Below are 113,299 nucleotides of genomic sequence, written 5' to 3'. Positions count from 1 at the left end.
TACGGCCGTGCCTTCCCGCGCTTCTACATCCGCGGCCTGGGCAACACCGATTTCGACCTCAATGCGTCGCAGCCGGTGTCGCTGGTGTATGACGACGTGGTGCAGGAAAGCCCGCTGCTGAAGGGCTTCCCGCTGTTCGACCTGGCCAACGTGGAAGTGCTGCGTGGCCCGCAGGGCACGCTGTTCGGCCGCAACACCCCGGCCGGCGTGGTCAAGTTCGATTCGGCGCGACCGTCGCAGGATGCCGACGGCTACGTGCGCGTGGGCTACGGCAGCTACAACAGCTGGAACGTGCAGGGCGCCTACGGCGGCCCGCTGACCGATCGCTGGTCGGCACGCGTCTCGGCGATCTACCAGCGCCGCGATGACTGGGTCGACAACACCCGCGTCGGCGCTCCCAACAGTGGCTTCGAAGGCTATGACGAAGCCGCCGGCCGCGTGCAGTTCCTGTACGAAGGCGATGACTTCGAAGCGCTGTTCAACCTGCACAAGCGCAAGCTCAATGGCACCGCCCGCCTGTTCCGCGCCAACATCATCGAGAAGGGTGGCAACTCGCTGGTCGAGAACTTCGACCGCGACAAGGTGGCCAACGACGGCGTCAACTTCTCCGACCTGAAGACCTGGGGTGGCAGCGCGCGCCTGCAGTGGAACCTCGGCTCGGTGACGCTGCACTCGATCACCGGCTACGAAACCGCCGAATCGCTCAACCGCGGTGACATCGACGGTGGCTACGGCGCGGCGTTCCTTGGCGCCGGCAACTACGGCCCCGGCCTGATTCCGTTCTCGTCGGAGTCGGCTGACGGCCTGCCGCATCATCGCCAGTGGACGCAGGAAGTCCGCATCGAGTCCAACGAGTGGGGCCGCTTCGACTGGCAGGCCGGCGTCTTCTACTTCGATGAAGACGTGACCATCAACAACTTCAACTACGACTCGCTGGCCCCGGGCAATCCGCAGACCGGCCATGTGGTGCAGAACCAGCGCAACAAGGCCTGGGCGGTGTTCGCCTCGGGTGACTTCGATGTCACCGACCGCTTCAAGCTGCGTGCCGGCGTGCGCTACACCCAAGACAAGAAGGACTTCAGCGCCAGCGTGCTGCAGGCCGTTCCGTTCGGCACCCCGGTCAGTGGCCCGTACCTGGCCAACACCGACGTCAACGACGTCAGCTGGGACCTCAGCGGCGTCTACAAGCTGACCGACGACATCAACGCCTATGCCCGCGTGGCCAAGGGCTTCCGCGCGCCGTCGATCCAGGGCCGCCTGGCCTTCGCGCCAGGCCTGTCGCAGGCCGATTCGGAGAAGGTGATCTCGTACGAGGCCGGCATCAAGGCCGACCTGTTCGAGCGCCGCGCGCGCCTGGGCCTGAGCGTGTTCCGCTACAACGTCGATGGCCAGCAGCTGATCGCGGTGGGCGGCAGCAACAACACCGCCACCCTGCTCAACGCCGACAAGACCATCGGCCAGGGCGTCGAGCTGGACCTGGAGGCCTACCTGGCCGACAACGTCCTGCTGACCTTCGGCAGCAGCTACAACGACACCGAGATCAAGGACAAGAACCTGGCGGTGGCGATCTGCGGCGGTGGCTGCACCATCACCGACCCGACCACGGTGATCAACGGCCAGACCTATGCGCTGGTGAACGGCAACCCGCTGCCGCAGGCGCCGAAGTGGATCCACAACGCGACCCTGCGCGTGGGCTTCCCGCTCAGCGATGGCAGCGAGCTGTACGCCTACACCGACTGGGCCTACCGCAGTGCGGTGAACTTCTTCATCTACGAGTCGCCGGAATTCCGCGGCCGCAGTTCGCTGGAAGGCGGCCTGCGCCTGGGCTACAACTGGGATTACGGCCAGTACGACGTGGCGGTGTTCGGTCGCAACCTGACCAACCAGACCCGCGTGGTCGGCGCGATCGACTTCAACAACCTGACCGGCTTCCTCAACGAGCCGCGTACCTGGGGCGTGGAGTTCACCGCGAAGTTCTGATGCGGTGGCTGCGTTGATGCAATGCAGAAGGGCCGGCGCAATGCCGGCCCTTCTGGTTTCCTGCTTCGTGTAGAGCCGAGCCTGCGCTCGGCTGCTCTGAGCCGAGCATGGCTCGGCTCTACAGAGGCGTGACCTACAGCGCGCTCTGCGGGCGCACCTTCAGCACCGCATTCTCGGTGGCGCAGTCGCGGCTGGAGTGCCGACCGGCCTTGCGCGCCGCCTCGATCTCCTTGCGTGCGGCCAGCAGGTCCTTGTTGAAGGCAGCGTTGTCATGCAGGCGGGCCACGGCGGCCGCGCCCATGAAGCGGCCTTCGAGGATGTCGCTCTGCCAGTGCACGTTGCACACCAGGCGGCTCTCGCCGTAGTTGCGGCCGCGGGCCTGGATGGCATCGGCGCGGTCCGGCGCGATCTCCGACAGGATCAGGGCCCAGGCCCAGCCGATCGACGTGTGGCCGGACGGATAGGAACCGTTCTTGCGCAGGCCGTCCTCGTCCTTCGGCGAGCAGGTCGGCTCACCGTTGACCATGAACGGGCGCGGGCGCTGGTAGTGGTTCTTGGCCGCCTTGGTGGCGGCGCTGGCGTCGATCCGGCTGCGCTCCAGCAGTCGGTACAGCGCCGGGGTCTTCACTGCATCGACGTCGATGTCGGCGGCACAGGAGAAGTGGTTGGCGCCTTCGGGGAAGCCGAGTTCCGCATCGACGCCGGCCTGGGCGAAGCGCGGGCTGCCACGCAGCGCGCGGGCTTCACGGCTGACCTGTTCGTCCAGGGCGAGGGCGGCCGAACCGGCCGCCGGTGGTGCCGGCACCAGGTCCAGGCTGGCCGGAACCGCGCTCGTGTCCAGATAGCCCACCGCCTTGGTGGTGATGTTGGCTTCGACGGCGGTCGGCTTGCTGGCGGTGGCTGCGCAGCCAGCCAGGACCGCGACAACGGTGAGACCGAGCAGTGGGCGGGCGGTGTGGGAAATCAGCGACATGGACGGCTCCAGAGGAAAAACATCGCGTCATGATCGCAGCCCGTATGCGACACCGCAGTGGCCATCGGTCATACGGCCAGACCCGGCATGGTCATCGGGGCAGTATGAAAAACGTCATCGAGTGTCGTCAGTCTCCTGAATCCGGGCGCAGCGCACGGACTTTCACGCGCCTGCGCCGCGAGCATCGACACAACGGGGTCGAGAGGCCGTCCAGTTCCAGCCGGGTCGGGGGGATCCGCTGACAGAGGGAGAGAAGCGATGCGCAGCACCGCAACAGGAAGTACCGTCCTGGCCCTGCTCCTCGGGCTGGCAATCGCGCCGACGCAGGCCGCCGACGTGGTTGGCGTGGCCTTCGTGCATGGCACCGGCGCGCAGACCAATGCCACCCAGGACTACTGGCAGCCGGCGATCATCGACACCGTGCGCCAGGGCCTGCCGAACAGCAGCAACTACGTCGTCATCAACTGTGACTTCACCCAGTACATGTGGAAGCCGGAAGCCGCCGGCTGCCTGGCCAACCAGTTGACCAGCTTCATCGACAGCCGTGGCATCACCCAGCTGGTGGTGATCACCCACTCCAACGGCGGCAATGTGATGCGCTGGATCCTGTCCAACCCGACCTACGACAGCCGCTATCCGAAGATCATCCGCACGGTGCGCAAGGTCAATGCGCTGGCTCCGTCCTCGGCCGGTACACCGCTGGCCGATGCAGTGCTCAACGGCAATACCTTCGAAACGTCGCTGGGCTGGCTGCTGGGCTACAAGAACGACGCGGTACGCCAGCAGCAGGTGGCGAGCATGGCCACCTACAACGCGCAGAACCTGTACGGCACGGCCGGTCGCCCGGCGCTGCCCAAACCGTTCCGTGCGGTGGTCGGCAGCGATGTGGAATCGGCGGTGTGGGACAGCAACAGTTACTGCGGTGGCTACGCCGCCAATGTCGGCCTGGAGTTCACCCAGAACTGGCTGTCGTCCTGCTCCGATGGCTTCCTGGAGTGCAGCAGCCAGAAGGCTGCCGGCACCACCTGGTTCACCGACAAGGCACGCACCCAGGGCGCCGAACCACTCAGCCACAACCAGAGCCGGCGCGAGTGCTTCGGCCTCGGCACCCTGCTGCGCAACGACCTGAACCAGTGAGGGAGATGACCATGACGAACCATTCCACCCTGCTGGCCAGTGCTTTGCTGGCCGTGCTGTCCCTTTCCGCAGCGCAGGCCAAGCAGCCGCTGCAGGCCGCCCGCGCGGGCGATCAGGTGCCTGCCGCACTGGTGGCCGCGCCGCTGCCCGCCGATGAAAGCGAGCACGCGCCGCTGTCCTTTGCCTGGGCGCTGGACCCGGCACAACCGCTGCAGGCGGCCATGCCGTATGCCTCGGTCAGCCGCAGCTACTGGCAGCAGGTCGATGGCACGCAGCTGCAACGCGGCCTGGACCTGCCGCTGACGGCGCCCGATGCGGTGATCCAGCTGAGCCCGGCCGCAGGTGCCCGCGCGCTGCCGGCCAACACCCTGCAGGTGCGCGACCCGGCCGGCCGCAGCAGCGTGGCCCGCAGTGTCGATGCGCGCGCGCTGCAGGATGCCGGCATGCCGGTGAGTGATGGCAGCAGCATGCTGCGCACCGGCGCGACCAGTTCGGCCGGTGCGTACACGCTGCAGAGCACGCAGGCGCAGGGCCGCTATGTGGTGCAGGTGCTTGAGCCGAACAGCCCGCTGCGGCTGGAAGTGCAGGCCAACCAGGCGCAGGTGCTGGCTGGTGGCAACGTGCAGCTGCAGGCACGCCTGCTGGAAGACGGCGCCACCACCGCGCAGCTGGCATCGCGCCGTGGCGGCCTGGGCGGTGAAGCCCTGCTGGTCGCACCGGATGGCCGCAGCTGGCCGCAGCGCCTGCTGCGCACCACCGACGGCAGCCTGCGCGCGCAGGTGCGCATCCCCGCCGATCTCGGCAGCGTGCAGGGGCTGTGGGAACTGCAGGTGTTCGCCCAGGCCGATGGCGTGCTGCGCGACGGCAAGGTGGCTTTCGCGGTGGCACGGCCGACCGCGCGCTTCAGTGGCCAGGCGGCACCGGACCCGTCCAGCCGCCAGGTGGCACTGCCGCTGCAGGTGGCCGCCGCTGGCCGCTACGAAGCACGCGGCACGCTGTACGCCACGGCCCGCGATGGCCAGTTGAAGCCGGTCGCGCAGGCACATGCGGCGGCGTGGTTCGATGGCCCCGGTGCAGGCCAGCTGGTGCTGCCGTTCGACCAGGCCGCATTGCCGGCCGGTTTCGGTGCGCCGTACGAACTGCGCGACCTGCAGCTGCAGGACCAGAGCCGGATGGCACCGATCGAGTCGCGCGCGCTGGCGTTGCGGTTCTGAGCACGGCGGTGGCGGGCCGGGATATCCGGCCCGCTGCATTGCATCCTGTAGAGCCGAGCCGATGCCCGGCTGCTGTTTGTCGTGATCAGGAGCAGCCGAGCATCGGCTCGGCTCTACAGTGGCATGTCGATCACCCCGCGTACGCGGTCAGCCGGCCTTCCTGCTCGCATACGGTGATCGCGCCGCCGAACACCGCCGACAGCGGTTCGTTGCGCAGCAGCTCGGCGCGGGTGCCGTCGGCCAGTACGCGACCATCGCGCAGCAGCACCACGCGCTCGATCTCGGGAATGATCTCTTCGATGTGGTGGGTCACCAGCACCAGGGTGATGCCCTGCTGCGCCAGCACCCGCATGGTCGCCACCAGCTGCTCGCGGGCGACCAGGTCCAGCCCGGTGGAGGGTTCGTCCAGCAGCAGTGCCTGCGGTCGATTGACCAGCGCGCGGGCGATCAGCACGCGGCGGGTCTCGCCGGCCGACAGCTCGGCATAGGCGCGCTCGCGCAGCGTCAGGGCGCCGGTCATCGCCAGCGTTTCACCGACGCGTGCACGCATGTCGGCGGTCACCTCGCGGAAGGCCGGCACCACGTAGCTGGCGAAGAAGCCGGACAGCACCGCCTGTTCCACGGTCAGGCCGGGCATGTCGGCCAGGTTGCTGCTGAGGTCGCCGGTGACGATGCCCAGCTGCGAGCGCAGCCGGTCCACCTGCCAGCGGTTCTGGCCCAGCACCTTCACCGCCACCGTGCCGTCGCCCTGCGCCAGTGGATACAGTTCGCGGGTGATCAGCTTGATGAAGGTGGATTTGCCGCAGCCGTTGGGGCCGAGCAGGGCGGTGTGCTGGCCCTGCGCGATGCGCAGGCTGAGCCCGTGCAGCACCTTCACCTGGCCGCGCACCACGGTGGCGCGGTCCAGTTCGATCAAGGGGGGCAGCTCCGCGACGGGCGGGGCGGCGGTCATGGCGCTGGCGCGTGGATCAAGGCTCGACAACTCAGGTCCCCAACTGTGAACGGTGCCACGGATGGCGATGCGATACATCGCCGCAGGGATGCAGTTTGCAACGCAAGCGGCCATCATGTCTGCCATCCCCGCGTCGATCCGGAGAGCCGTCATGCCTGATGCCCTGATGTCCCTGTTGACCGGTGGTGTGCTCGGCCTGGGGTGGTGGGCCATGCTGGCAGTGCTGCTGGTCTTCACCCAGATCACCATCTTCTCGGTGACCCTGTACCTGCACCGCAGCCAGGCCCATCGCGGGGTCGATTTCCACCCGGCGCTGGCCCACGTGTTCCGTTTCTGGCTGTGGCTGACCACCTCGATGATCACCCGCGAGTGGGTGACCATCCATCGCAAGCACCACGCCAAGGTGGAGACCGAGGACGACCCGCACAGCCCGGTCACCCGCGGCATCGGCAGGGTGTTCTGGCACGGCGTGGAGCTGTACCGGGAGGCACGCGGCATGCGCGCGGACATCGAACAGTACGGGCGCGGTACCCCGGACGATGCGATCGAGCGCCACCTGTATACCCCGCACGCCACGCTGGGCCCGGTGCTGCTGCTGGTGATCAACAGCGTGCTGTTCGGCCTGCCCGGCGTGGCCCTGTGGGCGATCCAGATGGCATGGATCCCGTTCTGGGCGGCCGGCGTGGTCAACGGCCTGGGCCACTGGTGGGGCTACCGCAACTACGAGTCTGCCGATACCTCCACCAATCTCACGCCGTGGGGGTTCTGGATCGGTGGCGAGGAGCTGCACAACAACCACCATGCCTTCCCCAGCTCGGCGCGCTTCGCGATGCGGCGCTGGGAATTCGACATCGGCTGGAGTGCGATCCGCCTGCTGCAGGCGCTGCGCCTGGCCAAGGTGCTGCGGGTGGCACCGGCCATGGACGTGCGTCCGAACATCGCCGTGCCCGATGCCGAGACCCTTAAGGCGCTGCTGTCGCATCGCTTCCAGGCGATGACCGACTACCAGCGCAATGTGTTCATGCCGGCCCTGCGCGAGGAAGCCGCCCAGGCCGGAGCCAAGCTGCGCCGCCTGCTGCCGCGCCGGCTGCGCCGTGGACTGGTCAACGATGGTCGCTGGCTGAAGCCGGACAGCCGTGCCCAGCTCAGCGCATGGGTGGCACAGCGCCCGCGCATCCGCACCCTGGTCGAGTACCGCGCGCGGCTGGCGGCGTTGCTGGAAGCCCGAGGCCACGACGCCGCCGAGCGCCTGCACCAGTTGCAGGCGTGGTGCCGCGAGGCCGAGGAAAGCGGTATCGCGGCGTTGCAGGCCTACGCCGCACGCTTGAAGGGCTACAGCCCGGTGGGCGCATGAGGGCAGGGTACGGGCTTCTGCTGGCGGCACTGCTGCCGGGCGCGGCGCTGGCCCAGGTCACCGACACCGCCAGCTATCTGCAGCGGATGGACAGCGATGGCGACGGCAGGGTCAGCGAGGCCGAGTACGTGCAGTGGATGCTGTATGCCTTCGACCGCATGGACCGCAACGGTGATGGTGTGCTGACGGCCGAGGAGCTGCCCGGTGGCAAGGGCAGGGCGATCAGCCGCGAGCAGCAGCGGCAGGTGATCGTGCAGCGCTTCCACAAGCAGGATGCCAACGGTGATGGTTTCCTGGATGCGCGCGAACTGGCGGCGCCTCCGCGCTAAAGATTCCCGGCGTGCTGCCGATGGTGGGTTCGACGCGATCCCGGGTACCGGTCGATCCGCACGGGTAAGGCGATCTGGCATGTCGACCGCGATGGATCGCGGTAGGGGGAAGGACATGGAAGGGAGTGCGGTGCCATTGCGATGATCGATGCCGAACGGAATCGTCTGCACTGGCCCGACACGACCCAAGGATCCCCCATGAAATCGAACCCACCCCTGCTGGCGGCCGCGCTGCTCGGCAGCCTCGTCATCGCCTCGCCTGTGCTGGCCAATGAGCCACCCCCGACCGCCCCGTCCGACACGGCGACGGCTGCAGACGTTCCCGCCGCTGATGCCGGCGTTGTCGCCGCCGTGGCGGAGCTGCCTGCCTGGGAAAGCCGGGTGCCGGTGAGCGTAAAGCTGCAGATGGGCGCGGATGGCCAGCCAGTCGGCGACAAGACGCTGCGCCTGGTGCAGCGTTCCACCACCGGCAAGCTGGTGGCCGCGCAGGTTGCCGTGTCATTGTTTTCCGGCACGCTCGGCGGCAGCTCGTTCAAGAAGGACCAGCTGAAGGGAACCCGGGTGGAGACCGTTCCGAACCCGGCCTTCGGTTACCTGCAGGACCAGGTGCGCAGGCGCCTGGCCGAGTACTTCACCGCGCATCCGGGCGCTGTGCCGGCAGAGGTACGGCCTGTGCAGATCACCGCCGATGGCTTCACCCTGATCTACAAGGAACTGGGCGATGCCGATACCCAGTACGAGCTGCGCCAGACCCAGCACGTCGGCTTCCCGTATACCCGCAAGCTGTTGCGCCTGGTCGGTGGCGAAGGCGTGCAGTGCCAGGTCGACGCACCGGTGGCCGCACCCCTGGAAGCCTGGCAGGCCGACGACTATGCGTTGGTCAAGCAGACGGCCGAGCGCTACAGCGACCAGTGCCTGGCCCGGTTCGTGGAAACGCTGCCGTCGCTGTTCCCGGACCGTTCCGCCGCGGCGGCACCGGTTCCGGCGGAGCCTGCGCGCGCCGGGCAGGACGCCTGACACCGGTCGATGCCGGGGATCATTCCCCGGCATCGACGGCCAGGTGCCGGCCGCAGAGCGGGGATAGAATCCCTGCATGCCTGAACTGCCCGAAGTCGAAACCACCCGCCGCGGCCTGGCGCCGCACCTGCAGGGCCGCCGCGTGCATGGCGTGATCCTGCGCCGCGCCGACCTGCGCTGGCCGATTCCACCGGAAGTGGCCGAGCTGCTGCCGGGGCAGCGCATCGAGGACATCCGCCGGCGCGCCAAGTACCTGCTGCTGGATACCGCCATCGGCAGCGCGGTGCTGCACCTGGGCATGTCCGGCAGCCTGCGCGTGCTGCCCGGTGACACACCGCTGCGCGCCCACGACCATGTGGATATCAGTCTGGACAACGGCCGCCTGCTGCGCTTCAACGACCCGCGCCGATTCGGCAGCCTGCTCTGGCAGCCCGCCGGTGAGATCCACCCGCTGCTGCAGGGGCTGGGCCCGGAGCCACTGGACGAGGGATTCGACGGCGACTACCTGTTTGCGCGCAGCCGTGGCCGCAGTGCGCCGGTGAAGACCTTCCTGATGGACCAGGCGGTGGTGGTGGGCGTGGGCAACATCTACGCCGCCGAGAGCCTGTTCAAGGCCGGCATCAGTCCGCTGCGCGAGGCTGGGAAGATCTCGCGCGAACGCTACCAGCGGCTGGCCGACGCGGTGAAGGAGATCCTGGGCTATGCCATCACCCGTGGCGGCACCACCCTGCGCGATTTCATCAGCCCCGATGGCGCGCCGGGCTACTTCGAACAGGAACTGCTGGTGTACGGCCGTGACGGGCTGCCCTGCCCGAACTGTGGCCGCGCGCTGAAGCACGCCACCATCGGCCAGCGCGCCAGCGTCTGGTGCAGCCACTGCCAGCGCTGAGCCGCTGCCAGCGGCAGCTGAACGGGCAGGGCGCGTCTCCGCTGCCCGTTAACGTTTGTCTGCCTATGATGGCCGACCTTCCTCCCTGTGCCTGACGCGCCTGCATGCAACGACGCGACTTCATCCGCAATGCCTCCCTCGCCCTGGCTGCATTCGGCCTGCCGTCCCTGCCCGCGTGCGCGGCCAGCAGGAGCGGCCAGATGGGCCTGCGCCGCCTCGGCCAGCCGCAACCGTTCGACTTCGCTACCCTGAAGGGCCAGGCGCGCGCGCTGGCGCAGGCGCCCTACAAGAGCCACAAGCGGGTGCTGCCGGGCCGTCTGGAAGGACTGGACTGGGACCAGTACCAGTCGATCGGCTACCGCCAGGACCATGCGCTGTGGGCCGACCAGACCGGCAAGTTCCAGGCCAAGTTCTTCCACCTGGGCCTGTACTTCCATTCGCCGGTGCGCATGTTCGACGTGGTCGACGGCAAGGCGCAGGAGCTGGCCTATGACGGCGCGGCGTTCAACTACGGCAAGAGCGGCATCAAGGATGGCGAGCTGCCGGCCGACCTCGGCTTCGCCGGCTTCCGCCTGAACACCCGCAAGGACACTGACCGCGACTTCGCCGCCTTCCTCGGCGCCAGCTACTTCCGCGCGGTCGGCAAGGAAGGCCAGTACGGCCAGTCCGCGCGCGGCCTGGCGATCGACACCGGGATGGGCAAGCCGGAGGAATTCCCGGATTTCATCGCCTACTACCTGGAACAGCCATCGGCTGATTCGGACACGATCGTGGTCTACGGCCTGCTGGATTCACCCAGCGTGGCTGGCGCCTATCGCTTCGCGATCACCAATGGCGACGTGCTGCTGATGGACATCGACAGCGCGCTGTACCCGCGCAAGCCGATCGAGCGGCTCGGCATCGCACCGTGCACCAGCATGTACCAGGTGGGCGAGAACGACCGCCGCATGGCATGGGACTGGCGCCCGGAGATCCACGATACCGATGGCCTGTCGCTGTGGACCGGCGCTGGCGAATGGATCTGGCGGCCGCTGCTGAACCCGCGCAACCTGCGCTTCAACATGTTCGTGGACCGCAACCCGCGCGGCTTCGGCCTGCTGCAGCGCGACCGCAATTTCGACCATTACCAGGACGACGGCGTGTTCTACGAGAAGCGCCCGTGCCTGTGGGTGGAGCCGAAGGGCGAATGGGGCGAGGGCTCGGTGCAGCTGGTGGAGATTCCCACCGTGGACGAGACGTTCGACAACATCGTGGCGTTCTGGAACCCGAAGGAAAAGCCGCAGCCGGGCCAGGAGCTGCTGGTCGGCTACCGCCTGTACTGGGGCGCCGAACCGCCGGCGCGCCCGCCGCTGGCGCACTGCGTGGCCAGCCGCACCGGCCTGGGCGGTGTGGTCGGCAAGAAGCGCGAGTACTTCAGCTGGCGCTTCGCGGTGGACTTCGAAGGGGGCGAGCTGGCCAGCCTGATCGACAAGGGTGAGGTCGAGGCGGTGGTGGAAGCCAGCCGTGGCCGGGTCGAGATCGTGTCGGCGCGCCCGCTGCGCGAGATCAACGGCTATCGCGCGATGTTCGACCTGGTGCCGCCGGAAGGCAGTACCGAGCAGATCGACATCCGCCTGTTCCTGCGCAGTGGCGGCAAGACGCTTACGGAAACCTGGCTGTACCAGTACACCCCGCCGCCGGCGGGTGCGCCGGAGCGCACGCTGTACTAAGAGAGGGTTGGGTTTGCAGGGCTTGCAGCCCTGCACCTGCAGAGGCCAGAGCAACAGCAACAGCCGAAGCAGAAGCTGGTTTCCTGAGGGTAGGCGGGGTGGGTCCGGCGGCGGGAGACGCCGTAAACCCTTCCCTGGGGGCTTGGTCGCGGCATCCATGCCGCGAACACTCCCGCCACCGGACCCACCCCGCCTTCGACAGACCTCCGCGATCTGTCGGAATTGCTCATGGGGTCAGATCCGTTTTACGAAGGAAAACGGATCTGACCCCGGAATTTCATTCGATATCTGACAGATGTGTCGACCAAGGTCGACACCTACCAACAGCCGCGGCCAACTGTCAGAGGTGGGGCGGTGTCGGAGTGCGGGGTGTCAGCCGCATGGATGCAGCTGCCAAGCTTACAGGGACGTACTTGCAGCGTCCCCGCACTCCGACACCGCCCCGCCATCCCACGGAATGCCCGCTGTTGCCGTTGCTGTTGTCTCTGCAGGTGCAGGACTGCAAGCCCTGCAAAAGAACACCCCTTACAGCGGCAGGGGTGCCTGCGCCGGATCGATCCGTCCTTCGCCGCGGGTGATCTTCTTGAACTCCGCACGGCTGACCGACACGTAGCGCTCGTTGCCACCGATCTCCACCTGCGGCCCGTCCTGCACGGCGTGGCCATGCTCGTCCACGCGCACGGTCATGGTCGCCTTCTTGCCGCTGTGGCAGATGGTCTTGATCTCCTGCATCTCGTCGGCCCAGGCCAGCAGGTACTGGCTGCCCTCGAACAGCTCGCCGCGGAAGTCGGTACGCAGGCCGTAGCACAGCACCGGAATTCGCAGCTGGTCGACTACCTCGCTGAGCTGCCAGACCTGGGCCCGGGTCAGGAACTGCGCCTCGTCCACCAGCACGCAGCCCATCGGGCCGTTGGCCGCCAGATCCTGCTCCACCCAGCGCTGCAGGTCGGTATCGCGGTCGAAGGCCATGCCATCGGCGCGCAGGCCGATCCGCGAGGCGACCACGCCGGCGCCGGCGCGGTCGTCCAGGCGCGGGGTCAGGATCGCCACCCGCATGCCGCGCTCGCGGTAGTTGTGTGCGCTCTGCAGCAGAGTGGTGGTCTTGCCGGCGTTCATCGCCGAATAGTAGAAGTAGAGCTTGGCCATCGGCCAATTCTAGTCGCCACCCGGCCCGCCGTCGCGGATCTGCTGCGGTGCACCGATCTCGATGCTGGGCGCAAGCGCTGGCCGCCAGTAGTTGTCCTGCAGGCACCAGTAGTCGGCGGCCTTCCAGTAGTCGTTGTCGTAGACGATGTTGCCTGGTGTTGCGATGCCCTGCTCGTCGCCGCGGCGCTGCACGACGACCAGGGCCGAGCTCACGTAGCCGACGCGGCTGCCGGTGATCTGCCGGCGCCCGTCGCTGAGCGCCCGTTCCATGCGGGGCTTGGCTACGCGGTCGCCATAGTCGGCGTATACCTGTTGGCCGCGCTCGATCGCCTGTGCCTGCTGCAGCGGATCAAGGCGTGCCCAGTAGTGTTCCCGCAGGACCAAGAAGTCGTGGTACATGCGCTCAGCGGCCAGGTCCATCCAGATGTAGGCCATCACCGGGTCCGGCGCAGTGCCGATACCCGCCTGGTACAGCCTTGCCACCATTGCCTGGGAGAACTTGTCGGCGTAGCGTGCCGAGCGTTTGTAGTAGACCAGGGCCCTGGCGGGCTGTTTATCCTGTTCGGCCCGTTGGGCCATGCTTCGCCAGAAGAGGTCCGGGTGCGAATCGAAAAACCCTCCGGTCAGGACGGTGGGCGGAATCCGTCGCGGGGCCTCAACCGGACATTCCTTTGCGGCGACGGCAGCGGCCGTCGACAGAAGCAGCAACAGGCAGAGTGGAGCGTGTTTCGCCTTCATGATCGCCCTCCTGGCCATGGCCATGGAAAAAAACCAACGTCATCGCCCCGACTTCGCCAACGCCTCGTCCTGCCATTGCCGGTAGGCCACCGGATCCCAGTAACGGGCCAGCTGGTGCTTCTCCGGTTGCAGCACGCGCGGCCCGGCATCGCCACGGCCCTGGCTGCGCATGGCGCCGTTCCAGCCGGCGCGGCTGCCGGTCTGCTGCATGCTGCCGGCGCGCAGTTCACGTTCCAGCCGCGGCGTCGCCGCCGGGTCGCCGAACTCGGCATACAGCGCGCGGCCCTCGCGCACCGCGCGCTCGCGCTCGTCGGCGGACAGCGCCTCCCAGAAGCGCTCGCGCTGTACCACCAGCCACTCGGTGCCGCGCTCGGCCGCCAGGTCCATCCATGCATAGCCCAGGGCGCGGTCGACCGGACCGCCTTGCCCGTTCCAGAGCATGTCGGCCAGCGCTGCCTGTGACAGCTTGTCGCCGTAGCGCGCGGCATTGCGGAAGTCGATGCGGGCTTCTTCGTGGCGGCCCCGTTCGCGGGCCTGCATGCCGAGCCCACGGAAGCGCAGGTCCGGATGGTAGACGAGGAACTCGTGCGACTGCAGCACGATCGCTTCATAGGCATCCGTGCGCGGCGGCGGGCCGGACCCGGCCGCAGGCAGGGCCAGCAGGCCGAGCAGGGCGGCCGCAAGCGGACGGGCGATGACAGTCGGGGACATGGACCACGCTCCTGTGTTCCGGTGCCGATTCAATACCTTACGGGCGGGCGCCATGCAAGTCAGGTGGGCCTGCCGGCACCCCGCTACAATCCTGTCCCCATGCACGGTCTGAATCCTCCCCAAGCTGCCGCGGTCCTGCACGTTGAAGGCCCGTTGCTGGTGCTCGCCGGCGCCGGCAGCGGCAAGACGCGCGTGATCGTGGAGAAGATTGCCCACCTGATCGGCTGTGGCCGCTACCCGGCCCGCCGCATCGCTGCGATCACCTTCACCAACAAGTCGGCCAAGGAAATGCGCGAGCGCGTGGCCAAGCGCCTGCGCGAGCAGGACGCCGACGAGGTGACCATCTGTACCTTCCATGCGCTGGGCCTGAAGTTCCTGCAGATCGAACATGCCGCCGTGGGCCTGAAGCGCGGTTTCTCGATCTTCGATGCCGATGATGCCGCCGCGCAGATCAAGGACCTGATGTACGGCGCCAAGCCCGATGACATCGAGGACATGAAGAACCTGGTGTCGCGCGCGAAGAACGCTGGCCTGTCGCCCGAACAGGCGATGGCCGCCGCGCGCAGCAACCGCGAGAAGGAAGCGGCCAGCGTCTACGAGCGCTACCAGCTGCGGCTGACCGCGTTCAATGCGGTCGACTTCGACGACCTGATCCGCCTGCCGGTGCAGATCCTGGAAGAGAACCCGGAGATCGCGCTGGCCTGGCGCGAGCGCATCGGCTACCTGCTGGTGGACGAATGCCAGGACACCAACGACGCGCAGTACCGCCTGCTCAAGCAGCTGGCCGGTGAGAAGGGCAACTTCACCTGCGTCGGCGACGATGACCAGTCGATCTACGCCTGGCGCGGCGCCAACCCGGAAAACCTGCAGCAGATGGGGCGCGATTACCCCACGCTGGAAATCATCAAGCTGGAGCAGAACTACCGCTGCTCCAACCGCGTGCTGCGCGCCGCCAACGCGCTGATCGCCAACAATCCGCATGAGCACCTGAAGAAGCTGTGGAGCGACCAGGCCGACGGCGAACGCATCCGCGTGTGGGAATGCCGCAACAGCGAACATGAAGCGGAAAAGGTCGCGGCCGAGATCGCCTTCGTGGCGCAGTCGCGCAACGTGCCGTGGAGTGACTTCTGCATCCTGTTCCGCGGCAACTTCCAGTCGCGCCCGCTGGAAAAGGCGATGCAGCTGCTGCGCATTCCCTATCACCTGACCGGCGGCACCATGTTCCTGGAGCGCCAGGAAGTGAAGGACACGCTGGCCTGGCTGCGCCTGCTGGTGAACCCGGATGACGACACCGCGTTCATGCGTGCGGTGCAGTCACCCAAGCGCGATGTCGGTGCCGGCACGCTGGCCAGGCTGGCCGAACTGGCGCAGGAGAAAGACATGCCGATGGCGCAGGCCGCCGAGGCGATCGGCGCCCTGCAGCAGTTGCCGCCGCGTGCGGCCAACAGCCTGGCGCGTTTCACCGACATCCTGCGCGACCTGCGTGCGCAGATGCGCCAGGTCAGTTCCGGCGACATGATCCGCAAGGTGGCCAAGGAGTCCGGCCTGCTCAGCGAACTTCGCCAGCAGGCCAAGGAAGAAGCCAGTTACCAGCGCCGTGCCAACAACATCGAGGAACTGGCGCAGTGGTTCGAGGGCGGCCCGCGCGGTGCCACTGCGGCCGACCTGGCCGGACAGCTGGCGCTGCTGTCGCGCAGCGACAAGGACGAGGGCGGCAACCAGGTGCGCATGATGACCATGCATGCCTCCAAGGGCCTGGAGTTCCCGTACGTGTTCATCGTCGGCTGCGAGGACGGCGTGCTGCCGCACCAGGTCAGCCTGGACGAGGGCAACCTGCAGGAAGAACGTCGCCTGCTGTACGTGGGCATCACCCGCGCCAAGATCCAGCTGTGGATGAGTTACAGCAAGCTCACGCGCAAGTTTGGCGAGCACGTGCGGCTGAAGCCGAGCCGGTTCTTCGATGAGATCCCGGCCGAGGAGATCCAGCGCGATGGTGCGGACCCGGTGGCCGATGCGGCGCGGAAGAAGGAGCGCGCGACGGCGGGGTTGGCCGCGATCGAGGCGCTGTTCGATTGAGGATCGAAAAGCCACTAAAGTGGTATTCCAATCCGTCCGATTGACGCTTCTGGCCTTGAGCCTGCATCGGGTTAAGGCCTAGTGTGAGCGCACCCGAAGTGCGCGCCGTGCCTTTCATCGTGTCCAACGATATCCCTGCTGTTCTCACCCGCACCTTCCTCGGGCTGGGCCTGGTCCTGCTTGTTTCAGCGCTTCTGGCCTACGTTGGGGCCAGGCGCTTCCTCGATGCGGCGGTCATTGCCGATGGCAGGATCACCCATGTGGATGCCGTCAGCGTTGATCGCGGTGGTTCGCGTACTTCAGGGGTGAAGTTCCTGTACTGGGTGGACTTCACTACCAGCAGCGGGCAAGTGATGCGGTTCTTCGCAGGTCGTACCCGCCATCGTGCCTACATGACGGGCGATCATGTAGATGTGCTGTACCTGCCGGACCGCCCGGACAAGGCCCTGGTGCGTTCGCTCTCATCACCCTGGGGCCTGAGCGTCATACTGGGAGTGACCGGCGGCCCATTCTTGCTGGCGGTGGGACTTCTGCACCTGCCGCAGGCGGCGAGGGCATGGCGGCGCAGGCAGCTCCTTCGCCACGGGACACGGGTGCAAGCCAAGGTCCGGGCGATCAAGCGCGATCGCGGAGTATTCTCGGGGGGAAGGCATCCGTTCGTCATCGTCTGCGCCTGGCGCGATCCTGAAACCACTCGATGGCATGTCTTCCACAGTGCGTATCTCTGGGCCGATCCCCGTGCACAGGTGAGTGGGCGTGAACTGGATGTCCATGTCATGCCGGGCAATCCGCGCTACTACCATGTCGATATTTCCTTCATTCGATCAGCGCCGGCACCGGCACGCTGATCGATCAACCCGGCCAGCACCATGCCCACCCTCCTCAGATGTTTTTTGCTGTTTTTCTTTGCCGTGGGCCTGCTGATCCTTCTGGTCGCCGCCTGGCTGTTCGTGGACGTCCAGCGTTTCGCGCGCAAGGCCGTTTCCGTAACCGGAACGGTGGTGGCCGTCCAGGCAGAGGATGCCCGGTCGGAAATGGAGGGGATGCCCGCACGTGACATCACCCTGCATCGCCCGGTGGTGAGGTTCCAGACCGCACAGGGGCAGATGATTCAGTTCACCGCGTCCTTTGCTACCGGGGCACCACTGTACGTGGTCGGCGAACAGGTACAGGTGCTATATCCCGGCGGCATGCCTTCCAAGGCTCGTATCCAGCACCCGGGATTGCGCTGGGGCGCACCGCTGCTGTTGGCGCTGATGGGCATGGGGTTCTGCCTGATCGCCGCATGCGTCCATCGCCTCTGCGTGCGCTACTGGCCGATCCTGTTCGGCCAGCGTGACGGGGCATGTGGCTAGGCTGGGCATCGTAGTGGCCCACTTGGCCTGAGCGTGCTGCACGGCGGGCGCTGGCGTTGCAAAATCGAGGTATTCCTTCCGGAGCCCACCCATGCATCCCATCGAAAGCGAACGCCTGCGGCTGCGCCGCCTGGAACCAGACCGGGATGCTGCGCCGATGCTGGCATTGCTCAATGATCCAGGCTTCGTGCGCTTCATCGGCGACCGCAACGTGCACAGCGAGGAACAGGCGCGGGAGTACATCGCGCTGCGCGTGCTGCACAGCTATGCCTTGAACGGGTTCGGCATGTACGCCATCGAGCGGCTGTCCGATGGCGCCTGGCTGGGCAATGCCGGCCTGGTGCGGCGTGATGGCCTGCCGGGACCGGATATTGGCTATGCGGTGCTGTCGGAATTCGCGGGGCAGGGCTATGCCAGCGAGGCAGCGCGGGCGGTGTTCGCGCATGCACGCGGAGCGCTGGGCCTGCACGATCTGTATGGCATCACCGACCTGGACAACGTGGTGTCCGGAAAGATCCTGCTGGGCCTGGGCATGCAGGAACGCGGGGTGATCCAGCTGCCGGGCGTGGACAGCCCGAGCCGGCTGTATGCCACGCCGGGCGCGGCCGAGGTTTGATCATGATGGGTGCCGACAGTTGGTCTGCACTGCATCGGCAGGACATCCGGTAGTGCCGGCCGCTGGCCGGCAACCCGGGATAGCACTGGGGTCAGAGCCCGCCTTGCGGGATCCGACCCCAGTAGATTGCCTCAACCGCGCAGTTCGGCCAGCTGTGCCTGCAGCTCGGCCACGGCCGCTTCCAGCTGGGCCACGCGCTCGGCCAGGCCCGGGTCGGCCGCATCGCTGCTGCCGCTGCTGCTGGCGTACTTCGCCGCCAGCGCCGCGCCATCCACCTCGCCGCACAGCAGGTGCATGTAGCGGTCTTCGCGCTGGCCACTGGCACGCGGCAGCACCACCAGCAGGGCACGCTGCTGCAGGCGCTCGATGGCATGGCGGGCTTCGTCGGTGTCGGCGAAGCGGTGCAGGCGCTCGCTGCGCGTGACCAGCTCGCCCAGCGTCTGTGGACCGCGCAGCAGCAGCAGCGCCAGCAGCACGGTCTGCTGCCGGGTCAGGTCCAGCGCGGCCTGCAGGCGGTGTTCGTAGCGATCGGCGCGCGAGGAGAAGTGCTGGCGGGCCAGGCCCAACGCCTCCAGCTGGCGCAGCGCGTGCTGCACGCTGCCAGCGTCCACGTTCATCACCGGCTCGCGCGCGGTCTTCTGGTTGGCCGCCGATTGGGCCGCGTTGACCGTCAGCGGGTAGGTGTCCGGGGTGGTCGCCTCCTTCTCCACCAGGCAGCCCAGCAGGCGGGCCTGCACGGCGTCGAGCAGGGGGACGTCAGGGGTCTGGGCGGAATCGGTCATGGCGGCCTCCGGAAGGGCAACGGGTCAACCGCCAAGCATAGCCGTCCCGGGGCCGGCTTTGCCGGTAAAATGCGCCGGTATATCTGATTGCCGGTGAATCCATGCGTCGTCCCGTTTCCCTGTCCCTGACCCTGCTCGCCACTGCGGCGCTGGGCCTGTCCGCCTGCAAGCGCGTGGAGGCGCCCGCCGCCGAAGCCGCGGCCCCGCAGGCGCCCGCTGCCGCCGCCAAGGCCGACGGCGCGCTCGATGCCACCGCCAACGACAACCTCAACGCAGTGCTGTGGATGCAGCGCGCGCAGGAGTACAGGGCGATCACCGAGCAGACCTACCGCGCCGCCGCCGACCACCTGGATGCGGCGTTGAAGGAAGCCCACTGGGATGCGCTGGTGCCGGAAGAGCGCGGCAACGACGCCAAGGGCCTGAAGCCGGCCGTGGTGCTGGACGTGGACGAGACCGTGCTGGACAACTCGCCCTACCAGGCGCGCCTGGTGCGCGACGGCAAGGAATACGACGAACTGACCTGGGACCAGTGGGTAGCCGAAAAGAAGGCCAAGGCGATCCCGGGCGTGGTCGACTTCGCCAAGGCCGCCAATGCCAAGGGCGTGACCCTGCTCTACATCTCCAACCGCGCCGTGCACCTGAAGGACGCGACCCTGGCCAACCTGCGCGAGCAGGGCCTGCCGGTGGCCGACGACAGCGTGTTCCTTGGCCTGGGCACGGTGGTGCCGGGCTGCGAGCAGGCCGGCAGCGAGAAGAACTGCCGCCGCCGCCTGGCAGGGCAGAAGTACCGCGTGCTGATGCAGTTCGGCGACCAGCTGGGTGACTTCGTCGAAGTGACCGCCAACACCAACGACGGCCGTGACGCGCTGCTGCAGCAGTACCACGACTGGTTCGGCGAGCGCTGGTGGATGCTGCCGAACCCGACCTACGGCGGCTTCGAGCCGGCGCAGTTCAACAACGACTACAGCCAGTCGCGCCAGGCCCGCCACGACGCCAAGCGCGCCGCCCTGGACTACGCCCCGTGAGCCGCGCACCGCTGCCGTTGCGCGCCGATGAGCGCCTGATCTTCGCGCTGGACGTGCCTGATCGCGTGCAGGCACTGGACTGGGTCGATCGCCTTGGTGACAGCGTGGCGTTCTACAAGATCGGCATGGAACTGCTCGCCTCCGGCGAGTACTTCCAGGTGCTGGATGAGCTGGCCCGCCGCGACAAGCGCGTGTTCGTCGACCTGAAGTTCTTCGACATCCCGGCGACCGCTGCAGCGGTGATCAAGCGCCTGTCGCAGTGGCCGGTCAGCTACGCCACCATCCATGGCTGGCACCCGGCGATGATGGAGGCCTGCGCGGCCGCCAACAGCAGCGACATGCGGCTGCTGGCGGTGACCGTGCTGACCTCGATGGGGCGCGCCGATCTGGCGCAGATGGGCGTCGACCGCGAGCCGGTGGACGTGGTGGTCGAACGCGCGTTGGCCGCCCAGGCAGCGGGCGTCGATGGCGTGATCGCCTCGGGCCAGGAGGCTGCACCGATCCGTGCCGCGACCGGTAGCGGGTTCTCGATCGTCTGTCCGGGCATCCGTCCCGGTGGTCCGGTCGGCGATGACCAGAAGCGCACCGTTGGCGTGGCCCAGGCCTTCGCCGATGGCGCCGACGCCATCGTGGTCGGACGCCCGATCCGCCTGGCGGCTGATCCGCAGGCCGCTGCGCAGGCAATCCAGCAGGAAATCGCGTCGGCTCTGGCTGCACGCTGAGCCCACCGCTGACGCCGGTCACGCCGGCACCACGAACGCCATTCCGATCCATGCGGGATGGCGTTCGCAATTGTTGGCCTGCGACTGTCGCAGGCAGCGCATTGCACCGAAACTGTGCGCGCGTTCGCGCTGCAGGCTTCATCCCTGCTTCCCAATCGATGCACCGGCACGGACCGCGGCCGCGCCGGTTCCAACCATTGATAGAGGAGTACAGGGATATGTATCGCAGCACCTCTTTGTTCATCGGCCTGTTGTTGGCCGCGTCCGCCGTACCCGCCTTCGCTGCGCCACAGGTGCGCGAAGCACCGCGCATCATCGGCGGTGAAGCAGCGCCGGCTGGCGAGTACCCGTTCATGGTCAGCATCCAGGGCATCTTCGACGGCGATTCGGATCATGACCGCCACTTCTGCGGGGGCACCCTCATCTCGCCTTCGTGGGTGCTGACCGCCGCGCACTGCATGCAGGGGGAAGCGCCGGGCGGCATCGCCGTCGTCGGCAACGCCGCGGCCCTGTCCACCGAAGCCTCGCCCCGCGCCTCCAACGTCAAGGCGATCCACGTCCATCCGGCATTCAACAGCGGCAACTCGCTGGAGCACGACGTGGCCCTGATCCAGCTCAACGCCCCCCTGGACGGTGCACAGCCGGTGGCGCTGCGGCTGCGGCCCGACGCCAGTTATCTCAAGCCGGGCCGCGAATTCACCGTGATCGGCTGGGGCGACACCGACATCGGCGATGGCCGGGTCTACCCGATCCAGCTGCAGACCGTGCAGGTGCCGTTCGTGGCATTCGATGAATGCCAGCAGGCCTACGGCGGGGAACTGTCGCGCGGCAAGGTGATCTGCGCCGGCCGCGAGGGCATCGACAGCTGCCAGGGGGACTCCGGCGGGCCGCTGCTGCTGCGCCTGCGTGAAGGCTGGACCCAGTTCGGCATCGTCAGCTGGGGCGAGGGCTGCGCGCTGGCCGGCTATCCGGGAATTTATGCCCGAATCGCCGAAAAACACGCCGTAGATTTCATTGAATCCGTCTGGCAGCACGATTGATTCAATAAAATCAAATACATACATGGCATTACGTGAAGTGTTGCCTTAACTTGAAGGGCAGCGTAGGATCGCCGCCATCCGGTCCTCGGACCGGACATGTGCCACAACACTGTCCTCCGGCCCCGTGCCGGTTTGAAGAGCCTGTGATCCCCGTGATCCGGGCTCTTTTTTTATCCCGCTGGTGGTTCTGGGGTCAGATCCCTTCTGCCTGCCGGCAGAAGGGATCTGACCCCCTTGGTTGGAAACGTGACCGCACGGCTTGCCGCTGTCACGTCGCAGGCCGCAAGATGCGGGCCGGTCCGGGGAGTCCGAGTGCATGAGCGTGGCGGTGCGAGGAAGGTCTGCGCGTGGATGGGGGCTGGCGGCGATGCTGCTGCTGGCCGTTGCGGCATGCCGCGAGTCTGTGAACGATCCGGCCAGGCCGGCGGCCGAGCCGGTGGCTGCGGTGCAGGCGATGGCGTTGCGCCTGGCCGAGGATGATCTGGTCGGCTACGCAAAGCTGTCGGTACCGCCAGGCCAGTATCAGCGGCTGCAGCAGGCCTGGGCGGAGGGACACAGCCAGTGGCCGCTGACCGAGCTGCCGCTGGGGGACCAGCTGCTGCCGATGCTGGCCGCGCTGCGCAAGCCCGATGCCAGCACCGAACTGCAGCGCAGCTTCGACCGCCAGCTGGCCGGCCAGGCCAGCGCCGTGCGCCAGGCCGCGCAGTCGATGGGCAATTTCGGGGTGCAGTACCTGCGCCATCAGAAGGGCTACACGCCCGGCCAGCAGGCCCATTACATCGCCCTGGTCGAAACCCTTGCTGTCTGGGCGCAGGGCGCGCCGATCAGTGACCGCGCCCGTGCACGCAGCACCATCGCCGCGCTGGTCGGCGCGGCCGGCAAGGTCGGCTTCGATGACGAGGCTGGCCTGCAGGCGGCTGGCATGGAGGGCAGCCTGCAGCAGCTGGCGCCGTTCATCCACACCCTCAAGGCGGTGCTTGGCAGCTACGGGCTGGGCGTGGATGACGCGCTTCGCAGCGTACGGGGCGAGCTGCTCTCGGTGGAAGGCGACAATGCGCTGGTACGCCTGCACTACGACCTGGCCGGCCGCGAGATGAGCCTGCAGCTGCCACTGAGCCGGCGCGAGGGCCACTGGTACCTGACCCGTACCCTGGCCGACACCGACGCGCTGCTGCGCAAGGCCGACGCGGCCCGCGCGGCTGCGTCGCCGGCAGCCGCTGACGCCCCCGCCGAAGGTGGGGAAGCGGCAACGCCGCCGCCTAAGCCATAATGGCGCCGATGTCGAAACAGAACCCGCTGCCGTTCCCCGGCGAAGAATCCCAGTCGACGCCCGCCGATACGGTGCCGGCGTCCCCCTCGACCGGTACCGGCCCGAACCCGGTACCGCCGCCCGCGCACGCGCGTCCGGCCGGCCGCCGCCCGCTGTGGGCTCGCCTGCTCGGCCGCCTGGTCGAGCCGTGGCTGTCGCTGAAGATCGAACCGGAAGACCCGGGCCAGTACAACGATGGCCGCCCGGTCATGTACGTGCTGGAAGACTACGGCCTGTCCAACGCGCTGATCCTGGACAAGGCCTGCCGCCAGGCCGGCCTGCCGTCGCCGCTGGTGCCGCTGGCCGGTGACCCGACCGGCCGCAAGCGCGCCTACCTGGCGCTGTCGCGGCGCAGCTCCAGCAACTCGCTGATTCCCGAGCAGCGCGGCGCCAAGACCCACTCCGACTCGCTGGCCAAGGTCCTGCAGGCGCACCGCGTGCGCGATGACCTGGACGTGCACCTGGTGCCGGTGTCGATCTTCGTCGGCCGCGCCCCGGACAAGCAGAGCGGTTGGTTCGCGGTGCTGTTCTCGGAAAACTGGGCACTGGTCGGCCGCTTCCGTCGCCTGCTGGCGGTGCTGCTCAACGGCCGCAGCACCATCGTCCGCTTCGCCCCGCCGATCTCCCTGCGCAACACCGTGGATGAAGGCCTGGAGCCGGAGCGCACGGTGCGCAAGCTGCAGCGCGTGCTGCGTACGCACTTCCGACGCATCCGTGAATCGGTGATCGGGCCCGACCTGTCGACCCGGCGCCTGCTGGTGGACCAGGTGCTAGCCGCCGAGCCGGTACGCGAAGCGATCGCCGCACAGGCCAAGCGCGACAACTCAAAGCCGGCCGATGCCTGGAAGAAGGCACACGCCTACGCCTGGGAAATCGCTGCGGACTATTCCAGCCCGGTAGTGCGCTCGGCCAGCTTCATGCTCAGCCACGTGTGGAACCGCATCTATGCGGGCGTGCTGGTGCACCACCTGGACAAGTTCAAGGCCGCCGCGCCGGGGCACGAAGTGGTCTACGTGCCCAGCCACCGCAGCCACATGGACTACCTGCTGCTGTCCTACCTGCTGTACGACCGTGGCATCGTGCCGCCGCACATCGTGGCCGGCATCAACCTGAACCTGCCGGTGGTCGGCACCCTGCTGCGCAAGGGCGGTGCATTCTTCATCCGCCGCTCGATCCGTGGCAACGCGCTGTACTCGGCGGTGCTCAGCGAATACGTCGCGCAACTGGTGGCCGGCGGCTACTCGCTGGAGTACTTCGTCGAAGGCGGCCGCTCGCGTACCGGCCGGCTGCTGCAGCCCAAGGGCGGCATGATCTCGATGACGCTGCGCGCGTTCCTGCGCCAGCCGCGCAAGCCGGTGCTGTTCCAGCCCATCTACATCGGCTACGAGAAGCTGATGGAAGGCGGCAGCTACCTGGACGAACTGTCCGGCCGGCCGAAGGAAAAGGAATCGATCTGGTCGCTGCTATGGGGCATCCCCAAGGTGCTCAAGCAGAACTATGGCCAGGTGGTGGTGAACTTCGGCGAGCCGATCGCGCTGAACGACGTGCTGGCCGAGAAGGCGCCGGAGTGGAAGGGCGAGGCGGTGTCCGAGGACGAAAAGCCGGCCTGGCTGTCGACCACGGTGGACACGCTGGCCGAACGCATCCAGGTGCGCATCAATGGCGCCGCCGACGTCAACCCGATCAACCTGCTGGCGCTGGCCCTGCTGTCCACGCCGAAGCACGCGATGGGCGAGGCCGACCTGATCGCGCAGATCGAACTGTGCAAGACCCTGCTGGTGGAGATGCCGTACTCGGACCGGGTGACGGTGACGCCGCACTCGCCGGAGCGGATCATCGCCCACGCCGAGGAAATCAACGTCCTCACCCGCATCAAGCACCCGCTGGGCGATGTGCTCAGCGTCAGCGGCGACACCGCAGTGCTGCTGAGCTACTTCCGCAACAACGTGGTGCACCTGTTCACCGCCTCGTCGTGGGTGGCCTGCTGCTTCCAGAACAACCGCCGCATGAGCCGCACCGGCCTGGTCCAGCTGGGCCGTACGGTGTACCCGTTCCTCCAGGCCGAGCTGTTCCTGCCGTGGAGCGAGGACGAGTTCGCCCAGCGCATCGACCGGACCATCGATGTGTTCGTGCGCGAGGGCCTGCTGCAGAACGTCAACGATGACGACGGCGGCATCCTGGCGCGCAACACCGGGCAGACCGACGAGGTGTTCCGCCTGCGCGCGATCGGCCATTCGCTGCAGCAGGCGTTCGAGCGCTATTACATTGCCATCTCGGTGCTGGTGAAGAACGGCCCCGGCGTGCTCGGCGCTGCCGAGCTGGAAAGCCTGTGCCAGCAGGCCGCGCAGCGGCTGAGCCTGCTCTATGCGCCGGCCGCGCCGGAGTTCTTCGACAAGTCCCTGTTCCGTGGCTTCATCCAGAAGCTGCGCGAACTGCGCCTGGTGTGGCCGGACGAGAACAGCAAGCTGCTGTTCGACGAGCGCCTGGATGCCTGGGCCAAGGATGCCAAGTTCATCCTGGGCCGTGAGCTGCGCCACACCATCGAACGGGTCAGCCCGGAAGCGGCCCGCCCGGACGAGCCTGCGCCGCAGGATTGAAGGCAGCGCCGGGTCCTGCCCGGCGAACGACATGCCAACCAAGGTTGGCATCTACCGGGGCGAAGCAGTAGGTCCACGCCATGCGTGGATGGGCCACCGCTCAGGCCGGCTCGTCGGGAATCTGCAGGCTTTCCAGCCTGGCGATGCAGTCCTTCAGCTGCAGCTTGCGCCGCTTCAGGCGCTTGGACTCCAGCTCGTCCTCGCCGTTGGCGGCCATGCGGGTGATCTGTTCATCCAGCAGGCGGTGCTCGGCGCGCAGGGCGACGAGGCGCTCGACGATCTCGGCGGGGCTGTAGGTGTCCACAGCCTCCGAGCATACACAGCGATGATGACCGCCGGGAGAGGGGAATCCCGATCCCCGGCCGGGGCGGCTCCGAGCCGTTAGAATGGAACCCATGAGTGCCGTGATTTCCCTTCCCGATCCCCCACCGCGCGCCGCCCGCGATCCGCGCGTGGCCGAGCGCGAGCAGCACAAGCTGGCCAAGCGCCTGCGCCGCCAGGTCGGCGAGGCGATTGCCGACTTCGGCATGATCGAGGCCGGCGACAAGGTCATGGTGTGCCTGTCCGGCGGCAAGGACAGCTACACCCTGCTGGACGTGCTGCTGCAGCTGCAGAAGAAGGCGCCGGTGCCGTTCGAGCTGGTGGCGGTGAACCTGGACCAGAAGCAGCCGGACTTCCCCGAGCACGTGCTGCCGGAATACCTGGCAGGCCTGGGCGTGCCGTACCACATCATCGAGCAGGACACCTATTCGGTGGTCAGCCGGGTCATCCCGGAAGGCAAGACCATGTGTTCGCTGTGCTCGCGCCTGCGTCGTGGCGCGCTGTACAACTACGCCGAGACCCATGGCTTCACCAAGATCGCGCTGGGCCACCACCGCGACGACATGGTGGCCACGTTCTTCATGAACCTGTTCCACCACGCCAAGCTGTCGGGCATGCCGCCGAAGCTGCGCAGCGACGACGGCAGGCACGTGGTGATCCGGCCGCTGGCCTACGTGCGCGAGAGTGACATCGTCGAGTACGCGCAGGCACGCCGGTTCCCGATCATTCCCTGCAACCTGTGCGGCAGCCAGGAGAACCTGCAGCGCCGCCAGGTCGGCCTGATGCTGAAGCAATGGGAAAAGGACCACCCGGGCCGCATCGAGCAGATCGCGCGCGCCATGGGTGAAGTCCGGCCCTCGCAGCTGGCCGACACCACCCTGTTCGACTTCATGGCGCTGGGCCGTCGAGACGACGCGCCGCTGCCCGACGCCCATGCCTGGCTGGCCGGCTCCCCGGCCGACGCCGACGCAGATCCCGAGACGCCCACCGTTTAAGGTCGGGCGCCCTTCCTCTTCGCCATCCGGAATTCCATGTTCTTTCGCAACCTGACGTTCTTCCGTTTCCCGACCACCACCGATTTTTCCGAAGTCGACACCCTGCTGCCGCACGCCCTGCTGAAGCCGGTCGGCGCGCTGGAAATGAATTCGCGCGGCTTCATCTCGCCGTTCGGCCGCGAGGAGAAGGAACTGCTCTCCCACCGCATCGCCGAACACCTGTGGCTGACCGTGGGCGGCGAGGACAAGATCCTGCCGGCGGCGGTGGTCAACGACCTGCTCGAGCGCAAGCTGGAGGAGATCGAGGAGAAGGAAGGCCGCCGCCCGGGTGGCCGCGAGCGCAAGCGGATGAAGGACGACCTGCTGCATGAACTGCTGCCGCGCGCCTTCGTGAAGTCCTCGCGCAATGATGCCTTCATCGACCTGCAGCACGGCTACGTGGCGGTGGATACCTCCAGCCGCAAGACCGGCGAGTACTTCATGTCCGACATCCGCGGCCTGCTCGGCAGCTTCCCGGCGATGCCGCTGAACGCCGAAGTCGCACCGCGTTCGATCCTGACCGGCTGGATCGCCGGCGAGCCGCTGCCGACCGGGCTGAGCCTGGGCGAAGAGTGCGAGATGAAGGATCCGGTGGAAGGCGGCGCCGTGGTCAAGTGCCAGCACCAGGAACTGCGCTGCGACGAGATCGACAAGCATCTGGACGCCGGCAAGCAGGTGACCAAGCTGGCGCTGATCTTCGAGGACAACCTGTCCTTCGTGATCGGCGACGACCTGATCGTGCGCAAGCTGAAGTTCCTCGACGGCGCACTGGACCAGCTGGAGCATGCCGACGAAGACGGCCGCCGCGCCGAGTTCGACGCCCGCTTCGCCCTGCAGAGCGCCGAGATCCGCCGCCTGTTCCTGTTGCTGGAAGAAGCGTTCAAGCTCAGCAAGGCTGACTGAACAGGCACCCTGTGGGCCGCCGGTCATCCGGCGGCCCGAAGCAGCGCTATGCTGGGCGCATGAGCCGTCTGCTGCGCCGCCTGATCAGCCCGACCCCGCCCGCTACCGTGCAGCGCGACACCGTTCGCCTGCGCCTGGAGGATGCCGAGATTGAGGTGCTGCGCGTGCGCGATCCGCGCGCGCGCCGGATCAAGCTGAGCGTGGACGAGCGCGGCGCACGGTTGACGCTGCCGCCGCGGGCCAGCCTGGTGATGGGCGAGCGATTCCTGGAACAGCACCGCGACTGGTTGGCGCTGCAGCTGCGCCAGTACCAGAGCCAGGGCCTGCCCGCCCCGTTGCAGCCGGGCGAGGACGGCGTGCTGCCACTGCGCGGCGACCTGTTGCCGCTGCGCTGGCAGGAAGGCCGCTATGCGCGGCTGGAGATCGACGAACACGGCGCCTGCGTGCAGTGGCCGACCCGTGCCGGCGATGCCACCCTGCGCCGCCTGCTGCGCGAGTTCTACGAAGCACAGACCCGCGCCGATGTCGGCCGCTGGCTGCCGAAGTACCTGCCCACCCTGCCACGTGCACCCAGCCGCCTGCGGCTGAAGGTGATGTCTTCGCAATGGGGCTCGCTGGCGCCGGACGGCAGCATGGCACTGGACCTGGCACTGGTGCTGGGGCGCCCTGAAGCATTCGAGTATGTGCTGGTGCACGAACTCTGCCACCTGATCCAGCCGAATCATTCGCCCGCGTTCTGGCACGAAGTGGAACAACGTTTCCCCGCTTGGCGCGAGCAGCGCGACTACTTCCAGCTGGAAGGGCGCAGGCTGAAGGCGATGCTTCGCCAACTGCTGTAGAGCTGAGCCGATGCTCGGCTGACGCGCGTGGCGCGGATATCCAGCCCTCGCGATCGACAGCAGCCGAGCATGGCTCGGCTCTACAAAAGCGCGCGCAGCGCGCGACCCGCTCCTGCTCTTCCTTCTTTCTTCCGTGATGGGCACACAGGAAACTGTCCGTGGCCGGGCGGGGTGGGTTGCGCAGGGGCGTGAGCCGCATGGATGCGGCGACCGAGCTTACAAGGACGTACTTGCAGCGACCCCTGCGCAATCCACCCCGCCCGGCAGAGCACGGCTTCTGATTTGAACGACCCACCACGAGGGGCTCAGCCGTTGGCCGAAACCCTCACCCCGCCCGCAACGCCGCCGCTGCCGCCCAGCGTGCCGCCACCCGCGGCGCCGTGATGCACACCGCCTGGTCGGTCACCGTCGTCACCGCGCGCTCCAGCAGCTGGATATCGGCCTCGTGCTGGCGTGCCACATGCGGGTCCTCGAAGAAGATCGCGCGCTGGCAGCGCCCCTCCAGCACCCGGTCGGCAATCTGTGCATCGCCGCCCATCGGGCCACTCTGGTAACGCGTCACCCACGGCGTATCGCTGGGCCAACCCCGGCTCCAGGCCAGCTCGTTCAAGCGCTGCCCGGTGGTGCCCGTCGCAACGCGTTGGCCAAACCGGGCCAGCACATCGAAGTGTTCATCGGCGAAGGCCAGCATCGCCGGCTTCATCGCATCATGCGCGATCAGCGCCAGCGTCTGCCCCTGGAAGGCATGCAGGTCGTCGGCACCGGTGTCGGCAGCCAGCCCGGCGTGGATGCGCTCCACCTCGATCCAGTCGCGTGCAGTGGCCACGGTTGAAATGAACGGCTTGCCGTGGATCACGCACTGCCGCTTGAGCGCGGTTGCTTCCGGAAACACCGAGGACGGATCGACCGGGTCGATCAGGTAGATCGCACCGTCCAGTGTCCGCTCCGGCCCCATGCCGACCACTTCGGCCACCAGCTTCATCAGGCCCCCCTCGCGCCCGTAGGGATACCGGTGCAGGCCGCCGTAGCCGGCCAGGAATCCCTGCCGTTCGATCGCATCGTGGGTGCGCCCGACCGCATGCAGTGACACCCCCAGTTCGCGCAGGCCTGCCTCGCTGGCACGCAGCCAGCGGAACAGCGCCGCGCGCGCATCGTGGTGATGGAGACGGTTGGCAGCCAGGCCGATACGCATCGAGCGCTCCGTAGGACGGGTAGAAGCGGCAGTGTATGTCGGCATTCGCCGATGCGGATGCTTTTCCAATTTTTCTCATTGTCGCGGAAGCCTGCCTCGCTAGCGTGGCTGGCAGCGGTACCGCTGCGCGGCCGTGGTTCCTGCCCGCGAAATGAGGACGTCTACCGTGAATGTCGCCGGCCGCCGCGCCGTCGCCGCCGTCATGGCATCGCTGTTGCTGCCCGGCATCGCCGCTGCATCCGGTTGTACGGGCCCCCTGCAGGTGGCATGGCGCTCCGACCGGCCGCCCCTGTCATACAGCCAGCAGGGCGAGGTTGCGGGACTGGCCGCGGATTACCTGCCGCTGCTGGGCATGCAGGCGGCGCAGCATGCGAAGCCGTTGCCTGCGACGGTACTTACCGAGGGAGCACTGCCGGCCGGCACCCAGGTGCTGCTGGGCTGGCCGCGCGCACAGCTGCCGACAGGCTGGGTGGCCAGCAGGGCCTACCTGGAGGTGCCGCAGGTGATCGTGCGGCGCGAGGGCGCCGCTGCGGTGCTGGGGCTGGAGGGCCTGCGTGGCCGCAGCGTGGCCAGCCCGGACCGGCTGCCGCTGGAGCCATTGCTGGCCGAGCAGGCACCGGGGGCGCAGCTGCTGGCCCCTGCGCCGCTGGACCACGCGCTGTCACTGCTGCGCGCCGGGCTGGTCGACGCCGTGGTCGCCAATCTCGCTGAACTGGAGGCCGCGCTCCGCGCGGAGCCAGGCGATGCTGTGGTGATCGCGGCACCCGCGGGCTTCGGCGATGCACTGGTACTCGCGGCCGTGCCGGCCTGTGCCGAGGTGGTCGCTGCTTTCGACCAGCGGCTCCTGCAGGAGAGCGATGCACATCGCGCGTCGAGCCGCAGCGCCTGGCTGCCGGACCGGCCACGCGCGCGGCTCACCGGTTCGGCGCTGCGCTGGCTGGTGCCGGCGTCGCTGATCCTGCTCGCGCTCGTGCTGCTGCATGCCTTCGGCTACTGGCGCGTGCATCGCGAGAGCGTGCGTCGCCGCGTGCTGGAGCAGCGGTTGCACGACGTCACCGCGAACCTGCCGGCGGTGGTCTACCAGGCCCGCCGTTCGGCAACCGGCCACTACAGCCTGGCGCAGATCGCCGGTGACGTGCAGGCGTTGTTCGGCGTAAGCGTGGAGACTGCGCGGATCGACCATCTGCAACTGCTGGCCGCGGTGCATGCCGACGACCGCAGCCGGGTGATGGCGTGCATCGAAGCGGCCGCGCTGGTGCGCGGTCCCATCGACGTTACGTTCCGCACCCGGTCGGCGCAGGGCTGGCGCTGGGTCCGATCACAGGGACGACCGCTGCAGTGCGATGACAGCAGCGTGGAGTGGAGCGGCTACTGGTTGGATGTCAGTGAAGCACAGGCGCGTGCCGTAGCGCTGGCCGAGGCGCGCCGCGCGGCCGAGCAGGCGGCGCTGGCCAAGAGCCATTTCCTGGCGACCATGAGCCACCAGATCCGCACGCCGATGAGTACCCTGCTGGGCATGCTGGAGCGATTGGCTGCCAGTGACCTGGATGCGGGCCAGCGGCAGGTGCTGACCACCGTGGGTGATGCCGCGCAGATGCTGCGGCAGATCCTGGACGATGTGCTGCACAGCCAGCGCCTGCAGCCAGCGCCACTGCAGCTGCGGCCGACCGATCTTGCGGCGCTGGTGCGCGCGGTGCAGCAGCTGTTGATGCCCGTCGCGGCCAGCCGCGGCCTGCACCTGCACAGCGAGATCGACCCCATGCTGCAGCAGTGGTCGCTGGCCGATGGGCTGCGCCTGCGCCAGGTCCTGTTCAACCTGGCCGGTAATGCACTCAAGTTCACTCTGCAGGGAAGCGTGGTGCTGCAGGCCCATGTGCTGCAGCAGCGCGATGGCGGGCAGCGGTTGCGCCTGCAGGTGACCGATACGGGCGTGGGCATCAGCATGGAGCGGCAACAGGCGGTATTCGCTGCCTACGAGCAGGCCGAGACCTCGACCACGCGCCGCTTTGGTGGCAGTGGGCTGGGCCTGTCGATCTGCCGCGAGCTGGCGGCATCGATGGGGGGCCAGCTGCACCTGCGCAGCGCGCCGGGCAAGGGAACCACCGTATGGCTGGAACTGGTGCTGGCGGCCTGTGCGGCACCGACGGTGGTACCGGTGCTCACGACGGCCGTGCAACGGCCGCTGCCGCCGGCGCGGGCACTGGTTGTTGAAGACCATCCGACCAACCTGCAGTTGCTGGTGCAGCGCCTGCGCGAGCTGGGGCTGCAGGTACACGCCTGCGACGACGGCCAGCAGGCATGGGAGGCCTGGCAGGCGCAGCCCTTTGATCTGGTCATCACCGACTGCCATATGCCGCACATGGACGGCTTCGCGCTGGCACGGGCGATCCGTGGCGATACCTGTGCCATCCGTGCGCAGATGCCGATCGTCGCGCTGACTGCCAGTGTGCTGGAACGCACACGCGAGGCCTGCCGTGATGCGGGCATCGACCATTTCCTGGCCAAGCCGGTGGCGCCGTGCGAACTGCGCGCGCTGCTGGAGGAGCTGCTGTTGCCGGACTCAGTGCGCCAGTAGGCGGACGATGCTGGCAGCGGCATCGCGGCCTTCGGCCACGGCGGTCACCACCAGGTCTGCACCGCGTACCGCGTCGCCACCGGCGAACAGGCGTGGATGCGCGGTCTGGAACGGCAGGCGGTCCTTGCCCCCGGCGACGATGCGGCCGTTGGGCTGGCCTTCCACCCCCAGGTCCGCCAGCCACGCCGGCACGCTCGGCGAGAAGCCGAAGGCGATGATCACCACGTCTGCTTCCAGCAGGGATTCACTGCCTTCGATCGGCACGGCGTTCTGGCGGCCATTGGCATCGGGCTCGCCCAGCCGGGTTTCGACCACGGTCACGCCGATCACTTCATCGTCGGCGCCGGCTTCGATCGACAGCGGCTGGCGGTTGAACAGGAAGCGCACGCCCTCTTCGCGCGCATTGGCCACTTCGCGAGCGCTGCCGGGCATGTTGGCTTCGTCGCGCCGGTAGGCGCAGGTGACCTTGGCCGCGCCGAGGCGCACCGCGCTGCGCACGCAGTCCATGCCGGTATCGCCACCACCGAGCACCACCACCCGCTTGCCGTTGAGGTCGGGCAGGGCGATGGTGTCTTCCCAGCCGGCAATCGGCCGGCCCTTCGGGTCATCGCCGCCGACGATGCGGCTGTTCTGCACCAGGAACGGCAGCGCCGGCAGCACGCCCTTCAGGTCCTGGCCGTCGAGGCCACCATCGGTGTAGCGGTAGGCGCCGGTACCGATGAACACCGCATCGTGGGTGTCCAGCAGCTGCTGCACGCTGAGGTCGCGGCCGATCTCCACGCCGAGGCGGAACTGCACGCCCATGCCCTCCAGCACGCCGCGGCGCCGGTGGATCACGTCCTTGTCCAGCTTGAAGCTGGGAATGCCGAACTGCAGCAGGCCGCCGATCTGCTCGTAGCGGTCATAGACCACCGCGGCAATGCCGGCGCGGGCCAGGCGGTCGGCGCAGGCCAGGCCCGCGGGACCGGCCCCGATCACCGCAACGCTGCGGCCGGTCGGCTGCACCGCGCCCAGGTCAGGGCGCCAGCCGCTGGCCAGCGCGGTATCGACGATGTATTTCTCCACCGCACCGATGGTGACCGCACCGAACTCTTCCAGCGTGCAGCTGCCCTCGCACAGGCGATCCTGCGGGCAGACCCGGCCGCACACCTCCGGCAGCGGGTTGGTGCTGTGGCACAGCGTGGCGGCTTCGTGGATGCGGTTCTCCTGCACCAGCTGCAGCCACTGCGGAATGGCGTTGTGCACCGGGCACTTCCAGCTGCAGTACGGGTTGCCGCAGTCCAGGCAGCGGCCCGCCTGGTACTGGGCGTCCTCCTTGCCGAACTTTCCGTACAGCTCGCCCCAGTCGCCGGACGTGCGCAGTTCCACCGGGATGCGCTGCGGCATGGTGCGGGGCAGGTCGAGGAACTGGAAGGCGTGCTTGCGGCTCATGGCGGGCTCTGGAATGCGGGGGGGAACGTTGCCGGCCAGCGGCCGGCACTACCGGAAAACATCACGCGGCGCGTCGCAGGGTTTCGGTCAGCGACTCGATGCTGGCGGCCTTGGGTTTGACCAGCCAGAACTTGCCGATGTAATCGCGGAACTCGTCCAGGATCTGTTGTGCCCAGATGCTGCCGGTCAGCTCGCGATGGCGGCCGATCAGGCGGTGCAGGTGCTGGCGGTAGTTCTCGAAGCCTTCGGCGGACACGCGATGGATGTCGATCAGCTCGTGGTTGTAGCGGTCGACGAAATCACGGTCCACGTCCAGTACGTAGGCCAGGCCGCCGGTGAAGCCGGCGCCGAAGTTCAGCCCGACCTTGCCCAGCACCAGCACCACGCCATCGGTCATGTACTCGCAGCAGTGGTCACCGGCACCTTCGACCACGGCCAGTGCGCCGGAATTGCGCACCGCGAAGCGCTCGCCGGCGCGGCCGGCAGCGAACAGCTCACCGCCGGTGGCACCGTACAGGCAGGTGTTGCCGATGATGGCGGTGCTGCGTGCCTCGAAGCGCGCGCCACGCGGCGGCCGCACCACCAGCCGGCCGCCAGCCATGCCCTTGCCGACGTAATCGTTGGCTTCGCCTTCCACTTCCAGGTGCAGGCCACCGACATTGAAGGCGCCGAAGCTCTGCCCGGCGCTGCCACGGAAGCGCAGTTCCAGCGGTGCCTCGGCCATGCCCTGGTTGCCGTGCGCGCGTGCCACCGCACCCGCCAGGCGGGTACCGATGCTGCGGTCGGTGTTGTGGATCAGGAAGCGATGCTCGCCGCCGCGCTTGTGCTCGATGGCCGGGGCCAGCAGGCCATCCATCTGCGTGGCCAGGCTGTCCGGCGATTCGTACAGGCGCTGCGCGGCGCAGTGGCTGCCCTCGTAGCGGCTGTCGGCCAGCAGGCGCGACAGGTCCACGCGCACGCCGTCGCGCGGCGCGGATTCGATCTGGCGCAGCAGGTCGGTACGGCCGACGATCTCTTCCAGCGAACGCGCGCCCAGGTAGGACAGCCAGCCACGCACTTCCTCGGCCAGCAGCCGGAAGAAGTTCTCCACGCGCTCGGGCTGCCCGGTGAAGTGGTTCTCGCGCAGGCGCTCGTCCTGGGTGGCCACGCCGGTGGCACAGTTGTTGAGGTGGCAGATGCGCAGGTACTTGCAGCCCAGCACGATCATCGGCGCGGTGCCGAAGCCGAAGCTGTCGGCGCCCAGCAATGCGGCCTTGACCACGTCCAGCCCGGTCTTCAGGCCGCCATCGGTCTGCAGCAGGGTACGGCCGCGCAGGTCGTTGGCGAGCAGCGCCTGGTGCGCCTCGGCCACGCCCAGCTCCCAAGGCACGCCGGCATAGCGGATCGAGCTGACCGGCGAGGCACCGGTGCCGCCATCATGGCCGGAGATGGTGATCAGGTCCGCACCGGCCTTGACCACGCCCGCCGCAATCGTTCCGACGCCGGCATGGCTGACCAGCTTCACCGACACCAGCGCGGTCGGGTTGACCTGCTTGAGGTCGTAGATCAGCTGCGCCAGGTCCTCGATCGAATAGATGTCGTGATGCGGCGGCGGCGAAATCAGGCCGATGCCCGGGCGCGCATAGCGCAGCCGCGCGATCAGTTCGTTGACCTTGTGCCCGGGCAGCTGGCCACCCTCGCCGGGCTTGGCACCCTGCGCGACCTTGATCTGCAGCACCTCGGCATTGACCAGGTACTCGGCGGTCACGCCGAAGCGCCCGGAGGCCACCTGCTTGATCTTGCTGCGCCTGGCGGTGCCATAACGTGCGGGGTCTTCACCGCCTTCGCCGGAATTGCTGCGGCCCCCCAGGCGATTCATCGCAATCGCCAGCGCTTCATGCGCTTCCGGTGACAGGGCGCCGAGGCTGATCGCCGCGGTATCGAAGCGCGGGAACAGTTCGCTGGCCGGGGCCACTTCATCGAGCGGTGCGGGCGTGGCGGCAGGGACCAGTTCCAGCAGGTCACGCAGTGCCGAGGGCGGGCGCGCATGCACCGCATCGCAGTACTGCTGCCAGGCACGCGGATCGCCGCTGCGCGCCGCGCGCTGCAGGGTGGTGACCACGTCCGGGTTGTACATGTGGTACTCGCCGCCGTGCACGTACTTCAGCAGGCCGCCGACATCCACGTCCTGCTGCGCGTCCCACGCCTGCGCGCACAGCTCGCGCGCGTCGGCATCCAGGCGCGCGAAACCCGCGCCACCGATGCGCGAGGCGGTATCCGGGAAGCACAGATCGACGACCTCCGGTTCCAGGCCGATGATCTCGAACAGCTGCGCGCCGCGGTAGCTGGCCACGGTACAGATGCCCATCTTCGAGATGATCTTCGACAGCCCCTTGTAGACGCCCTTGCGGTAGCGGCGGCCGATCTGCGACTGCTCACCGCCCTTGCTGAGCTTGAGGATGCCACGGCGGCCCAGGTCGAACAGGGTCTGGTAGGCCAGGTACGGATACACCGCCGTGGCGCCGAAGCCGAGCAGGCAGGCCATGTGATGCGGGTCGCGCGCGGTGCCGGTCTCGACGATGAGATTCACGTCGCAGCGCAGGCCCAGCCGCGAGAGGTGGTGGTGGATGGCGCTGGTGGCCAGCAGCGCATGCACCATCGGCCGCCCGGCCACCGGGTAGCGGTCGGACAGCAGCAGCATCACCATGCCTTCGCGCGCGGCCTGTTCGGCCTCGGCGCAGATGCGCTCGATGCCGGCACGCAGGCCCTCGTCTTCGCTGTAGGACAGGTCGAGCAGACGGTTGGCCTGCGCGTACTGGTCCATCTTCAGCAGCTGGCGCAGCTTGCGCTGGCTGAGCACCGGCGAATTGAGGATGACGTGGTTCACCGTCTCCGGACCGGCATGGAAGATGTTGGTCTCCTTGCCGAGCTGGGTGGACAGGGACATCGCGCAGTCTTCGCGCAGCGGATCGATCGGCGGGTTGGTGACCTGCGCGAAGGCCTGGCGGAAATAGTCGTACAGCGGGCGGCTGCGCTGGCTCAGCACCGCCATCGGCGTGTCGTCGCCCATCGAGCCGGTGGCTTCCTGCTCGGTCTCGGCCAGCGGCCGCAGCACCTGCTCCACTTCCTCGCTGCTGAGCTGGTACAGCTTGTGGTAGCTGCGCAGGGTGGCTTCGTCGAACGGCTCTTCCACCAGCGACGGGTCGATCAGTTCGGTCTGCAGGTAGGTCACGCCCTGCTGCAGCCACTGCTTGTAGGGCGCGCGGCCGCGGTTGATGCGGTCGACCGCATCGGAGTCGAGCAGGTCGCCGCGCTTGAGGTCGATCGCGATCATTTCGCCGGGGCCGAGCTTGCCCTTGCGCACCACCCGCTCGGTGGGCACTTCCCACACGCCCGCTTCAGAGGCAACCAGGAAGTGGCGGTCGGCGGTCAGCATCCAGCGTGCCGGGCGCAGGCCGTTGCGGTCGAGGGTGCAGACGGCGTAGCGGCTGTCGCAGGCAACGATGCCGGCCGGGCCATCCCACGGCTCGCTGTTCAGGCCGTGGAACTCGTAGAACGCGGCCAGGTCCGGGTCCTTGAACTCCAGCGACTGGGTGGCCGGCGGCACCAGGATGCGCAGCGCCTGGATCAGCTCCATGCCACCGGCGACCATCAGTTCCAGCATGTTGTCCAGGCTCTGCGAGTCCGAGCCGTGCATGGAGATCACCGGGTCGAATTCGGCGATGTCGAAGCGCGGCGTCTTCCACACCTTGCTGCGCGCCTGGGCCCAGCGGCGGTTGCCTTCGATGGTGTTGATCTCGCCATTGTGGGCGAGCATCCGGAACGGGTGGGCAAGCGGCCAGCGCGGCAGCGTGTTGGTCGAGAAGCGCTGGTGGAACACGATCGCGCTGGAGGCCAGTTCGCGCCGCTGCAGGTCGGGATAGAAGCGGCTGAGCTTGTCCGGCAGCACCATGCCCTTGTAGCTGATCGCATCGGGGGTGAGGGTGGTGACGTAGAAATCAGCGTGATCGCGCAGCTGCTGTTCGCTGCGGCGACGGGCCAGGAACAGCGCCAGCGCGAAGCCGGCATCGTCCTGGCCGACACCGGCATCGACGAACACCTGTTCGATGCGCGGCAGGGTATCGCGCGCCAGCTGGCCGCAGACGCTGTCATCGGTGGGTACCTCGCGCCAGCCGGCGACCTTGCAGCCGACCGCTTCCACCTGCGCCTGCAGCTGGGTACGGCAGGCGTCGGCGGCCTCGCTGTCGTGCGGCAGGAACACCAGGCCGGCAGCGAAGCGCGCGGCGGTGGTGATGCCGGCTTCGCTGGCCAGCAGTTTCAGGAATGCATCGGGGCGGCGCAGCAGCAGGCCACAGCCATCGCCGGTCAGGCCATCGGCGGCGACGCCGCCACGGTGGGTCATGCGCGAAAGCGCGGCGATGGCGGTATCAACCAACAGGCGCGAAGGTTGATCGTCGAGCTGGGCGACCATGCCAAATCCACAGGCATCGCGCTCGGAGCGCGGGTCGTAAAGCCCTTGGCGGTTGCGGGGGGCCATCTCTACCTCGATGCGTATAGGGTTGGCGGCGACACTCGTCCCCGCTCATTCCCTGGAGCGCATCGTGAGGCCACCGGATGCCTCGACTAGATCACAGGTTGCTGCAGCGCCGCAATACACGGTTGCAGGTGCAACAGAACGCGCCGGCAACCCCGTGCCGGCGCGGGGTCGCCCTCAGCCGCAGCGCACGCCGCTGACCAGGCCCTTGTCGTCCACTTCGATGTTCAGGCGGTCGCCGAGGAATTCCATCGTGGCCACGTCGTTGGGCTTCATGACGCGCAGCTGGTGGGCACCGGCATCTTCCTGCGCCTGCTTGCCCAGCGCGTCGGCGTAGGCCTGGCCGACCAGGCTCTGCACCTGGCTGGCATCGCAGGTGCCGACCGGCGGTGCCTCGGTGGCCTTGCCGGCTTCGTCGGCCGGTGCCTTGGCGGCTTCGGCAGCCTGCTGGGCATGGGCCGTGGCCGAATCCTGTTCATCCAGCGCCGGTGCCTGGCAGGCGGTCAGGGCCAGCACGGCCGGCAGCAGCAGGGCGGAGAGCGAACGGGCGCGAATCGGGAACGACATCATGACTCCGGAAGGGATTGTGAAAGCCCGAGCATAGCGGCGAACCGATCCTCACGTGTTTGTCTTGTGTTATCGACAGGATCGCGGCAGCGCGGCAGCGACACTGCACGCATGCCGACACCCTCTACCCCCGAACGACAGGCCGCGCGCGCTGCGGGCCTGCGCTATGTCGATGACACCCAGCCGGGCATCAGCCGGCGCCGCGCCGGCAAGGGCTTCAGCTACCGCGATGCCGATGGCCATGCGGTGCGCGATGCCGCCACCCTGCAGCGCATCCGCGCGCTGGCGATTCCACCGGCCTATACCGCCGTATGGATCTGCGCCCACGCCAATGGCCATCTGCAGGCCACCGGCCGCGATGCCCGCGGGCGCAAGCAGTACCGCTACCACGCCGATTGGGCCGCAGTGCGCGACGCCGGCAAGTTCGACCGGGTGATCGCCTTTGGTGAAGCACTACCCGCGCTGCGGCGCCGGCTCAGCCGCGATCTCAAGCACAGCGGCTTCCCCCGCGAAAAGGTGCTGGCGGTCGTGGTCGCGCTACTGGCCGACACCCTGGTGCGGGTAGGCAATGAGTCCTATGCCAAGGAAAACAGATCCTTTGGCCTGACCACGCTGCGCAACCGGCACCTCGACCTGCTGCGCGGCGGGCGCGTACGGATGCGCTTCCGCGGCAAATCCGGGCAGCTGCACGAAGTGACGGTAGGTGACCGCCGGCTGGGCACGCTGGTGCGCGGCGTGCAGCAGTTGCCGGGCCAGGCGTTGTTCCAGTATCGCGACGACGACGGTGCCATCCAGCCGGTCGACTCCGGTGCGGTCAACGATTACCTGCGCGAGGTGATGGGCGAGGAATTCACCGCCAAGGATTTCCGCACCTGGGGCGGCACCCTGGCCGCGGTGCAAGCGTTCGCGGCCACCGAGTTGCCCGAACCGGCCAGCCAGCGTGCGCTGGCCAAGGTACAGCGTGAGGTGGTGTGCAAGGTGGCGACCCAGTTGGGCAATACGCCTGCGGTGTGCCGCAAGGCCTACATCGACCCCTGCGTGTTCGCCGGCTGGGAGCGCGGTGAACTGGCGGAACTGGCCGGCCTGCGTGGGCCGCGCCAGTGGGAGCAGGCCACCCTGCGCGTGCTGCGCAGGGCGCGCCGGCTCAGCCGCAGACGTCAGCCGCAATAGATCGCGGTGATGTTGTTGGTGCGGCCCTTCTCGATGGTCAGGCGGTCACCGCCTTCGTGTGCCGGCGGCACGCGCGGGCCGTCATGGCGCAGCACCTGCACGTGCAGGCTGTCGCTGTCCACGCGCGCGCGCTCGACGGTTGCGGCGGAGGCGGCCAAGCCGAGCGCACCACGCACCCTGTCGCTGTGGCACTGGCCGGAAATCACGCCGTCGATCGGCTGCACCTGGGCCACCGGCGTACTGCTGCAGGCGGCGAGGGCGAGACAGACGGCGGCGGTGGCGATGGCATGCTTCATGGAAGGATTCCTTGGTGTGGTTGCGTGCAGCGTGCGACGGCGCACGTGGTGGCGGAATGAACACCGTGCACATCGTGGATACGGTGCGCTCACCCCCGCCAACAGTCTGGGTGGAGACACTGCAGTCGCGGCGGATGCCGCCCCCGGTACTGCGGCGCACGCGCCCGGTAGTGCCGGCCGCTGGCCGGCGATCCCATTCCCCCCCCGAGGAGACCTGCATGGCCACCACCCGAAAGACCCCCGCCCGCCGCAAAGCCTCACCCAAGGTGCGCAAGGGCAGCACCGCGACCCAGACCGCTGCCGACCCCGCTCGCCCGCGGGTGGTGAAGACCGCAACCCGCAAGGCGGCGGCTGGTGATCCCCGCGCCGCCCGCGTTGCCGCCCGGCAGCGGCGCCTGCAGGACCAGGAAAAGGCCAAGGATGCCCGCGCGGCCAAGAAGGCCACGAAAAAGACCGCGACCCAAGCCGGCGCACGCCGCCAGCCGGAGGCCATGCCGGCCCAGCAGCTGGCAAAGCCGGGGCGCGAACACGAACTGGAGCTGGCACCGCGCTTCCTCGCGCCGGACTACACCGGCAGCGGCAAGCTGCAGGGCATGCGCGCGATCGTCACTGGCGGTGATTCCGGCATCGGCCGTGCTGTGGCCGTGCTGTTCGCACGCGAAGGCGCCGATGTGGCGGTCCTGCACCTGGACGAGGCCGAAGATGCCGACATCACCCGCCAGCACGTGGAGCGCGAAGGTGGCCGCTGTGTGGTGATCGCCGGTGACGTGCGCGACCCGCGCTTCTGCAACAAGGCGGTCAAGCAGGTGGCCAAGGCCTTCGGTGGCATCGACATCCTGGTCAACAACGCCGCGTTCCAGCTGCACTGCGAGCGGCTGGAGGATCTGGAAGACGCGCACCTGCAGGAGACGCTGCAGACCAACATCGGCGGCTACATCCAGATGGCGCGTGCGGTACTGCCGCATCTGGGCGAGGGCGCCAGCATCATCAACACCGGCTCGGAAACCGGACTCTTCGGCAGCAAGGCGCTGATCGACTACTCGGCCACCAAGGGCGCGATCCATGCGTTCACCAAGGCCCTGGCCAGCCAACTGCTGCCGCGCGGCATCCGGGTCAACTGCGTGGCGCCGGGGCCGGTATGGACGCCGCTGAACCCGGCCGACAAGCAGGCCGGGGATGTCGCCGAGTTCGGAAAGGACAGCGACATGGGCCGGCCTGCACAGCCTGAAGAGCTGTCACCGGCGTATGTGTTCCTGGCCTCGCCGGTCTGTGCAAGCTACATCAGCGGGGCGATCCTGCCGGTGATGGGTGGGCCGCGCGGCTGAGTCGTGTCGGTTCCCGCCTGGATCCGGCGGGGCAGCAAAGGTGTGCGGCCTGTCAAAGGCCCCACCGTGCGATTGGGGTAGGCTGATCCTGTACCGACCATGTTCAAGGACCGACCATGCCCGAAATGGATATCAATGCCGCAGCCAACGAGGTCGTCGCCCTGCTGCGGCGGAACGATGCGCGTGCTGCCGCCACCCGCCTCCAGGCCCTGCACGACGGCCAGAGCGCAGTGGTGCAGGAATCGCTGGATCGCTATATCTCGGCGCGTGCGGCCGCCGAGCTTGAGGGCTTGCGCCGGAACGGGGGCGTGGCCGCAGCGGATGCAGCTACGGTGAATCCGATGCTGGATCGCTTGGGCGAGGCGACGCGCCCGCCGCGGATGCCCGATGCTGCCGAGACAGCGGGATTGAGCCAGGCCCAGCAGTACGACGTTTATGGCAGCATCGTGGCCCAGCGCGGCAACATCGCAGCGAACGATGCAATGGCAACCCAGGACCGCGCGGTGCTGGGGTTGCGCGATGAGAACCGCACCACCGAGGCGCGCGGACGTGGGGTCTACGATGACCGCATCGTGGTGCTGTGGAAGGATGCGCAGGGCCGCGGCCACGTGCGCGAGTTCAACCAGGCCACGACCGAGCCGACCGCCCAGTACGACGGACATGCCAAGACCGCGCCGCGCAGCCCGGGCTTTGGCAATGTGGCGCCGCGTACCAAGACCGAGGGTGAGGACGTCAACGGCGACCGGGTCAAGGATCTGGGGCGCCTGGGCGAGGGCACCATCGAGATGCGCGCCACCACCCATCCGCGCAATGGCCATCCCGATGAGTTCGCACTGCGTCCTTCGCAGGACGCGATCACTGCGGGCGCCGGACGGGTGGAGCGCGACAGCAATGGCGATGGCTGGTTCGATGCGCGTGATACCCAGGGCGTACAGGACCTCAACGACACCTTCAAGATCCATCGTGGCAGCCGTTCCAACACCGATTCGGCCGGTTGCCAGACCATCGGTGGCGGCGAGTATGACGACTTCGTGTCGACGGTGCGCGGCACGCCTGGGCAGAACCGCTGGCAGTACGTGCTGACCTCGGTTGCACCCGGCCAGACGCGCGAATTGGGGCAGGACGTGCCGCTCGCGGCCAACGATGACCCCCGTCAGCCGCAGCATCGCGATCATGCCCTGCAGCAGCAGATCAGTACGCGCCTGCAGGCCCTGGGCGGACGCTACGCCGAGCATGCCGAGGACTACAGCCTGGTGATGCTGCGCGAAGCGAAGGCCGCGGGCATCACCCGGGTCGACCAGATCGTGGCCAGCAATCCCAGCGCCGGCCGTGCGGCTGGCGAGACACTGTTCCTGGTGCAGGGCAGCCCGGGCGATCCTGCGGCGCTGCGCGCAGGGGTCAATGCGGCCGAGGTGCGCGAGACCGCGGTGGAATCCAGCCTGCGCCAGCTGCAGCAGCAATCGCGCGAACAGGCTGCACCTGCGCCCGCGCCGGCACAGCAGCAGGACGCGCCGGCGATCGGAGGGCGTTGATCGATGATCCGATCGCAGTTGACGCCGAGCGTTCCATTGATGCTGCTGCTGGCCTGCAGTGCCTGCGCGCCCGCTGGAGAGCGCGTCGCGCCGGTGGCGCCCACTGCCAGCTCGGCCGCGAAACCGGAGGCCCTGCCTGCGCAGACCCTTCCCACGGATCGCGGACTGCCTGCATTGCCGAAGGCTTCCGGCAGCGGCCATCCCGGCGGCCGCTACGCTACGCTGCCCGAACCTGCCAGGCAGGTGCTGGCGCAGTTGAAGTGCAACGTGGAGAGCGCCAGCAAGGTGCAGGTGCTCTCCATTCCCGCGCAGGATGGCCAGCAGGATTTGATGGTTACTGATCGCAGCGGGCCGCGTTTCCGCTATTGGATGCGGTCGTTCTCCGGCAGTGGCGGTACCACCGGCTATCTGGTGCAGCTGCAGGGCTGCCCGGCAACCACCACGGGCATGCGCGCCTACATCGCACAGGGAGCCGCACCGCTGCAGGATGTCACCGCATCCATCCTGGCGCAGGCCGGATTGCCCGATGCGGCGACCATGACGGCCTACCAGGAAAAGGGCGCGGGCGATCTGTTCGCCTTCATCGGCGTGCTGGACAAAGTGCCAGTGCTGCGCTGGGTGGCCGAAGCCGACCCCGAACAGCCACTGGCCGCCGATGCACGCAGCTTCGACCATGGCAATGCCATCCACGGCGGTTTCCTGCACTGGAACCAGGATCACTTCGAAGTGGCCAGGGCCGTTCCCGCCGCGCTATGGCCCTGCGATGACAGCCCGTTGCTGCCGTGCAAGGCCGACCCGTTCGTGACGGGGCGTTGAGGCATCGCGCACATAGAAGTCGGCAATGCGCGGAACGAACTGCTGCGGATTGGCACCGACAAGATTGGTCAGCACCACGACCGCCACGCCGCGCTCGGGATAGACCACGAAGGCCGAGCGCGCACCGCCGATACCGGCCACCTGAAGGTCGGGCGATGCGCGCAGCACCGGCCAGCCACCCGCCCATGGGCCGGCACGGCCATCGACCAGGCGCTCCGCGCTCCACATCCGCCGCAGGGCCGTCTCCGGTAGCAGGCGGCCTTCGGTCAGCGCGACCAGCCAGCGCGCGGTGTCGTCGGCGGTGGTGAGGATGCCGCCACCTGCCCACAGCGAAGGCGGTATGTCGTAGAACCAGTGCGACAGGCGGGACGGTGCATCCGCAGCGTCGGTGGCACGTGGGGCCAGGCTGTACATCGTCGCCGCATCCGGAATCAGGTCGTAGCTGTCGCCGAAGGTGGTGCGGGCCATGCGCGCGCTGCTGAACTGGCCGGTGGCGAGGAAACGTTCGTAGGGCATGCCGGATTGCTTCGCGATGATTCGTGCCAGCAGTACGTAGTTGGTCTGGTTGTAGGCGAAGCGCTGCCCGGGTTCGGCTTCGACCGGCTGCGCAGTGACGGCCGCCCACGCCTGCGCTTCTGAGCCAGCGCCCAACAGCCCGTTCGCATCAAGGATGTCCGGAAGGCCGGAGGTGTGCGCCAGCAGCTGGTGTACGCGTACGTCTCTCCACGCTGGTGGAAGATCATCCAGGTAGCGCGAGGCCGGCGCGTCCAGATCCAATCGCCCCTCCTGCGCCAGCTGCGCGGCGGCCACGCCGGTGAAGGCCTTGGTGGCCGAGTTGAGCGGGAAGCGGGTGTCGCGCGAGGCAAGCACACCATTCTCGACATTGGCCAGGCCATAGGCTTCGGACAGCACGATCTGCCCTTGCTTGACCACCGCGACCTGCAACCCGGGGATGCGCTGCTCCAGCATGATCTGGCGGATCAGGCGGCGGGTCTGGTCGTTGGCCTGGTCCTGGCTGGCAGAGATGGCGGTGAAGGGCAGGGCACTGATGAGCATGAGTACGACTCGAAGCGTTGGGCGGAACATGCGGAATTCCTGCAGGGCGTCCGGATCGGATGCAGCCGGCGCGCCAAAGGTTTAAGCGCTCGGCGCCCCTACCGTTCGTCGGCCCATGACTTCCGGGGGGTTGACTACAGTTGTCGTCAAGCTGACAGTGACGACACGTGTAGTCAAGGGAGTGGTGTCATGCGTGGCAAGACCATCGGGGACCAGGAACTGGCCCTGCTGCAGTACATCGATGAACATGCGCCGGCCACGGTCGGTGAGGTCGCCAGTGGCTACGGCGAGGCCCGTGGCCTGGCCCGTTCCACCGTGCTGACGATGATGGAGCGGCTGCGGGCCAAGGGGTATCTTCAGCGCCAGCAGCAGGACGGCGTCTACCGCTACCAGGCCACCCGTGGCCCGGAAAGCGTGCTGCAGGGGGCCGTGGCCCAGTTCATCGACAACACCCTCCAGGGCTCGGTGTCGCCATTTGTGGCCTACCTGTCGCAGCGCCAGCAGGTCAGCGACAACGAGCTGGCCGAGTTGGAAGCGCTGGTCGCCCAACTCCAATCGCGTCGCCACGAGGGCTGAGCCATGGACACCACGATGCTGATCCCGATGCTGGAACGGCTGGGCTGGACCAGCCTGCAGACCGTGCTGCTGGTGGCGCTGGTCTACGTGCTGTGCCGCGCGCTGCCGACACTGTCGGCGGCTACCCGCTGCCGCCTGTGGTGGCTGGTCTCGCTGCAGGCCGTGCTCGGCCTGTTCTGGAGCCAGCCGTTGCAGTTGGCCTGGCTGCCGGCACCGCAGGCGGTGGCGATGACCGCCACTGACGTTGCCGCTGATCTGGTCTACCCACTGGCGCCGGAAGCCTCGGCGCAGCTGCTGGCGACAATGCCGATGACTGCACCGGACGTGCCGGCAGTGGCGTGGTGGGCCGTCGCGTTGGCTGCGCTATGGGCATCGGGCGTGCTGCTGATGGCCCTGCGCACTTTCGGTGAGTGGCGCCGCTGCCGGGCGCTGCTGGCCGCCGCCTATCCCTGCGAGGACGAGGCGCTGGTGCAGGCCCTGCAGCTGGCTTCCGACGCACACGGCGTGCGCCCTGCACCGCGGCTGTGGATGAGCACGCAGGTGGACTCGCCGCAGCTGGTCGGGCCGTTCCGCCCGGTGCTGCTGCTGCCGGCCGGCGACAATGCCCTGCAGGGCGATGCGCTGGACCTGTCACTGACCCACGAACTGCAGCATCTGCAGCGTCGCGACCTGCAGTGGGGCCTGCTGCCCGCACTGGCGCAGCACCTGTTCTTCTTCCATCCGCTGCTGCGCCTGTCGGTGCGCGAATACGCCCAGGCCCGGGAGGAAGCGGTGGATGCGGCGGTGGTCGGCCAGCATGGCGCGAGCCGCCAGGCCTATGGCCGCCTGCTGCTGCAGCTGGGCGTGGCCCCGCAGCCGCACCTGGGTGTGGCCAGTGCCGCACCGAGCACCGCCAGCCTCAAGCGTCGCCTGCTCTCGCTGCAGTCGCGCCGGTCCCGCCCGCGCCTGTTGGCGGTGGCCCTGACGGCCATCGTGGTGGTGGTGGGCGTGGCACCGATGCGGCTGGTCGCAGCGCCAGTGCCGCCGGCGCCGCCCGCGCCTCCTGCGGCACCGACCGCCGTGGTGCCCGCGCCGCCGAAGGCTCCGCCTGCACCCCCGTCGTCCGCGCAAGTGCCAGCCGTGCCTGTGGAGCCGGCACCCCCCGCCGAACCGGCCGATGTCGAAGAACCGTCCGGTCCTGACGATGCCGACGTGGCCTACGTCGACGATGCCGCTGGCAGGGATGAGGACCATGACGACACGACGTCCACCACCACGTCCATCACCACTTACGGTCGCCTTGATCTGGGCAAGTCGCCGCGGGAGGCCTACGTGCTGGTCGATGGTGATTCGACCTTCGCCAACGGTGGCATCGACGACGTTACGGTGGCCCGCAGGCAGCTCGGCAAGGGCCCGGCGCTGTGGTTCCGCCAGGGCGACAAGCGCTATGTGGTGCGCGACCCGATGCTGATCCAATCCCTGCAGCGTGCCTACAGCGGCGCCGCAGACCTGGGGCGCCAGCAGAGCGAACTGGGCCGCCAGCAGAGCGCGTTGGGTCGCCAGCAGGGCGAACTCGGCAAGCAGATGGGTGAGATGGGGCGTCTGCAGGGCGAGGAGTCACGCCGCATCGCACTGGCCGCCGCCGAGGTAGCGCGCAGCGCGATGGCCGCCCACGACATCAACCGTGAGGCGGCTGCGGAAGCGGCGAAGGCTGCGCGCGGTGCAACCAGCGACGTGGCCGTTGCGCGTGAGGCCGCCCGCGAGGCCGCCGCCGAGGCACGTCGTGCGATGCAGGACGCCCGCAGCGAGGCCGCGCAGTCCGGCCGCACCCGTGACATGCAGCGTCTGGCCAGCCAGCAGTCTGAACTGGCCAGCCGCCAGGCGGCACTGGGCAGCAAGCAGGCCGCGCTGGGCGAGCGCCAGGCACGCGTGCATGCGCAGGCATCGCAGCAGGCACAGCAGGTGATCGCGCGCGCACTGGCCAGCGGCAAGGCCGAGCAACTCTGATCGGTAGTGCCGGCCGCTGGCCGGCGATGTGGGGTGCCGGCCAGTAGCCGGCACTACCTTGGGTCGATCAACCGCAGCTGGCGCGCTCTATCCGGTTCTGCGCGTCCACCTGCACGGTCACCCGGTCCTGGCGAAAGTCCATGGTCACTGCCATGCCCGGCTTGACCACCCGAGCACCGCGCGCGCCGCTGTCGGCCACCAGCTTCTTGATCGTGGCTTCGTCGGCAGTCTTGCCGGTGAAGGCGTCCAGCGCTTCCGGCCTGCATTCGTGCGCGGTTTCGGCCACGGGCGCCGGTGCGGGATCATGGGTGGTGCTGCTGCCGGCATGACTGCAGGCGGCCAAGGGCAGGATGGCGAGCAGGGCCAGGGGATTGAGGCGCATCGTCGGGCTCCAGGCATGGATGGTGGCGGCAGTGTCACCGCTGCCACCGTCAGGCCGCGTCAACGCCTACGGCCCGACCAGTGCCAGCGTCTCGCGCTCGCGTTGCTCCTCGCGTACCAGCCGTTGCAGCAGCAGGGCCAGGGTCACTACGTCCTGGTGGTTGTGGTCAGCGACCCGGCGCAGATTCACGGCGTCGCCGCCACGCAGGAAGCGCAGCCATGCGCCCGGCGCCTCCGAGCCCGGCAGGTCGTCCTCGCGCACCACGCGCAGCAGCTGGCGTTCGATGGTGGACAGCTTGCAGTTCTCCCACGTGCCGCGATAGCGGCGGCGGGTCGGATAGAGCAGGTCGACGTGATCCAGTGCGGTGATCGGGCAACGCTGGCGGGCCAGCCGATAACGCGCCTTCAGCAGGGGCGCATCGTAGCTGCGGCCGTTGTAGCTGCAGAACACGGTGGACGGCTGCAGCCAGCTGGCGAAGGTGGCGAGCATCGCGTCCTCGGCGGCCATCGTCGACATCAGCAGTTGGCGGATGCGCAGGCCTTCGCCGCGCTGCGGGCAGGCGTGCCAGTCGGCGGCACCGATCATGAAGGCGCGGGTGCCGGTACCGCCGGCCAGGCCGGTGGTTTCGGTATCGAAGAACAGCAGGTCGCGCGCGGCCACGTGCTGGCCTTCGCGCTTGGCGAAGGCCAATGACAGCGGGGCGATCGGGATCGGTTGCGGCTGCAGCGACTCGATCAGGAACAGGCCCGGCGTGATCTCCTCGCCGGGCAGCTGGCGATCCTGTGCACTGGCGCGTGCCGGCGCGGCTCCACCGCGCGAACGCAGGCCGAGCAGGCGATGCAGGCTGCCCACTTCCGGCCGCCGCAGCGGTGCGGATGCCGGTGCGGGGGCTGCAGCGCCGGTCGGCTTGTGGCGGATTTCCTGTTCGACCCAGGCGAACACCGAACGCTCGGCCGGTGGTTGCCGCGCATCGTTGGCGGCCACGGGTGGCAGTGGCGCAGGGGGCACGTCCGGCGCGGCCGGTGTGCTCGCCTTCGGGTCGCCGGCCTGCCTGCGCAGCAGGCGCAGCTTGTCCAGGCTCAGGCTCACGGTGCCATCAGCTCCATCGGCTCGCGCGTGGTCACCACCACGTCGCGCACGTGATGGCAGGCCTCTGCATCGAACAGGTCCAGCACGCGCAGCGCCAGCGCGCGCGGCGAGGTCTCATCTTCCTCCTGTGCGGCCAGCACCGGGCCCACGCAGGCCGGGCAGCCGGCCTTGCAGTCGCAGCGCTGCACCAGTTCACGCGCGCGCTGCACCAGTTCGGCCTGGCGCTGCCACAACGGCTCGCTGAGGCCGACGCCACCGGGGAAGTTGTCGTACAGGTACACGGTGGGCACGAATTCCTGCAGCAGCTCCACCACACCGGGATCTCCCTCGCTGCCACGCAGCTGGCCACGGCCGCTCTGGTCGGCGATCGCGAACCAGGAACCATCGCCGTTACCCACCGACTTCTGCAGGTCGCGCGCATCGGCCATCACCGCCACGGTGGCGACGATGTGCAGCGCATACGCCGCACCGAGGAAGCCGTCCAGCGCATCCTGCTTGCTGGCGAACGCGCGCAGCAGCAGCGCCTGCGGCAGCTGCCACCACACCGCAGTGGTGTGCAGTTCCTGGTCGGGCAGGTTCACCGGCCCGTAGCCGATGTTCTCGTGGGTGTAGTAGCGGATCTTCTTGTAGCCGGCCACGCGGCGTACCACGTGCACTTCGCCATGGTGTGAATCACCCCGGCCGGCCACGCCGCCATCGAAACGGTCCAGCACCTTGAGCTTGGTGAAGTCGATGCTGTCGGTGTAGTAATCCACATGCGTGCGGGTGACGTAGGCCTTGCGGCCGTCCCAGTCCAGCGTCTCCACCTGGTACGGCGTGGACTGCACCATGTGGATGGCGCCTTCGTACAGGGTGAGCGCGGCGGCCGAATAATCGACCTCGGCGATGATCTGCTGGCGGCCATCGCTGCGGTCGACCACCACGAAGTTGCCGTCGGCCACCGCACGCAGGCTGACCGCATTGGCCGGATAGCTGTCGGCGATCCATTCCCAGCGTTCGCCTTCGCGGTGGATCACTTCGGTTTCGGCCAGCGCTTCCAGGAACACTTCCGGATCGATCGGGCCGAAGCCATCGCCGACCCGGAACGGCAGCTCGAAGGCCGCGCAGCGGATGTGGTCGAACAGGATCAACGGTTGGTCGGGCGCGATGCGTGCGTGTTCCGGCGACGCCTCGGCGAAGAAGTCCGGATGGCGCACCACGTACTGGTCCAGCGGCTGCGAGCTGGCCACCATCACCCCGAGTGCGGGCTGCTGGCGGCGACCGGCGCGGCCGAAGCGCTGCCAGGTGGCGGCCACGCTGCCCGGGTAGCCATTGAGGATCACCACGTCCAGGCTGCCGATATCCACGCCCAGTTCCAGCGCCGAGGTGCTGACGATGCCATCGATGTTGCCCGCGCGCATCGCACGCTCGGTCTCGCGGCGTTCGGTGGGCAGGTAGCCACCGCGGTAGGCGCGGATGCGCGGCGGCTTGCGCGGGTCGTGGTCGAAGATGTCCTTCAGGTACTTGGTCAGCACTTCAACCATCAACCGCGTTTGTGCGAACACCAGGGTCTTCAGCCCCGATTTGATCGCGATGCGGGCGATGCGGTTGCTCTGCGAGCGTGCCGAGGCACGTAGGCCGAGGTCCGGATTGATTACCGGCGGGTTCCACAGCAGCACCTGCTTCGGCCCGCTGGGCGCACCGGATTCGGTGATGGCGGTAACCGGCGCCTCGATCAGCGCCTCGGCATGCGCCTGCGGGTTGCCGATGGTGGCCGAGCACAGGATGAACTGCGGTTGCACGCCGTAGAACGCGCAGATGCGCTTGAGCCGGCGCAGCACGTTGGTGACGTGACTGCCGAACACGCCGCGGTAGGTATGCACTTCGTCGATGACGATGTAGCGCAGGTTCTCGAAGAACTGCGCCCATTTGGTGTGATGCGGCAGGATCGCCTGGTGCAGCATGTCCGGGTTGGACACCACGATATCGCCGTGCAGGCGGATCGCCTGGCGCGCATCGCCGGGGGTGTCGCCGTCGAAGGTGAAGGCCTTTACGCCCAGGTCACCGGCACGGTTGAGTTCCAGCAGCTCGGCCACCTGGTCCTGGGCCAGCGCCTTGGTCGGGAACAGGTACAGCGCCTTGGCCTTGTCCTGCATCGCAGCGCTGACCACCGGCAGGGTGTAGCACAGCGACTTGCCGCTGGCGGTGGGGGTGACGATGGCCACGTGCTCGCCGCGCTGGCTCGCCTCCCAGGCCTCGGCCTGGTGGCTGTAGAGCTGCTCGATGCCACGCGCCTTCAGCGCGGCGGCCAGGGCAGGCGGAACTGAATCGGGAATGGGCGCATAGCGGCCTTCGCGGCCGGGAATGGCAAAGCTGCCGGTGATGCGGTCCTGGTAGCGGCGCTGCAGGCGCGCGCTGAGCAGGGCGCCGTCGCGGGCGGGCAGGCCATCGCGGGTGGCGAGCTTCTGCTCGGCATCGGCGGTGCGCTTGGCGAGTTCGTAAGCCATGGAAGATGGAGCCGGGACGGATTGCGAGGGGTCACATGGCACCACACTCACGTCTCAGGATGTGAGACACCGCACACGGCGGCCGTGAACCGTTCAGTGCTCGCGTCCCGTGGCGTCGCCGCATCGCCCTTGGCTGAACAGCTGCCGGTGCAGCAACGAAATCTGAAGCCGGCATCCGTATCCTTGGGCGCTGGACGCAACCAACAGGGCGGATGGCTGTGGCACGACGTGGAACGCAGGGAGCACTCCTGGCCGGCATGCTGCTGGCCGGCATCGCGCAGGCGCAGCAGGCCGCGCCGGTGGCAGTGCCCGATCCTGCACCCGTTCCCCCTGCTGATGCCCCGGCGGCAACCACCGCGCCGATTTCCACCACCCTGCCGCAGGACAATGTCACCACCCTCGGCGAAGTGCGTGCGCTCAAGCCCGACGACGAGCCGCTGGACCTGTACCGCTTCAAGAATCCGGTGAAGTTCGGTGACAACCGCTTCAGCCGCGACTGGAGCGAACCGCCATCGCCGGAGCAGGTCAGCATGGGCGGCGGCTACATCATGATGGGCGTGGTCAAGGGCGTGCTGGCGGCGGGTCGGGGCCTGAACAAGCTCACCGGTGGCCCCGACCAGATCCAGTCCGCCATTGCCCGGCCACCGCCTGAGCTCAGTGCCGAACAGCGGCAGCGTGCGCTGCGGTTCTCCCAGCAGCAGGATGCCGGTGATGCACCGCCGGTGAAGTAGGCCGGTATATCCTGCCGGTTCCTCAACCGATAGCGCTGCCATGTTCCTGCGTTCGTTCTGCCTGCTGGCTGCATTGCTGCCCGCGTCCGCCTTTGCTGCCGGCATCGCCGGTGATGGCGCGTGCCGCAATGGCGCGTTCCCCTCCGAACAGAGCCGGTTCGCGCTGGCGCGGGTGGTCGACGCACCGCGCCTGTATCTGCTCGGCGACATGGACGGGTGCCCCGCCAAGGGCGAACCGGCCTGCCGCCAGCGCAGCTATGTGGTCAACGGCGATACGGTGGTGACCGGTCGCGACCTTGGCCGCTACCGCTGTGCGTTCTTCCCGAACAAGGTGGGTGGCAGCGCCGGCTGGGTGGACCGCAGCAAGCTGCAGCCGTTGCCGGTGGCCGTGCCAACGCTGCAGGACTGGGTGGGCCACTGGAAAGACGGCGACAACGGCCTGCGCATCACCGTGCAGGCTGGACAACTGCATGTGGATGGCGACGCCTACTGGCCTTCTGCCAACCCCACGCCGGAACAGCGCCCGTATGGCCCGAACATGGGCCAGGTGGAAGCGCGCGCGACGCCGCGTGGTGCTGATGTCGAGTTCGTCGAGGACACGTGCCGGGTGCGCGTGCACTCGCTGGGCGAGGTGCTGATCGTGGCCGACAACAGCGAATGCGGTGGCATGAACGTGCGCTTCAACGGCGTTTACCGGCGCGCGGGGAAACGCTGAAGGACGCATGACGGAGGGGGTCAGAGCCCTTTCGTGGGCGAAAGGGATCCGACCCCGGGTCAGCGCCGCCGCTCCAGCCACCACAGCAGCGAAGCGCACACCGTGAACGCCAGCCACCAGGGCCAGCGCGAGCCCGGCACGGGCTGCATCATCGCCGTGTTCGTCGGCCCGCTGACGGCCAGCGCCCGCGTGGTTGCATCGATCATCGCCTGCTGGTGCAGTGCAGGTGCGGCCTTCGGGTCGAACACATAGCGCCAGACCATGGTGTCGCCGTGCTGCAGGCGCTGCCAACCCGCCTCGCGCGGCCACCAGCCGGCGCAGCGCAGGGTCGACGTTGCGCCGTCGACGATCAGGGGCACGCTGTCTCCGCGCGCGTTGAAGACCTGCAGTGGCGCCTGCACGCCGCACAGCGCCTGCCGTTCGCCCGCCCAGCCGAGCGTCTGCGGCGACCACAGCGCATCACCGCTGCCCTGCGCACGCGCCAGCGTGGCGACTACGCTGCTCCAGAGTTCACCGTGGCGATCATCGCGCCCGGCCAGCACCCAGCGCCAGCTGTCGGTGATCGGCAGCAGGCCGATGCGACCCTTGCCGGCAGCGCGCCAGCCGCCGACGGCCTTGCCCGTCCCATCCCGCAGCAGGGCGTTGCTGCCTGGCGCCTGCAGCGCCAGTGCTTCCAGCGCGGGCAGGGGCGCACTGTGCGAGCTGCGGTCAGCCTCCTCGCCGTAGCCGGTTGGCAGCGTTCCGGCGGCGAGCGGGCCGCGTCGTGCGGCGAGGACCGCGCTGTCGCCATCGCCGGGAAGTTCGAGGGCGTGGCTGCTGCCATCGCCCTGCACCGGCAGGCCCAGATCCTGCAGGCGCTGGCGCGCGCCGGCTGCAGGTGCGCCTGCACTACGCAACAGAACGCCAAGGCCGTCGCGCAACGCCTGCCGCACGGCAGCCAGCTGGCCGGCACTCAATGCGGTCAGGCTGCGCTCGTCCAGCAGCAACAGATCGCTGCGCGCGAGTGACGCTGCATCCAGCGCGACCGCGCCATCCCCCACGCTGACACCTGCCCCGGTATCGGCCTGTACCTGCACGCGGATGCCGGTATCGGCGGCCCAGCGGCGCAGGTACTTCAGCTCCGGGCCCGGCGCACTGGCACGCACCAGCATGCGCAGCGGTGCCGCCGGCAGGGTCTGCTGCGGTACCGGCGCGCTGTCCACCACATGACCGTCGGCATCGAGCAGGCGCAGCTGGAACACGCTGCGGCCCTCGGCGCGGGCGATGCCGCTGAGCTGCACGTGACCGTCCTCGGCAACGTCCACGCGATCGACCACGCTGTCGGCGGGGTCAAGCAGTTCCGCCTTGGCCTTGGCGACGCCGCGCGCCTGTGCATGCACGTCGAAGCGTGCGCCGGGCGCGGTGTCGACGGGTGGCTGCAGCGCGATCCACCCGCGCGTCGGAGCTACCGGCTGCCAGCGCACGTCGCGTGGCAGTACCGCGTCGCGGTCACGCGCGACCAGGCCGGCACCGACCAGCGTCAGCGTGGAAGCCGGATGCTGGCGCAGCGCCGTGGCCAGGTCCGGCACGCGCTGGCCCCCAGGCACATCGGCAGCCTCCGGCAACAGCAGCCGTGGGCCTGCGCTGGCCGGCAGCGCGCCGGCCTTGTCGGCATCGATTCCCAGCACGACCAGGCCGACCGCGGGTTGCTGGCCGGTGGGCGGGACCAGGCAGAAGTACAGCAGCGTGGCAGCGATCAGCTGCAGCGCAATCACGATCCACTGGCGGCCACGACGCGCGGCATTGCCACGCAGCTGGCGCACGCTGGCGATGACCACGATCAGGGCGAGTGCCAGCGCAATCCACAGGTTCACAGCGGAGGCGTTCATGGCTGTGCCTCCAGCGCATCAAGGTACCGCTGCCCCATCGCATCGGCGGCACTGCGCCGCATCGCCTGCGGCAATGGACGCTGCAGCGCCCGCCACAGCTGCGCGCGCAGGCGCTGGCGGCAGTCGCGGCAACCGGGTTCGATGCGCAGCTGCTCGATGGCGGCAGCCAGATCGAGTGCGTCGGGCAGGTAGGCGGCATTGCGCTGCTGCCAGCTGGCGAGTGCGTCGAGGTCGGGCACGCTGGTGTCATCGCCGAGGCGCTGCCACGCTTCGACGATGGCCGGGTCGGGCGGCGTGCGTGCGGCCAGCGGCAGTTCACGGCTGGCCAGCCCAGCGCGATCGCCACCCAGACGGCGCCCTTCATCGATCGGCGGCAGCTCCGGCCCCACCCGCGCCAGATAGATGCGTTCGGCCTGCTGCACCTGCTTGATGAACCCCAGTGCCTTGTAGGCGAACGGCAGTGCCTGCTCCGGACGGCCCTGGCGCAGCTCGCCTTCGGCCGACCACATCTGGTCCAGCGCGGCCTTCAGCGTGGCGCGGGTCTGTGGGTCGAGCAGGGTCGCGGCCTCGGCATGGTCGTGGGTGTGGCCGTACTCCGACAGCACATCGGTGGCGCTGCCGAACACCGGTGGCGCATCGGCATTGGACGCCTTGCCGCCGTGGTCGTGGCCATGCGCGTCGTGCGCACCGGCCTCGGCGCCATGGTCGTGATCGTGTTCGTCGTCGTGGCTGTCTGCGGTCGGCGCATCGCTGGTGGGCAGGTCGCTGGTCGGCGGTGGCTTCGGTGCACCTTCGCTTTCTTCGCCCAGGAACTGGCCATAGCGCAGGCGCAGGATGCGCTGGTCGACACCGATCGCATCGCTGCGTTTCACGAAGTCCTCGGCGGCGAGGCTGCGTCGCTGCCGGATCAGCGCTTCGGCATCGATGATGATCTGCCGCTGGCTGCGGAAATAGGCCGGCAGGGTCTTCTTGATGCGGCCTTCCAGTTCGGCACCGAGTGCAACCTCGGCGCTGGGCAGGCGCAGGATCACGCTGCTGCTGCGCCCGGTCTGCGGTGTTGGCGCGTGGTTGTCGCGCACTTCCAGCTGGGCGATGACATCGTTGCCCGGTTGCGCGCCCAGCGCAGCCAGATCAAGCGTGTGGGCGAAACGCCGCGCGGTGGCTTCGCCGCTGCCGGCAAGCGTCACGCTGCGTTTCACGAAGGTGATGTTCTCACCGCTGCCCTGGGTGGTGGTGATCGACAGCGTTGCCTGCGCGGCTACGCCATAGTCGTCGGTGGCCTCGAAGCGCAACGACCACTGGCGTTGCCCGGGCGTGCCCAGCACCAGGCTGGCGGCCGGCTCCAGCACGCGTACGCCGGGCGCGCGGTCGGCGACCACGTCCAGACGATGCAGGTCGGTTCCGGCCAACGCCGGCTCGCTCACCACGCGGTACAGCACCGGCGTGCGCGCCACATCCTGTGCCTGCCACTGGCCATCGTGTTCGTTCAGCGGCAACCGGCGACCATCGTGGAACTGCAGCCATGCCTTGTCCGGTGCGCGATCGAAGCGCAACGACCACGACAGCCGGCTGTCGGCGGCGACCTTGGCATCCAGTGCGTTCTGGGTGAGCGTGGCTTGGCCGGTATAGGCCGGCGCGTCGATGCGCATGCGGGTGGACTGCAGGTGCAGTGGGCCCGCGGCAGCCGTGCTGCCAGGCGCCGCCGCACGGACCGGCGCGGAGCCGGGGCTGGAACGTGGCCAGCCGAATGCCAGCGCAACGATGGCCAGGCCTGCGATCCAGCACAGCGCCAATGCTCCACGCGGCCAGCGCGGACGCAGTTCCGGCATCGCGCGTTCCAGCGTGGCCAGCACATGCGCGCGCTGGCGCTGCTGCAGCGGATTGAGGGTAAGCGCATCGGCAAACAGCAGGTCGGCACTGTCCTCACTGGCGCCGCTGCCATCGAGCTGGCGCTGCAACCACTGCGGGTCTAGCTGGCGGGAGCGTGCCGTGGCGAGCGCTGCGCAGGCAAGCAGGCCGATGGTGCCGATCACGCAGGCGATATCGAAGCCCGCCAGGCGCAGCGCCAGCACCGTTGCGGCCAGCGCCCACGGCAGGCCCAGCAGCAGGGTGACGAGCGCACGGCGGCGGCGCGCGTGCTGCCAGGCGAGCTGCAGGGTGTTCATGCGGGCCCCCTGCGTCGATGACTGCTGGCCATCCAGCGTTCCAGCGCGAACAGCAGCACGATGGCCAGCAGCAACCACGGGGTGAGCTTGCGCAGCGGCGGCGTTGCCGCAGGCAGTGCTGCCTGGCGGGGGGCCTGGTCCCGGGCATCGCCGAGGCGTGGCAGCGGAGGCGGCTGCAGAGCCAGCAGCAGCGCGCGTGGCAACTGTGGATCGCGCAGCGCAGCGTTGCCTGAGGCATCCCAGTCGCCGGGCAGAGACAGCAGGACACCGTGGCCGATGCGTTGCTGCCACAGCAGCGGGGAGCCCTCGGTGTTGCGCAGCAGGATGCTGGCCTCGGCGGCAGGCTTGCCGGCAGTCACTACACGTCCGCCGTCCTGCAGCCACGCCTGCCAGTTCGCCGGCAGTGCGCCAGTGCGGCTCCACACGCCGATCTCGCCGCGTTCGGGCAGCGCATCCGCCACCAGAGGCGCGAGCGGCGCCTGCCTGCCCCACGCGCGCTGCAGTGCATTCAACCAGTGCTGGACGGCGGCCGAAGCATCGCTGTGCACGCGCAGGCGCGGCAACGTTGCGGCACTCGGTTGCTCACTCACCGGTATCGGCTGCGGACGCCACTGCACCTCGCGCGACAGCTGCAGGCGTGCGCCGTCCAGGCCGGGCAGGGGATCGGGAACGTGCACGGTCAATGCGGTGCCCGCAGGCAGCTGTGCGTCCAGTTCGCGCAGCAGGCTGGGCAGGGAAGCCGTGGACGCGGGTGGCACTTGATCAATGGCCGGGAAGCCGGGCGCCAGCCAATGCCAGTTGCCCGCTTCGGCGGTGCCGCGTAGTGCGGTCGCGTCCAGCCCTGGGGCTACGACCGTCCACGCAGTGGGGGCTGGCGCAGGCCCGGTCAATGCAGGTCGTGCCAGCAGCAAGGCCAACGCGGCAAGCAACAGCAGGCGCACCAGCAGCAACGGCCAGTCATCGAAGCGGATGCGCTGGCGCGGCCGGATCTGTGCACGCAGCCAGCGCAGCGCGGCGAAATCCAGCGGTGTGTACGGATGGCGGCGGGCGAGGTGGATCAGCAGCGGCAGCAACCCTGCAGCGAGCGCGGCCAGGCCCAACGGGAACAGCAGGGTCATGCGCCGCCCCTGCGGCCAAACAGTGCCTGCAGTGGTTGGTCCAGCGGTTGGTCGAGCCAGCCAGTGGCACTGGCGATGCCGCTGGCCTGCAGGCGCGACTGCAATGCGTTGCGTGCGTCAGCGAAGCGTTGCAGGTAGTCGGTGCGGATCGCCGCGCCATCGCCCAGCAGTTCCTCGCCGGTCTCCGGATCGCGGAAGCGATGGCCTGCGTCGAAGGGAAAGTCACGCTCGTCGGCGGTTAGGATCTGCAGCAGTGCCACTTCGCGGCGTGCGCTGGCCAGTTGTTCCAGCAGCACAATGCCGGCCTCGTCAAAACCGTCGCCGATCGCCAGCAGCAGGTCGCCCGGGCGCACGCGCTCCCACAGCGGGCGCAGGCGATCGGCCACAGGCCAGCCGCCACGCGCCTGCAGCGCATGCAGTTGCAGGTGCACGCGATCACGCTGGCGTGCGCCGTTCGCTGCGGGCACCAACTGCAGTCCATCGCCATTGATCGCCAGCAGGCCGAAACGGTCGCCCTGCTGCAGGGCCAGTTCCACCACGCAGGCGGCCACACCGCGCATGTGGTCCAGGCGGGTGCGCTGCGGTGCCGCGCGATCGGCCTGGCCGGCCGAGGCGGTGGCATCAAGCAGCAGCCAGACCGTGATCGGGCTTTCGCGTTCGGATTCGCGCACGAAGAAGCGGTCCGAGCGTGCATACAGCTTCCAGTCGATCTGGCGCAGCTCATCGCCTGGTTCGTAGGCACGGTACTTGGCGAATTCGAGGCCGGCACCGCGGCTGCGGCTGGCGTGCTGGCCGATGCCACTGGCGCCACTGGCCAGGCGTGGCCGCACGCGGAGCGTGCGCAGGCGCGCACGCAGTTCCGGTGGCAAGGTCAGCGGGGTACCGGCGTTCACGCGTGGCTCAACCCGGGAACGGCACAGCCTGCAGCAGGGCGGCGACCACGTCGTCGGCACGCTTCTGCTCGGCCTCGGCGGCGAACGACAGCAGCAGGCGATGGCGCATCACCGGCGCGGCCAGCGCCTGCACATCCTCGCGGGTGGCGGCAAAGCGGCCCTGCAGCAATGCGCGCGCTTTTGCCGCCAGCACCAGCGACTGCCCGGCGCGCGGACCCGCGCCCCACTTCACCCACTGGTTGATCGCGGCGGGTGCGCCTTCGCCTGGGCGGCTGGCGCGCACCAGGCGGGTGATCCAGGCCAGCACATCCGGGCTGACATGCACTAGGCGTACGGCGGCCTGCAGCGCGATCACCGCCTCTGCATCCATCACCTTCGGCACCGCGTCGTTGGCGCCGCCGGTGGTCTGTTCCAGGATCTGCCGCTCCTCGTCCTCGCTGGGGTAATCCACCAGCACGTGCAGCAGGAAGCGGTCCAGCTGCGCTTCCGGCAGCGGGTAAGTACCCGCCTGCTCGATCGGGTTCTGTGTGGCCAGCACGAAGAACGGCGCCGGCAGTGCGTAGGTGGTGCCGGCGTAGCTGACCGTGCGTTCCTGCATCGCTTCCAGCAGTGCGGCCTGGGTCTTGGGCGGGGTGCGGTTGAGTTCGTCTGCCAACAGCAGGTGGGTGAAGATCGGGCCCTGCTGGAAACGGAAATGGCGATGGCCGGTGCCGTGGTCTTCCTCCAGCAGTTCGGTGCCGAGGATGTCGCTGGGCATCAGGTCGGGGGTGAACTGCACGCGCCGGAACTGCAGTTCCAGCGCCTGCCCGAGCGAGCGCACCAGCAGGGTTTTGCCGAGCCCGGGCGCGCCTTCCAGCAGGCAGTGGCCGCCGGCCAGCAGGCCGATCAGCAGCTGCTCGACCACGGTGTGCTGGCCCACCACGGCGCGTGCAAGCGCGGCGCGCAGCGCATCCAGGCGTGGCAACAGGGAATCGAGGTCGGGGGAAGTCATGGGCGTGCCGGTCCTATCAATTGTTCAACGCGTACATCACGATGTTGACGCCGAAGCGGGTGTTGTCTTCGGCCAGGAAACGCTTGTTGCGCCAGTCGTAGTCCCACTCGCAGCCGTAGTCCTTGTTGCTGTAGAGCAGCCCCAGGCGGCCATCGATCTCGATGCCCTTCAGGTAGTCGTGCACCAGGTCGTCGCCCCAGCCGTTGAGTTCGAAGCTGGTGGCCGGCGGGCCATCGGGGAAACGGAAGAAGCTGCGGTACAGCGGGTGGCTGTTGGGCAGCTTCTGCAGTGCCCTGGGACCAAACAGGCGGCCCATCTGTGCCTCGAACGAGGTGGCGAACAGCCCATCGATATCGTGGTTGCAGTCGTCGACGAAGACGAAGCCACCATTGCGCACATAGCGCACGAAGTTCTGCCGCTCGGCGGCATTGAACTCCACCAGCGTGTGGCCGGCCAGGTAGCAGAACGGCGCTTCCAGCATGCGCGGGTCGGCCAGTGCCACCACGTGCTCCTGCGGGTCCACGCGCAGCGAGGTGTAGTCGATCAGCGAGGTGATCAGGTTGGACGGCATGCGCGCGTCCACGTCCCAGTCACCGGAGTCGTACTGCAGGCGGGTGAACCAGAAGTCGTAGCGCGAACTGCGCGGGCCTGCCTCTGCCCAGGCCGGCAGCGCCGCCGCCGAAGCGGCAGCGGCCAACCAGCGCAGGCAGGCCCGGCGATCCATCAGACGGCGTCGGACAGCGAGGTGAAGGTGAAATCGCGCAGCTTCATCGGCGGGATCATCATCACGTAGCTGGACTCATCACCGGCCACACGCACCGGCTTGCCCAGCTCTTCGATGTTGTTGAGCATGATCACCGGCGACTCGTTGAAGCGGAAGTTCTTCACCGGGTGCTTGATCTGGCCGTTCTCGATGTAGAAGGTGCCGTCGCGGGTGAGGCCGGTCAGCAGCACCGTCTGCGGATCGACCATGCGGATGTACCAGGTACGCGTGACCAGGATGCCCTTCTGGGTGCCACGCACCAGCTCGGCGGTGCTTTTGTCGCCACCGCTCATCAGCAGGTTGCCCGGCGAGGCCTTGGCGGTCTTGCCCTGCTTCTGCGCCCAGAAGCGCGAGTAGTCCAGGTTGGCGATCTTGCCGTTCTCGATGATGGCCATGCGCTCGCGCGGCAGGCCTTCGTTGTCCCACGGCAGCACCGGTGCGTCCGGATGCCACGGATCGGCGATCATGGTCACGCGCGGGTCGTAGACCTGCTCGCCCAGCTTGTTGCCACCACCCTTCTTCGACAGGAAGCTGCGGCCTTCATCGGCCGAGCGCGCACTGAAGAAGTTCATCATGAAGCTGATCAGGCCTGCCGCTGCGGCCGGCTCCAGGATCACCGTGTACTTGCCCGGTTCCAGCGCCTTGGCTTCGGCCGACTCGGTGGCCTTGCGCATGGCGATGCGGATGTCCTGGTCGGCCTTGAAGTCGGCCGCATCCTTCAGGTTGCGGCCGACCCAGCCAGAGCCGCGGCCATCTTCAGTGCGCACAGTGCAGGTGTAATCGAAGTTGGTGGTGCGCTGGTAGGCGAAGTTGCCGTTGCTGTTGGCGGTGGCCTGGAAGCCCTGGCCATCCTCGAGGAAGCCGGCGGCGATCAGGCCGTGACCACGGCACGGGGCGATCGAATCGGCGGCGACCTTGGCACGGAACGCCGGATCGATGGCAGCAGTGGATTCGCTGAAGGTGGGGCTGGCGCGGTAGCTCTGCTTGCCGATGGCCGGCATGAACTCCGGGTTCTCCGGGGCCAGGCGGGCCAGGTCTTCGGCACGGCGCACCACGCGTTCCAGCGCGGCATCGTCGAACTCGTTGATCGAGGCGGTGCCGACGCGCTTGCCGAAGGCGACGGTGACTGCCAGTTCGGTGTTGTCGACGATGCCACTGGTGGAGACATTGTTCAGCGCGAAGCGGATGTTGCCGCTGATCGCGCCGGCCAGCACGGCGGTGCACTCGTCGGCCTTGGACAGGGCGATGACCTTGTCGAGGATGGCCTTGGCCTGGGCTTCGGTGAAGATACTCATGGTGTAAGGGCTCCTGACCGGTCAGCCGAGGCTGCGTGCGGTGTTGATGACGTTGATGCCGTTGAAGCGCGCGGTGGACGAGCCGTGCGAGACCGCCGAGACCTGTCCCGGCTGGCCCTTGCCGTCGAAGAACGAACCGCCCAGGCGGTAGTCGCGTTCGTCGGCCACGGCGGTGCAGGCGTTCCAGAACTCCGGCGTGCGGATCTGGTAAGCCACGTCTTCCAGCATGCGGGTGATCTGGCCGTTCTTGATCTCGTAGAACAGCTGGCCGCCGAACTGCGCGTTGTAGCGCTGCTGGTCGATCGAGAACGAGCCATCACCGATGATGTAGATGCCGTTCTCCACGTCCTTGATCAGGTCCGGCACGCTCAGCGGCGTCTTGCCCGGTGCCATCGACACGTTGGCCATGCGCTGGAACTGCACGCTGGACCACGAGTCGGCATAGCAGCAGCCGTCGGACTCGGTCTTGCCGAGGATGTGGGCCTGGTCGCGGATGGTCTGGTAGTCCACCAGCTTGCCGTTGCTGATCAGGTCCCAGCGCTTGCACTTCACGCCTTCATCGTCGTATGCCACCGCGCCGAGGCTGCCGGGCTGGGTCTTGTCGGCGAAGATGTTGACCAGCTCGCTGCCGTACTGGAAATGCTGTTCGCGCTTGTCCAGGGTGGCGAAGCTGGTGCCGGCGTAGTTGGCTTCGTAGCCGAGCACGCGGTCCAGTTCCAGCGGGTGGCCGATCGACTCGTGGATGGTCAGCCAGGTATGCGACGGATCGAGCACCAGATCGTACTTGCCCGGCTTCACCGACGGGGCCTTCAGCTTTTCCTGCGCCTGCCGGGCGGCGGCGATGGCGTCTTCCTTCATGTCGTAGGAAGAACTGTAGTTGACCACGCCATTCGGGCTGACCACCTTGCCGGCGGCGGCGCCGTCCAGGTACTCGTAGCCCAGGCCCATCGGCGAGGACAGGCCCGAACGGGTGCGGAACTTGCCGCTGCTCTTGTCGATGGCGGTGACCGTCATCGGCGCCCAGATGCGGTGCACGTCCTGGTCGATATAGGAACCATCGGTGGAAGCAAAGTACTTCTGCTCGTTGACCAGGAACAGCATCGAGTTGACGAAGCTGGCACCAGCGCCCATTGCGGCAGCGTTGACGTCCAGCAGCAGGCCGACCTTGTCCTTGATCGGCACCTCCATCGCATTCTTGCGGATCGGCGTGCGCCAGCTCACTTCACCCACGCCCGGCGCCTTGGCCAGCTGCACCGGTGCGGTCTGCACGCCGGCATTGGCCTTGGCGATGGCCGCCGCCTGCTGCGCGGCCCTGGCCACGTCGGCGGTACCCAGTGCGTTGGTGGCGGCGAAGCCCCAGGCGCCGTTGACGATCACGCGGATGCCCACGCCGGTGGACTCGGTGTTCACCACGTTCTGTACCTTGTCCTCGCGGGTGATCACGAACTGCCGCAGGTAGCGGCCGATGCGCACGTCGCAGTAGGTGGCACCGGCGCTGCGCGCCGCCTGCAGCGCCGCGTCGGCCAGGCGCTTCTTCAATGCCGGGTCGAGGCTGGACTGCAGCTGCTCGGCGGCGATCACCTTGCCGAAGAAGGAGGGCACGATCAGCCCGCCCGCGGTAAGCCCGGTCAGGGCCAGGAAGTCACGTCTTTGCAAGGCTGCTCTCCATGTCGAAGGATGGGTGGCTCAAGCGCCGAGACTGCGCGCGGTGTTGATGATGTTGATGCCGTTGAAGCGGGTGGTGGACGAACCGTGCGAGACCGCCGAGACCTGGCCGGGCTGGCCCTTGCCGTCGAAGAACGAACCGCCCAGGCGGAAATCGCGTTCATCGCAGATGGCCGTGCAGGCATTCCAGAATTCCGGCGTGCGGATCTGGTAGGCCGCATCCTCGACCATGCCGGCGATCTTTCCGTCCTTGATCTGGTAGTACAGCTGGCCACCGAACTGCGCGTTGTAGCGCTGCTGGTCGATCGAGTACGACCCCCGGCCGTGGATGTAGATACCGTTCTCCACGTCCTTGATCATGTCCTCGACGCTGAGCGGCTGCTTGCCCGGCGCCAGCGAGACATTGGCCATGCGCTGGAACTGCACGCTGGACCAGGAATCGGCGTAGCTGCAGCCATGCGATGCATCGCGGCCGAGGATATGGGCTTCATCGCGGGTGGCCTGGTAATCGACCAGGATGCCGTCGCGCACCAGGTCCCAGCGCTGGGTCTTGACGCCCTCGTCGTCGTAGCCGACCGCACCGAGGCTGCCCGGCTGGGTCTTGTCGGCGAAGAAGGTGACGATGTCGCTGCCCCAGCGGAAACCCGCATCGCGCTTGTCCAGCGTGGCGAAGCTGGTGCCGGCGTAGTTGGCTTCGTAGCCGAGCACGCGGTCCAGCTCCAGCGGGTGGCCGACGTTCTCGTGGATGGTCAGGAACAGGTTGGACGGGTCCAGCACCAGGTCGTACTTGCCGGGCTTCACCGACGGCGCCTTCAGTTTCTCGCGCGCGTGGCGGGCGGCCGCAATGGCGTCCTCGACCGGGTCGTAGGAATCGCGGTAGGCGGTGATGCCACCGGGCAGGTGCACCTTGCCGCGCGCATCGCCATCGAGGAACTCATAGCCCATGCCCATCGGCGAGGACAGGCCGGCGCGGGTGCGGAACCTGCCGCTGGCCTTGTCGATGGCGGTGGCGGTGAACGGCAGCCAGATGCGATGGATGTCCTGGTCGATGAACGAGCCATCGCTGGAGGCGAAGTACTTCTGTTCGTTGACCAGGAACAGGGTGGAATTGATGTAGTCGGCGCCCGCATCCAGCGCGGCGGCATTGAGGGCCAGCAGCAGTTCGACCTTGTCCTGGATCGGCACCGCCATCGCGTTCCTGCGGACCGGGGTCTGCCAGCGCACCTCCCCGACCGGCGGCGTCGGCGCCAGCTGCACCGGCCGGGTCTGGATGCTGGCGTTGGCGCGGGCGATCGCGGCGGCCTGCTCCACCGCCGCGCGGACCGCGGCCTCGGTCTGCTGGTGGGTGGCGGCGAAGCCCCAGGCCCCGTTGACGATCACCCGCACGCCCACGCCGGACGATTCGCGGTTGGTCACATTGCCGACCTGATGCTCGCGGGTGATGACCGACTGGTTGAGGTAGCGGCCGATGCGCACATCGCAGTAGCTGGCCTTGGCCGTGCGTGCGGTGGCCAGCGCCACGTCCGCCAGGCGCCTGCGCTGGAGGGTGTCGACCGGGGCGAGCAGTTGCTCGGCGGCGATGGCACGGTAATGCGGCAGCAGCAGGCCCGCCAGGCCCAGACCGGAAAAAGCCAGGAACTCACGTCGTTGCACAGCGTTTCTCTCTCTCGCTTGCGTGCGGCCGGCAACGGGCCGAGCCGATCACGTCAACCACTCGACTTTCGCCAGCGCGGGGCATCCGGGCAAGTGACTGCAGTCATGGTTGGGGGTGTTTCGGCAGGGCTTGCAGCCCTGCACCTGCTCAGAGCCGGAGCAACAGCCACAGCAACAGCGGGCTTGCTGAGGGATGGCGGGGCGGTGTGGGTGGGCAGGACACGCCGTTAACCCCCCTCCGGGGTCCGGCCCAGCCGCTGGCGGCTGTGCGTTCGGGCGCTTGCGAAGCAGTGCTTCGCAAGCAAAGCGCCCTCACCCATGGGGGCTCGATGGCGTCATCCATGGCGCCAACGGTCCTGCCCACCCACACCGCCCCGCCTCTGACAGATTCCGTGCGCTGCTGGTAGGTGTCGACCTTGGTCGACACATCTGTCAGATATCGAATGAAATTCGGGGTCAGATCCGTTTTCCTGCGGAAAACGGATCTGACCCCAAGAGCCGTTCCAACAGACCGCAGGAAACTGTCGAAGGCGGGGTGGGTCCGGTGGCAGGGGCGTGAGCGCCATGGATGGCGCGACCGAGCCTCCATGGACGGATTTACGGCGTCCCCTGCCACCGGATCCACCCCGCCATCCCTCAGGAAGCCCGCTGTTGCTGTTGCTTTGGCTGTTGCCGTTGCCGTTGCTGTGGCTTGAAGCAGGTGCAGGGCGCAGCCCTGCTCGGAACACCCCCCTCGTGCACAATGGGCCGACCCCGCCTGGACACCGTCCTGATGTCGAGCAAGCCGCATTCAGAAGCCTGCGAGCGCAACCGCGAACCGATCGCCGCCGCACTCGACCCGTGGATGGGCGACCGCCATCGGGTGCTGGAAATCGGCAGCGGCACCGGCCAGCACGCGGCCTTCTTCGCCGAGCGGTGGCCCTGGCTGCGCTGGCAGCCCAGCGACCATCCGGACCATCTGCCCGGCATCGAGGCCTGGCGCGCGGAAGCGGCGCTTCTGAACCTGCTGCCGCCGGTGGCGCTGCAGGTGGAACTGCCACCGGCGCCTGGGCTCAGCCTGCCACAGGGCAGCACGTTCGACGCCGCGTTCAGCGCCAACACGCTGCACATCATGAGTTGGGCGCACGTGCAGGCATTGTTCGCCGCGCTGCCATCGGTGCTGCGTCGCGGCGCGCTGCTGGCGGCGTACGGCCCGTTCAACTACGGCGGCCGCTACAGCAGCGACAGCAACGCGCAGTTCGATGCCTGGCTGAAGGCGCGCGACCCGCGCAGCGGCATCCGCGATAGCGAAGCGGTGCAGGCGCTGGCCGCCGACCACGGATTCACCCGCCTGGGGGATGTGGCGATGCCGGCCAACAACCGCCTGCTGCTGTGGCGGTTGGGGTAAACCATCGGTAGTGCCGGCCGCTGGCCGGCAACCGATTGCCGGGATGAATGCCGGCCAGCGGCCGGCACTCCCTTCAGGCCACCTGCACGATATGCAGCGCCTTCGGATTGCGCCACTGCGCCAGCAGGGCCGCTTCGCGCGCCTTGGCCTGCTCGAAATGCGCTTCCTTGACGTGGCCGAAGCCGCGGATGTGCTCGGGGATGCTGGCAATCTCCACCGCCAGGGCCAGGCGGTCGTCATCCAGGCCGTCCAGCAGTACCTGCACGGTGGCCTCGTAATCGCCGATCAGCTTGCGCTCCATGCGGCGTTCCGCGGTGCGCCCGAATACGTCGAAGCGGCCGCCACGCAGGAACTTCAGCCTGGCCAGCAGGCCGAAGGCCTTGAACATCCACGGGCCGTATTCCTTCTTCAGCAACCGGCCCTGCTCATCCTTCTTGGCGAACAGCGGCGGCGCCAGGTGGAAGCGCAGCTGGTAATCGCCCTCGAACTGCTGCTGCAGGCGGCGCTGGAAGTCGCCGCTGGTGTACAGGCGGGCCACTTCGTACTCGTCCTTGTAGGCCATCAGCTTGAACAGGTAGCGGGCCACGGTCTCGGTCAGCGCAGTGGAGCCGCCGATGCGCTCGGCTTCGGCGGTGCGCACGCGCTCGACCAGGCGGCGGTAGCGGTTGGCGTAGGCAGTGTCCTGGTACTCGACCAGGAACGCGGCGCGGCGCTCGATCATTTCATCCAGCGAGCGCGACAGGCGGGCGTCATCCAGCGGCAGGAACGCCACGTCGCCACCGTGCGAGGGCAGGCCGCGCAGTTCGCGTTCGTCGCCGGTGTTGCGCGGTGCCGCAGTGGCACCCCATTCATTGCCCTCCCACTCGCCTGGCGGCAGCGGATGCAGCGGGCCCGGGGTGGATTCGGCATCGGTGTGGCGGTTGCGCACCAGGCCGGCGGCCTGCTGCACGGCCTGCGGATCGGCCACGGCCAGGCGGCCCCACGCAAAGGCCTGCTGGTTCATCGCCACGGCGGCGCCATTGAGTTCGATGGCGCGCATCAGCGAGTCGAACGACAGCGGCACCAGGCCCTGCTGCCAGGCGTAGCCGAGGATGAACAGGTTGGCGGCGATGGCATCGCCCAGCAGCGCGGTGGCCAGCTTGGTGGCATCGAGCAGCAGTGGTTCCTGGCCGCCCAGTGCCACGCGCACGCCGGCGATGATGTCGGCGGCGGGGAACTGCATGTCCGGGCGGGTGGTGAACGTGCCCGGCATCGCTTCGTAGGTGTTCAGCACCACCTGCGAACGGCCGGCGCGCACCTTCGACAGCGCCCAGTAATCGTTGACCACCACCATGTCGCAGCCCAGCACCAGGTCGGCTTCACCGGCGGCGATACGCACGGCGTGGATGTCTTCAGGGCGACGGGCAATGCGGATATGCGTGGTCACCGCGCCGCCCTTCTGCGCCAGGCCGGTCTGGTCGAGCACGGTCGCGCCCTTGCCTTCCAGGTGGCCGGCCATGCCCAGCAGCGCGCCGATGGTCACCACGCCGGTACCGCCGACGCCGGTGATCAGGATGTTCCAGGGCTGTTCCAGGCTGTCGCGAAGGGTCGGTGCCGGCAGGTTGTCCAGCAGCGTGGACGCATCGCGCTTGCTGCCCTTGCGCGGCTGGCCACCGTGCACGGTGACGAAGCTCGGGCAGAAGCCGTTCACGCAGGAATAGTCCTTGTTGCAGTTGGACTGGTCGATCTCGCGCTTGCGCCCGAACTCGGTTTCCTTAGGCAGCACCGACACGCAGAAGCTCTTCTTGCCGCAGTCGCCGCAGCCTTCGCAGACCAGCGAATTGATCAGCACCCGCTTCTGCGGGTCTTCCAGCTTGCCGCGCTTGCGGCGGCGGCGCTTCTCGGTGGCGCAGGTCTGTTCGTAGATCAGGATCGAAACACCCTTCACTTCGCGCAGGCGCTTCTGCACTTCGTCCAGCTCGCTGCGGTCATGGAACTCGACGTCGCTGGGGAAGTGCTCGCGCTGGCCGGTCCACCTGCCGATGTTGTCCGACAGCACCACGATGGTGTGGATGCCTTCGGCGCGCATCTGCTTTGCGATGTCCGGCACGCTCAGCGGACCGTCCACCGGCTGGCCGCCGGTCATCGCCACCGCATCGTTGTAGAGGATCTTGTAGGTGATGTTGACGCCGGCCGCGACCGCCTGGCGGATCGCCAGCGAACCGCTGTGGAAGTAGGTGCCGTCGCCGAGGTTCTGGAACACGTGCGGGGTATCGGTGAACGGCGCCTGCCCGGCCCAGGTCACGCCTTCGCCGCCCATGTGGGTGAAGGTATCGGTGCTGCGGTCCATCCAGGTCACCATGTAATGGCAACCGATGCCGGCCAGCGCACGCGAGCCTTCCGGCACGTTGGTGGACGTGTTGTGCGGGCAGCCGGAGCAGTAGTGCGGCACGCGCGGAAAACTGGCGCGCGGCAACGCAAGTTCGGCTTCCTTCTCCTGCATCCACTGCAGGCGCTGCTCGATCGATGCGTTGTTGAAGAACTTCTGGATGCGGCGACCGATCACGCCGGCGATGGTGGCCGGGGTCAGTTCACCGGTGGACGGCAGGATCCACTCACCGCTCTCGTCGTACTTGCCGACGATGGACGGGCGCTGGCCCCAGCTGGCCGGCCAGTTGAAGAACTGTTCCTTCATCTGGCGCTCGATGAAGGCACGCTTCTCTTCCACCACGATGATGTCTTCCAGGCCCTGCGCGAAGCGCGCGATGCCCTGCGGCTCCAGCGGCCAGGTCATGCCGACCTTGTACACGCGGATGCCGATGTCGGCGCAGGCGGCTTCGTCCAGGCCCAGGTATTCCAGCGCCTGCAGCACATCCAAATAGCTCTTGCCGGTGGTGACGATGCCCAGCCGCGCGCGCGGCGCGTCCATCACCACCTTGTCGATGCCGTTGGCGCGGGCGAACGCCTGTGCGGCCTTCACCGCATAGCGGTGCAGGCGCATTTCCTGGTCCAGCGGCGGGTCCGGCCAGCGGATGTTGAGGCCGCCCGTAGGCATTTCGAAGTCTTCCGGCAGCACGATGCGGCGCGCCATCGGGTCGACCTCGACCGAGGCCGACGATTCCACCGTCTCGGCGATCGTCTTGAAGCCGACCCAGCGGCCGGTGTAGCGGCTCATCGCCCAGCCCAGCAGGCCCATGTCCAGGATGTCCTGCACGCCGGCCGGGTTCAGCACCGGCATCATGGCGCTGACGAACTCGTCCTCGCTGCCATGCGGCAGGGTTGAACTGCGGCAGGCGTGGTCATCGGCGGCCAGCGCCAGCACGCCGCCATGGCGCGAGGTGCCGGCGGCATTGGCGTGCTTGAACACGTCGCCGCAGCGGTCCACGCCCGGGCCCTTGCCGTACCACATGCCGAACACGCCCTGCACGTTGGCGCCGGGGAACAGGTTGGTCTGCTGGGTGCCCCACACCATGGTGGCGCCCAGGTCCTCGTTCAGGCCGGGGGTGAACTTCACCTTGGCCGCGTCGAGGTGCTTGCGCGCGCGCCACAGCTCCAGGTCGAAGCCGCCCAGCGGGCTGCCACGGTAGCCACTGACGAAACCGGCGCTGTCGATGCCTTCGTGCGCGTCGCGCAGCCGCTGCATCAACGGCAGTTTCACCAGCGCCTGCACGCCACTCAGGTAGATCCGCCCCTCGTTGCGGGTGTACTTGTGGTCGAGCGTGTAGTCACGGTCGATCAGGTCGGCGGAAGAGGGCGAAGTGAGTTGCGCGGTACTGGTCATGGCTGGCCCGGTCAGGATCGGCTGGCACCGGCCGCGTGCAGGCACGCGGCGGGAAAGGCGCGAATTGTAGCAGCGAGGCCCGACCGGCCCGGCACTCGCGCCGGCGGCCATGCTGGGGTTAGGATCGGGGAGAGAGAGGGAGGCTGCGGTTGCGGCCTGGGGAGAAGGGATGTCAGTTGCAGCAAAGATCCTGGGCAGCATGTTGCTGGTCTCGGGAACGGCCCCCGTGTGGGCCGCGCCGGCGGTGCCGGCACCACAGGAGTTCTACTTCGACAGCGATGCGGCCGCCGTGCCGATGGTCGTGGTCCAGTCCGACGGGGATGCGCTGGTGGCGCAGCTGCTCAAACAGCGCGAGCGCGGCCGGCGTACCGTGGAGGCCACCGTGCAGCTGGCGTCGGTGGCCATTGCGCAGGGCCGCACCGAGCTGGGTGAACAGCTGTATCGCGAAGCACTGAAGGATGCGCCGGTGCAGGGCAGCCTGGGCCGTAGCGTGCGCTGGAATTACGGCTGGGACCTGCTGCGTCAGGGCCAGCCCGAAGCCGCCCTGGAGCAATGGCAGGCTGCTGCCGGTGGTTCGCTGAGCAAGCCGGGCTGGCTGCCACCCACCTATGCGCTGGCGCTGTGGCGGGCCGGGCAGAAGCAGGAGGCGGTGCAGTGGTATGCCGCAGCGGTGCGTACCGAGCCGACGCAATGGAGCGACAGCAGCCGCTTTGCGCAGTTGTTGCCGTTGTGGCGTGACGACGAGCGCGCCTCGCTGGCGGAAGTGCAGCAGGCCTGGGCGGCCGCGCCGCCGGCCTGGCCCTGAGGGAGGGGGGGGCCGGGTTGCACCCGGCACCCGCAGAGGCAACGGCTGGAGCAACTGCAGCAGCCGAAGCAACAGCGGGCTTCCTGCGGGATGGCGGGGCACTGTGGGTTTGCGGGGCCGCCGTAAACCCATCCATGGGGGCTTGGTCGCCGCATCCATGCGGCTCACACCCCGCAAACCCACAGTGCCCCGCCTTCGACAGGTTCCGGCGGCTTTTGGTAGGTGTCGACCTTGGTCGACACGGTAGGTCCATGCCATGCGTGGATGAGATCTGCCAGGGATAGAAATCGAACTGGGGTCAGATCCGTTTTCCTCTGGAAAACGGATCTGACCCCAGGGCCTCAAGAGCAGCCAGCCAACCGCTTTTGCTTTTGCTTCTGCTCTTTTTCTTTCTTCCACGTGGCTGATCGCCAACCGCTGCTGTTGCTTTCAGCAACCAGCCACGAGGGGCTGCGCCGTTCGCCGGAACCCCTCAATCGTCCGCGGAAACCGTCCGCCCCGACGCCCATGCCCGCAGTGCCTCTACCTGCTCGGCCATCAGCACCGACAGCGGCCGCGTCGCACGGATCTCGTTCATCAGCAGCTCGGTATCCAACGGCCGGCCTTCGGCGTGCGCCGCATACAGCCCGGCCACGATCGCCTGCTCGATCTCGGCGCCGGAGAAACCATTGGCCGCGGCCGCCAGCGCCGGCAGCGCGAAGTCGTCGCCGTTGAGCTGGCGTCGCCCCAGGTGCAGCCGCAGCAGCTCCACACGCACCTCAGGCGTGGGCAGGTCGACGAAGAAGATCTCGTCAAAGCGGCCCTTGCGCAGCAGTTCGGCCGGCAACTCGTGTACCTGGTTGGCGGTGGCGACGATGAAGACCGGCGCCCTGCGTTCGGCCATCCAGGTCAGCAGGTAGCCGAGCACGCGGCGCGATACGCCACCGTCCTCGCCACCGCTGGCCAGGCCCTTCTCGATCTCGTCCATCCACAACACGCAGGGCGCCAGCTGCTCGGCCGAGGCCAGCGCCTGGCGCAGGTTGGCCTCGGTCTCGCCGTGGTACTTGTTGTACAGCGCGCCCACGTCCAGGCGCAGCAGCGGTACGCCGAAGCCGGCGGCGGTGGCCTTGGCCAGCATCGATTTGCCGCAGCCCTGCACGCCCAGCAGCAACATGCCGCGCGGCGGATCCAGGCCGGCCGGTGCCGAGCCGGCGATGAAGGCCACCCGGCGCTGGCTGATCCAGCGCTTGAGCCGGTTGGCACCGGCCACGTCGCCGAAGCGCGCGCTGTCATGCTCGAAGAACAGGTGGCCGCTGCGGTTGAGCAGCTCGAACTTCAGCCGTGCCAGCTGCGGCAGGTCGTCGTCGCGCAGCGCGCCATCGGCGTAGATCAGCTGGCGGGCGATGCGGCGGGCATCGACCAGGCTCAGGCCCTGCAGGTTCTTCAGGATCTTCTTCACCGCCTCGCTGTCGACCTCGACACGGCGGCCGCCGTGTTCGCGCGCATAGGCGTCGGCCTCCTCGCGCAGCATCTTCAGCAGGGCATTGGCATCGGGCAGGCGCGGGTTGAAGCGCACCGCCAGGGCCTCCAGCTCGGCCGGCAGCTCGACCTTGGCGCCGATCAGCACCAGCACATGCGGCTCGCTATGGCGGCGCTGGATCAGGTCGCGCAGCGCGCGCTGGTGGCTGGCATACCCCAGGTAGGGGTGGAAATCGAGCAGCAGGTAGACACCCCGCTGATCGGCCTGGCGGATCATCTGCAGGGCGGCGCTGGCATCGGGCGGGCCGACCGGCGGGTCCTCGCGGTCCAGGTCGATGCGACGCAGGCCCTCGGTGATGGACCAGCGGTGCAGGGCCCGCCACACGTGCATCAGCGTCTGCCGGAACAGCTCGACGATGCGGGCCTCATCCTGGGTCTCGATCACGATCAGGGGGGTATTGGCGCGGATCAGTGCGCTCAGGTCCTGCAGTTCGCTCATGCCGGTTCGATCCTTCGGGGGCGCCACGATAGCAAAGGCGATGGCCACTGGTTCAGCACGGTGCTACCTCCCGTCACCACCGCCGGTGTACGCTCGGGGCACGTACCCGGAAGCGAGGCTGGCATGAAGACGATCCTGGTGGCCGGTTCCAAGGGCGGGGTGGGCAAGACCACCGTCGCCACCCACCTGGCCGCGTACGCGGCATTGCAGGGCAAGGCCACGGTGATCGCCGATGCCGACCCGCAGGGCTCCAGCACCCGCTGGGCACAACGGCGTGCAGGGCTGGAAAGCGCGGTGCTCCCCATCGATGTGTATCGGAAGAAGCAGTGGGCGCAGAAGCTGCCCGACGGTACCGATACCGTCATCATCGATGCACCGGCCGGTGCGCTGGCCGACGATATCCCCCATTTCCTGGACGCGGCCGACGCCGTGGTGGTGCCGGTGCTGCCCTCGGCGCTGGATATCGAAGCCATCGTCGGCTTCCTCAACAGCCTGGCCCAGAACCCGCGCGTGCACAGCCGCAAGCTGCCGGTGGGGCTGGTCCTCAACCGCACCAAACCCTGGACCCAGACCTCGCAGCAGGCGCTGCAGATGCTGGCCGAATGGCCATACCCGGTGGTCGCGCAGCTGCGTGACAGCCAGAGCTACGTGGTCATGACCGGCCTGGGCCGCAGCCTGTTCGACTATCGCTCCGCCCAGGTGCGCGAACACCAGGCCGACTGGGAGCCGCTGCTGTCCTGGCTCAAGCTTTGATGCCTGCCTCACTTCTCCTGCTGCATCCTCTTCTCCATGGAAACCCGCGATGCGTGAACTGATCCTGCTGCGCCATGCCCATGCCGAACCCGCCGTTTCCGGCCAGGCCGACCTCGACCGGCCGCTGTCGCCGGTGGGGCTCGCCGAGGCCGAAGCCGCCGGCAAGTGGTTGAAGGAAAACAACCTGCTGCCCGACTGCGTGCTGTGCTCGCCGTCGCGACGTACCCGCGAGACCCTGGAAGCGGTGATGACGGCCATCGGCTATGTCGAAAAGCGCCTGGAAGACCGGATCTACGAAGCCACCCCGGGCACCCTGGCAGCGCTGGTGGACGAGCGTCGTGACCTGGACCGGGTGCTGATCGTCGGCCACAACCCGGGCCTGGAGCAGCTGGTGGCCCTGATGACCGACGGCACCAGCAGTGACTATCGCGGCATGCCGCCGGGCGGCGTGGCCGTGCTTGGCTTCCCGCGCGAGGCCTCGATCGAACCCGGCGTGGCCAGCCTGAACGCGTTCTGGTGGCCGTGATCCGATGAGCCTGGCGCGGCGCAGCCGCTTCCTGCTGCCCGCGTTGCTGGCGCTCGGCCCGGCCTGGGCCGCGGCGCCCCCACCGACCCCGTTGCCGCCCGTGTCCGCCGAGGCGCCACGGGTATTGCGCCTGGATACCCAGCGCTCGCGGATCGGCTTCGAGGTGCGCACCCGATTCGGCCAGCGCATCGAAGGCGTGTTCCCGCACTTCGAGGGGCGTATCGAGATCCTGTCCGACGGCCGTCACCAGGTGCACCTGAAGATGTTCACCCGCTCGGTGGAGATCCCCGGCAAGGCGCGCTATACCGGCTGGATGCGCGGCGAGGAGTTCTTCGATGCCGGGCGCCATCCGGTGGTCGAGTTCGACTCGCTGCCCTACTGGCCGGAGACCGTGGAGCAGGGCGGCGCCATCAACGGCCGGCTGACCCTGCGCGGCATCAGCCACCCCGAGTCATTGCAGGTCGAGAAGGCGGAGTGCGCCCGACCCGGCTATGATTGCGACGTCGTCAGCCGCGGTACCGTGCAGCGAGGCCGGTACGGAATGGACAGCTGGCAGCTAGCCTTGAGTGACCGAGTGACCTTCGTATTGCGTGCGCGCCTGAGCGAGGCGCCGAAACCGTGAACCTCCTGCTGCGCGTCCTGGCGCTGGCAACCGTGTTGCTGGGCAGCGGTTGTGCATCGCTCTCGCATGCCGAGCGTGACCGTGCCGAAGCGATTGCCGTGCAGGCGCGCTCGACCGACGTCGACTGCCAGCGCGCCGACCGCTGCGCGCAGGACTCGCCGTTGCGTGCGCTGGCGGGCCGGGCGTTCACCGAATCCACCCCGGAACAGCCACGCCACTACGCCACCCTGCTCGACGAGGGCGAGGGCGCCCTGGTCGCGCGCCTGAACCTGCTGCGCAGCGCCACCCGCAGCATCGACCTGCAGACCTACATCTTCGACAAGGACGACAGTGCCCGGCTGGTCATCGACGAGCTGCTGGCCGCGTCGCGGCGCGGGGTGAAGGTGCGGGTGCTGATCGACCAGCTCTCGGCGATCTCCGACCTGCAGATCCTCGGCGCCCTGTCCGGCGCGCACCAGAACTTCCAGCTGCGGGTCTACAACCCGACCTTCGGCAAGGCCCGGCTGAACTACTTCGACTATGCCGGCAGCGTGCTGTGCTGCTTCCGCCGCTTCAACCAGCGCATGCACAACAAGCTGCTGGTGATCGACGATGCGATCGGCGTGGTCGGCGGCCGCAACTACCAGGACGACTATTACGACTGGGACCGCGAGTACAACTTCCGCGACCGCGACGTGCTGATCGCCGGCCCGGAGGCGCGGGCGATGGCGGCCAACTTCGATGCCTTCTGGCGCGCCAGGCGCAGCGTGCCGGCCGAGCGCCTGAACGATGTCGGCCGCACCCTGCTGCGCGAGGGCGTGCCGACCCTGCCGCCGGCCAGCTTCCGCCGCCCCGAGCGGGTGGAGCGGGTCAGTGCCGAAGCCAATGACATGGACTTCGTCAGCCGTTCCTTCGTCGATACCGCGTTGCCGGTGGCCTCGGTGCGCTATGTCGCCGACCTGCCGCGCAAGCACCGGCGCGAGAAGGCCGATGCGCCGCTGGCCGGACAGCACGTGACCGAGCCGCAGCTGGATGCGCTGATCGCCGGCGCGCAGAAGGAAGTGATCCTGCAGACGCCGTACCTGGTGCTGTCCAAACCGGCGCAGAAGCTGTTCCGCGAGCTGCGCAAGCGACCGCAGCCGCCGCGCGTGGTGGTGTCCAGCAACAGCCTGGCGGCGACCGACAACCCGATCGTCTATGCGCTGTCGTACAAGTACAAGCGGCGCAACATGCGTGAACTGGGCTTCAACATCTTCGAATACAAGCCGTTCCCGCTGGATGCACCGGTCGATTACCGCAACCTGCTGCCCGACCCGATCGCCGCGCCGGAAGGCGACGACGACGGCGGGCGCAACCCGCTGATCGGCGGCAGTGCTGCCGGCAGCAATGCCGGCGACCGTCGCGATCGCGATGAGCACCCGGCACCCGCCGGCAAGCAGGGGGCGGTGAACCATCCGCGCACCGGCAGTGCCTACCAGAACGCGCGCGAGCGCCGCCGTGCGGCCGGCAGCGAGGTCGAAACCCGCCTGCTGCGCACCGAGACCCGGCCCTCGTTCCTGGGCAGCAAGGCGGTCAACAAGCCGTTGCCGGTCACCCGCAAGGGCGCGCGCATGGGCCTGCATGCCAAGTCGCTGGTGGTCGATCGCCGCATCGGCGTGGTCGGCACCCACAACTTCGACCCGCGCAGCGAGAACTACAACACCGAAGGCGCGGTGATCATCGATGACCCGGCCTTCGCCGAGCAGCTGGCCGAGAGCATCCTGCGCGACACCCACCCGCAGAACTCGTGGACGGTGGCGCCGCGGGCCAAGCCGCCGGTGCTGTCCGGGCTCAACTACAGCGTCGGCAAGGCCTCCGAAGCACTGCCGATCCTCGACTTCTGGCCGTGGCGCTATGCCACCGACTACGAGTTCAAGCCCGGCCCGGACTGCCCGCAGCCGTTGCCCCGGCAGGACCCGGGCTTCCACCGCTGCTATGTCGCCGTGGGTGATTTCCCCGAGGTCAATGTCGGCCCGAAGTGGCTGCTGGTACGCATGCTGACCGCATTCGGCGCCGGCCTCGTTCCCATCCTCTGAAGGTGCCCGCATGACCCAGGTGTTCCGCGAAGCCGTTTCCCTCGAGCAGCTCAATACGCTCAGCCGCAACACCGCGATCGCGTCGCTGGGCATCATCTTCAGCGCGGCCGGTGACGACTGGCTGCAGGCCACCATGCCGGTGGACGAGCGCACCCGCCAGCCCTACGGCATCCTGCATGGCGGCGCGTCGGTGGTGCTGGCCGAGACCCTGGGCAGCAGCGCCGGCAACCTGTGTGTGGATACGGCCAAGCAGATCTGCGTGGGGCTGGAAATCAACGCCAACCACGTGCGTGCGGTGCGTTCGGGCACGGTCACCGGCACCGCCCGCGCGCTGCACGTGGGCCGCAGCACCCAGCTGTGGGAGATCCGCATCGAGGACGAGCAGGGCCGGCTGGTGTGCATCTCGCGGCTGACCCTGGCGGTGGTGGCGGCCGGCCACGGCTGAGCCCCGGACGGGCGGTGACGGCAGCGGAACCCAGCGTTCCCTGCCGATTGCCCCGGTCGATGGGTGTTATGGCCTAAATCGGCTGGCAGCGATGACGGCCCTCCGGTATCGTGCGCGGATGACTTCCCCCACTCCGGCCCCCCGCGGCGGCGTGGCGCGTGTGTGCCGTTACCTGTACCGCGTACCGCTGCTGTTGGTCCACATCATCGTGTTCCTGCCGCTCATCCTGATCGGCATGCTTCGGCCGTGGGGCGAACTGCGCGTGGGCGAGGCGACCCTGGGGGCCAAAGTGGTCAACTGGTGGCAGGGGGGGCTGATGTGGATCTTCGGCTTCCGCCTGGTGCAGATCGGCAGGCCGCTGCCCGGCGCCGTGCTGTTCGTCGCCAACCACGTCAGCTGGGTCGACATCTGCATCCTGCACAGCCAGCGCATGATGGGCTTCGTCGCCAAGCGCGAGATCGCCAGCTGGCCGCTGGTCGGGTGGCTGGCCGCGCGCGGGCAGACCATCTTCCACCAGCGCGGCAACACCGAATCGCTCGGTGGCGTGATGCAGGTGATGGCCGATCGCCTGCGCGAAGGCAAGGCAGTGGGCGTGTTCCCCGAAGGGCGTACCCGCGGTGGCCACGAAGTGGGCCCGTTCCATGCCCGCATCTTCCAGGCGGCGGTTGAGACCGGCGTGCCGGTGCAGCCGGTGGCTCTGGTGTACGGGCTCAAGGGCGACGCGCAGACCATTGTCGCGTTCGGCCCCGGCGAGAGTTTCTTCGCCAATTTCCTGCGCCTGCTCGGTGAGCCGGCGCGGCGTGCGGAAGTGCATTTCCTGGCACCGATCGGTGCGCAGGACCTGGAAGGCCGTCGGCGCATCGCGGAGACGTCGCGCGCGCGCATCGTGGCGGCCATGAGCACGCAGTGAGGGTGCGGTGGCCCTGATCCCGCCACCCGTCCTGGACGCCGGCACGCCGACGCTGCACGCGGCTGACTACCAGCCACCGCGCTGGCTGCGCAATCCGCACCTGCAGTCGATGCTCAGCTCCAGCCGCATGCGCCTGCAGCGCGGCCTGCTGCTGCTGGCCGCGACCGGCGCGATCAGCGAAGAACTGATCCTCGACGGCGGCGACGGCGTGCGCCTGCAGGGCTGGCACAGCCATGTCGAAGGCCGCGAACCCAAGGGCATGGCCCTGCTGCTGCATGGCTGGGAAGGCAGTGCCGAATCCAGCTACATGCGCATGGCGGCCGCGCGCATGCTCGAACAGGGCTTCGACGTGGTGCGGCTGAATTTCCGCGACCACGGCAATACCCATCACCTCAACCCCGGCATCTTCCACTCCAACCTGATCGACGAAGTGGTGCATGCCGCAGGCGATATCGCCCAGCGCTGGCCGCAGCTGCCGCTGGTGGCCGCCGGCTACTCGCTGGGCGGCAACTTCGTGCTGCGCCTGGCCCTGCGTGCGCCGGCGGCCGGCGTGCCGCTGCTGCGCGTCGCCTCGGTATGCCCGGTGCTGGACCCGGCGCTGACCATGGAGAGCATCGAGAACGGCCCGGCAATGTACGACTGGTACTTCCGCCGCAAGTGGGCCGGTTCGTTGCGGCGCAAGCGCGACCTGTTCCCCGAACTGAGCGACTGCGACGACCGCGTGCTGAAGCTGGACATCCGTGCGTTGACCGCCTGGCTGGTCGAGCGCCACACCAGTTTCGGCTCGTTGCAGGCCTATTTCGACGGCTACTCGATTGCCGGCGATCGCCTGTCCTCGCTGCAGGTGCCGGCCGACATCCTGATGGCACAGGACGACCCGGTGATCCCGTACGCGACCTTCAGCGACTGGCAGCTGCCGCGCCAGGCGCACCTGGAAACCGCCTGCTGGGGCGGCCACTGTGCCTTCCTGGAAAACTGGCGCGGTGACGGCTTCTCCGAGCGCTGGGTGGCGCAGCGCCTGCAGCGCGTGCTGCAAGGCTGAACCGGCACGGGCGCGCAGGCCGCTACAATGCGGGTTTGCCCTTGAACCGGACCGCCATGCAAGACCAGATCATCCAAGCGTTGCGCCAGAACGAGGCCGACCAGGCCGTGCAGCTGGCCCAGGCGTGGACCCGTGATGAACCCGGCCAGGCCGAGGCCCACCGCTGGCTGGCGCTTGCGCTGCAGCAGCAGGGCAAGGCCGAGGACGCGATGGAGGCCCTGCAGCAGGCGCTGCAGCTGGCCCCGGACAATGCCCAGCTGCACCTGCAGCACGCAGGCCTGCTGCTGGCCCTGCGCCAGTTCGACGGCGCTGGCGAAGCACTGACGCGCACCACCGGGCTGGACCCGAACGCCTTCGCTGCCTACCTGATGCAGGCCCACCTGGCGATCGGCCGCAACGATTTCGATGAAGCGCAGCGCCTGTCCACCCTGGCCTCGCGTGTCGAACCGGACCACCCGGAACTGCTGACCATCGACGGCATGATCGCGCTGCGCCGCGATGATGCCGATCGCGCGCTGACGCTGCTGTCGGCCGCCAACCAGGCCCAGCCCAACGACATTCGCGTGCTCTACGCACTGGGCTTCGCCTACCTGGGCAAGAACATGCTGGCCTTCGCCGAGCAGGCGTTCCGCCGCGTGCTGGAACTGAACCCGACCATCGCCTCGCTGCATGGCCTGGTGGTGCAGCTGGCCATGCGCCAGGGCAACCTGGACGCTGCCGCCGAAGCGATGCAGATCGCGCTGCAGCAGCAGGGCCTGGATACGCCATCGATGCGCCGCCTGGCCGGCGAACTGGCACTGCGCAGCGGCCAGCCGCTGCAGGCGCTGGAGCACCTGCTGCCGTTGCTGGAATCGCTGCCTGACGACCGCGACGTACTGCAGTTGCTGCTGATGTCCTGGCAGCGCCTGGGCCGCGAAGACGAGGCCCGCGCACGCCTGGATGCCGCCCTGGAGCAGCACCCGCAGCTGCACGACCTGTGGCTGGCACGCCTGGCGGTGGAAGAGGTCGGCAGTGCCACCGCCGCCGCCACGGTCGAGCGCTGGATGGACGCGATGCCGGGCCACCTGCCGGCGCTGGAAGCGCGCCTGCGCCTGCACGACATGGTGGGCGAACACGCCCAGGCCGAAGCGATCGCCGAGCGCATCGTCAACCTCGAACCGGGCCGCGTCAGCGGCGAAACCCGCCTGGTCGAAGGCCTGCTGCAGCGCGATCCGGCCGCCGCGGTCGCCCGCGTGCAGGCGCTGATCGACATGGCACCGGAAGGCCACCGCGCCGACCTGCGCACCTGGCTGGGTGAGATCCAGGATCGCGCCGGGCAGCACGAAGACGCGCTGCAGACCTGGCTGGCACTGCAGGCCGACCAGGCACCGCAGCGCCTGCCGCTGCCGCCGCAGGCCAAGGCGCCGCCGAGCTGGCCGGACAAGGGCGAGATCGACGGTGATGCCACTTCCGCGCCGATCTTCCTGTGGGGCGCGCCGGGTTCGGGCGTGGAGCGCGTGGCGACCGGCCTGGCCGCCGCCAGCCCGGTGCTGCGCAGCGACCGCTATACCTCCAACGCACCCGACGACGCGTTCCAGAACTACCACACGCTGCAGGACCTTGCCTCGGGCGTGCTGACCCCGGAGCGGCTGGTGCAGCGCTGGCGCGAACAGCTGCCGTCGCGCGGCGTGCAGGACGACGCGATCATCGACTGGCTGCTGTGGTGGGACAACGCGCTGCTGTGGGCGCTGCGCCCGCAGCTGCCGCAGGGCCGCCTGCTGGTGGTGCTGCGCGATCCGCGCGACATGCTGCTGGACTGGGTGGCCTACGGTGCCGCCGCACCTCTGGCAATGACCTCGCTGGCCGAAGCCAGCGAATGGCTGGCGCGCGCGCTGGCCCAGGTCGCCGCCCTGCACGAGGACGATCTGTACCCGCAGGTGCTGCTGCGCATCGACCAGATCGGCAACGATCCGCAGGCGATGGCCGAACTGCTGGGCCGCCTGTTCGAGCGGCCGATGCCGCCAGCCGCGCAACTGGGTGCGCCGCGCTTCCCGCCGGGCCACTGGCGCAACTACCGCGACGTGATGAGCGCCGCCTTCGCCAAGCTCACCCCGATCGCGGTGCGCCTGGGTTATCCGGAAGAGTGAGGACACGCCGATGCAACTGAGCAGCCACAGCCTGACCAACGGTGCACCGATCGACCGCGAATTCGCCGCCGGCGATGCCGCGGGCTTCGCACCGGACCGCAATCCGCACCTGGCCTGGAGCGATGTGCCGGAGGGCACCCGTTCGTTCCTGCTGGTGTGTGTCGATCCGGACGTGCCGACCGTGCCGGAGACGGTCGGCCGCACCGACATGAGCGTGCCGCGCGACCAGCCGCGCTGTGATTTCGTGCATTGGGTAATGGCCGACATTCCGGCCTCGGTGCGCGAGATCGCCGCAGGCAGCTGCAGCGACGGCTTCGTGGTGAAGGGCAAGTCCAAACCGGCCGGCCCGGCCGGCAGCCGTCAGGGCCTGAACGACTTCACCGGCTGGTTCGCAGGCAATCCGGACATGGCCGGTGACTACCTGGGCTATGACGGCCCGTACCCGCCGTTCAACGACGAACGCCTGCACCACTACTTCTTCCGCGTGTTCGCGCTGGACGTGGCATCGCTGCAGCTGCCGGCACGCTTCACCGCCGCCGACGCCTACCGCGCCATGCACGGCCACGTGCTCGCCGAAGCGGCACTGCACGGCACCTACACGTTGAACCCGGCGCTGGGCTGAGAGCCCTTGTAGGGCCGGGGCATGCCCGGCTTTGCTTTCTGCAGAGTCGAGCCATGCTCGACTTTGCCTTGTAGAGCCGAGCCCATGCTCGGCTGCTTCTGCTACGCAATGGACCTGCAGTAAACAGCAAACCCTGCCAGGAACGCATCCGCTTCGGCGCGATGCACTTCCGACTGAAGCACCTCGAAGATCTCCTCCGGTTCCAGGCCCAGCACCGGTACACGCAGGAACAGCGTTGTACTGAACGCGGCACTGACCGTGGACAGCACCGCGCGAAGTGCCTGCAGCATGTCCTCGCCACGATGGGACGCATGCACTAACGCAATGGGCCGACCGACGATCTGGTCGCCGGATACGAGCCAGTCGATCGCATTCTTCAATCCGCCGGGAATGCCACGCACGTATTCAGGGCTGCACACCAGCACACCGTCGCTGCGGGCGATGGCCGCCTTGAAGCGCGTCACGCTGCAGGGTTCATCGGTGCCTTCCAGATCGGGGGAGAACACCGGAAGTTCGCCGACCCCGGCGTAGACCTCGATCTCCATGCCGGGCGGCGCGATGGCTTTCAGGGCCACCAGCAGAGCGGTGTTGGTCGACTGCCGGCGCGCGCTGCCGGATATGGCGAGAATCTTCATCGTGGCAAGGCTGGCACGTGGGGCTGCGTCGACGCTACAGAACGTAGAAGGGCGACCTCGTGGCCGCCCTTCTGTTTATTTACTTCTTCTCGATGGCCGACTCGACCACCATGTCCAGCACGTACGCCTGCGACGGCGCATCGGCCGGCGGGTTCTTCACTTCGTAGCGCTTCACGCGCACCACGTTGCGCACGCCGTCTTCGTGGGTGTAGCCCTCGATGGTGCCGTAGAAGTTCTCGAACTTGCCCGGCTCACCCTGCTTCAGGCCCTTGTCGTCGAACTTCACTTCGCGCACCTGCAGGCACTGGTAGTCCGGGATCAGCGGGTGCGAGCACTTCTGCGTCTTGGCGGCCACTTCCAGGAACACGGTTTCGCCGGCGCCGCCGTAGCGGGTTTCAGCGGTCGGCTCCGGGTTGAACACCAGCACGTCGCCCTTGGCGTTGGTCAGCGTCAGCTTGCCATCGGCATCCTGCTCGGCCTTCAGCTCGCCCTGCAGGCGGCTCGACACGGCTTCGTCCAGCGCCATCAGCGCCTTGTCGGTGCAGGCCATCATGGTCGAGGCCATCGCGCTGACCGTCAGCTTGCCGTCGGCCAGGGTGTAGCCGCCGCCCATGCGGTTGCAGGTGTTGCTGACCGACAGTCGGCCATCTGCGAAGTCCAGGGTGACCGGCTTGTCTTCGCGGGCGAACAGCGCGTCGATGCGCTTGCCGTCGGCGCCGGTGGCCTGCTGCAGCAGCCAGTGCTGGCTCTGCAGGCGCTGCGCATCCAGGTGCGCCAGCGTCTGCTGGTCTGCTGCCTTGGCCGCGGCCGGGGCCACGTCGTCGCCGCCGGTGCCGGCCGGGGCCGGGGTCTGGCTGCAGGCGGCCATCAGGGCCAGCGGGAGGAGCAGGGTGAGCTTGCGGTTCATGGTGATTCTCCTTGGGGAACCGTGGGGGAAACGGGGTGGGGCCGGCAACGGGGTTACCGTACCCCGGCGCTGTTCAGCTGCCGGAGGGCAACCACAGCAGCAGCGCCGCGCCCAGTGCGATGCGGTAGATCGCGAAGGCGGTGAACCTGTGCGACTTGATGTAGCCCATCAGCCACTTCACTACGACGAAGCCGGTGATGGCCGCGGCAAGGAAGGCCACGCCCACGTCGGCCCAGTCCTCGCTGCCCAGCTGCCCGGCCTTGGCCATTTCCAGGAAGGTGTAGGCGCTGGCGGCGAACATGGTGGGAATGCCGACCAGGAACACGAACTCGGCGGCGGCGGCGCGGCGGCTCAGGCCCAGCAGCATGGCCAGGAAGATCGCCGAGGCCGAGCGCGAGGTGCCGGGGAACACGCCGGCCACGACCTGTGCCAGGCCCACGCCGATCGCCACCGTCCAGGTCACCTGGTCGCGGTCGGGCAGGCGCGCGGTGTAGGCCTCCACCAGCAGCATCCAGACACCACCGATGATCAATGCCCAGGCCACCGGGCTGACCGTCTCCGGCAGCGACCAGCCGGCCTTGCGCACCACCAGGCCGACCACGGCGGTGACCAGGAAGGCGGCGCCCAGCTTGAACACGTACTCACGGTTCTCGCGCTGGTTGAAGCCGGTGGCCAGCTGCAGCAGGCGCTGGCGGAACACCAGCACCACGGCCACGATCGCGCCGGCCTGGATGACGATGTTGAAGAAGTCCGAGCGGGCACCCAGCCAGTGCTGGGCGATGAGCAGGTGGCCGGTGCTGGAGATCGGCAGGAATTCGGTCAAGCCTTCGAGGATGCCCAGCAGCAGGGCGGAGAGCAGGTCGGACATGGACGGTGCGTGACGCGCGGCGGAAGGAAGAAGGTCGAGAGGATAGACGATCCCTGCCGCACCAAACGGGTGCGTCTGGTGGCGGGTGCACCCGTTTGGTGCGCAACGTTCTGCACCGCCACGGAGCGCCCTTTTTGAAATCAATGACTTGCGGCCAGCGAAAAGTTGGCACGGTCGTTGCTGTACCTCAGCAGGCATTCATCCCCATCCGAGGTCGTACCGATGTCCGTGGAAAACGTTGAGAAGCTGATCAAGGACAACCAGATCGAGTTCGTCGATCTGCGTTTCGTGGATATGCGTGGCGTCGAGCAGCACGTCACCTTCCCGGTCAGCATTGTCGAACCGTCGCTGTTCGAAGAAGGCAAGATGTTCGACGGCAGCTCGATCGCCGGCTGGAAGGGCATCAACGAATCGGACATGGTCCTGCTGCCCGACACCACCAGCGCCTACGTCGACCCGTTCTACGCAGATCCGACCATCGTGATCAGCTGCGACATCCTCGATCCGGCCACCATGCAGCCGTACGGCCGCTGCCCGCGCGGCATCGCCAAGCGCGCCGAGGCCTACCTGAAGTCCTCCGGCATCGCCGAAACCGCGTTCTTCGGCCCGGAGCCGGAGTTCTTCATCTTCGACTCGGTCCGTTTCGCCAATGAAATGGGCAACACCTTCTTCAAGGTCGATTCCGAAGAAGCCGCCTGGAACAGCGGCGCCAAGTACGACGGCGCCAACAGCGGCTACCGTCCGGGCGTGAAGGGCGGCTACTTCCCCGTGCCGCCGACCGACACCCTGCACGACCTGCGCGCCGAGATGTGCAAGACCCTGGAACAGGTCGGCATCGAAGTGGAAGTGCAGCACCACGAAGTGGCCACCGCCGGCCAGTGCGAGATCGGCACCAAGTTCAGCACCCTAGTGCAGAAGGCCGATGAACTGCTGCGCATGAAGTACGTGATCAAGAACGTCGCGCACCGCAACGGCAAGACCGTCACCTTCATGCCCAAGCCGATCGTGGGCGACAACGGCAGCGGCATGCACGTGCATCAGTCGCTGTCCAAGGGCGGCACCAACCTGTTCTCCGGTGACGGCTACGGTGGCCTGAGCCAGCTGGCGCTGTGGTACATCGGCGGCATCTTCAAGCACGCCAAGGCCATCAATGCCTTCGCCAACTCGGGCACCAACAGCTACAAGCGCCTGGTGCCGGGCTTCGAGGCGCCGGTGATGCTGGCCTACTCGGCCCGCAACCGTTCGGCCTCGTGCCGCATTCCGTGGGTGTCCAACCCGAAGGCGCGCCGCATCGAAATGCGCTTCCCGGACCCGATCCAGTCCGGCTACCTGACCTTCACCGCACTGATGATGGCCGGCCTGGACGGCATCAAGAACCAGATCGACCCGGGTGCACCGAGCGACAAGGACCTGTACGACCTGCCGCCGGAGGAAGAGAAGCTGATCCCGCAGGTCTGCTCCTCGCTGGACCAGGCGCTGGAAGCGCTGGACAAGGACCGCGAGTTCCTGAAGGCCGGCGGCGTGATGAGCGATGACTTCATCGACGGCTACATCGCGCTGAAGATGCAGGAAGTGACCAAGTTCCGCGCGGCCACCCACCCGCTGGAATACCAGCTGTACTACGCCAGCTGACCGGATGCGATGGCGGTGGGTTCCCCCTCCCACCCGCCGCCATCGCTTCCGTTTTCGCGGCTGGGGAGCCGCGGTCAGATCGGGGTCGGATCCCATTCGTTTACGAATGGGCGCTGATCCCTATCCAGGGGCAAGAGAGAGACCGGATACGCGACCAGGGCCGCCCTCCCTCCCGCGTCGGTCGTGCAAGGAGAGAGGCACGGCCGTCCCGGCCCTGTACGTGTCCGGTGCAACAGCCACGGTCATCATCCTGATGACCCGTGGTTGCCTGATGCCAACGCGCGCTGGCGCGCTGGCCCCATCCACCCTCGGGACATGCGCATGAAACTGATCTCCGCCATCATCCGACCGTTCAAGCTCGACGAGGTCCGCGAGGCCCTGTCCGATGCAGGCGTGTCGGGCATCACCGTGACCGAAGTGAAAGGTTTCGGTCGCCAGAAGGGCCACACCGAGCTGTATCGCGGCGCCGAGTACGTCGTCGATTTCCTGCCCAAGATCAAGATCGAAACGGTGGTCACCGACGAGCGTGCCGACGCGGTGATCGAAGCGATCCAGTCGTCGGCAGGCACCGGCAAGATCGGTGACGGCAAGATATTCGTCACCGCCGTCGAACAGGTCATCCGCATCCGCACCGGCGAAATCGGTGCCGACGCGCTGTAACCCCCTTCCGGAGATTCCCCCCATGAAGATGCGCCTTCTCACCGGGTGGCAAGCCCGGTTCCATCTGGTGTGCCTGTTGATGCTGCTCAGCGCACTGGCCGCCGGTGCCTGGCCGGGCAGCGCCCATGCCCAGGCCCAGGTATCGCCGTTGCCGAGCGAAAGCGTGGCGGTCGAGCCGCTGCACGATGCGGCCGCCACCGCCGCGGCGCCGGCCGTGGCCGAAGCGGCCGCCGCCTATGATCGTGGCGACGTCGCCTGGATGCTCACCTCGACCCTGCTGGTGCTGTTGATGGTGGTACCGGGCCTGGCCCTGTTCTACGGCGGCCTGGTGCGTTCGAAGAATGTGCTGTCGGTGCTCAGCCAGATCCTGGTGGTGTTCTCGCTGGTGCTGCTGCTGTGGGTGGCCTATGGCTACAGCGCGGTGTTCAGCGCCGGCAATCCGTTCTTCGGCTCGTTCACCGAATTCGCCTTCCTCAAGGGCTTCACCCCGGAGTCGGTGGGCAACACGCCGATCAAGGGCCTGCCGGACTATCTGTTCGTCGCGTTCCAGTCGACCTTTGCCGGCATCACCACCGCGCTGATCGTCGGTGCCTTCGCCGAGCGCATCAAGTTCCGCGCGGTGCTGCTGTTCTCGGCGCTGTGGTTCACCCTCAGCTACATCCCGATGGCACATATCGTCTGGGGTGGCGGCTACCTGGGTGAGCTGGGTGCCATCGACTTCGCCGGCGGTACCGTGGTCCACATCAACGCGGGCGTCGCCGGCCTGGTCGGCGCGTGGTTCGTCGGCAAGCGCCTGGGCTATGGCCAGACCGCGCTGAAGCCGCACAATGTGCCGTTTACCTACATCGGCGCGATGCTGCTGTGGGTGGGCTGGTTCGGCTTCAACGCCGGCTCGGCAGCAGCGGCCGACACCGTGGCCTCGCTTGCCTTCCTCAACACCGTGCTGGCCACCGCCGCTGCCGTGCTTGGCTGGACCCTGGTGGAGGCGATCGGCAAGGGCAAGCCGTCGGCGCTGGGCGCTGCGTCGGGTGCGGTGGCCGGTCTGGTCGGCATCACCCCGGCCTGTGGCACCGTCGGGCCGCTTGGCGCGATCGTCATCGGTTTTGTCGCCGGCGTGGTCTGCGTGTGGGGCGTGACCGGCCTGAAGCGCCTGCTGAAGGTGGACGACACCGCCGACGTGTTCGGTGTGCATGGTGTCGGCGGCATCGTCGGCGCGATCCTCACCGGCGTGTTCAGTGCGCAGTCGCTGGGCGGCACAAAGGCCGATCTGGATATCGCCCATCAGGTCTGGGTGCAGGTGGTCAGCGTCGGCCTGACCGTGGTGTGGTCGGCGGTGGTGACCGCGGTCATCCTGCTGGTGGTCAAGGTCGTGGTCGGCCTGCGGGTGACCGAAGAGGCCGAACGCACCGGCCTGGATGTGACTTCGCACGGCGAGTCCGCCTACGAGGCCTGACGTGGCGGCGCACTGACGTGGTGGGTGCCGACCGTTGGTCGGCACTTCTACAGCTCTGGTGGGTGCCGAGCTTGCTCGGCACTGTTCCTGCTCTGGTGGGTGCCGACCGTTGGTCGGCACAGCGGGTAGCCCATCCACGCATGGCGTGGCTCTACCGTTCCTGCTCCAATGGCTGTCTGCAGGTGGGCGTGTACACGCCTCCAACGACCTCGATGGACTACAGAACGGAGTAGGCGTGATTCAGGCGACTTCCGCAGCAGTGATGGAAGACATCGAATGGTATGTCTACCTGCTGACCCTGGACGACTACAGTCCGCATGCGCTGGTGCGTAGTGTGGCCGGCGCAGGAGATCGAGAACACTGGAGCTTCGCTGTGGAGCTCACCTATCGCTGCCTTTCCTCCGGTCTGTGGCGACTCTCCTACGGCCTGCCTCCGGAGCTGGGGCTTTCCAGCATCGATGCCTTCTGCCACAAGCTCTCGGTTGTCCGTCCGGATCAGCTTTCCGACGAGGGGCAGGTGCTGTGGCTGGATACCTACATGGAAGCGACGGAGCTGTGCCTGGATCTGGTCTCGCGTTACCTGCGTTCGCAGTCGAGCGGTGAGACGACATTTCATCCAGGATTCCAGGATGAGATCGAACGGCTGTTCTCCGATGCCGGAGTGCCCTGGAGTCGTGGGCCGCTGTTCCCCATCGCCTGAAGCGCCTTTTGCGGAACGGCTTCTCGTAGAAGATGCCCTTTTCCTTCAAGCTGTGCTCTGGATCAGGACGACCTGTCCCGTTGTCGGGGCGGGTGTCGCCCCAGATTCCGAACGGCGTCCAGCGCGCAAGGAGCAGGCGTGAACTATTTCAGGCTCCGTCCATGCAGCGGCATTGGCAGCAAATGGGTGCTGGGTGATGTGGATCATGTGGACAACTTCGGTGCTGCACTGATCGTCAGTGAGGGAGTGAAGTCACGCCTTGAGCGGGCAGGCGTGATTGACGTGATCCTTGATCAGGTCGGGTAGACTGGAAGTGGGACAGGGGTTTCCGTTGCGGCACCAGGGAATGGGTTTCGAATGACTATCCGTGCAGTTCTTTTCCCCTACTGGACCGGCGATTGCCACGTTCCTTCCGGAGAAGAGAAGATCGGTGACGCGCCGGTCGTCCACCATGGGCAGGGACGGGGTGTCGGTGAAATCGCAGCATGGCTGGATGGAGACTTCGGCCATCTCGGCTGCGGCAGCGAACTGCGGACCCGCAGTGCCTTTGCTGCGCCCACAAGGGATGACGAGGGCAGCGCATGCGTCCACTATGGAGAGGGGCATGCCGTCCTGCGGGCAGCCGATTTCCTCCTGGTGTATTCGCGATGGAACTCCCAGGACGTTGTCTTGCTGACGCGACCCCAGATATTGGCTGTGCTTGAGGGCTACGCAGTGTTTCGAAGCATGAATCCGCACAAGAAGCATCGTCCGCCCATGCCGTTCGCCATCGAGTACGAGGCAGAGGGGGAGGACGCCGTCCAAAGGTTCACTCAGGCCGGCGGCTGCTTCGACCCCGAACACTGAAGTCGGGACGTGCTGGTCCGGGATCTCGCGACCGCGACTCTTCATCGCCTGTGGTTAGAATCACACCATGAGTCTCCCTCGCCTGCTGCTGTCCGCCCTCTCAGTGCTGGTCCTGGCGGCCTGCACCGCCACCGCGCCTGTGCAGCACAACCCGCTCGCCACCTGGGTCCCATCACCCAACCAGAACGCGCGCACCCCGGTCATCATCGTCATCCACCACACCGAGCAGAAATCGGTGCAGCAGAGCCTGCATACGTTGCGCACGGCCAACAGCGGTGGGCCGGTCAGTGCGCACTACCTGATCGGCGCCGATGGCCATCGTTACCAGCTGGTCGCTGATGAGCGCCGTGCCTGGCACGCCGGCGCCGGGCGCTGGGGCACCATCACCGATCTCAATTCGGCTTCGATCGGTATCGAGCTCGACAACGATGGCCGCAGCCCGTTCAGTGCGGCACAGATCGAATCGCTGATCGTGCTGCTGCGTGATCTCACCACGCGCCTGAACATCCCGCCGCGCCAGGTGATTGGCCATGCCGACCTGGCGCCGACGCGCAAGCAGGATCCGAGCCGCTTCTTCCCATGGCAGCAGTTGGCCGAGGCCGGCTTCGGCGTGTGGCCGCGCGCGGCCGACGGCGCGGCACCGGAAGGTCTCGACGCGTGGAATGCCCTGGCCCGCTTCGGCTATCCGCTGGACAACCGCGAAGCCACCGTCGCCGCCTTCCACCGCCGTTTCCGTGGCCGCGACGACCTGCCGAAGACGCTGGATGCCGAAGACGCCCGCATCCTGCACTCGCTGCTGCTGCAGACGCCGTGACCCCGCGCATGAACGCTCGGCCTCGCGCTGGGTTGCCGCCCAGCAGCCGGCCCGCCACCATGGCGGCATGATCGATTCCGCTACCTTCTTCAAGCGCAAGAACTGGACCCTGTTGGCAGCGGCGGTGCTCGCCGGTTGCGCCACCACCGCTCCCCGCACGGGCTCCGAAGCGCCCACGCCGACCTCGCCGCCGGCGGCCACCTACGCCAAGGTCGGCTGGAAAGCCCTGCCAGCGGTCTCCGATGCTGATCTGCAGGCCGGCTTCGTGGCCTGGCGCAGCAGCTGCGCCCGCCTGAAAAACGACGCTGTCTGGGCCAAGCCCTGCGCCACCGCCGCAGCGGTGTCAGACAAGAACCCGGCCGCGATCCGCCAGTTCCTGCAGCGCGACCTCGATGCCTATGCGCTGCGTGCCGGTGGCCATCAGGCCGACGGACTGATCACCGGCTACTACGAGCCGATCTACCCCGGCAGCCTGACCCGCACCGACAAGGCGACGGTGCCGGTCTACGGCACGCCGGATGATCTGGTGGTGGTGCAGCTGGACAGCCTCTACCCGGAACTGAAGGGCAAGCGCCTGCGCGGGCGCGTCGAAGGCAAGGTGCTCAAGCCCTATGACGACGCCGGCACCATCGCGGCCAAGGGCGCCAAGGCGCCGGTGCTGGCCTGGCTGACCGATCCGATGGACCTGCAGTTGCTGCAGATCCAGGGGTCCGGCCGCGTGCGCCTGGCCGATGGCAAGCAGGTACGGCTGGCCTATGCGGAACAGAACGGCCACCCCTACCGTGCCATCGGTCGTTGGCTGATGGACCAGGGCCAGCTGAAGAAGGAAGACGTCACCATGGACGCGATCCGCGCCTGGGCCCGGGCCAATCCCGCGCGCGTGCCGGAACTGCTGCGCAGCAATCCCAGCTACGTGTTCTTCGTGCGCAATCCGGACAGCCCGGAAGGCCCGCGCGGTTCACTGAACGTGCCGCTCACTGCGGGCTACAGCGTGGCGGTGGACCGTACCGTGGTGCCGCTGGGCAGCCTGCTGTGGCTGTCGACCACGCGCCCCGATGGCACGCCCGTGGTACGCCCGGTGGCTGCGCAGGACACCGGCGGCGCCATCGCCGGCGAGGTGCGCGCCGACCTGTACTGGGGCAGTGGCGATGCCGCCGGCAAGCTGGCCGGCGACATGAAGCAGAAGGGCAACATCTGGATGCTGTGGCCGAAGGGCGTGCCCCTGCCGAACTGAACCAGCAGGGGGCGGATCCCTTTCCAAAGGAAAGGGCTCTGGCCCCGGATGCCTGATAATGGCGCCATTCCGAACTTTCCGGCCGCGCCTGCGGCCAGGACCCCTGCAATGACCTACGCAAAGCACAACGCAAAACCCGGCGCGAAATCCGCCGCAAAGAAGTACTACAAGCACTGGGCCGAATCGGGCCTGGGCAAGGGCAACGTGCTGATGGAAGCGCGCGGCGACAAGATCGTGCGGCAGGTGGAAATCTACGGCACCAAGATGGTCTGGGCCGACGAGCACGCCCACAGCGATGACCGTTTCCTGCTGGCCGACCAGCCGGTGTCGTTCCTGGATTTCGACGAGGACGACGAGATCTCCGCGCGTGAATTCGAAGCCGCCTGGAAGAAGGCACGGGAAGCCACCGGCTACCCGGTGTAATCCCCCCGGCTCCCGCCCTTGTAGCGCCGAGCCTTGCTCGACGCTGCAAAAGCGGGCACGTGAAATGTTATATGATTACATTTCACCGTAACCGCCCCTTCCCATGAAGACTCCCACCCTTGTGGCCGCCTTGGCGGCCGCACCGTTCGCCCCTGAAGCTCTCGCACAGTCCGCCGATGCCGCGCTCACCCTCGGCAAGGTGCAGGTGCACCAGCACGGCGAAGGCCAGCTCAGTGCGCACCAGGTGCTGACTTCGGTGGACGTGCTCGGCGCGGACCAGATCGAAAACCGCAACGTCTCGCACAGCTGGGAACTGCTCGGGCAGATGCCCGGCATCCAGCTCACCGAAACCCGGCAGGGTGCCGAATCGGGCAAGGTCAGCTTCCGCGCCTTCAACGGCGAGGGCTACCTCAATGCCATCAAGACCCTCATCGACGGCATCCCCAGCAACGTCAACAGCGGCAACCAGCGCTTCATCGACATGCTGTTCCCGCTGGACATCAGCTACATCGAAGTGGTGCGTGGTACCAACGATCCGCGCTATGGCCTGCACAACATCGGCGGCAACGTGAACTTCGGTACGCGCCAGGGCGGCAGCTACACCGATGCGCGCCTGGCCTACGGCAGCTACAACACCCGTGATGCGCAGCTGGCGATTGGCCGCGAAGCCAATGGCTTCGCGCAGAACTACTTTGTCGGCACCCAGGCCAGCGATGGTTATCGCGACCACGACACCTCCAGGAAGTACTCGCTGGGCGGCAAGTGGTTCTTCGGCACGCTGGACGAAGGGCTGCGCGTGGGCCTGACCGCGCGCGCCTATCACCATGAAGCCGACGAACCGGGCTTCATGACCGCTGAGGAACTGCGCACGCACCGCCGTGGCAGCGAGCTGCGCAACGGCAACGACGGCGATGACCGCGACATGCGCCAGATCGCCGCGCACGTCGACCTGAAGCTGTCCGACGCACTCACCTTCGGCACGCGGCTCTACTACAACCGCTATGAAGACGACCGCCGCGTGACCTTCAGCGACCTGCCCACCGGCAACCTGCCGCGCCAGCGCCGCGTGTGGGATGAACGCCAGACTGGCCTGCTCAGCACGCTGACCTGGCAGGCCAGCTCCACGCTTACTGTCGAGGGCGGCCTGAACTACGAGCAGCAGGACAACGGCTATATCCGCGAGCGCTATGCCTACGCCGAACCGACCGATTACAGCCAGCCGCCGGCGCGCGTGCAGAACGACGACCGCCACAGCTTCGACAACTGGGGCGCCTACGTGCAGGCGATCTACCAGCCCGCCGAGGCGTGGAAGATCGTGCCGGCCTATCGTATCGATCGCTTCAGTGGCAGCACGCACCTGATGAACGGCATCACCGCCCGGCTGCAGGATTACGGCAGCATCGGCCAGCCCAAGCTGAGCATCATCCACAGCCTGGGCCAGACCACCCACGTCTACGCCAACTGGGGCCGCACCTTCCAGGTGCTGACCGGGTCCACCGCACCGGCCTACCTCACCCCGGGGCAGGTGCCGATGCAGCCGTCCACCAATACGGGCATGGAGCTGGGCCTGAAGTTCCAGCCGTTCCAGGGCGCCCAGGCGCGCCTGGCGGTGTGGCAGCAGGACGCGGAAAACGAGGTATCCAACATGCCTGCCACCGGCACCACGGTCACCCTGGGCAAGACCCGCCGGCGCGGCGTGGATGCGCAGTTGAGCCTGCAACTGGGCGATGACTGGACGGTATGGGCGTCGCACGCCTACCAGGAAGCGAAGATCACCCGCGACGACCGCGATGCCGGCATTTCCCTGCACGGCCGCGAAGTGGCCGCCACCCCGCGCCACATCAGCAATCTGGGTGTGGACTACCGCGCCAGCGACGCGCTGCGCCTCGGCCTGCAGGCACGCGCGCAGGGCGACTACTACCTTGAGGAGCGCAACGTGGCCGGCAAGTTCGGTGGCTTCGCCGTGCTCGACCTCAGTGCTGCCTATCAGCTCACCCCGCGTTTCAGCGTGGACCTGCAACTGAAGAACGTCACCGGCCGCGAGTACGCCTACGCCTGGTACGACAGCTTCTTCTGGGACAGCGCCCGCCCGATGTTCTCGCCGGCGCCGGGCCGCAGCGTGTTCGTTGGCCTCAACATGAAGCTGTAACCGGCCCTGCATCTGGTAGTGGTCGAGCTTGCTCGACCTGCAGCAGGGGTCAGAGCCCTTTCCGCCAGGAAAGGGCTCTGACCCCGAACCCCGCGTTTTGCACTACATTGGTGCAATGTCCGACCCCGCACCCCCGCCGTCCCTTGATGCCCTGGGCACGCCGCTGGCCTGGGCCGGGGCCGATGGCTGCATTGCCGGCTGCAATCCGGCCTTCGCCCGCTGGCTGGGCGTCAGCGTCCGGCGCCTGCTGGGTCGGCCATTGGCCGCACTGGAAGTGCAGGGCGAGGCACTTGCCCATTTCCTGGCCCGCGATGAGCGCGACAGCCTGCGCCTGAACCGGCTGGCGCTGGCGGTGCCCGGCGAGGCGCCGCGCTTCGCCGAGGGCTGGATGAGCCGCCGCGACGATGGTGGCTGGCTGCTGGAGGCGCATCCGGTCGATGAATTCCCCGGGCTGGACCCAACCCAGGCGCTGCCCAGCGCGCTCAGCGCGGCGCTGAAGGGCCTGGCCCACGAGCTGCGCAACCCGCTGGCCGGGCTGAAGGGCGCGGCCCAGCTGCTGGCCCGCCGCGCGGCGCAGCGCGACGCCAGCGAACGTGAGCTGATCGAACTGATCGGCTCGGAGATCGAGCGCCTCAACGGCCTTCTCGACCAGCTGCTGTCGCCGGCCCCGGCCGCGCCGCATGCGGAACTGAACATCCATGCCGCGCTGGAACGTGTGCTGCGCCTGGCCGAGAACGAGGCCGGCTGGGCGGTACGCCTGCAGCGCGACTACGACCCCAGCATTCCCGAATTCCACGGCGACGCCGACCGCCTCACCCAGGCGGTGTGGAACCTGGTGCGCAACGCGATCCAGGCCGGTGCCGGCAGCATCACCCTGCGCACCCGCGTGGAGCATGGGGTGCGCATCGCCGAGCAGTTGCACACGTTGGCCTTGCGCCTGGAAATCGCCGACGACGGCCGTGGCGTGCCCGAGGAGCTGGCCGAACACCTGTTCCTGCCGCTGGTCAGTGGCCGTGCCGAAGGCACCGGGCTGGGCCTGGCACTGGCCCAGCAGGTCGCGCGCGAGCATCGCGGCACGCTCACCTACCGTTCGCGTCCGGGCCATACCGTGTTCACCCTGCTGTTGCCGATCGGCAACGGCGCCGCTCCTGCCGAGGAGGCCCCGCGCGATGTCTGAGTCCCCCACCACCGCACAGCGCATCTGGGTGGTCGACGATGATCGTGCGGTGCGCTTCGTACTGTGCACCGCGCTGCGCGAGGCGGGGTACCAGGTCGTTGATTTCGACAGTGCCGCTCCCGCCCTGCAGGCGTTGAGCGCGGGCCCGCCACCGGCGCTGCTGTTCACCGATGTGCGCATGCCCGGCGACGATGGCCTGGTACTGCTGGACAAGCTCAAGGCCGCGTTGCCGCAGCTGCCGGTGGTGGTGATGTCGGCCTATACCGATGTCGCCAGCACCGCCGGTGCGTTCCGCGGGGGCGCGCATGAATTCCTGTCCAAGCCGTTCGACCTGGACGATGCCGTGGCGCTGGCGCAGCGTGTGCTGCCGGCCGTGGCGCCCGCGCTGGCCGCCCCCAGCCCCGCCGCCGAAACGCCCGGCGACCAGCCGCCGCAACTGGTGGGCGATACCCCCCCGATGCGTGCGCTGTTCCGCGCCATCGGTCGCCTGGCGCAGGCACCGCTGGCGGTGCTGATCACCGGCGAGACCGGCACCGGCAAGGAGCTGGTGGCCAATGCGCTGCACCGCGAATCGCCGCGTGCGCAGGGCCCGTTCGTCGCGCTCAATACCGCCGCGATCCCGGCCGAACTGCTGGAGAGCGAGCTGTTCGGCCACGAAGCTGGCGCCTTCACCGGTGCGCAGCGCCGTCATGTCGGCCGCTTCGAGCAGGCCAACGGCGGCACGCTGTTCCTGGATGAGATCGGCGACATGCCGTTGCCGCTGCAGACCCGCCTGCTGCGTGTGCTGGCGCAGGGTGAGTTCTTCCGCGTCGGTGGCCGCGAGCTGATCCGCGTCGATGTGCGCGTGGTGGCCGCCACCCACCAGGATCTGGAAGGCCTGGTCGCGCAGGGCAAGTTCCGCGCCGATCTGCTGCATCGCCTGGACGTGGTGCGCCTGCAGTTGCCGCCGCTGCGCGAGCGCCGCGAGGACATCGCGCAACTGGCCAGCACGTTCCTGGCCGCCGCCGCACGCAGGCTGGATACGCCGCCGAAGCGCCTCACCGCCGCGGCTCTGCAGGCGCTGCGCGAACACGACTGGCCGGGCAACGTGCGCGAACTGGAGAACGTGTGCTGGCGGATGGCCGCGCTGGCCGCCGCCGACACCATCGGCGTGGCCGATGTCGATACCGCGCTGAACCGCGCGCGTGGCCGCCGCAACAGCGCCAGCGCAGCCGATCCGGGCCAATGGGAAGCGCTGCTGGCCGAATGGGCGCGCCGTCAGCTGGCCGAAGGCGTGGAAGGGCTGCACGCGCAGGTGCGCGAGCGGGTCGACCATGCCCTGCTGGAGGCAGCGTTGCAGATCACCCACGGTCGCCGCGCCGAAGCCGCTGCCCGCCTCGGCCTCGGCCGCAATACCCTTACCCGCAAGCTGGGCGCCGGGCGCCGTCGCGGGGGCCATTGAACGGTCCCTGCACGCGATCCTCGCGCCCGCTTGCCGAACCGTTGATCGTTCATGGACGATGCAATGCTTAGTGTCACCTGCAAGGAGTCTTCGATGCGTCTGTCCTTTGCCATCCTGCCGTTGTCCGCCGCCGTGCTGCTGTCTGCCTGTGGCAGCGCGCCGAAGAAGGCCGAGCCCACCCCGCCGCCGCCCACCGTGGTCAGCGCAGCGAAGCAGGGTGAAGCTAATCTGTCGCCGGCCTCGGCCAGCATCGTCAGTGGCCGCATCGCACTGATGGTGGAGCCCGGCGGTATCCACGTCACCGGCCTGATCGGTGGCCTGCAGCCGATGCAGCAGGCCGGTTTCCACATCCACGAGCGCGGCGACTGCAGCGCGGTGGATGCCAGCAGTGCCGGCAACCACTTCAACCCCGGTGGCGCCGCGCATGGCCGCGCCGGCACCGGCAAGCACCACCTGGGCGACATGGACAACCTGCGTGCCGATGCCCAGGGCCGCGCCAACGTCGATATCCACCTCAAGGGCGTTACCCTTGGCGGAGGCGCCGCCACCGATATCGCCGGACGTGCACTGGTCGTGCATGCCAACGCCGACGACTATCGCAGCCAGCCCGCCGGCAATGCCGGCGTCCGCATCGCCTGTGGCGTGATCCGGGTCGTCCGCTGATCACTGCAGGCAACATCCAGGGAGAGATTCCAATGCGTCTGATCCACACTTCGCTGTTTGCGGCCATCGCCGCGCTGGGCCTGGCGGCCTGCGGCCAGCAGCCGGCCGCTCCGCAGACGGAAACCCCGCCGGCCGCCCCGGCCGAGGGCGCCACCACCGAACCGGCCGCAACGCCAGCCCCGGCGGCTGCACCGGCTGCCGATGCCTCGGCCACCGCCGAACTGGCACCGACCCAGGGCAACGAAACCAAGGGCAGCGTCACCTTCAAGGTGGTCGACGGCAAGGTCCACGTGACCGGCCAGATCACTGGCCTGAAGCCGGGCAGCGAGCACGGCTTCCACATCCACGAGAAGGGCGACTGCAGCGCGCCGGACGGCATGAGCGCCGGCGGCCACTTCAACCCGGGCAAGCAGGATCACGGCAACGTCGCCACCGATCCGCACCACGGCGGCGACATGCCCAACATCAAGGCCGACGACAAGGGCGTGGCCACCATCGACGGCCCGGTGTCGAGCAATGTCAACATCGGCAAGGGTGATGACTTCGACATCATCGGCCGCGGCCTGATCGTCCACGCCGATGCGGACGACTACAAGACCCAGCCGACCGGCAACGCCGGCGCACGCCTGGCGTGTGCGGTGATCCAGAAGGCCCCGTAAGAATCAAGGAACGCCGGCGCAAGCCGGCGTTCTTCATTATCGGTAGTGCCGGCCGCTGGCCGGCAATCGCAGATCCGGACGTTGCCGGCCAGCGGCCGGCACTACCCGTCTTCAGCGCGCCAGCAGTTCGCGCGCGTCCTGCCCGGCCTCGCAGTGCACGAACAGCACTGCGGCCCTTTCTGCTGGAAACGGAAAACGCCGGCGCAAGCCGGCGTTCTTCTTTATCAGTAGTGCCGGCCGCTGGCCGGCAATCGCAGATCCGGACGTTGCCGGCCAGCGGCCGGCACTACCCGTCTTCAGCGCGCCAGCAGTTCGTGCGCGTCCTGGCCGGCACTCGCAGTGCACGAACAGCACTGCGGCCATTTCTGCTGGAGACGGAAAACGCCGGCGCAAGCCGGCGTTCTTCATTATCGGTAGTGCCGGCCGCTGGCCGGCAATCGCAGATCCGGACGTTGCCGGCCAGCGGCCGGCACTACCCGTCTTCAGCGCGCCAGCAGCTCGCGCGCGTCCTGCCCGGCCTCGCAGTGCACGAACAGCACTGCGCCACTTCTGCTGGAAACGGGAAACACCCGCGCAAGCCGGCGTTTTTCATTATCGGTAGTGCCGGCCGCTGGCCGGCAATCGCAGATCCGGACGTTGCCGGCCAGCGGCCGGCACTACCCGTCTTCAGCGCGCCAGCAGTTCGCGCGCGTCCTGCCCGGCCTCGCAGTGCACGAACAGCACTGCGCCACTTCTGCTGGAAACGGGAAACACCGGCGCAAGCCGGCGTTCTTCATTATCGGTAGTGCCGGCCGCTGGCCGGCAATCGCAGATCCGGACGTTGCCGGCCAGCGGCCGGCACTACCCGTCTTCAGCGCGCCAGCAGCTCGCGCGCGTCCTGGCCGGCCTCGCAGTGCACGAACAGCACCGGCACGCCGTGCGCTTCCAGCACCGCGGCCATCTGCCGCTGGCGCATCAGGAACTGCTCGTAGATGCCCTGCAGGCGGTCGCAATCGTTCTTGCTGTGGTTGTAGTACGCGCACCAACCCGCCGGATCGAACAGCGCCATGCGTGCCTCGCCATGGGTATAGCGCAGCAGCGGCTCGGGCGCGGCATTGAGCCACTCGTCTTCGCCCGGCGCCATGATCGCGGTCTCGATCAGCGGCCACAGCGCCGCCAAGCCCTGGTTGTCGTACTGCATCGACATCATCGCGGCCAGGTCGTTCACGGTGAAATAGCGCGCGTGTTCGATGCGGGCACCGAAGCTGTTCTGTGCCATCAACGCGGTGTCGGCATGCGCCATGCCGTTGGCCAGCAGTGTTTCTTCCAGCGCATTGGCCACCGCGTTGGTGGTGGCCACGTCGCTGCCGGTCAGCAGGAACGGCACCACGCGCAGGCCGCCCCCCACCAGGGTCGCATCGGCCTGGAACGGCAGCGGCACATCGCCTGCGGCATCGGTGCCGAAGGCCAGCAGGCGCGGGCCCTGGTTGCGGCCCGGGGCACGCATCTGCAGTTCTTCCAGGCGGCGATGGATCGGCCAGCCCGGGCGCAGTACTTCGGCCGGGTCGAAATGGGCGGCCGCGAACACCAGGTCCAGCTCGGCCACCTGCGGCACCAGCTTGGAAAGGTCACGGCCGACGCGTTCGGCCAGTTCACCGGCCTGTTCAGCGCTGAGCACCGCCTGGCGGGGGATTTCGCCGCCGGCCAGTTCCAGGGCCAGCACGCCAAGGGCATTCATCGCGGGGTCGGGTTTGCTCATGGTTCCACGGTTGGCCCATCACAGGGCGGCAGCTACACTTGGCTCCATTATGCCTGCTCCGCCGTGCAGGCCATGTTGCAGACACCCTCATCCATGCCAGGTATCTCCATGCCCAACGCTCGTCCCGTCGCCATCCTCGGTGGCGTCCGCATTCCGTTCTGCCGCCAGAACACCGCGTATTCGGATGTCGGCAACCTCGGCATGTCGGTCCGTACGCTGGGCGCGCTGGTCGAACGGTTCGGCCTGCACGGCCAGCAACTGGGTGAAGTGGCGATGGGTGCGGTGATCAAGCACTCCAGCGACTGGAACCTGGGCCGTGAAGCCACGCTGTCCTCCGGCCTGTCGCCGCTGACCCCGGGCATCACCCTGCAGCGCGCCTGCGGCACCTCGCTGGACAGCATCATCACTGTCGCCAACAAGATCGCGCTGGGCCAGATCGAATCGGGCATCGGCGGCGGTTCGGACACCACCTCCGACGTGCCGATCGTCTACGGCAAGAAGCTGCGCGCGCGCCTGCTGGCCGCCAACCGCGCCAAGAGCACTGGCGACAAGATCCGCGCGCTCACTTCCGGCTTCAAGTTCTCCGAGCTCAAGCCCGAGTTCCCGGGCGTGGCCGAGCCGCGCACCGGCAAGAGCATGGGCGACCACTGCGAGGACATGGCCAAGGAATGGAACATCTCGCGCGACTCGCAGGATGAGTGGGCGGTGTCCTCGCACAAGAAGCTGGCCGCCGCCTATGAGCGTGGCTTCTTCAACGACCTGATCGCACCGTTCCGTGGCGTCGAGCGTGACAACATCCTGCGCCCGGATACCTCGCTGGAAAAGCTGGCCACGCTGAAGCCGGCGTTCGACAAGGTCTCCGGCCGCGGCACGCTGACCGCCGCCAATTCCACCCCGCTGACCGACGGTGCCGCTGCGGTACTGCTGGCCAGCGAAGAGTGGGCGCGCGCGCACGGCCATGAGCCGCAGGCCTACCTGCGCGACGCGCATGTCTCTGCGGTGGACTTCGTGCATGGCGAAGGCCTGCTGATGGCGCCGACCATCGCGGTGCCGGAGATGCTCAAGCGTAATGGCCTGACCCTGCAGGACTTCGACATCTACGAGATCCACGAAGCCTTCGCCGCGCAGGTGCTGTGCACCCTGCGTGCGTGGGAGAGCGAGGATTACTGCCGCAACCGCCTGGGGCTGGACGCACCGCTGGGCCGCATCGACCCGGACAAGATCAACCTGCTGGGTTCGTCGCTGGCCACCGGTCATCCGTTCGCCGCCACCGGCGCCCGCGTCATCGCCACCGCCGCCAAGCAGCTGGCCGAACGCGGCGGTGGTCGCGCGCTGGTGTCGATCTGCACCGCCGGCGGCATGGGCGTGGTGGCGATCGTCGAACGCTGATCGCTGCGACCGCGCGCCAACCAAGGTTGGCGACTACCAGAAATGCGTGCTGGATCTGCTGTGGTAGATGCCGACCTTGGTCGGCCGTGAAACGGCATCGCTCGGAAGAGGCCACGCGCCAACCAGGGTTGGCGACTACCAGGTCCCGCAGATGAAAACGCCGCCCATTGGGCGGCGTTTTTTGCTCCTGTGGGTGCCGACCGTTGGTCGGCCCGCTTCAGCAGCGGTCACGGCAACCGCGGATTACCGAATTCGTCGCGCTCTTCGTTGGCGTCATACACCGGCGGCTGCACCGCGAGCGGCTGTTCTTCCACCGTGGCACGCAGTGGCGTCTCGCCGCCGCGCACCAGCGCCACGCTGTCCTCGCCGCGCTGCAGGCGCAGCGCATTGGCCAGGCACTGCGCGGCCAGCGCGTGTTCGCCACGCTGGGCGAACAGTTCACCCAGCGCTTCCCACGCCGGTGCACCGGCGCCCGCGGCGATGGCCTCGTGCAGGAACGCATCGGCGGCCTCCCACTGCTGCTGGGCCAGGGCCACGCGGCCCTGCGCCAGGCGCAACGCGGCCGAGCCGTCATGCACGTTGCGCCAACGTGCGAGGTTGGCCTGGCGGGTAGCCAGGCGCTCGGCCGGCAGACGGCCATACAGCGCCACCAGTTCGTCATCCCAGCGCTGGTCCAGCGCCTGTTCCAGCGCCAGCAGCGCCGGCTCGTCCCAGTCCAGCGCCACCGCGCGGCTGGCATAGGCGCCAACCACGTCCGGAGTCGGTCGCAGTGCCTTCGGCGTGGCTTCCCACTGCGCGGCCAGCGCGTTGACGTCGGCCGCTTCCAGCAGCGCCTGCGCAGCCAGGCGTGCTTCCAGTTCACTATTGGCCTCGGCCGGCAGCACCTTGCTCTGGCGCAGTGCACCCAGCTGGCCATACGCCTCGTGGGCGCGGCCGGCCTGTGCCAGTGCCTCGGTGCGCAGCCACAGGCCGCGTGGCGGCAGCGGCTGGATCGCCGCTACGTCCAATGCGTTGATCGCATCCACCGGCAGATCGCGCGCCAGCAGCTGTTCGGCGCGCAGCAGCGCCTGCAGGGTGGCATCACTTTCGCCCAGGCGCTGCAGCAGCGCCTCGCCAGCCGGGCCGTCGGCACGTGCCTGCGCGCTGCGCACGGCGTTGGCCAGTGCCACCGCGCTCACTTCCGGATCCTTGGCGGCACCGTCCAGCAGTTTCTCGGCACGCTGCCACTGGCCGTGCTCATAGGCCTGCAGGCCGTCGATCAGGCGCACCCGGCCCTGTTTGCGGCGGTAGCGGCCCCAGGCGCGGAACGGTGCGGCGATCAGGCTCCACAGCAGCCATAGCACCAGCACCGCGATCACTGCCAGCAGCGCCACCTTCGGCAGGTTGCTGTGGTAGTCGTAGCCGCCGTAGCGCAGGGTCACTTCGCCGAAGCGGTTCAGGTCATCGGCGCCGAGCCATTGCGCAGCGACCACGCCGATGGCCACGGCCAGCAACAGCACGACCAGGGATTGCAGGGGTTTCATGCGGGCTTACCTCCGGTCGGTCTGGGTGCGCAGTTGTTGCAGGGTGCTGCCAAGGACAGCGTCGTTGGCCTGCAGCGGCAGTTCGCGCAAGGCCTTCAGTTCAGCACGTTGCGCGCGCAGGGCTGGTGAATCCGGCCAGCGCCGCTGTGCCCAGTGCTCCACGCGGTCCAATGCGGTATTGCGCCCCGCGCGGTCGCCGCGCTCGATTGCCGCACGTGCCAATGTCAGTTCCAGCTGCAGCGCGTCGTCGGCATTGCGCTGTTCGGCGGCGGTCAGCGGGCCGTTCTGGCGGCTCGGGGTGATGTCCACGAACGGCGCCAGAGCTGCCTGCCACCAGGGTTTGGCGGTGCTGCTGCCGGTCGTGCCGGTGATCTGCGAAGGCAGGCCCTGCAGTGCCCTGCCCACAGCATCCAGGCGCTGCAGCGACTGCACGCGGGGGCCGCTGCCGAGCGCATCCAGTGCCTCGCGCTCCTGCACCAGCGCCTGGCGCAGGTTCAGGCCATCACTGTCGGGCAGTTCGGCCAGTGCCGTCGCGGCCTGGGCGTACAACCGGCGTGCGCCTTCCACATCGTCGGCGTAGTTCAGGCGCTGCGCGGCCTGGGTCAGCAGCAGTTCGGCCTCATCGCGCTGTACCGCCTGGCGGCCCTGGTTGGTGCTGTCGGCCAGCTTGGCCAGGTTCTCTTCCAGCAATGCGCTGCGCTGGGAAAGGCCCAGCATCTCGTCGCGCAGCACGCGGTTGGTGGCGGCCGCGTCCTGCAGGCGCTGGCTGGTCGCGCGCTGGTCACGACGCAGCGCATCCAGCGTGGCCTCCAGGCCCTTCAGCTGGACAGCCGTGGTCTGTGCCTGCGCTGCCTGTTCGTTCTGTTGCTGTTGCCAGACGTACCAGCCGGCATAGCCGCCCACGCCGAGCACGACCACACCGGCCAGCGGCAGCAGCCAGCGCACGGGTCGACGGGGCGGGGAAACGGGCGGAGTGTCGTTCATCGGGCTTCCTTGTCGGCAACGTCGCCGGTCGGGGGGCCGGCAGGCCGCGTTGTGCACAGCATCACTGTTGCCGACGACAGCGGCAAGCGTGACCCACGTCCCTGTTCAGGTCGCTGCCGGGACGGTGAGCGTGGCGTGTGCGGCCGCCACCAGCTGCGCGCTGGTGGGGCCTGCCGCGCGCACGACATGCTGCAGGCCCAGTGCCCGGGCCTGTTCGCCGAGGCGATCACTGGCCACCACGGCAGTCGCGTGCGCCTGCAGGCGCTGCTGCAAGGGCGGCGGAAGCTGCTGCCAGAAATGCTGCAGCGCTTCGCCACTGCTCACCGCCAGCATCCACGGCTGCGCTGAATGCGCCAATCGGGCCAGCGCACGGGGCGGCAGGTGCAGAAGGCGACGCTGGTAGATGTCGGCACGTTCGATTGTGGCGCCGGCCGCCTGCAGCTGCGCGGCAATCAGGCCACGCCCGCCGGGCGCGGTCACCAGGCCGATGCGCAGGCCCTGTACGTCAGCCAGCACCGGCAGCGCCAGCAGGCCTTCACTGTCCATCCGCTGCGGCGCATGCACCTCGGTGATGCCGTGTGCCCGCAATGCGCGCGCGGTGCCTTCGCCGACGGTCAGCCACGGGCTGCGCTGCGCCTCGGCCAGCGGCAGCAGGGTGGCGGCCGCGGTCACGGCGGCCGGGCTGGTGAACACCACCCGATCACAGTTCAGCGCGCGTTGCAGCTGGCGCAGCACGGGCGTGCCGTTCAGGCGCTGCAGGCGCCAGGGTGGCAGGGCCAGGACATGCCCGCCCAGCCCAGCAACGGCGCGGCGCAGCGCCACATTCTGGCCCTGCGGGCGCAACGAGATCAGGGTCCAGCGCGCGCCGGAACGGGTGGCGCCAGTGGGTATCGTATGGTCGGCCATTGCCTGCATTATGCGGGCCCTTCGTTGTCGTGGTCGCTGCTCCGATGTCTGTTGATGCCCTGACTTCCTCGTTGGCCGCCCTGCAGGACGTGCTGGACTGCATGCCGGCGGTGCGCGCCATGCAGATCCAGCTCGACGGCTATGCCGATGGCGTGCTGCGCATCACCGCGCCGCTGGCCGCCAACGTCAACGACAAGGGCAACGCCTTCGGTGGCAGCCTGGCCTCGGTGCTGACCCTGTCCGGCTGGGCGCTGGTCAGCCTGCGCCTGCGCCTGGCCGGCCACGATGCCGAGGTCTACGTGGCCGACAGCAACCTGCGCTACCTGGCCCCGGTCTACGAAGACCTGCACGCCCACGCCGAAGCGGCCGAGGCCACCGGCTGGGATGCCTTCCTGAACACCTTCCGGCAGCGCCGCAAGGCCCGCATCAGCATCATCGCCACCCAGCCCGGCGCCGATGGCAAGCCCGCCGCCGAATTCAGCGGTCGCTTCGTTGCCTTCGCCAAAGGGTAGGATGGCAGGCTGACGTTCTGGGGAAACCACTGATGCGCCGCCTGATCCAGTTCCTGATCTGTTCCCTGCTGCTGGCCAGTGCCGTGGCCTCGGCCGACGACCTCAGCCGCAAGCAGCGCAAGCTGCTGGAAGAGACCCAGATCGCCTACGGGGCGACCATCCGCTGGGGCAGCATGGACGATGCCATCGGCTACCTCGACCCCAAGCTGCGCAAGGAAAAGCCGCCCACCGAGTTCGAGCTCAACCGTTACGCGCAGCTGCGCGTGTCGTCCTACCGCGAACGCAGCAGTGCCTCACTGGACGGGGGACTGGTCGAGCGGCGGGTCGAAATCGGGGTGATCAACCAGAACACCCAGGCCGAGCGCACGGTGGTCGTGGTCGAGCGCTGGCGCTGGGACCCGGAAGCCAAGCGCTGGTGGCAGACCGCCGGCCTGCCGGACCTGTGGAAGGGGCAGTGACGGGCCGCGTCCGGCTTGTGCGACAATCGGCGCCCGCTTAATCGACCCGTGACCTGAGTGAATTACGAAGAGTTGCTGGCCTTTGCAGGCCGAAACCCGATGCTGTCCGCGGCCCTGGTCGGCCTGACCGTGGCCATCATCGTCACCGAGATCCGCCGCCTGTTCCGGGGCTTCAAGGGCATCAAGCCCGCCGAACTGACCCAGCTGATCAACGCGGGCGGCACGGTGGTGGTCGACCTGTCGGCCAGCGGTGACTTCGAGAAGGGCCACATTGCCGGCAGCCGCAACGCCCAGGCCAGTGCCTTCGGCCCGGACCACAAGCTGGTGGCCAACGCCAAGCAGTCGCCGGTGGTGCTGGTGTGCCGCAGCGGCAACGCCTCGGAAACCGCCGCCAAGGCGCTGAAGAAGGCCGGCTTCGAAAAGGTCTACGTGCTCGACGGCGGCATTCCCGCCTGGCAGCAGGCCGAGCTGCCGCTGGTCAAGGGCCGCAACTGATTGCCGCAGGTGGCGGATCCGGCCTTGTATGGGCCTGATCCCGCCCCCATCGCAGTAATTCGACCATCGTTTTCATTGCATTCATTGGAGTTACTGGAAATGTCCGAAGAGATCACCAACGGCGCTGCTGCGCCGGTCGATGCCGCCACCGGCCCCGCTTTCACCGTCGAGAAGATCTACGTCAAGGACGTCTCCTTCGAGTCGCCGAACGCCCCGACCATCTTCAATGACCAGGTGCAGCCGGAGCTGCAGCTGAACCTGAACCAGCAGGTGCAGCGCCTGGGTGAGAACGCCTTCGAAGTCGTGCTGGCCGTGACCCTGACCTGCCAGGCCGGTGAGCGCACCGCCTACGTGGCCGAAGTGAAGCAGGCCGGCGTGTTCGGCCTGGTCGGCCTGGACCCGCAGTCGATCGACGTGCTGCTCGGCACCCAGTGCCCGAACATCCTGTTCCCGTACGTGCGCCAGCTGATCAGCGACCTGATCCAGGCCGGCGGCTTCCCGCCGTTCTTCCTGCAGCCGATCAACTTCGAAGGCCTGTACGCAGAAACCCTGCGCCAGCGCCAGGAGCAGGGCGACGCACCGTCGCTGGCTGACTCCGAGCCGGCTGGCAACGCCTGATTCCTGCCGCGACGTCACGGATGAGCACTCCCGCTGACAAGATCGCCGTGCTGGGCGCCGGTTCCTGGGGAACCGCGCTGGCCAGCCTGCTCGCACGGCACGGTCACCCGACCGTGCTGTGGGGGCGCGACGCTGCCGTGGTCGAGGCCATCGACCAGCGCCACGAGAACCCGCGCTACCTGCCGGGCATCCCGCTGCCGGACAGCCTGCGTGCCACCACCGACCTGGCGTCGGCGGTGGAAGGCGCGGCCTGGATCCTGGTGGTGACCCCGTCGCATGCCTTCGGTGAAACCGTGCGTGCGCTGGCGCCGCTGCGTCCGGCCGGTGCCGGCGTGGCCTGGGCCACCAAGGGCTTCGAACCCGGTTCGGGCCGTTTCCTGCATGAAGTGGCGCGCGAAGTGCTGGGCGAGGACGTGCCGCTGGCCGTCGTCACCGGGCCATCGTTCGCCAAGGAAGTAACCCAGGGCCTGCCCACCGCGATCACCGTGCACGGCGACGTGCCCGAGTTCGCGCAGACGGTGGCCGAGGCGATGCATGGCCCGGCGTTCCGCGCCTACACCGGCGACGACATGGTCGGTGCCGAGCTGGGCGGTGCGATGAAGAACGTGCTGGCGGTGGCCACCGGCGTGGCCGATGGCATGCAGCTGGGCCTCAACGCCCGTGCCGGCCTGATCACCCGCGGTCTCAATGAAATGCTGCGCCTGGCTGCGGCGATCGGCGCCAAGCCGGAAACGCTGATGGGCCTGGCCGGCCTGGGCGATCTGGTGCTGACCTGCACCGGCGATCTGTCGCGCAACCGTCGCCTGGGCCTGGCCCTGGGCCGTGGCCAGACGCTGCAGGATGCCGTGCGCGAAATCGGCCAGGTGGTCGAGTCGGTGCAGACCGCCGACGAAGTGATGCGACAGGCACGCCGCCATGGCATCGACCTGCCGATCTCCGACGGCGTGCGTGCCGTGCTGCACGGCGAGCAGACCCCGGAAGAAGGCCTGCGCGCACTGCTGGCGCGGGAACAGAAACCGGAATACCCGGACACGCTGTTCAAGTGAATCGAAAAACCCCGGCCACGTGCCGGGGTTTTTTATGTGCGCGAGCCATCCACGCATGGCGTGGATCTACTGCCGAACCCGCTTCTGGTAGCTGCCAACCTTGGTTGGCGCCCGACGGCGGCAATCACCGCGCCCGTGGCGGCGCGCTGGTGTTGTCCATGTCCGAGAAGATCAACCACGGCCCGTCGCCCACGCGCTTCAGCGTCAGCGTGAACTTGCCGGTGTCCCCCTCGTTGCTGCCGTAGCGATACGCACCAATGATGTAGCCCGTGTTGCCCTCCACCGAGTGAGCCAACGCCCGCAGCCGCAACGGACTGCCGCCCTGGCCGGCATACGCGGCCTTGATCGCAGTACGCCCGCGCACCGGCGGCTGGTTGCTCTGCAGTACAAAACCATCCTCGGCAAACAGCGCAGCCAATGCCTTGGCATCAGCCGAGCGCCACGCCTGCTCGTAATCGCGTAGTACGCGCTCCAGCGGTGCGGGCAGGGCTGCGCCCGGGAGAGGCTGTGCAGGCTTCGCGCCTTCTGCATCGTGGGCAATTGCCGGCGATGCCAGCAGCAGGGCACTGCAGAAGATCATGGCGAGTCGTGTACGGCGCATGCGTCCGGCTCCAGGCGATGACGGGAAGCTACGAGGCACGGTGCTGGTTAGAATCACGCGGCTGCCGATTTGCTGGATGCAGCGCAGATCAGACAAGGACAGGGAATGAAGATTCGAATCACAGGGATGGCACTGACGGTCGCATTGCTGGCCGCCTGCGGGCAGGCACCGGCACCCGATGCAGCACCAGCCGCACCAGCACCGGCCACAGAAGCACCTGCGGCCACGGCAACGGTGTTCGAGAAGGCGCCATCCATCGAAGATGGCGTGGATCCCTCGGTGTGGGACAACGAAGGCGAACCGGAAGACCCGAGTGCCGGCGGCGAACTCACCTGCGCGGACAACCCGCTGGCGACGCATTTCTTCACCCTGGTGGGCGGCAATACCGTGGACGACTGCGGCCGCAAGGACCCGAAGGTGCTGGCCGCGTTCAACGCCCTGATGAAGAACACAGCCGCAGCCGAATCCGCTGACAGGGAGATTCCATCGCTGCGCGAACGCCTGTTGAGCGGGCCCAGCGGTCCTGGTGAGCTGCTGGTGCTGCAGGGCGAGCCGTGGTGGTTCTATACCGCCTGCCAGGCCCACGACTGCCCCGGCACCGCGTTGGCGATGCTGTATTCGCCGACGGAGGCGAAGATGGTCGGCCGTCTTACCGCGCGCTGTCGTGTGTGGTGGCTGGGTGAGCCGACGGCGGAACAACGTGCGCAGATTGAACAACGCCAGCCACTGCAGGATGCCGCGTTGAAGGAAGACAGCGCACTCTGCGAGTGATGTGACGCGCTCCGCAGCGCCGAATCCTACCCGGCGGAATCGCGGGCGTTGTCGCCCGCGTCACCCTTCCGGCCGCATACGCGCGCTGGCCTGTGCGTTCATGGCCAGGCACGCCATGATCAGCCCTTCCATCACCCGGTCGCCCACGTACTCGGCCTCCGCGCCGTTCTGGCGTACGCGTTCGGCCGCCAGCAGCAGTTCCAGCGTCACGCGCTGGCTTGCCAACGCACAGTCCGCATCGGCCAGCGCCATGCAGCGGCCCGGCATCTGGTGACGCTCCGGCCAGGGCTGGCCGTCGGCGGCCGCGCCTTTGCCGATGCGGCGAAGCGTGGCGATGAAGGCGTTCGGATCGGTCGCAGCCGCGTGCTCTGGCGGCCCACCGCCAGTGGCGGATGAGCGATGCGGATGCAGGCGAGGGAAGTCCGGTGTGGTCATGGCAGTGCTCCGTGCAGGACAGACGGTAGCCGCCACACAAAGGTGGCGGGCGGAGACGTGGCTCGAAAACCGGGAGATCACGAACAAGACCGGCAGGCGCAAGGCCTCCACGCTCCGCCCGCCATAGCCGGCAGACGGAATGCCAGCCGGCGCCACGCGGGGTGACGCCGGCTGGCAAGCGCAAACAACGTTCGTGATCTAACGGGTTTTCGAGGCCCGGCCACCGATTTTCCGGTGGCCCGCCATCTGTACCGCTGTCGCTGCGCAACGCCAATCAGACGAGTTGCAAACAGCGTTTGATCGAAGACGCTTTCAGCATTCTTGCATGCTGTTAAGCCGTCGCGGACGCAGGTGCCGCAACGTCCGTGGCAGCGTGGGGAATATGCGACATGGTTCGAACTTGATGACAGGGATATGGGTACCCCACCAAGCCGATGACGACAGTGCGGAGCGAAGAACGTAAATCGAACTCGCCCCACTCTGGTTGTCAGCGCTCTTGGGGTCTTTCGTACCAGGCCTGAGTACGGTTGACGATCCGCACCACGGACAGCATGACCGGCACCTCGATCAGCACGCCCACCACCGTCGCCAGCGCCGCCCCGGAATGCACGCCGAACAGTCCCACCGCAGTCGCCACCGCCAGTTCGAAGAAGTTGCTGGCACCAATAAGCGCTGACGGGCCGGCCACGCAATGTGCCACGCCCAGCCGACGGTTGAGCAGGTAGGCCAGGCCCGAGGTGAAATAGACCTGGATCAGGATCGGCACGGCAATCAGCGCGATTACCAGCGGTTGCTTCACGATCTGCTGGCCCTGGAACCCGAACAGCACCACCAGCGTCAGCAGCAGCGCGGACAGGGACAGCGGCCCCAACCTTCGAAGCGTGAGTTGCAGGCCCGCCTCGCCGCTGCGCAAAAGGATCCAGTGCCGCAGCAGTGCAGCAGCCAGCACCGGCACCACGATGTAGAGACCAACGGACAGCAACAGCGTATCCCACGGTACGGTGATCGCTGACAGGCCGAGCAGCAGTGCAACCACCGGCGCGTAGGCAACCACCATGATCGCGTCGTTCAACGCCACCTGGCTCAGGGTGAAGTTGGCATCACCGCGGCACAGGTTGCTCCACACGAACACCATGGCGGTGCAGGGTGCGGCTGCCAGCAGGATCAGCCCGGCGATGTAGCTGTCGATCTGTGCTGCGGGCAACCAGTCGGCGAAGGCATGGCGCAGGAACAGCCAGCCCAGCAGCGCCATCGAGAACGGCTTCACGGCCCAGTTGATGAACAGTGTTACCCCGATGCCCTTCCAGTGTTGCTGCAACTGGCGCATCGCGCGGAAGTCGACCTTCAGCAGCATCGGGATGATCATCAGCCAGATCAGCACCGCAACCGGCAGATTGACCTTGGCCACTTCGGCGGACGCCAGCACCGCGAAGGCACCGGGCAGGACGTGGCCCAGCAGCGTGCCCATCGCAATGCACAGCACAACCCACAGCGTCAGGTGTCGCTCGAACAGACCCATGGCAGTGGCACCGTCACTGCGCGCCGTCGGTCGGCAACAGCTGGCCGATCTGGTCCAGCGCGTGCTGCAGCGCTTCGCGTTCGGACCACACCGATTCGGGCAGTGCGAGCAGCGCACGCAGGCGGGTTTTCACGATGGCATGGGCCAGCGCGAAGGCTGCGGCCTTGTCGGCATCGCTGCCTGCCACGGCGGCCGGATCGGGCAGGCCCCAATGGCTGCGGATGAAGTCACCGAACACCACTGGGCAAGCTTCGGCAGCGGCCGCATCACACACGGTGATGACCAGGTCCATGGGCGCTGCATCCACGAACTCGTCCCATGATTTGCTGCGCAGCCCTTCAACGGGCATTCCTTCGGCATGCAGTTGTGCCAGCGCGAACGGATTGACCTGGCCGGTGGGCTGGCTGCCCGCACTGAATGCCCTGAAGCGATCGCCGCCCCAGGCGCGCAGGGTGGCTTCAGCCAGCACGCTGCGCGCGCTGTTGCCGGTGCAGAGGAACAGGACATTGCGGGTCATGTGGCAATCGCTTCGATGGGGTGGGTCGTGTGCGGTATCAGCACTTGCAGGCGGGTTCGGCGGGGACGCACTGGTTGCTGGGTGAGCCCGCGCAACAGTTGTGCGTGAGGTACTCGATCAAGCCGTTCATGGCATCGAAGTTGGCCCGATAGCAGACGTTGCGGCCCTGGTTCTCGCTCTCCACCAGCCCGGCCTGCACCAGCTCCTTCAGGTGGAAGCTGAGCGTGGCTGGGGGCACCTGCAGGGCCGTAGCGATGTCGCCCGCCATGCGCCCTGCCGGGCCGGCCTCCACCAGCAGGCGGAAGGCAGCCAGGCGGGTGGCATGACCGAGGGCGGTCAGGGCGGAGATTGCATTCGATGTTTCCATATTTCTAGAATAATCGAATGAATGAGCCAATCACAAGCCTGGACCTGCCCAACCTGGTGGAATCGTCATTGCCCCAGCCCAATCATCACCAGCTCGCCGCGGCAGATCTGGGGCCGCCGCGCATCCTCCTGCTCTACGGCTCGCTGCGGCCCCAGTCGTTCAGCCGCAAGCTGGCGCTGGAAGCCGAGCGACTGCTGCGCCATCTGGGGTGCGAAACCCGGGTGTTCGACCCGCATGCGCTGCCGATGCTGGACAGCGTGGACCCGCACCACCCTGAAGTGCAGCGACTGCGCGAATGGTCGCAGTGGTCGGAAGGCCAGGTATGGGTCAGCCCCGAGCGGCATGGCACGGTCACCGGCGTGTTCAAGAACCAGATCGACTGGTTGCCGCTGGAAGATGGCAGCGTGCGGCCCACGCAGGGCAGGACGCTGGCGGTGATGCAGGTGAGCGGCGGCTCGCAGTCGTTCAACACGGTCAACGCGTTGCGCGTGCTTGGTCGTTGGATGCGCATGCTGACCATCCCCAACCAGTCG

102 protein-coding genes (2 of these 102 only partly in view) are annotated in these 113,299 nt (G+C 68.0%); 62 read left to right on the top strand and 40 right to left on the bottom strand.

The window, feature by feature from the left end:
* On the top strand, positions 1-1,980 hold the 3' portion of the coding sequence (locus J3A72_RS01580) for a TonB-dependent receptor (RefSeq protein ID WP_075075932.1). It extends 291 nt beyond the left edge of the window; the window shows 1,980 of its 2,271 coding nt (coding positions 292-2,271); the start codon falls outside the window, past its left edge; it ends in the stop codon at positions 1,978-1,980.
* 133 nt (positions 1,981-2,113) lie between these two features.
* Here the strand turns inward: J3A72_RS01580 and J3A72_RS01575 are convergent, their stop codons facing one another.
* On the bottom strand, positions 2,114-2,953 hold the full coding sequence (locus J3A72_RS01575) for a phosphatase PAP2 family protein (protein ID WP_049408886.1): 840 nt from the start codon (positions 2,951-2,953) through the stop codon (positions 2,114-2,116).
* Positions 2,954-3,211: 258 nt separating this feature from the next.
* On the opposite strand from J3A72_RS01575, the gene J3A72_RS01570 reads away from it, so the two are divergent.
* Positions 3,212-4,090, top strand: a complete 879-nt coding sequence (locus J3A72_RS01570; protein ID WP_075075931.1) for a hypothetical protein — start codon at positions 3,212-3,214, stop codon at positions 4,088-4,090.
* Positions 4,091-4,101: 11 nt separating this feature from the next.
* Positions 4,102-5,304 (top strand): DUF4785 domain-containing protein, encoded by a 1,203-nt coding sequence (locus tag J3A72_RS01565; RefSeq protein WP_075075961.1) that lies wholly within the window; start codon positions 4,102-4,104, stop codon positions 5,302-5,304.
* Positions 5,305-5,434: 130 nt separating this feature from the next.
* On the opposite strand, the gene J3A72_RS01560 is transcribed toward J3A72_RS01565, so the two are convergent.
* Positions 5,435-6,256 carry an ATP-binding cassette domain-containing protein gene (locus J3A72_RS01560; RefSeq protein ID WP_032962356.1) on the bottom strand — a complete coding sequence of 274 codons (822 nt, stop codon included), beginning with the start codon at positions 6,254-6,256 and terminating at the stop codon, positions 5,435-5,437.
* Positions 6,257-6,407: 151 nt separating this feature from the next.
* On the opposite strand from J3A72_RS01560, the gene J3A72_RS01555 reads away from it, so the two are divergent.
* The 5 genes from J3A72_RS01555 to J3A72_RS01535 all read left to right on the top strand — a co-directional run bounded on the left by J3A72_RS01555 (position 6,408) and on the right by J3A72_RS01535 (position 11,554).
* Positions 6,408-7,610, top strand: coding sequence for a fatty acid desaturase (locus J3A72_RS01555; RefSeq protein WP_075075930.1), 1,203 nt, complete (start codon positions 6,408-6,410; stop codon positions 7,608-7,610).
* The gene (locus J3A72_RS01550; protein ID WP_014645437.1) at positions 7,607-7,939 is read left to right on the top strand and encodes a hypothetical protein; all 333 of its coding nucleotides are present in this window, start codon (positions 7,607-7,609) and stop codon (positions 7,937-7,939) included. The genes J3A72_RS01555 and J3A72_RS01550 overlap by 4 nt, the downstream gene beginning before the upstream one ends.
* A gap of 198 nt (positions 7,940-8,137) precedes the next feature.
* Complete coding sequence (locus J3A72_RS01545) at positions 8,138-8,956, top strand: hypothetical protein (protein ID WP_075075929.1); 819 nt, start codon at positions 8,138-8,140, stop codon at positions 8,954-8,956.
* Between the two features lie 76 nt (positions 8,957-9,032).
* Positions 9,033-9,845: a bifunctional DNA-formamidopyrimidine glycosylase/DNA-(apurinic or apyrimidinic site) lyase gene (gene mutM, locus J3A72_RS01540; protein ID WP_014645439.1), complete on the top strand. Its 813-nt coding sequence runs from the start codon at positions 9,033-9,035 to the stop codon at positions 9,843-9,845.
* Between the two features lie 104 nt (positions 9,846-9,949).
* Positions 9,950-11,554 carry a glucan biosynthesis protein D gene (locus tag J3A72_RS01535; RefSeq protein ID WP_075075928.1) on the top strand — a complete coding sequence of 535 codons (1,605 nt, stop codon included), beginning with the start codon at positions 9,950-9,952 and terminating at the stop codon, positions 11,552-11,554.
* A 525-nt stretch (positions 11,555-12,079) separates the two neighbouring features.
* Here J3A72_RS01535 and J3A72_RS01530 read toward each other — a convergent pair.
* The 3 genes from J3A72_RS01530 to J3A72_RS01520 all read right to left on the bottom strand — a co-directional run bounded on the left by J3A72_RS01530 (position 12,080) and on the right by J3A72_RS01520 (position 14,149).
* Positions 12,080-12,700: a thymidine kinase gene (locus J3A72_RS01530; RefSeq protein ID WP_005421101.1), complete on the bottom strand. Its 621-nt coding sequence runs from the start codon at positions 12,698-12,700 to the stop codon at positions 12,080-12,082.
* 9 nt (positions 12,701-12,709) lie between these two features.
* Positions 12,710-13,279 (bottom strand): hypothetical protein, encoded by a 570-nt coding sequence (locus J3A72_RS01525; RefSeq protein ID WP_235650296.1) that lies wholly within the window; start codon positions 13,277-13,279, stop codon positions 12,710-12,712.
* Positions 13,280-13,477: 198 nt separating this feature from the next.
* Positions 13,478-14,149, bottom strand: a complete 672-nt coding sequence (locus J3A72_RS01520; RefSeq protein WP_046427660.1) for an SEL1-like repeat protein — start codon at positions 14,147-14,149, stop codon at positions 13,478-13,480.
* A gap of 99 nt (positions 14,150-14,248) precedes the next feature.
* On the opposite strand from J3A72_RS01520, the gene J3A72_RS01515 reads away from it, so the two are divergent.
* The 4 genes from J3A72_RS01515 to J3A72_RS01500 all read left to right on the top strand — a co-directional run bounded on the left by J3A72_RS01515 (position 14,249) and on the right by J3A72_RS01500 (position 18,196).
* Positions 14,249-16,225 (top strand): UvrD-helicase domain-containing protein, encoded by a 1,977-nt coding sequence (locus J3A72_RS01515; RefSeq protein ID WP_075075960.1) that lies wholly within the window; start codon positions 14,249-14,251, stop codon positions 16,223-16,225.
* Between the two features lie 83 nt (positions 16,226-16,308).
* Positions 16,309-17,073, top strand: a complete 765-nt coding sequence (locus J3A72_RS01510; RefSeq protein ID WP_075075926.1) for a DUF3592 domain-containing protein — start codon at positions 16,309-16,311, stop codon at positions 17,071-17,073.
* A gap of 21 nt (positions 17,074-17,094) precedes the next feature.
* Positions 17,095-17,580: a DUF3592 domain-containing protein gene (locus tag J3A72_RS01505; protein ID WP_080469265.1), complete on the top strand. Its 486-nt coding sequence runs from the start codon at positions 17,095-17,097 to the stop codon at positions 17,578-17,580.
* Between the two features lie 91 nt (positions 17,581-17,671).
* The gene (locus tag J3A72_RS01500; RefSeq protein WP_075075924.1) at positions 17,672-18,196 is read left to right on the top strand and encodes a GNAT family N-acetyltransferase; all 525 of its coding nucleotides are present in this window, start codon (positions 17,672-17,674) and stop codon (positions 18,194-18,196) included.
* A gap of 131 nt (positions 18,197-18,327) precedes the next feature.
* On the opposite strand, the gene J3A72_RS01495 is transcribed toward J3A72_RS01500, so the two are convergent.
* On the bottom strand, positions 18,328-18,978 hold the full coding sequence (locus J3A72_RS01495; RefSeq protein ID WP_014645449.1) for a DUF480 domain-containing protein: 651 nt from the start codon (positions 18,976-18,978) through the stop codon (positions 18,328-18,330).
* Positions 18,979-19,079: 101 nt separating this feature from the next.
* Here J3A72_RS01495 and J3A72_RS01490 point away from each other — a divergent pair, with 101 nt between their 5' ends.
* From J3A72_RS01490 to plsB, 5 genes are all read left to right on the top strand, one after another.
* Entirely contained in the window at positions 19,080-20,003 is a 924-nt protein-coding gene (locus J3A72_RS01490) for a 5'-nucleotidase, lipoprotein e(P4) family (RefSeq protein WP_032962372.1), read from the top strand.
* On the top strand, positions 20,000-20,725 hold the full coding sequence (pyrF, locus tag J3A72_RS01485; protein WP_014645451.1) for an orotidine-5'-phosphate decarboxylase: 726 nt from the start codon (positions 20,000-20,002) through the stop codon (positions 20,723-20,725). Before J3A72_RS01490 ends, pyrF begins: the two co-directional genes overlap by 4 nt.
* A 218-nt stretch (positions 20,726-20,943) precedes the next feature.
* On the top strand, positions 20,944-21,765 hold the full coding sequence (locus J3A72_RS01480) for a serine protease (protein ID WP_075075923.1): 822 nt from the start codon (positions 20,944-20,946) through the stop codon (positions 21,763-21,765).
* 316 nt (positions 21,766-22,081) lie between these two features.
* Complete coding sequence (locus J3A72_RS01475; protein WP_075075922.1) at positions 22,082-23,035, top strand: hypothetical protein; 954 nt, start codon at positions 22,082-22,084, stop codon at positions 23,033-23,035.
* Positions 23,035-25,671, top strand: coding sequence for a glycerol-3-phosphate 1-O-acyltransferase PlsB (gene plsB / locus J3A72_RS01470; protein ID WP_032962379.1), 2,637 nt, complete (start codon positions 23,035-23,037; stop codon positions 25,669-25,671). The genes J3A72_RS01475 and plsB overlap by 1 nt, the downstream gene beginning before the upstream one ends.
* A gap of 100 nt (positions 25,672-25,771) precedes the next feature.
* Here the strand turns inward: plsB and J3A72_RS01465 are convergent, their stop codons facing one another.
* Positions 25,772-25,975, bottom strand: a complete 204-nt coding sequence (locus J3A72_RS01465) for a YdcH family protein (protein WP_032962381.1) — start codon at positions 25,973-25,975, stop codon at positions 25,772-25,774.
* Between the two features lie 91 nt (positions 25,976-26,066).
* On the opposite strand from J3A72_RS01465, the gene ttcA reads away from it, so the two are divergent.
* The 3 genes from ttcA to J3A72_RS01450 are packed head-to-tail and all read left to right on the top strand — an operon-like array spanning position 26,067 to position 28,768.
* On the top strand, positions 26,067-26,987 hold the full coding sequence (gene ttcA, locus J3A72_RS01460) for a tRNA 2-thiocytidine(32) synthetase TtcA (protein WP_032962383.1): 921 nt from the start codon (positions 26,067-26,069) through the stop codon (positions 26,985-26,987).
* A gap of 36 nt (positions 26,988-27,023) precedes the next feature.
* On the top strand, positions 27,024-27,929 hold the full coding sequence (locus tag J3A72_RS01455; RefSeq protein WP_005411825.1) for a recombination-associated protein RdgC: 906 nt from the start codon (positions 27,024-27,026) through the stop codon (positions 27,927-27,929).
* Positions 27,930-27,988: 59 nt separating this feature from the next.
* Entirely contained in the window at positions 27,989-28,768 is a 780-nt protein-coding gene (locus J3A72_RS01450) for a SprT family zinc-dependent metalloprotease (protein WP_032962385.1), read from the top strand.
* A 325-nt stretch (positions 28,769-29,093) separates the two neighbouring features.
* On the opposite strand, the gene J3A72_RS01445 is transcribed toward J3A72_RS01450, so the two are convergent.
* Complete coding sequence (locus tag J3A72_RS01445; RefSeq protein ID WP_014035467.1) at positions 29,094-29,960, bottom strand: methylglyoxal synthase; 867 nt, start codon at positions 29,958-29,960, stop codon at positions 29,094-29,096.
* 166 nt (positions 29,961-30,126) lie between these two features.
* Between J3A72_RS01445 and J3A72_RS01440 the strand changes: the two genes are divergently transcribed.
* Entirely contained in the window at positions 30,127-32,535 is a 2,409-nt protein-coding gene (locus J3A72_RS01440; protein ID WP_075075921.1) for an ATP-binding protein, read from the top strand.
* Here the strand turns inward: J3A72_RS01440 and J3A72_RS01435 are convergent.
* From J3A72_RS01435 to J3A72_RS01425, 3 genes are all read right to left on the bottom strand, one after another.
* Entirely contained in the window at positions 32,521-33,966 is a 1,446-nt protein-coding gene (locus J3A72_RS01435; RefSeq protein ID WP_041862916.1) for an FAD-dependent oxidoreductase, read from the bottom strand. The genes J3A72_RS01440 and J3A72_RS01435 overlap by 15 nt on opposite strands.
* A gap of 61 nt (positions 33,967-34,027) precedes the next feature.
* The gene (gene gltB, locus J3A72_RS01430; protein WP_075075920.1) at positions 34,028-38,482 is read right to left on the bottom strand and encodes a glutamate synthase large subunit; all 4,455 of its coding nucleotides are present in this window, start codon (positions 38,480-38,482) and stop codon (positions 34,028-34,030) included.
* Positions 38,483-38,656: 174 nt separating this feature from the next.
* On the bottom strand, positions 38,657-39,046 hold the full coding sequence (locus J3A72_RS01425; protein WP_014035471.1) for an I78 family peptidase inhibitor: 390 nt from the start codon (positions 39,044-39,046) through the stop codon (positions 38,657-38,659).
* A gap of 111 nt (positions 39,047-39,157) precedes the next feature.
* On the opposite strand from J3A72_RS01425, the gene J3A72_RS01420 reads away from it, so the two are divergent.
* Positions 39,158-40,216, top strand: coding sequence for a DNA topoisomerase IB (locus tag J3A72_RS01420; protein WP_014645460.1), 1,059 nt, complete (start codon positions 39,158-39,160; stop codon positions 40,214-40,216).
* Here the strand turns inward: J3A72_RS01420 and J3A72_RS01415 are convergent.
* The gene (locus tag J3A72_RS01415) at positions 40,204-40,512 is read right to left on the bottom strand and encodes a hypothetical protein (protein WP_014645461.1); all 309 of its coding nucleotides are present in this window, start codon (positions 40,510-40,512) and stop codon (positions 40,204-40,206) included. The genes J3A72_RS01420 and J3A72_RS01415 overlap by 13 nt on opposite strands.
* Positions 40,513-40,730: 218 nt before the next feature.
* On the opposite strand from J3A72_RS01415, the gene J3A72_RS01410 reads away from it, so the two are divergent.
* The 3 genes from J3A72_RS01410 (at position 40,731) to J3A72_RS01400 (ending at position 44,185) form a co-directional block, all read left to right on the top strand.
* A complete protein-coding gene (locus J3A72_RS01410) occupies positions 40,731-41,837 on the top strand; it encodes an SDR family oxidoreductase (RefSeq protein ID WP_075075919.1) in 1,107 nt (368 codons plus the stop codon).
* A 116-nt stretch (positions 41,838-41,953) separates the two neighbouring features.
* Positions 41,954-43,369: an XVIPCD domain-containing protein gene (locus tag J3A72_RS01405; RefSeq protein ID WP_075075918.1), complete on the top strand. Its 1,416-nt coding sequence runs from the start codon at positions 41,954-41,956 to the stop codon at positions 43,367-43,369.
* 3 nt (positions 43,370-43,372) lie between these two features.
* Positions 43,373-44,185, top strand: a complete 813-nt coding sequence (locus tag J3A72_RS01400; RefSeq protein ID WP_075075917.1) for a hypothetical protein — start codon at positions 43,373-43,375, stop codon at positions 44,183-44,185.
* Here the strand turns inward: J3A72_RS01400 and J3A72_RS01395 are convergent.
* Complete coding sequence (locus tag J3A72_RS01395; protein WP_075075916.1) at positions 44,120-45,241, bottom strand: serine hydrolase domain-containing protein; 1,122 nt, start codon at positions 45,239-45,241, stop codon at positions 44,120-44,122. The two genes, J3A72_RS01400 and J3A72_RS01395, sit on opposite strands and share 66 nt — an antisense overlap.
* 189 nt (positions 45,242-45,430) lie before the next feature.
* On the opposite strand from J3A72_RS01395, the gene J3A72_RS01390 reads away from it, so the two are divergent.
* Both J3A72_RS01390 and J3A72_RS01385 read left to right on the top strand, forming a co-directional pair.
* On the top strand, positions 45,431-45,817 hold the full coding sequence (locus J3A72_RS01390) for a BlaI/MecI/CopY family transcriptional regulator (RefSeq protein WP_049448297.1): 387 nt from the start codon (positions 45,431-45,433) through the stop codon (positions 45,815-45,817).
* Positions 45,818-45,820: 3 nt separating this feature from the next.
* Positions 45,821-47,803 carry a M56 family metallopeptidase gene (locus J3A72_RS01385; protein ID WP_075075915.1) on the top strand — a complete coding sequence of 661 codons (1,983 nt, stop codon included), beginning with the start codon at positions 45,821-45,823 and terminating at the stop codon, positions 47,801-47,803.
* A 67-nt stretch (positions 47,804-47,870) separates the two neighbouring features.
* Here J3A72_RS01385 and J3A72_RS01380 read toward each other — a convergent pair whose 3' ends face one another.
* From J3A72_RS01380 to J3A72_RS01370, 3 genes are all read right to left on the bottom strand, one after another.
* Positions 47,871-48,185 (bottom strand): I78 family peptidase inhibitor, encoded by a 315-nt coding sequence (locus J3A72_RS01380; RefSeq protein WP_057499995.1) that lies wholly within the window; start codon positions 48,183-48,185, stop codon positions 47,871-47,873.
* A 66-nt stretch (positions 48,186-48,251) separates the two neighbouring features.
* On the bottom strand, positions 48,252-49,274 hold the full coding sequence (locus tag J3A72_RS01375; protein WP_075075914.1) for a ribonuclease H-like domain-containing protein: 1,023 nt from the start codon (positions 49,272-49,274) through the stop codon (positions 48,252-48,254).
* Entirely contained in the window at positions 49,271-51,760 is a 2,490-nt protein-coding gene (locus tag J3A72_RS01370) for a DEAD/DEAH box helicase (RefSeq protein ID WP_057499997.1), read from the bottom strand. The genes J3A72_RS01375 and J3A72_RS01370 overlap by 4 nt, the downstream gene beginning before the upstream one ends.
* 212 nt (positions 51,761-51,972) lie before the next feature.
* Here J3A72_RS01370 and J3A72_RS01365 point away from each other — a divergent pair, with 212 nt between their 5' ends.
* Both J3A72_RS01365 and J3A72_RS01360 read left to right on the top strand, forming a co-directional pair.
* Positions 51,973-52,491, top strand: a complete 519-nt coding sequence (locus tag J3A72_RS01365) for a hypothetical protein (RefSeq protein ID WP_075075913.1) — start codon at positions 51,973-51,975, stop codon at positions 52,489-52,491.
* 40 nt (positions 52,492-52,531) lie between these two features.
* Positions 52,532-53,206 (top strand): hypothetical protein, encoded by a 675-nt coding sequence (locus tag J3A72_RS01360; protein ID WP_075075912.1) that lies wholly within the window; start codon positions 52,532-52,534, stop codon positions 53,204-53,206.
* Between the two features lie 59 nt (positions 53,207-53,265).
* On the opposite strand, the gene J3A72_RS01355 is transcribed toward J3A72_RS01360, so the two are convergent.
* Genes J3A72_RS01355 through J3A72_RS01315 form a run of 9 tightly spaced genes read right to left on the bottom strand, consistent with a single transcriptional unit; the run spans position 53,266 to position 65,617 of the window.
* Entirely contained in the window at positions 53,266-55,074 is a 1,809-nt protein-coding gene (locus tag J3A72_RS01355) for a hypothetical protein (RefSeq protein ID WP_075075911.1), read from the bottom strand.
* Positions 55,071-57,239 carry a hypothetical protein gene (locus tag J3A72_RS01350; RefSeq protein WP_075075910.1) on the bottom strand — a complete coding sequence of 723 codons (2,169 nt, stop codon included), beginning with the start codon at positions 57,237-57,239 and terminating at the stop codon, positions 55,071-55,073. The genes J3A72_RS01355 and J3A72_RS01350 overlap by 4 nt, the downstream gene beginning before the upstream one ends.
* Positions 57,236-58,357, bottom strand: a complete 1,122-nt coding sequence (locus tag J3A72_RS01345) for a BatA domain-containing protein (RefSeq protein WP_075075909.1) — start codon at positions 58,355-58,357, stop codon at positions 57,236-57,238. Before J3A72_RS01345 ends, J3A72_RS01350 begins: the two co-directional genes overlap by 4 nt.
* Positions 58,354-59,250 carry a DUF58 domain-containing protein gene (locus J3A72_RS01340; RefSeq protein ID WP_209571762.1) on the bottom strand — a complete coding sequence of 299 codons (897 nt, stop codon included), beginning with the start codon at positions 59,248-59,250 and terminating at the stop codon, positions 58,354-58,356. Before J3A72_RS01340 ends, J3A72_RS01345 begins: the two co-directional genes overlap by 4 nt.
* A gap of 7 nt (positions 59,251-59,257) precedes the next feature.
* A complete protein-coding gene (locus J3A72_RS01335) occupies positions 59,258-60,241 on the bottom strand; it encodes a MoxR family ATPase (protein WP_075075908.1) in 984 nt (327 codons plus the stop codon).
* A 16-nt stretch (positions 60,242-60,257) separates the two neighbouring features.
* Entirely contained in the window at positions 60,258-60,965 is a 708-nt protein-coding gene (locus tag J3A72_RS01330) for a DUF4159 domain-containing protein (RefSeq protein ID WP_075075907.1), read from the bottom strand.
* Entirely contained in the window at positions 60,965-62,299 is a 1,335-nt protein-coding gene (locus J3A72_RS01325) for a TldD/PmbA family protein (RefSeq protein ID WP_014645476.1), read from the bottom strand. Before J3A72_RS01325 ends, J3A72_RS01330 begins: the two co-directional genes overlap by 1 nt.
* 21 nt (positions 62,300-62,320) lie before the next feature.
* Positions 62,321-63,955, bottom strand: coding sequence for a TldD/PmbA family protein (locus tag J3A72_RS01320; RefSeq protein ID WP_014645477.1), 1,635 nt, complete (start codon positions 63,953-63,955; stop codon positions 62,321-62,323).
* Between the two features lie 30 nt (positions 63,956-63,985).
* Positions 63,986-65,617 carry a TldD/PmbA family protein gene (locus J3A72_RS01315; protein WP_075075906.1) on the bottom strand — a complete coding sequence of 544 codons (1,632 nt, stop codon included), beginning with the start codon at positions 65,615-65,617 and terminating at the stop codon, positions 63,986-63,988.
* Between the two features lie 772 nt (positions 65,618-66,389).
* Between J3A72_RS01315 and J3A72_RS01310 the strand changes: the two genes are divergently transcribed.
* A complete protein-coding gene (locus J3A72_RS01310) occupies positions 66,390-67,004 on the top strand; it encodes a DUF938 domain-containing protein (RefSeq protein ID WP_032961616.1) in 615 nt (204 codons plus the stop codon).
* A 73-nt stretch (positions 67,005-67,077) separates the two neighbouring features.
* Here the strand turns inward: J3A72_RS01310 and J3A72_RS01305 are convergent, their stop codons facing one another.
* Complete coding sequence (locus tag J3A72_RS01305) at positions 67,078-70,764, bottom strand: indolepyruvate ferredoxin oxidoreductase family protein (protein WP_075075905.1); 3,687 nt, start codon at positions 70,762-70,764, stop codon at positions 67,078-67,080.
* A 169-nt stretch (positions 70,765-70,933) separates the two neighbouring features.
* On the opposite strand from J3A72_RS01305, the gene J3A72_RS01300 reads away from it, so the two are divergent.
* Positions 70,934-71,569 carry a tetratricopeptide repeat protein gene (locus J3A72_RS01300; RefSeq protein WP_049405446.1) on the top strand — a complete coding sequence of 212 codons (636 nt, stop codon included), beginning with the start codon at positions 70,934-70,936 and terminating at the stop codon, positions 71,567-71,569.
* A gap of 472 nt (positions 71,570-72,041) precedes the next feature.
* Here J3A72_RS01300 and J3A72_RS01295 read toward each other — a convergent pair whose 3' ends face one another.
* Positions 72,042-73,526 carry an AAA family ATPase gene (locus tag J3A72_RS01295; protein WP_075075904.1) on the bottom strand — a complete coding sequence of 495 codons (1,485 nt, stop codon included), beginning with the start codon at positions 73,524-73,526 and terminating at the stop codon, positions 72,042-72,044.
* Between the two features lie 123 nt (positions 73,527-73,649).
* On the opposite strand from J3A72_RS01295, the gene J3A72_RS01290 reads away from it, so the two are divergent.
* The 9 genes from J3A72_RS01290 to J3A72_RS01250 all read left to right on the top strand — a co-directional run bounded on the left by J3A72_RS01290 (position 73,650) and on the right by J3A72_RS01250 (position 82,626).
* Positions 73,650-74,279, top strand: coding sequence for a ParA family protein (locus tag J3A72_RS01290; RefSeq protein ID WP_005420986.1), 630 nt, complete (start codon positions 73,650-73,652; stop codon positions 74,277-74,279).
* Between the two features lie 49 nt (positions 74,280-74,328).
* Entirely contained in the window at positions 74,329-74,805 is a 477-nt protein-coding gene (locus tag J3A72_RS01285) for a histidine phosphatase family protein (protein ID WP_014035499.1), read from the top strand.
* 4 nt (positions 74,806-74,809) lie between these two features.
* The gene (locus J3A72_RS01280) at positions 74,810-75,427 is read left to right on the top strand and encodes a YceI family protein (protein ID WP_014645483.1); all 618 of its coding nucleotides are present in this window, start codon (positions 74,810-74,812) and stop codon (positions 75,425-75,427) included.
* Positions 75,424-77,481: a phospholipase D family protein gene (locus J3A72_RS01275; RefSeq protein WP_075075903.1), complete on the top strand. Its 2,058-nt coding sequence runs from the start codon at positions 75,424-75,426 to the stop codon at positions 77,479-77,481. The genes J3A72_RS01280 and J3A72_RS01275 overlap by 4 nt, the downstream gene beginning before the upstream one ends.
* Before the next feature lie 10 nt (positions 77,482-77,491).
* A complete protein-coding gene (locus J3A72_RS01270) occupies positions 77,492-77,926 on the top strand; it encodes a hotdog fold thioesterase (RefSeq protein WP_075075902.1) in 435 nt (144 codons plus the stop codon).
* A 118-nt stretch (positions 77,927-78,044) separates the two neighbouring features.
* Positions 78,045-78,836, top strand: a complete 792-nt coding sequence (locus J3A72_RS01265; RefSeq protein WP_032961622.1) for a lysophospholipid acyltransferase family protein — start codon at positions 78,045-78,047, stop codon at positions 78,834-78,836.
* Positions 78,837-78,888: 52 nt separating this feature from the next.
* Entirely contained in the window at positions 78,889-79,878 is a 990-nt protein-coding gene (locus tag J3A72_RS01260; RefSeq protein ID WP_075075959.1) for an alpha/beta fold hydrolase, read from the top strand.
* Positions 79,879-79,934: 56 nt separating this feature from the next.
* Entirely contained in the window at positions 79,935-82,004 is a 2,070-nt protein-coding gene (locus J3A72_RS01255) for a tetratricopeptide repeat protein (RefSeq protein WP_032961627.1), read from the top strand.
* A gap of 10 nt (positions 82,005-82,014) precedes the next feature.
* Complete coding sequence (locus tag J3A72_RS01250) at positions 82,015-82,626, top strand: YbhB/YbcL family Raf kinase inhibitor-like protein (RefSeq protein WP_032961630.1); 612 nt, start codon at positions 82,015-82,017, stop codon at positions 82,624-82,626.
* A gap of 101 nt (positions 82,627-82,727) precedes the next feature.
* Here J3A72_RS01250 and J3A72_RS01245 read toward each other — a convergent pair whose 3' ends face one another.
* The 3 genes from J3A72_RS01245 to J3A72_RS01235 all read right to left on the bottom strand — a co-directional run bounded on the left by J3A72_RS01245 (position 82,728) and on the right by J3A72_RS01235 (position 85,036).
* Positions 82,728-83,261 (bottom strand): NADPH-dependent FMN reductase, encoded by a 534-nt coding sequence (locus J3A72_RS01245; RefSeq protein ID WP_014645488.1) that lies wholly within the window; start codon positions 83,259-83,261, stop codon positions 82,728-82,730.
* Positions 83,262-83,340: 79 nt separating this feature from the next.
* Positions 83,341-84,168, bottom strand: coding sequence for an META and DUF4377 domain-containing protein (locus J3A72_RS01240; RefSeq protein WP_049420290.1), 828 nt, complete (start codon positions 84,166-84,168; stop codon positions 83,341-83,343).
* A gap of 73 nt (positions 84,169-84,241) precedes the next feature.
* On the bottom strand, positions 84,242-85,036 hold the full coding sequence (locus J3A72_RS01235; RefSeq protein WP_014645490.1) for an undecaprenyl-diphosphate phosphatase: 795 nt from the start codon (positions 85,034-85,036) through the stop codon (positions 84,242-84,244).
* A 222-nt stretch (positions 85,037-85,258) separates the two neighbouring features.
* Here J3A72_RS01235 and glnA point away from each other — a divergent pair, with 222 nt between their 5' ends.
* The 14 genes from glnA to J3A72_RS01165 all read left to right on the top strand — a co-directional run bounded on the left by glnA (position 85,259) and on the right by J3A72_RS01165 (position 98,887).
* Complete coding sequence (gene glnA, locus J3A72_RS01230) at positions 85,259-86,668, top strand: type I glutamate--ammonia ligase (protein ID WP_014645491.1); 1,410 nt, start codon at positions 85,259-85,261, stop codon at positions 86,666-86,668.
* Between the two features lie 321 nt (positions 86,669-86,989).
* Positions 86,990-87,328: a P-II family nitrogen regulator gene (locus tag J3A72_RS01225; protein WP_004134334.1), complete on the top strand. Its 339-nt coding sequence runs from the start codon at positions 86,990-86,992 to the stop codon at positions 87,326-87,328.
* Positions 87,329-87,350: 22 nt separating this feature from the next.
* Positions 87,351-88,781 carry an ammonium transporter gene (gene amt / locus J3A72_RS01220; protein WP_053495709.1) on the top strand — a complete coding sequence of 477 codons (1,431 nt, stop codon included), beginning with the start codon at positions 87,351-87,353 and terminating at the stop codon, positions 88,779-88,781.
* Positions 88,782-89,043: 262 nt separating this feature from the next.
* On the top strand, positions 89,044-89,481 hold the full coding sequence (locus tag J3A72_RS01215; RefSeq protein WP_069118181.1) for a hypothetical protein: 438 nt from the start codon (positions 89,044-89,046) through the stop codon (positions 89,479-89,481).
* Between the two features lie 138 nt (positions 89,482-89,619).
* Positions 89,620-89,787 carry a hypothetical protein gene (locus J3A72_RS01210; protein WP_154806562.1) on the top strand — a complete coding sequence of 56 codons (168 nt, stop codon included), beginning with the start codon at positions 89,620-89,622 and terminating at the stop codon, positions 89,785-89,787.
* Positions 89,788-89,838: 51 nt separating this feature from the next.
* Positions 89,839-90,327 carry a hypothetical protein gene (locus tag J3A72_RS01205; protein WP_049408341.1) on the top strand — a complete coding sequence of 163 codons (489 nt, stop codon included), beginning with the start codon at positions 89,839-89,841 and terminating at the stop codon, positions 90,325-90,327.
* Positions 90,328-90,394: 67 nt separating this feature from the next.
* On the top strand, positions 90,395-91,141 hold the full coding sequence (locus J3A72_RS01200; RefSeq protein WP_075075901.1) for an N-acetylmuramoyl-L-alanine amidase: 747 nt from the start codon (positions 90,395-90,397) through the stop codon (positions 91,139-91,141).
* 67 nt (positions 91,142-91,208) lie between these two features.
* Complete coding sequence (locus J3A72_RS01195; protein WP_075075900.1) at positions 91,209-92,375, top strand: MltA domain-containing protein; 1,167 nt, start codon at positions 91,209-91,211, stop codon at positions 92,373-92,375.
* Between the two features lie 108 nt (positions 92,376-92,483).
* A complete protein-coding gene (locus J3A72_RS01190) occupies positions 92,484-92,798 on the top strand; it encodes a hypothetical protein (RefSeq protein ID WP_005411860.1) in 315 nt (104 codons plus the stop codon).
* A 103-nt stretch (positions 92,799-92,901) separates the two neighbouring features.
* Positions 92,902-94,947: a TonB-dependent receptor gene (locus J3A72_RS01185; protein WP_075075899.1), complete on the top strand. Its 2,046-nt coding sequence runs from the start codon at positions 92,902-92,904 to the stop codon at positions 94,945-94,947.
* Positions 94,948-95,062: 115 nt separating this feature from the next.
* The gene (locus J3A72_RS01180; protein ID WP_032959394.1) at positions 95,063-96,124 is read left to right on the top strand and encodes an ATP-binding protein; all 1,062 of its coding nucleotides are present in this window, start codon (positions 95,063-95,065) and stop codon (positions 96,122-96,124) included.
* Entirely contained in the window at positions 96,117-97,565 is a 1,449-nt protein-coding gene (gene ntrC / locus J3A72_RS01175; RefSeq protein WP_014645497.1) for a nitrogen regulation protein NR(I), read from the top strand. Before J3A72_RS01180 ends, ntrC begins: the two co-directional genes overlap by 8 nt.
* 93 nt (positions 97,566-97,658) lie before the next feature.
* Positions 97,659-98,228: a superoxide dismutase family protein gene (locus J3A72_RS01170; RefSeq protein ID WP_075075898.1), complete on the top strand. Its 570-nt coding sequence runs from the start codon at positions 97,659-97,661 to the stop codon at positions 98,226-98,228.
* 32 nt (positions 98,229-98,260) lie between these two features.
* Positions 98,261-98,887, top strand: a complete 627-nt coding sequence (locus J3A72_RS01165) for a superoxide dismutase family protein (protein WP_049420293.1) — start codon at positions 98,261-98,263, stop codon at positions 98,885-98,887.
* 111 nt (positions 98,888-98,998) lie between these two features.
* On the opposite strand, the gene J3A72_RS01160 is transcribed toward J3A72_RS01165, so the two are convergent.
* Positions 98,999-99,295, bottom strand: coding sequence for a hypothetical protein (locus J3A72_RS01160; RefSeq protein WP_209571760.1), 297 nt, complete (start codon positions 99,293-99,295; stop codon positions 98,999-99,001).
* Positions 99,296-99,737: 442 nt separating this feature from the next.
* A complete protein-coding gene (locus J3A72_RS01155) occupies positions 99,738-100,625 on the bottom strand; it encodes a hypothetical protein (RefSeq protein WP_041862938.1) in 888 nt (295 codons plus the stop codon).
* Positions 100,626-100,718: 93 nt separating this feature from the next.
* Between J3A72_RS01155 and J3A72_RS01150 the strand changes: the two genes are divergently transcribed.
* Positions 100,719-102,014 carry an acetyl-CoA C-acetyltransferase gene (locus J3A72_RS01150; RefSeq protein WP_111206060.1) on the top strand — a complete coding sequence of 432 codons (1,296 nt, stop codon included), beginning with the start codon at positions 100,719-100,721 and terminating at the stop codon, positions 102,012-102,014.
* 227 nt (positions 102,015-102,241) lie between these two features.
* Here the strand turns inward: J3A72_RS01150 and J3A72_RS01145 are convergent, their stop codons facing one another.
* The 3 genes from J3A72_RS01145 to J3A72_RS01135 all read right to left on the bottom strand — a co-directional run bounded on the left by J3A72_RS01145 (position 102,242) and on the right by J3A72_RS01135 (position 105,436).
* The gene (locus J3A72_RS01145; protein WP_046427835.1) at positions 102,242-103,537 is read right to left on the bottom strand and encodes a heme biosynthesis HemY N-terminal domain-containing protein; all 1,296 of its coding nucleotides are present in this window, start codon (positions 103,535-103,537) and stop codon (positions 102,242-102,244) included.
* A 6-nt stretch (positions 103,538-103,543) separates the two neighbouring features.
* Entirely contained in the window at positions 103,544-104,521 is a 978-nt protein-coding gene (locus tag J3A72_RS01140) for a uroporphyrinogen-III C-methyltransferase (RefSeq protein WP_075076519.1), read from the bottom strand.
* A 105-nt stretch (positions 104,522-104,626) separates the two neighbouring features.
* Positions 104,627-105,436, bottom strand: a complete 810-nt coding sequence (locus J3A72_RS01135; RefSeq protein WP_075076520.1) for a uroporphyrinogen-III synthase — start codon at positions 105,434-105,436, stop codon at positions 104,627-104,629.
* Between the two features lie 35 nt (positions 105,437-105,471).
* Between J3A72_RS01135 and J3A72_RS01130 the strand changes: the two genes are divergently transcribed.
* The 5 genes from J3A72_RS01130 (at position 105,472) to J3A72_RS01110 (ending at position 108,556) form a co-directional block, all read left to right on the top strand.
* Positions 105,472-105,939, top strand: coding sequence for a YiiD C-terminal domain-containing protein (locus J3A72_RS01130; RefSeq protein WP_005407593.1), 468 nt, complete (start codon positions 105,472-105,474; stop codon positions 105,937-105,939).
* Positions 105,940-105,971: 32 nt separating this feature from the next.
* The gene (locus J3A72_RS01125; protein ID WP_014035526.1) at positions 105,972-106,397 is read left to right on the top strand and encodes a hypothetical protein; all 426 of its coding nucleotides are present in this window, start codon (positions 105,972-105,974) and stop codon (positions 106,395-106,397) included.
* Between the two features lie 57 nt (positions 106,398-106,454).
* Positions 106,455-106,892, top strand: coding sequence for a rhodanese-like domain-containing protein (locus J3A72_RS01120; RefSeq protein ID WP_014645505.1), 438 nt, complete (start codon positions 106,455-106,457; stop codon positions 106,890-106,892).
* 99 nt (positions 106,893-106,991) lie between these two features.
* Positions 106,992-107,510 (top strand): protein-export chaperone SecB, encoded by a 519-nt coding sequence (secB, locus tag J3A72_RS01115; RefSeq protein WP_005407596.1) that lies wholly within the window; start codon positions 106,992-106,994, stop codon positions 107,508-107,510.
* A 20-nt stretch (positions 107,511-107,530) separates the two neighbouring features.
* A complete protein-coding gene (locus tag J3A72_RS01110) occupies positions 107,531-108,556 on the top strand; it encodes an NAD(P)H-dependent glycerol-3-phosphate dehydrogenase (protein ID WP_005420929.1) in 1,026 nt (341 codons plus the stop codon).
* Between the two features lie 124 nt (positions 108,557-108,680).
* Here J3A72_RS01110 and J3A72_RS01105 read toward each other — a convergent pair whose 3' ends face one another.
* The gene (locus J3A72_RS01105) at positions 108,681-109,157 is read right to left on the bottom strand and encodes a DUF4440 domain-containing protein (RefSeq protein ID WP_230374581.1); all 477 of its coding nucleotides are present in this window, start codon (positions 109,155-109,157) and stop codon (positions 108,681-108,683) included.
* Positions 109,158-109,262: 105 nt separating this feature from the next.
* On the opposite strand from J3A72_RS01105, the gene J3A72_RS01100 reads away from it, so the two are divergent.
* A complete protein-coding gene (locus tag J3A72_RS01100) occupies positions 109,263-109,928 on the top strand; it encodes a hypothetical protein (protein ID WP_075076522.1) in 666 nt (221 codons plus the stop codon).
* A 60-nt stretch (positions 109,929-109,988) separates the two neighbouring features.
* On the opposite strand, the gene J3A72_RS01095 is transcribed toward J3A72_RS01100, so the two are convergent.
* The 4 genes from J3A72_RS01095 to J3A72_RS01080 all read right to left on the bottom strand — a co-directional run bounded on the left by J3A72_RS01095 (position 109,989) and on the right by J3A72_RS01080 (position 112,766).
* Complete coding sequence (locus tag J3A72_RS01095) at positions 109,989-110,363, bottom strand: hypothetical protein (protein ID WP_075076523.1); 375 nt, start codon at positions 110,361-110,363, stop codon at positions 109,989-109,991.
* Between the two features lie 487 nt (positions 110,364-110,850).
* A complete protein-coding gene (gene arsB, locus J3A72_RS01090; protein ID WP_046427852.1) occupies positions 110,851-111,882 on the bottom strand; it encodes an ACR3 family arsenite efflux transporter in 1,032 nt (343 codons plus the stop codon).
* 13 nt (positions 111,883-111,895) lie between these two features.
* Complete coding sequence (locus tag J3A72_RS01085; RefSeq protein ID WP_075076524.1) at positions 111,896-112,399, bottom strand: arsenate reductase ArsC; 504 nt, start codon at positions 112,397-112,399, stop codon at positions 111,896-111,898.
* A gap of 37 nt (positions 112,400-112,436) precedes the next feature.
* Positions 112,437-112,766 (bottom strand): metalloregulator ArsR/SmtB family transcription factor, encoded by a 330-nt coding sequence (locus J3A72_RS01080; RefSeq protein WP_014645511.1) that lies wholly within the window; start codon positions 112,764-112,766, stop codon positions 112,437-112,439.
* A 17-nt stretch (positions 112,767-112,783) separates the two neighbouring features.
* On the opposite strand from J3A72_RS01080, the gene arsH reads away from it, so the two are divergent.
* On the top strand, positions 112,784-113,299 hold the 5' portion of the coding sequence (gene arsH, locus J3A72_RS01075) for an arsenical resistance protein ArsH (RefSeq protein WP_049441739.1). It continues 213 nt past the right edge of the window; the window shows 516 of its 729 coding nt (coding positions 1-516); it begins with the start codon at positions 112,784-112,786; its stop codon lies off the right edge, out of view.

Origin of the sequence: Stenotrophomonas sp. PvP093 (assembly GCF_017876915.1) — a bacterium.
GTDB classification, from domain to species: Bacteria; Pseudomonadota; Gammaproteobacteria; order Xanthomonadales; family Xanthomonadaceae; genus Stenotrophomonas; species Stenotrophomonas muris.
This window is presented reverse-complemented; position numbering and strand designations above follow the sequence as displayed.

Coding starts and splice junctions, on each gene's coding strand:
- J3A72_RS01285 (WP_014035499.1), top strand. CDS start 74,329: ATGCGTGAACTGATCCTGCTGCGCCATGCCCATGCCGAACCCGCCGTT.
- J3A72_RS01415 (WP_014645461.1), bottom strand. CDS start 40,512: ATGAAGCATGCCATCGCCACCGCCGCCGTCTGTCTCGCCCTCGCCGCC.
- J3A72_RS01565 (WP_075075961.1), top strand. CDS start 4,102: ATGACGAACCATTCCACCCTGCTGGCCAGTGCTTTGCTGGCCGTGCTG.
- J3A72_RS01100 (WP_075076522.1), top strand. CDS start 109,263: ATGAAGATTCGAATCACAGGGATGGCACTGACGGTCGCATTGCTGGCC.
- J3A72_RS01455 (WP_005411825.1), top strand. CDS start 27,024: ATGTTCTTTCGCAACCTGACGTTCTTCCGTTTCCCGACCACCACCGAT.
- J3A72_RS01300 (WP_049405446.1), top strand. CDS start 70,934: ATGTCAGTTGCAGCAAAGATCCTGGGCAGCATGTTGCTGGTCTCGGGA.
- J3A72_RS01195 (WP_075075900.1), top strand. CDS start 91,209: ATGATCGATTCCGCTACCTTCTTCAAGCGCAAGAACTGGACCCTGTTG.
- J3A72_RS01385 (WP_075075915.1), top strand. CDS start 45,821: ATGGACACCACGATGCTGATCCCGATGCTGGAACGGCTGGGCTGGACC.
- J3A72_RS01410 (WP_075075919.1), top strand. CDS start 40,731: ATGGCCACCACCCGAAAGACCCCCGCCCGCCGCAAAGCCTCACCCAAG.
- J3A72_RS01105 (WP_230374581.1), bottom strand. CDS start 109,157: ATGCGCCGTACACGACTCGCCATGATCTTCTGCAGTGCCCTGCTGCTG.
- J3A72_RS01145 (WP_046427835.1), bottom strand. CDS start 103,537: ATGAAACCCCTGCAATCCCTGGTCGTGCTGTTGCTGGCCGTGGCCATC.
- J3A72_RS01085 (WP_075076524.1), bottom strand. CDS start 112,399: ATGACCCGCAATGTCCTGTTCCTCTGCACCGGCAACAGCGCGCGCAGC.
- ntrC (WP_014645497.1), top strand. CDS start 96,117: ATGTCTGAGTCCCCCACCACCGCACAGCGCATCTGGGTGGTCGACGAT.
- J3A72_RS01240 (WP_049420290.1), bottom strand. CDS start 84,168: ATGAACCGCAAGCTCACCCTGCTCCTCCCGCTGGCCCTGATGGCCGCC.
- J3A72_RS01110 (WP_005420929.1), top strand. CDS start 107,531: ATGAGCACTCCCGCTGACAAGATCGCCGTGCTGGGCGCCGGTTCCTGG.
- J3A72_RS01475 (WP_075075922.1), top strand. CDS start 22,082: ATGAGCGTGGCGGTGCGAGGAAGGTCTGCGCGTGGATGGGGGCTGGCG.
- J3A72_RS01135 (WP_075076520.1), bottom strand. CDS start 105,436: ATGCAGGCAATGGCCGACCATACGATACCCACTGGCGCCACCCGTTCC.
- J3A72_RS01575 (WP_049408886.1), bottom strand. CDS start 2,953: ATGTCGCTGATTTCCCACACCGCCCGCCCACTGCTCGGTCTCACCGTT.
- J3A72_RS01245 (WP_014645488.1), bottom strand. CDS start 83,261: ATGAAGATTCTCGCCATATCCGGCAGCGCGCGCCGGCAGTCGACCAAC.
- J3A72_RS01235 (WP_014645490.1), bottom strand. CDS start 85,036: ATGTCCGACCTGCTCTCCGCCCTGCTGCTGGGCATCCTCGAAGGCTTG.
- gltB (WP_075075920.1), bottom strand. CDS start 38,482: ATGGCCCCCCGCAACCGCCAAGGGCTTTACGACCCGCGCTCCGAGCGC.
- J3A72_RS01380 (WP_057499995.1), bottom strand. CDS start 48,185: ATGCGCCTCAATCCCCTGGCCCTGCTCGCCATCCTGCCCTTGGCCGCC.
- J3A72_RS01525 (WP_235650296.1), bottom strand. CDS start 13,279: ATGGCCCAACGGGCCGAACAGGATAAACAGCCCGCCAGGGCCCTGGTC.
- J3A72_RS01495 (WP_014645449.1), bottom strand. CDS start 18,978: ATGACCGATTCCGCCCAGACCCCTGACGTCCCCCTGCTCGACGCCGTG.
- ttcA (WP_032962383.1), top strand. CDS start 26,067: ATGAGTGCCGTGATTTCCCTTCCCGATCCCCCACCGCGCGCCGCCCGC.
- J3A72_RS01150 (WP_111206060.1), top strand. CDS start 100,719: ATGCCAGGTATCTCCATGCCCAACGCTCGTCCCGTCGCCATCCTCGGT.
- glnA (WP_014645491.1), top strand. CDS start 85,259: ATGTCCGTGGAAAACGTTGAGAAGCTGATCAAGGACAACCAGATCGAG.
- arsB (WP_046427852.1), bottom strand. CDS start 111,882: ATGGGTCTGTTCGAGCGACACCTGACGCTGTGGGTTGTGCTGTGCATT.
- J3A72_RS01500 (WP_075075924.1), top strand. CDS start 17,672: ATGCATCCCATCGAAAGCGAACGCCTGCGGCTGCGCCGCCTGGAACCA.
- J3A72_RS01330 (WP_075075907.1), bottom strand. CDS start 60,965: ATGGATCGCCGGGCCTGCCTGCGCTGGTTGGCCGCTGCCGCTTCGGCG.
- J3A72_RS01095 (WP_075076523.1), bottom strand. CDS start 110,363: ATGACCACACCGGACTTCCCTCGCCTGCATCCGCATCGCTCATCCGCC.
- J3A72_RS01190 (WP_005411860.1), top strand. CDS start 92,484: ATGACCTACGCAAAGCACAACGCAAAACCCGGCGCGAAATCCGCCGCA.
- J3A72_RS01400 (WP_075075917.1), top strand. CDS start 43,373: ATGATCCGATCGCAGTTGACGCCGAGCGTTCCATTGATGCTGCTGCTG.
- J3A72_RS01515 (WP_075075960.1), top strand. CDS start 14,249: ATGCACGGTCTGAATCCTCCCCAAGCTGCCGCGGTCCTGCACGTTGAA.
- J3A72_RS01355 (WP_075075911.1), bottom strand. CDS start 55,074: ATGAACGCCTCCGCTGTGAACCTGTGGATTGCGCTGGCACTCGCCCTG.
- J3A72_RS01130 (WP_005407593.1), top strand. CDS start 105,472: ATGTCTGTTGATGCCCTGACTTCCTCGTTGGCCGCCCTGCAGGACGTG.
- J3A72_RS01165 (WP_049420293.1), top strand. CDS start 98,261: ATGCGTCTGATCCACACTTCGCTGTTTGCGGCCATCGCCGCGCTGGGC.
- J3A72_RS01140 (WP_075076519.1), bottom strand. CDS start 104,521: ATGAACGACACTCCGCCCGTTTCCCCGCCCCGTCGACCCGTGCGCTGG.
- J3A72_RS01265 (WP_032961622.1), top strand. CDS start 78,045: ATGACTTCCCCCACTCCGGCCCCCCGCGGCGGCGTGGCGCGTGTGTGC.
- J3A72_RS01255 (WP_032961627.1), top strand. CDS start 79,935: ATGCAAGACCAGATCATCCAAGCGTTGCGCCAGAACGAGGCCGACCAG.
- amt (WP_053495709.1), top strand. CDS start 87,351: ATGAAGATGCGCCTTCTCACCGGGTGGCAAGCCCGGTTCCATCTGGTG.
- J3A72_RS01520 (WP_046427660.1), bottom strand. CDS start 14,149: ATGTCCCCGACTGTCATCGCCCGTCCGCTTGCGGCCGCCCTGCTCGGC.
- J3A72_RS01250 (WP_032961630.1), top strand. CDS start 82,015: ATGCAACTGAGCAGCCACAGCCTGACCAACGGTGCACCGATCGACCGC.
- J3A72_RS01305 (WP_075075905.1), bottom strand. CDS start 70,764: ATGACCAGTACCGCGCAACTCACTTCGCCCTCTTCCGCCGACCTGATC.
- J3A72_RS01310 (WP_032961616.1), top strand. CDS start 66,390: ATGTCGAGCAAGCCGCATTCAGAAGCCTGCGAGCGCAACCGCGAACCG.
- J3A72_RS01550 (WP_014645437.1), top strand. CDS start 7,607: ATGAGGGCAGGGTACGGGCTTCTGCTGGCGGCACTGCTGCCGGGCGCG.
- J3A72_RS01180 (WP_032959394.1), top strand. CDS start 95,063: ATGTCCGACCCCGCACCCCCGCCGTCCCTTGATGCCCTGGGCACGCCG.
- J3A72_RS01290 (WP_005420986.1), top strand. CDS start 73,650: ATGAAGACGATCCTGGTGGCCGGTTCCAAGGGCGGGGTGGGCAAGACC.
- J3A72_RS01530 (WP_005421101.1), bottom strand. CDS start 12,700: ATGGCCAAGCTCTACTTCTACTATTCGGCGATGAACGCCGGCAAGACC.
- J3A72_RS01160 (WP_209571760.1), bottom strand. CDS start 99,295: ATGAAGAACGCCGGCTTGCGCCGGCGTTTTCCGTCTCCAGCAGAAATG.
- J3A72_RS01405 (WP_075075918.1), top strand. CDS start 41,954: ATGCCCGAAATGGATATCAATGCCGCAGCCAACGAGGTCGTCGCCCTG.
- J3A72_RS01185 (WP_075075899.1), top strand. CDS start 92,902: ATGAAGACTCCCACCCTTGTGGCCGCCTTGGCGGCCGCACCGTTCGCC.
- J3A72_RS01535 (WP_075075928.1), top strand. CDS start 9,950: ATGCAACGACGCGACTTCATCCGCAATGCCTCCCTCGCCCTGGCTGCA.
- J3A72_RS01155 (WP_041862938.1), bottom strand. CDS start 100,625: ATGAGCAAACCCGACCCCGCGATGAATGCCCTTGGCGTGCTGGCCCTG.
- J3A72_RS01360 (WP_075075912.1), top strand. CDS start 52,532: ATGTTCCTGCGTTCGTTCTGCCTGCTGGCTGCATTGCTGCCCGCGTCC.
- J3A72_RS01505 (WP_080469265.1), top strand. CDS start 17,095: ATGCCCACCCTCCTCAGATGTTTTTTGCTGTTTTTCTTTGCCGTGGGC.
- J3A72_RS01080 (WP_014645511.1), bottom strand. CDS start 112,766: ATGGAAACATCGAATGCAATCTCCGCCCTGACCGCCCTCGGTCATGCC.
- J3A72_RS01225 (WP_004134334.1), top strand. CDS start 86,990: ATGAAACTGATCTCCGCCATCATCCGACCGTTCAAGCTCGACGAGGTC.
- J3A72_RS01395 (WP_075075916.1), bottom strand. CDS start 45,241: ATGCTCATCAGTGCCCTGCCCTTCACCGCCATCTCTGCCAGCCAGGAC.
- J3A72_RS01325 (WP_014645476.1), bottom strand. CDS start 62,299: ATGAGTATCTTCACCGAAGCCCAGGCCAAGGCCATCCTCGACAAGGTC.
- J3A72_RS01445 (WP_014035467.1), bottom strand. CDS start 29,960: ATGCGTATCGGCCTGGCTGCCAACCGTCTCCATCACCACGATGCGCGC.
- J3A72_RS01570 (WP_075075931.1), top strand. CDS start 3,212: ATGCGCAGCACCGCAACAGGAAGTACCGTCCTGGCCCTGCTCCTCGGG.
- J3A72_RS01200 (WP_075075901.1), top strand. CDS start 90,395: ATGAGTCTCCCTCGCCTGCTGCTGTCCGCCCTCTCAGTGCTGGTCCTG.
- J3A72_RS01335 (WP_075075908.1), bottom strand. CDS start 60,241: ATGACTTCCCCCGACCTCGATTCCCTGTTGCCACGCCTGGATGCGCTG.
- J3A72_RS01270 (WP_075075902.1), top strand. CDS start 77,492: ATGACCCAGGTGTTCCGCGAAGCCGTTTCCCTCGAGCAGCTCAATACG.
- J3A72_RS01205 (WP_049408341.1), top strand. CDS start 89,839: ATGACTATCCGTGCAGTTCTTTTCCCCTACTGGACCGGCGATTGCCAC.
- J3A72_RS01545 (WP_075075929.1), top strand. CDS start 8,138: ATGAAATCGAACCCACCCCTGCTGGCGGCCGCGCTGCTCGGCAGCCTC.
- J3A72_RS01490 (WP_032962372.1), top strand. CDS start 19,080: ATGCGTCGTCCCGTTTCCCTGTCCCTGACCCTGCTCGCCACTGCGGCG.
- J3A72_RS01450 (WP_032962385.1), top strand. CDS start 27,989: ATGAGCCGTCTGCTGCGCCGCCTGATCAGCCCGACCCCGCCCGCTACC.
- J3A72_RS01390 (WP_049448297.1), top strand. CDS start 45,431: ATGCGTGGCAAGACCATCGGGGACCAGGAACTGGCCCTGCTGCAGTAC.
- secB (WP_005407596.1), top strand. CDS start 106,992: ATGTCCGAAGAGATCACCAACGGCGCTGCTGCGCCGGTCGATGCCGCC.
- mutM (WP_014645439.1), top strand. CDS start 9,033: ATGCCTGAACTGCCCGAAGTCGAAACCACCCGCCGCGGCCTGGCGCCG.
- J3A72_RS01345 (WP_075075909.1), bottom strand. CDS start 58,357: ATGACCCTGCTGTTCCCGTTGGGCCTGGCCGCGCTCGCTGCAGGGTTG.
- J3A72_RS01370 (WP_057499997.1), bottom strand. CDS start 51,760: ATGGCTTACGAACTCGCCAAGCGCACCGCCGATGCCGAGCAGAAGCTC.
- plsB (WP_032962379.1), top strand. CDS start 23,035: ATGGCGCCGATGTCGAAACAGAACCCGCTGCCGTTCCCCGGCGAAGAA.
- J3A72_RS01425 (WP_014035471.1), bottom strand. CDS start 39,046: ATGTCGTTCCCGATTCGCGCCCGTTCGCTCTCCGCCCTGCTGCTGCCG.
- J3A72_RS01295 (WP_075075904.1), bottom strand. CDS start 73,526: ATGAGCGAACTGCAGGACCTGAGCGCACTGATCCGCGCCAATACCCCC.
- J3A72_RS01560 (WP_032962356.1), bottom strand. CDS start 6,256: ATGACCGCCGCCCCGCCCGTCGCGGAGCTGCCCCCCTTGATCGAACTG.
- J3A72_RS01435 (WP_041862916.1), bottom strand. CDS start 33,966: ATGAGCCGCAAGCACGCCTTCCAGTTCCTCGACCTGCCCCGCACCATG.
- J3A72_RS01215 (WP_069118181.1), top strand. CDS start 89,044: ATGGAAGACATCGAATGGTATGTCTACCTGCTGACCCTGGACGACTAC.
- J3A72_RS01480 (WP_075075923.1), top strand. CDS start 20,944: ATGTATCGCAGCACCTCTTTGTTCATCGGCCTGTTGTTGGCCGCGTCC.
- J3A72_RS01280 (WP_014645483.1), top strand. CDS start 74,810: ATGAGCCTGGCGCGGCGCAGCCGCTTCCTGCTGCCCGCGTTGCTGGCG.
- J3A72_RS01170 (WP_075075898.1), top strand. CDS start 97,659: ATGCGTCTGTCCTTTGCCATCCTGCCGTTGTCCGCCGCCGTGCTGCTG.
- J3A72_RS01350 (WP_075075910.1), bottom strand. CDS start 57,239: ATGAACACCCTGCAGCTCGCCTGGCAGCACGCGCGCCGCCGCCGTGCG.
- J3A72_RS01555 (WP_075075930.1), top strand. CDS start 6,408: ATGCCTGATGCCCTGATGTCCCTGTTGACCGGTGGTGTGCTCGGCCTG.
- J3A72_RS01365 (WP_075075913.1), top strand. CDS start 51,973: ATGGCTGTGGCACGACGTGGAACGCAGGGAGCACTCCTGGCCGGCATG.
- J3A72_RS01420 (WP_014645460.1), top strand. CDS start 39,158: ATGCCGACACCCTCTACCCCCGAACGACAGGCCGCGCGCGCTGCGGGC.
- J3A72_RS01125 (WP_014035526.1), top strand. CDS start 105,972: ATGCGCCGCCTGATCCAGTTCCTGATCTGTTCCCTGCTGCTGGCCAGT.